Source organism: Bacillus sp. Y3 (assembly GCF_008123875.1).
Taxonomy (GTDB): domain Bacteria; phylum Bacillota; class Bacilli; order Bacillales; family Bacillaceae; genus Bacillus; species Bacillus altitudinis.
The window spans coordinates 229,569-344,911 of the sequence record NZ_VSSC01000003.1 but is presented as its reverse complement, the minus strand read 5'-3'; the positions used below and the strand labels follow the sequence as shown (position 1 = coordinate 344,911).

The 115,343-nt window shown below is 41.6% G+C and carries 131 protein-coding genes, 1 riboswitch and 1 other annotated feature (2 of these 133 cut by a window edge); of the genes, 107 read left to right on the top strand and 24 right to left on the bottom strand.

Going from position 1 to position 115,343, the window contains the following annotated elements:
- Positions 1-654, bottom strand: partial view of a DUF1385 domain-containing protein gene (locus FXF70_RS06780; protein ID WP_017357970.1) — the 5' portion only. It extends 303 nt beyond the left edge of the window; the window shows 654 of its 957 coding nt (coding positions 1-654); the start codon lies at positions 652-654; the stop codon falls past the left edge of the window.
- Between the two features lie 221 nt (positions 655-875).
- Between FXF70_RS06780 and FXF70_RS06775 the strand changes: the two genes are divergently transcribed.
- The 29 genes from FXF70_RS06775 (at position 876) to FXF70_RS06630 (ending at position 26,602) form a co-directional block, all read left to right on the top strand.
- Complete coding sequence (locus tag FXF70_RS06775; RefSeq protein WP_008342207.1) at positions 876-1,403, top strand: YqhR family membrane protein; 528 nt, start codon at positions 876-878, stop codon at positions 1,401-1,403.
- Positions 1,404-1,512: 109 nt separating this feature from the next.
- Positions 1,513-1,956 carry a type II 3-dehydroquinate dehydratase gene (gene aroQ / locus FXF70_RS06770; protein WP_007501195.1) on the top strand — a complete coding sequence of 148 codons (444 nt, stop codon included), beginning with the start codon at positions 1,513-1,515 and terminating at the stop codon, positions 1,954-1,956.
- Entirely contained in the window at positions 1,953-3,014 is a 1,062-nt protein-coding gene (locus FXF70_RS06765; protein WP_007501193.1) for a M24 family metallopeptidase, read from the top strand. Before aroQ ends, FXF70_RS06765 begins: the two co-directional genes overlap by 4 nt.
- Positions 3,015-3,039: 25 nt before the next feature.
- Entirely contained in the window at positions 3,040-3,597 is a 558-nt protein-coding gene (gene efp, locus FXF70_RS06760; RefSeq protein ID WP_007501192.1) for an elongation factor P, read from the top strand.
- A gap of 375 nt (positions 3,598-3,972) precedes the next feature.
- A complete protein-coding gene (locus tag FXF70_RS06755; protein ID WP_008342211.1) occupies positions 3,973-4,254 on the top strand; it encodes a YqhV family protein in 282 nt (93 codons plus the stop codon).
- A 66-nt stretch (positions 4,255-4,320) separates the two neighbouring features.
- Positions 4,321-5,244: a stage III sporulation protein AA gene (gene spoIIIAA, locus FXF70_RS06750; RefSeq protein WP_148780026.1), complete on the top strand. Its 924-nt coding sequence runs from the start codon at positions 4,321-4,323 to the stop codon at positions 5,242-5,244.
- Complete coding sequence (spoIIIAB, locus tag FXF70_RS06745) at positions 5,238-5,753, top strand: stage III sporulation protein SpoIIIAB (protein WP_148780025.1); 516 nt, start codon at positions 5,238-5,240, stop codon at positions 5,751-5,753. Before spoIIIAA ends, spoIIIAB begins: the two co-directional genes overlap by 7 nt.
- 19 nt (positions 5,754-5,772) lie before the next feature.
- Positions 5,773-5,979, top strand: a complete 207-nt coding sequence (gene spoIIIAC / locus FXF70_RS06740) for a stage III sporulation protein AC (protein WP_003153142.1) — start codon at positions 5,773-5,775, stop codon at positions 5,977-5,979.
- On the top strand, positions 5,976-6,389 hold the full coding sequence (gene spoIIIAD / locus FXF70_RS06735) for a stage III sporulation protein AD (protein ID WP_087978339.1): 414 nt from the start codon (positions 5,976-5,978) through the stop codon (positions 6,387-6,389). The genes spoIIIAC and spoIIIAD overlap by 4 nt, the downstream gene beginning before the upstream one ends.
- A 19-nt stretch (positions 6,390-6,408) precedes the next feature.
- Positions 6,409-7,602, top strand: coding sequence for a stage III sporulation protein AE (gene spoIIIAE / locus FXF70_RS06730; RefSeq protein WP_148780024.1), 1,194 nt, complete (start codon positions 6,409-6,411; stop codon positions 7,600-7,602).
- A 14-nt stretch (positions 7,603-7,616) separates the two neighbouring features.
- Positions 7,617-8,249, top strand: a complete 633-nt coding sequence (spoIIIAF, locus tag FXF70_RS06725) for a stage III sporulation protein AF (RefSeq protein WP_007501185.1) — start codon at positions 7,617-7,619, stop codon at positions 8,247-8,249.
- 28 nt (positions 8,250-8,277) lie between these two features.
- Complete coding sequence (spoIIIAG, locus tag FXF70_RS06720; RefSeq protein ID WP_370539206.1) at positions 8,278-8,913, top strand: stage III sporulation protein AG; 636 nt, start codon at positions 8,278-8,280, stop codon at positions 8,911-8,913.
- Positions 8,913-9,545, top strand: a complete 633-nt coding sequence (locus FXF70_RS06715; RefSeq protein ID WP_187424764.1) for a SpoIIIAH-like family protein — start codon at positions 8,913-8,915, stop codon at positions 9,543-9,545. Before spoIIIAG ends, FXF70_RS06715 begins: the two co-directional genes overlap by 1 nt.
- A gap of 194 nt (positions 9,546-9,739) precedes the next feature.
- A complete protein-coding gene (gene accB / locus FXF70_RS06710; protein ID WP_019743732.1) occupies positions 9,740-10,222 on the top strand; it encodes an acetyl-CoA carboxylase biotin carboxyl carrier protein in 483 nt (160 codons plus the stop codon).
- A gap of 11 nt (positions 10,223-10,233) precedes the next feature.
- Positions 10,234-11,583, top strand: coding sequence for an acetyl-CoA carboxylase biotin carboxylase subunit (gene accC / locus FXF70_RS06705; RefSeq protein ID WP_007501177.1), 1,350 nt, complete (start codon positions 10,234-10,236; stop codon positions 11,581-11,583).
- Positions 11,584-11,608: 25 nt separating this feature from the next.
- The gene (locus FXF70_RS06700) at positions 11,609-12,016 is read left to right on the top strand and encodes an Asp23/Gls24 family envelope stress response protein (RefSeq protein WP_017357965.1); all 408 of its coding nucleotides are present in this window, start codon (positions 11,609-11,611) and stop codon (positions 12,014-12,016) included.
- A gap of 209 nt (positions 12,017-12,225) precedes the next feature.
- Positions 12,226-12,618, top strand: a complete 393-nt coding sequence (gene nusB, locus FXF70_RS06695) for a transcription antitermination factor NusB (RefSeq protein ID WP_008342218.1) — start codon at positions 12,226-12,228, stop codon at positions 12,616-12,618.
- 14 nt (positions 12,619-12,632) lie between these two features.
- Positions 12,633-13,484, top strand: a complete 852-nt coding sequence (folD, locus tag FXF70_RS06690; protein WP_007501171.1) for a bifunctional methylenetetrahydrofolate dehydrogenase/methenyltetrahydrofolate cyclohydrolase FolD — start codon at positions 12,633-12,635, stop codon at positions 13,482-13,484.
- A gap of 70 nt (positions 13,485-13,554) precedes the next feature.
- Positions 13,555-14,913 carry an exodeoxyribonuclease VII large subunit gene (gene xseA / locus FXF70_RS06685; RefSeq protein ID WP_017357964.1) on the top strand — a complete coding sequence of 453 codons (1,359 nt, stop codon included), beginning with the start codon at positions 13,555-13,557 and terminating at the stop codon, positions 14,911-14,913.
- The gene (locus tag FXF70_RS06680; RefSeq protein ID WP_003215880.1) at positions 14,897-15,157 is read left to right on the top strand and encodes an exodeoxyribonuclease VII small subunit; all 261 of its coding nucleotides are present in this window, start codon (positions 14,897-14,899) and stop codon (positions 15,155-15,157) included. Before xseA ends, FXF70_RS06680 begins: the two co-directional genes overlap by 17 nt.
- Positions 15,141-16,037 (top strand): polyprenyl synthetase family protein, encoded by an 897-nt coding sequence (locus FXF70_RS06675; protein ID WP_206761467.1) that lies wholly within the window; start codon positions 15,141-15,143, stop codon positions 16,035-16,037. The genes FXF70_RS06680 and FXF70_RS06675 overlap by 17 nt, the downstream gene beginning before the upstream one ends.
- Before the next feature lie 151 nt (positions 16,038-16,188).
- Entirely contained in the window at positions 16,189-18,090 is a 1,902-nt protein-coding gene (gene dxs, locus FXF70_RS06670) for a 1-deoxy-D-xylulose-5-phosphate synthase (protein WP_007501165.1), read from the top strand.
- Entirely contained in the window at positions 18,087-18,941 is an 855-nt protein-coding gene (locus tag FXF70_RS06665; RefSeq protein ID WP_007501164.1) for a TlyA family RNA methyltransferase, read from the top strand. The genes dxs and FXF70_RS06665 overlap by 4 nt, the downstream gene beginning before the upstream one ends.
- A 366-nt stretch (positions 18,942-19,307) precedes the next feature.
- Positions 19,308-19,757, top strand: coding sequence for a transcriptional regulator AhrC/ArgR (gene ahrC / locus FXF70_RS06655; RefSeq protein WP_007501163.1), 450 nt, complete (start codon positions 19,308-19,310; stop codon positions 19,755-19,757).
- Positions 19,758-19,791: 34 nt separating this feature from the next.
- Complete coding sequence (gene recN, locus FXF70_RS06650; protein ID WP_008342224.1) at positions 19,792-21,525, top strand: DNA repair protein RecN; 1,734 nt, start codon at positions 19,792-19,794, stop codon at positions 21,523-21,525.
- Positions 21,526-21,723: 198 nt separating this feature from the next.
- Entirely contained in the window at positions 21,724-23,001 is a 1,278-nt protein-coding gene (gene spoIVB, locus FXF70_RS06645; RefSeq protein WP_148780022.1) for a SpoIVB peptidase, read from the top strand.
- 283 nt (positions 23,002-23,284) lie between these two features.
- Positions 23,285-24,088 carry a sporulation transcription factor Spo0A gene (spo0A, locus tag FXF70_RS06640; RefSeq protein WP_008342226.1) on the top strand — a complete coding sequence of 268 codons (804 nt, stop codon included), beginning with the start codon at positions 23,285-23,287 and terminating at the stop codon, positions 24,086-24,088.
- A gap of 449 nt (positions 24,089-24,537) precedes the next feature.
- On the top strand, positions 24,538-25,638 hold the full coding sequence (locus tag FXF70_RS06635) for a Rap family tetratricopeptide repeat protein (protein WP_148780021.1): 1,101 nt from the start codon (positions 24,538-24,540) through the stop codon (positions 25,636-25,638).
- Between the two features lie 226 nt (positions 25,639-25,864).
- A complete protein-coding gene (locus FXF70_RS06630) occupies positions 25,865-26,602 on the top strand; it encodes a glycerophosphodiester phosphodiesterase (protein WP_148780020.1) in 738 nt (245 codons plus the stop codon).
- Positions 26,603-26,635: 33 nt separating this feature from the next.
- On the opposite strand, the gene FXF70_RS06625 is transcribed toward FXF70_RS06630, so the two are convergent.
- Positions 26,636-26,872 carry a DUF2627 domain-containing protein gene (locus FXF70_RS06625; RefSeq protein WP_017357960.1) on the bottom strand — a complete coding sequence of 79 codons (237 nt, stop codon included), beginning with the start codon at positions 26,870-26,872 and terminating at the stop codon, positions 26,636-26,638.
- A gap of 149 nt (positions 26,873-27,021) precedes the next feature.
- Here FXF70_RS06625 and FXF70_RS06620 point away from each other — a divergent pair, with 149 nt between their 5' ends.
- The 9 genes from FXF70_RS06620 to FXF70_RS06580 all read left to right on the top strand — a co-directional run bounded on the left by FXF70_RS06620 (position 27,022) and on the right by FXF70_RS06580 (position 37,442).
- Positions 27,022-29,094, top strand: a complete 2,073-nt coding sequence (locus FXF70_RS06620; RefSeq protein WP_148780019.1) for a sigma-54 interaction domain-containing protein — start codon at positions 27,022-27,024, stop codon at positions 29,092-29,094.
- 125 nt (positions 29,095-29,219) lie between these two features.
- A complete protein-coding gene (gene yqiS, locus FXF70_RS06615) occupies positions 29,220-30,113 on the top strand; it encodes a phosphate butyryltransferase (RefSeq protein WP_008342231.1) in 894 nt (297 codons plus the stop codon).
- A gap of 25 nt (positions 30,114-30,138) precedes the next feature.
- Complete coding sequence (gene bcd, locus FXF70_RS06610; RefSeq protein WP_007501155.1) at positions 30,139-31,233, top strand: branched-chain amino acid dehydrogenase; 1,095 nt, start codon at positions 30,139-30,141, stop codon at positions 31,231-31,233.
- Positions 31,234-31,262: 29 nt separating this feature from the next.
- Entirely contained in the window at positions 31,263-32,384 is a 1,122-nt protein-coding gene (gene buk, locus FXF70_RS06605) for a butyrate kinase (protein WP_017357958.1), read from the top strand.
- Entirely contained in the window at positions 32,374-33,798 is a 1,425-nt protein-coding gene (lpdA, locus tag FXF70_RS06600; protein ID WP_008342233.1) for a dihydrolipoyl dehydrogenase, read from the top strand. The genes buk and lpdA overlap by 11 nt, the downstream gene beginning before the upstream one ends.
- Before the next feature lie 17 nt (positions 33,799-33,815).
- On the top strand, positions 33,816-34,808 hold the full coding sequence (locus FXF70_RS06595; protein WP_017367570.1) for a thiamine pyrophosphate-dependent dehydrogenase E1 component subunit alpha: 993 nt from the start codon (positions 33,816-33,818) through the stop codon (positions 34,806-34,808).
- Between the two features lie 12 nt (positions 34,809-34,820).
- Positions 34,821-35,804: an alpha-ketoacid dehydrogenase subunit beta gene (locus FXF70_RS06590; RefSeq protein WP_148780018.1), complete on the top strand. Its 984-nt coding sequence runs from the start codon at positions 34,821-34,823 to the stop codon at positions 35,802-35,804.
- A gap of 19 nt (positions 35,805-35,823) precedes the next feature.
- Positions 35,824-37,080, top strand: coding sequence for a dihydrolipoamide acetyltransferase family protein (locus tag FXF70_RS06585; RefSeq protein WP_148780017.1), 1,257 nt, complete (start codon positions 35,824-35,826; stop codon positions 37,078-37,080).
- 68 nt (positions 37,081-37,148) lie between these two features.
- Positions 37,149-37,442, top strand: a complete 294-nt coding sequence (locus tag FXF70_RS06580; protein WP_008342236.1) for a YesK family protein — start codon at positions 37,149-37,151, stop codon at positions 37,440-37,442.
- A gap of 14 nt (positions 37,443-37,456) precedes the next feature.
- On the opposite strand, the gene FXF70_RS06575 is transcribed toward FXF70_RS06580, so the two are convergent.
- A complete protein-coding gene (locus tag FXF70_RS06575; RefSeq protein WP_048001399.1) occupies positions 37,457-38,350 on the bottom strand; it encodes a YegS/Rv2252/BmrU family lipid kinase in 894 nt (297 codons plus the stop codon).
- A 167-nt stretch (positions 38,351-38,517) separates the two neighbouring features.
- On the opposite strand from FXF70_RS06575, the gene FXF70_RS06570 reads away from it, so the two are divergent.
- The 6 genes from FXF70_RS06570 to FXF70_RS06545 all read left to right on the top strand — a co-directional run bounded on the left by FXF70_RS06570 (position 38,518) and on the right by FXF70_RS06545 (position 43,038).
- Positions 38,518-38,955 (top strand): BrxA/BrxB family bacilliredoxin, encoded by a 438-nt coding sequence (locus FXF70_RS06570; RefSeq protein WP_148780016.1) that lies wholly within the window; start codon positions 38,518-38,520, stop codon positions 38,953-38,955.
- 196 nt (positions 38,956-39,151) lie between these two features.
- Complete coding sequence (locus FXF70_RS06565; protein WP_017357953.1) at positions 39,152-39,916, top strand: transporter substrate-binding domain-containing protein; 765 nt, start codon at positions 39,152-39,154, stop codon at positions 39,914-39,916.
- Positions 39,917-40,042: 126 nt separating this feature from the next.
- A complete protein-coding gene (gene artQ, locus FXF70_RS06560; protein ID WP_008342239.1) occupies positions 40,043-40,696 on the top strand; it encodes an arginine ABC transporter permease ArtQ in 654 nt (217 codons plus the stop codon).
- On the top strand, positions 40,689-41,411 hold the full coding sequence (gene artM, locus FXF70_RS06555; protein WP_017357952.1) for an arginine ABC transporter ATP-binding protein ArtM: 723 nt from the start codon (positions 40,689-40,691) through the stop codon (positions 41,409-41,411). Before artQ ends, artM begins: the two co-directional genes overlap by 8 nt.
- 111 nt (positions 41,412-41,522) lie before the next feature.
- Positions 41,523-42,476: an aromatic acid exporter family protein gene (locus FXF70_RS06550; RefSeq protein WP_007501130.1), complete on the top strand. Its 954-nt coding sequence runs from the start codon at positions 41,523-41,525 to the stop codon at positions 42,474-42,476.
- Between the two features lie 52 nt (positions 42,477-42,528).
- The gene (locus FXF70_RS06545; protein ID WP_008342241.1) at positions 42,529-43,038 is read left to right on the top strand and encodes a L,D-transpeptidase; all 510 of its coding nucleotides are present in this window, start codon (positions 42,529-42,531) and stop codon (positions 43,036-43,038) included.
- Between the two features lie 39 nt (positions 43,039-43,077).
- On the opposite strand, the gene prli42 is transcribed toward FXF70_RS06545, so the two are convergent.
- Positions 43,078-43,170 (bottom strand): stressosome-associated protein Prli42, encoded by a 93-nt coding sequence (prli42, locus tag FXF70_RS06540; protein ID WP_017357951.1) that lies wholly within the window; start codon positions 43,168-43,170, stop codon positions 43,078-43,080.
- Positions 43,171-43,271: 101 nt separating this feature from the next.
- Here prli42 and mce point away from each other — a divergent pair, with 101 nt between their 5' ends.
- The 4 genes from mce to FXF70_RS06520 are packed head-to-tail and all read left to right on the top strand — an operon-like array spanning position 43,272 to position 46,767.
- Positions 43,272-43,694, top strand: coding sequence for a methylmalonyl-CoA epimerase (mce, locus tag FXF70_RS06535; protein ID WP_113747202.1), 423 nt, complete (start codon positions 43,272-43,274; stop codon positions 43,692-43,694).
- Positions 43,687-45,150 carry an acyl-CoA carboxylase subunit beta gene (locus tag FXF70_RS06530; protein WP_148780015.1) on the top strand — a complete coding sequence of 488 codons (1,464 nt, stop codon included), beginning with the start codon at positions 43,687-43,689 and terminating at the stop codon, positions 45,148-45,150. The genes mce and FXF70_RS06530 overlap by 8 nt, the downstream gene beginning before the upstream one ends.
- 16 nt (positions 45,151-45,166) lie before the next feature.
- Complete coding sequence (locus FXF70_RS06525) at positions 45,167-46,288, top strand: tripeptidase T (protein WP_148780014.1); 1,122 nt, start codon at positions 45,167-45,169, stop codon at positions 46,286-46,288.
- A 14-nt stretch (positions 46,289-46,302) separates the two neighbouring features.
- Positions 46,303-46,767: a chemotaxis protein CheW gene (locus FXF70_RS06520; RefSeq protein WP_148780013.1), complete on the top strand. Its 465-nt coding sequence runs from the start codon at positions 46,303-46,305 to the stop codon at positions 46,765-46,767.
- Positions 46,768-46,893: 126 nt separating this feature from the next.
- On the opposite strand, the gene FXF70_RS06515 is transcribed toward FXF70_RS06520, so the two are convergent.
- Complete coding sequence (locus FXF70_RS06515; RefSeq protein ID WP_007501121.1) at positions 46,894-47,712, bottom strand: membrane protein insertase YidC; 819 nt, start codon at positions 47,710-47,712, stop codon at positions 46,894-46,896.
- Between the two features lie 25 nt (positions 47,713-47,737).
- A complete protein-coding gene (locus FXF70_RS06510; protein WP_008342247.1) occupies positions 47,738-48,019 on the bottom strand; it encodes a hypothetical protein in 282 nt (93 codons plus the stop codon).
- A 120-nt stretch (positions 48,020-48,139) separates the two neighbouring features.
- Here FXF70_RS06510 and FXF70_RS06505 point away from each other — a divergent pair, with 120 nt between their 5' ends.
- The 4 genes from FXF70_RS06505 to FXF70_RS06490 all read left to right on the top strand — a co-directional run bounded on the left by FXF70_RS06505 (position 48,140) and on the right by FXF70_RS06490 (position 52,803).
- Positions 48,140-49,396, top strand: coding sequence for a DNA polymerase IV (locus FXF70_RS06505; protein ID WP_148780012.1), 1,257 nt, complete (start codon positions 48,140-48,142; stop codon positions 49,394-49,396).
- A gap of 98 nt (positions 49,397-49,494) precedes the next feature.
- On the top strand, positions 49,495-50,904 hold the full coding sequence (gene gndA, locus FXF70_RS06500; RefSeq protein ID WP_007501118.1) for an NADP-dependent phosphogluconate dehydrogenase: 1,410 nt from the start codon (positions 49,495-49,497) through the stop codon (positions 50,902-50,904).
- A 255-nt stretch (positions 50,905-51,159) separates the two neighbouring features.
- Positions 51,160-52,005: a GRP family sugar transporter gene (locus tag FXF70_RS06495; protein WP_024718904.1), complete on the top strand. Its 846-nt coding sequence runs from the start codon at positions 51,160-51,162 to the stop codon at positions 52,003-52,005.
- 12 nt (positions 52,006-52,017) lie between these two features.
- On the top strand, positions 52,018-52,803 hold the full coding sequence (locus FXF70_RS06490; protein WP_008342255.1) for a glucose 1-dehydrogenase: 786 nt from the start codon (positions 52,018-52,020) through the stop codon (positions 52,801-52,803).
- Between the two features lie 119 nt (positions 52,804-52,922).
- Here FXF70_RS06490 and FXF70_RS06485 read toward each other — a convergent pair whose 3' ends face one another.
- Entirely contained in the window at positions 52,923-53,921 is a 999-nt protein-coding gene (locus FXF70_RS06485) for a hypothetical protein (RefSeq protein WP_148780011.1), read from the bottom strand.
- 437 nt (positions 53,922-54,358) lie between these two features.
- Between FXF70_RS06485 and FXF70_RS06480 the strand changes: the two genes are divergently transcribed.
- The 5 genes from FXF70_RS06480 to FXF70_RS06460 all read left to right on the top strand — a co-directional run bounded on the left by FXF70_RS06480 (position 54,359) and on the right by FXF70_RS06460 (position 58,666).
- Entirely contained in the window at positions 54,359-54,670 is a 312-nt protein-coding gene (locus FXF70_RS06480; RefSeq protein ID WP_008342261.1) for a PTS sugar transporter subunit IIB, read from the top strand.
- Between the two features lie 3 nt (positions 54,671-54,673).
- Positions 54,674-55,006 carry a PTS sugar transporter subunit IIA gene (locus tag FXF70_RS06475; protein WP_017357943.1) on the top strand — a complete coding sequence of 111 codons (333 nt, stop codon included), beginning with the start codon at positions 54,674-54,676 and terminating at the stop codon, positions 55,004-55,006.
- 25 nt (positions 55,007-55,031) lie between these two features.
- Positions 55,032-56,378 carry a PTS cellobiose transporter subunit IIC gene (gene celB / locus FXF70_RS06470; RefSeq protein ID WP_007501108.1) on the top strand — a complete coding sequence of 449 codons (1,347 nt, stop codon included), beginning with the start codon at positions 55,032-55,034 and terminating at the stop codon, positions 56,376-56,378.
- Positions 56,362-57,768 carry a glycoside hydrolase family 1 protein gene (locus tag FXF70_RS06465; protein WP_035390766.1) on the top strand — a complete coding sequence of 469 codons (1,407 nt, stop codon included), beginning with the start codon at positions 56,362-56,364 and terminating at the stop codon, positions 57,766-57,768. The genes celB and FXF70_RS06465 overlap by 17 nt, the downstream gene beginning before the upstream one ends.
- A gap of 175 nt (positions 57,769-57,943) precedes the next feature.
- Positions 57,944-58,666 (top strand): GntR family transcriptional regulator, encoded by a 723-nt coding sequence (locus FXF70_RS06460; protein ID WP_008342268.1) that lies wholly within the window; start codon positions 57,944-57,946, stop codon positions 58,664-58,666.
- 50 nt (positions 58,667-58,716) lie between these two features.
- Here the strand turns inward: FXF70_RS06460 and zwf are convergent, their stop codons facing one another.
- Positions 58,717-60,192 carry a glucose-6-phosphate dehydrogenase gene (zwf, locus tag FXF70_RS06455; protein ID WP_008342269.1) on the bottom strand — a complete coding sequence of 492 codons (1,476 nt, stop codon included), beginning with the start codon at positions 60,190-60,192 and terminating at the stop codon, positions 58,717-58,719.
- A gap of 222 nt (positions 60,193-60,414) precedes the next feature.
- On the opposite strand from zwf, the gene rnz reads away from it, so the two are divergent.
- Positions 60,415-61,344, top strand: a complete 930-nt coding sequence (rnz, locus tag FXF70_RS06450; protein WP_148780010.1) for a ribonuclease Z — start codon at positions 60,415-60,417, stop codon at positions 61,342-61,344.
- A 139-nt stretch (positions 61,345-61,483) separates the two neighbouring features.
- Complete coding sequence (locus FXF70_RS06445) at positions 61,484-62,791, top strand: aspartate aminotransferase type Ic (RefSeq protein ID WP_148780009.1); 1,308 nt, start codon at positions 61,484-61,486, stop codon at positions 62,789-62,791.
- A 44-nt stretch (positions 62,792-62,835) separates the two neighbouring features.
- On the opposite strand, the gene FXF70_RS06440 is transcribed toward FXF70_RS06445, so the two are convergent.
- Positions 62,836-63,600 carry an alpha/beta fold hydrolase gene (locus FXF70_RS06440; RefSeq protein ID WP_148780008.1) on the bottom strand — a complete coding sequence of 255 codons (765 nt, stop codon included), beginning with the start codon at positions 63,598-63,600 and terminating at the stop codon, positions 62,836-62,838.
- Between the two features lie 119 nt (positions 63,601-63,719).
- Positions 63,720-64,736 carry an NADPH dehydrogenase NamA gene (namA, locus tag FXF70_RS06435; RefSeq protein ID WP_148780007.1) on the bottom strand — a complete coding sequence of 339 codons (1,017 nt, stop codon included), beginning with the start codon at positions 64,734-64,736 and terminating at the stop codon, positions 63,720-63,722.
- 140 nt (positions 64,737-64,876) lie between these two features.
- On the opposite strand from namA, the gene FXF70_RS06430 reads away from it, so the two are divergent.
- Both FXF70_RS06430 and FXF70_RS06425 read left to right on the top strand, forming a co-directional pair.
- Positions 64,877-66,490: a M20/M25/M40 family metallo-hydrolase gene (locus FXF70_RS06430; RefSeq protein ID WP_046527206.1), complete on the top strand. Its 1,614-nt coding sequence runs from the start codon at positions 64,877-64,879 to the stop codon at positions 66,488-66,490.
- Between the two features lie 117 nt (positions 66,491-66,607).
- Complete coding sequence (locus FXF70_RS06425; RefSeq protein WP_008342284.1) at positions 66,608-67,099, top strand: DinB family protein; 492 nt, start codon at positions 66,608-66,610, stop codon at positions 67,097-67,099.
- Positions 67,100-67,134: 35 nt separating this feature from the next.
- Here FXF70_RS06425 and proC read toward each other — a convergent pair whose 3' ends face one another.
- Positions 67,135-67,962 carry a pyrroline-5-carboxylate reductase gene (gene proC, locus FXF70_RS06420; protein WP_008342285.1) on the bottom strand — a complete coding sequence of 276 codons (828 nt, stop codon included), beginning with the start codon at positions 67,960-67,962 and terminating at the stop codon, positions 67,135-67,137.
- Positions 67,963-68,003: 41 nt separating this feature from the next.
- Positions 68,004-68,215: a binding site (T-box leader), on the bottom strand.
- Between the two features lie 169 nt (positions 68,216-68,384).
- Here proC and FXF70_RS06415 point away from each other — a divergent pair.
- Together FXF70_RS06415 and FXF70_RS06410 are read left to right on the top strand one after the other, a co-directional pair.
- On the top strand, positions 68,385-69,347 hold the full coding sequence (locus tag FXF70_RS06415) for an MBL fold metallo-hydrolase (protein WP_148780006.1): 963 nt from the start codon (positions 68,385-68,387) through the stop codon (positions 69,345-69,347).
- Positions 69,348-70,124: an SDR family NAD(P)-dependent oxidoreductase gene (locus tag FXF70_RS06410; protein WP_061419545.1), complete on the top strand. Its 777-nt coding sequence runs from the start codon at positions 69,348-69,350 to the stop codon at positions 70,122-70,124.
- Positions 70,125-70,140: 16 nt separating this feature from the next.
- On the opposite strand, the gene FXF70_RS06405 is transcribed toward FXF70_RS06410, so the two are convergent.
- Both FXF70_RS06405 and FXF70_RS06400 read right to left on the bottom strand, forming a co-directional pair.
- On the bottom strand, positions 70,141-70,563 hold the full coding sequence (locus FXF70_RS06405) for a VOC family protein (protein WP_225310449.1): 423 nt from the start codon (positions 70,561-70,563) through the stop codon (positions 70,141-70,143).
- Between the two features lie 8 nt (positions 70,564-70,571).
- Positions 70,572-71,900 carry a CoA-disulfide reductase gene (locus FXF70_RS06400; protein WP_008342292.1) on the bottom strand — a complete coding sequence of 443 codons (1,329 nt, stop codon included), beginning with the start codon at positions 71,898-71,900 and terminating at the stop codon, positions 70,572-70,574.
- 188 nt (positions 71,901-72,088) lie between these two features.
- On the opposite strand from FXF70_RS06400, the gene coaA reads away from it, so the two are divergent.
- Positions 72,089-73,048, top strand: coding sequence for a type I pantothenate kinase (gene coaA, locus FXF70_RS06395; RefSeq protein ID WP_039963997.1), 960 nt, complete (start codon positions 72,089-72,091; stop codon positions 73,046-73,048).
- Between the two features lie 228 nt (positions 73,049-73,276).
- Here coaA and FXF70_RS06390 read toward each other — a convergent pair whose 3' ends face one another.
- The 4 genes from FXF70_RS06390 to FXF70_RS06375 form a co-directional block, all read right to left on the bottom strand.
- Positions 73,277-74,512: an MDR family MFS transporter gene (locus FXF70_RS06390; protein WP_148780005.1), complete on the bottom strand. Its 1,236-nt coding sequence runs from the start codon at positions 74,510-74,512 to the stop codon at positions 73,277-73,279.
- A gap of 232 nt (positions 74,513-74,744) precedes the next feature.
- Entirely contained in the window at positions 74,745-75,089 is a 345-nt protein-coding gene (locus tag FXF70_RS06385; protein WP_017367544.1) for a YolD-like family protein, read from the bottom strand.
- 15 nt (positions 75,090-75,104) lie between these two features.
- Positions 75,105-76,337, bottom strand: a complete 1,233-nt coding sequence (locus FXF70_RS06380; protein WP_135226722.1) for a DNA polymerase IV — start codon at positions 76,335-76,337, stop codon at positions 75,105-75,107.
- 141 nt (positions 76,338-76,478) lie between these two features.
- Positions 76,479-76,928, bottom strand: a complete 450-nt coding sequence (locus FXF70_RS06375) for a YfmQ family protein (protein WP_148780004.1) — start codon at positions 76,926-76,928, stop codon at positions 76,479-76,481.
- Positions 76,929-77,209: 281 nt separating this feature from the next.
- On the opposite strand from FXF70_RS06375, the gene FXF70_RS06370 reads away from it, so the two are divergent.
- Together FXF70_RS06370 and FXF70_RS06365 are read left to right on the top strand one after the other, a co-directional pair.
- The gene (locus tag FXF70_RS06370) at positions 77,210-77,689 is read left to right on the top strand and encodes a GNAT family N-acetyltransferase (RefSeq protein WP_007501073.1); all 480 of its coding nucleotides are present in this window, start codon (positions 77,210-77,212) and stop codon (positions 77,687-77,689) included.
- Positions 77,686-78,660: a GNAT family N-acetyltransferase gene (locus FXF70_RS06365; protein WP_148780003.1), complete on the top strand. Its 975-nt coding sequence runs from the start codon at positions 77,686-77,688 to the stop codon at positions 78,658-78,660. The genes FXF70_RS06370 and FXF70_RS06365 overlap by 4 nt, the downstream gene beginning before the upstream one ends.
- 17 nt (positions 78,661-78,677) lie before the next feature.
- On the opposite strand, the gene exlX is transcribed toward FXF70_RS06365, so the two are convergent.
- Positions 78,678-79,340: an expansin ExlX gene (gene exlX / locus FXF70_RS06360; protein WP_262368821.1), complete on the bottom strand. Its 663-nt coding sequence runs from the start codon at positions 79,338-79,340 to the stop codon at positions 78,678-78,680.
- A gap of 257 nt (positions 79,341-79,597) precedes the next feature.
- Here exlX and FXF70_RS06355 point away from each other — a divergent pair, with 257 nt between their 5' ends.
- From FXF70_RS06355 to FXF70_RS06345, 3 genes are all read left to right on the top strand, one after another.
- Positions 79,598-79,924: an iron-sulfur cluster biosynthesis family protein gene (locus tag FXF70_RS06355; protein WP_024718944.1), complete on the top strand. Its 327-nt coding sequence runs from the start codon at positions 79,598-79,600 to the stop codon at positions 79,922-79,924.
- 12 nt (positions 79,925-79,936) lie between these two features.
- Positions 79,937-80,176: a YqkC family protein gene (locus FXF70_RS06350; protein WP_008343836.1), complete on the top strand. Its 240-nt coding sequence runs from the start codon at positions 79,937-79,939 to the stop codon at positions 80,174-80,176.
- Between the two features lie 300 nt (positions 80,177-80,476).
- Positions 80,477-81,739, top strand: coding sequence for a response regulator aspartate phosphatase (locus tag FXF70_RS06345; RefSeq protein WP_024718943.1), 1,263 nt, complete (start codon positions 80,477-80,479; stop codon positions 81,737-81,739).
- 24 nt (positions 81,740-81,763) lie between these two features.
- Here FXF70_RS06345 and FXF70_RS06340 read toward each other — a convergent pair whose 3' ends face one another.
- Positions 81,764-82,693 (bottom strand): alpha/beta hydrolase, encoded by a 930-nt coding sequence (locus tag FXF70_RS06340; protein WP_079919587.1) that lies wholly within the window; start codon positions 82,691-82,693, stop codon positions 81,764-81,766.
- A 119-nt stretch (positions 82,694-82,812) separates the two neighbouring features.
- Between FXF70_RS06340 and FXF70_RS06335 the strand changes: the two genes are divergently transcribed.
- Both FXF70_RS06335 and FXF70_RS06330 read left to right on the top strand, forming a co-directional pair.
- The gene (locus FXF70_RS06335; protein ID WP_008343840.1) at positions 82,813-83,037 is read left to right on the top strand and encodes a YqkE family protein; all 225 of its coding nucleotides are present in this window, start codon (positions 82,813-82,815) and stop codon (positions 83,035-83,037) included.
- Between the two features lie 296 nt (positions 83,038-83,333).
- Positions 83,334-83,621, top strand: coding sequence for an LCI fold-containing protein (locus FXF70_RS06330; RefSeq protein WP_148780001.1), 288 nt, complete (start codon positions 83,334-83,336; stop codon positions 83,619-83,621).
- Between the two features lie 192 nt (positions 83,622-83,813).
- Here the strand turns inward: FXF70_RS06330 and FXF70_RS06325 are convergent, their stop codons facing one another.
- Positions 83,814-84,740: an aldo/keto reductase gene (locus FXF70_RS06325; RefSeq protein WP_046527214.1), complete on the bottom strand. Its 927-nt coding sequence runs from the start codon at positions 84,738-84,740 to the stop codon at positions 83,814-83,816.
- A 168-nt stretch (positions 84,741-84,908) separates the two neighbouring features.
- Between FXF70_RS06325 and FXF70_RS06320 the strand changes: the two genes are divergently transcribed.
- From FXF70_RS06320 to lysA, 23 genes are all read left to right on the top strand, one after another.
- Positions 84,909-85,466, top strand: a complete 558-nt coding sequence (locus FXF70_RS06320; RefSeq protein WP_024718940.1) for an NUDIX hydrolase — start codon at positions 84,909-84,911, stop codon at positions 85,464-85,466.
- Positions 85,463-86,644 carry a TIGR00375 family protein gene (locus FXF70_RS06315; RefSeq protein ID WP_148780000.1) on the top strand — a complete coding sequence of 394 codons (1,182 nt, stop codon included), beginning with the start codon at positions 85,463-85,465 and terminating at the stop codon, positions 86,642-86,644. Before FXF70_RS06320 ends, FXF70_RS06315 begins: the two co-directional genes overlap by 4 nt.
- On the top strand, positions 86,631-87,083 hold the full coding sequence (locus FXF70_RS06310) for a GNAT family N-acetyltransferase (RefSeq protein ID WP_008343848.1): 453 nt from the start codon (positions 86,631-86,633) through the stop codon (positions 87,081-87,083). Before FXF70_RS06315 ends, FXF70_RS06310 begins: the two co-directional genes overlap by 14 nt.
- A 267-nt stretch (positions 87,084-87,350) precedes the next feature.
- The gene (locus FXF70_RS06305) at positions 87,351-87,572 is read left to right on the top strand and encodes a hypothetical protein (protein ID WP_008344413.1); all 222 of its coding nucleotides are present in this window, start codon (positions 87,351-87,353) and stop codon (positions 87,570-87,572) included.
- 111 nt (positions 87,573-87,683) lie between these two features.
- Positions 87,684-88,814 carry a S8 family peptidase gene (locus FXF70_RS06300; protein WP_008344415.1) on the top strand — a complete coding sequence of 377 codons (1,131 nt, stop codon included), beginning with the start codon at positions 87,684-87,686 and terminating at the stop codon, positions 88,812-88,814.
- A 115-nt stretch (positions 88,815-88,929) separates the two neighbouring features.
- Positions 88,930-89,574: a stage II sporulation protein M gene (gene spoIIM, locus FXF70_RS06295; RefSeq protein ID WP_019743100.1), complete on the top strand. Its 645-nt coding sequence runs from the start codon at positions 88,930-88,932 to the stop codon at positions 89,572-89,574.
- 121 nt (positions 89,575-89,695) lie between these two features.
- Positions 89,696-90,148 (top strand): ferric iron uptake transcriptional regulator, encoded by a 453-nt coding sequence (fur, locus tag FXF70_RS06290; RefSeq protein WP_003215577.1) that lies wholly within the window; start codon positions 89,696-89,698, stop codon positions 90,146-90,148.
- 117 nt (positions 90,149-90,265) lie between these two features.
- Positions 90,266-90,493, top strand: a complete 228-nt coding sequence (locus FXF70_RS06285) for a YqzK family protein (protein ID WP_008344420.1) — start codon at positions 90,266-90,268, stop codon at positions 90,491-90,493.
- Positions 90,494-90,499: 6 nt separating this feature from the next.
- Entirely contained in the window at positions 90,500-91,390 is an 891-nt protein-coding gene (gene xerD, locus FXF70_RS06280) for a site-specific tyrosine recombinase XerD (RefSeq protein WP_017357921.1), read from the top strand.
- 153 nt (positions 91,391-91,543) lie between these two features.
- Positions 91,544-92,728 (top strand): phosphopentomutase, encoded by a 1,185-nt coding sequence (deoB, locus tag FXF70_RS06275; RefSeq protein WP_046343898.1) that lies wholly within the window; start codon positions 91,544-91,546, stop codon positions 92,726-92,728.
- An 11-nt stretch (positions 92,729-92,739) separates the two neighbouring features.
- The gene (locus FXF70_RS06270) at positions 92,740-93,552 is read left to right on the top strand and encodes a purine-nucleoside phosphorylase (protein WP_065460651.1); all 813 of its coding nucleotides are present in this window, start codon (positions 92,740-92,742) and stop codon (positions 93,550-93,552) included.
- Between the two features lie 158 nt (positions 93,553-93,710).
- Complete coding sequence (locus FXF70_RS06265) at positions 93,711-94,865, top strand: D-alanyl-D-alanine carboxypeptidase family protein (RefSeq protein ID WP_201297801.1); 1,155 nt, start codon at positions 93,711-93,713, stop codon at positions 94,863-94,865.
- 157 nt (positions 94,866-95,022) lie between these two features.
- On the top strand, positions 95,023-95,376 hold the full coding sequence (gene spoIIAA, locus FXF70_RS06260; RefSeq protein ID WP_008344431.1) for an anti-sigma F factor antagonist: 354 nt from the start codon (positions 95,023-95,025) through the stop codon (positions 95,374-95,376).
- Positions 95,373-95,813, top strand: a complete 441-nt coding sequence (spoIIAB, locus tag FXF70_RS06255; RefSeq protein ID WP_007501052.1) for an anti-sigma F factor — start codon at positions 95,373-95,375, stop codon at positions 95,811-95,813. Before spoIIAA ends, spoIIAB begins: the two co-directional genes overlap by 4 nt.
- A 12-nt stretch (positions 95,814-95,825) precedes the next feature.
- Complete coding sequence (sigF, locus tag FXF70_RS06250) at positions 95,826-96,593, top strand: RNA polymerase sporulation sigma factor SigF (RefSeq protein ID WP_007501051.1); 768 nt, start codon at positions 95,826-95,828, stop codon at positions 96,591-96,593.
- 114 nt (positions 96,594-96,707) lie between these two features.
- A complete protein-coding gene (locus tag FXF70_RS06245; RefSeq protein ID WP_046343891.1) occupies positions 96,708-97,328 on the top strand; it encodes a stage V sporulation protein AA in 621 nt (206 codons plus the stop codon).
- Entirely contained in the window at positions 97,318-97,734 is a 417-nt protein-coding gene (locus FXF70_RS06240) for a stage V sporulation protein AB (RefSeq protein ID WP_007501049.1), read from the top strand. Before FXF70_RS06245 ends, FXF70_RS06240 begins: the two co-directional genes overlap by 11 nt.
- Positions 97,735-97,754: 20 nt before the next feature.
- Positions 97,755-98,207 (top strand): stage V sporulation protein AC, encoded by a 453-nt coding sequence (gene spoVAC / locus FXF70_RS06235; protein ID WP_019743094.1) that lies wholly within the window; start codon positions 97,755-97,757, stop codon positions 98,205-98,207.
- Between the two features lie 12 nt (positions 98,208-98,219).
- The gene (gene spoVAD, locus FXF70_RS06230) at positions 98,220-99,236 is read left to right on the top strand and encodes a stage V sporulation protein AD (RefSeq protein ID WP_008344437.1); all 1,017 of its coding nucleotides are present in this window, start codon (positions 98,220-98,222) and stop codon (positions 99,234-99,236) included.
- The gene (spoVAE, locus tag FXF70_RS06225) at positions 99,236-99,586 is read left to right on the top strand and encodes a stage V sporulation protein AE (RefSeq protein WP_007501045.1); all 351 of its coding nucleotides are present in this window, start codon (positions 99,236-99,238) and stop codon (positions 99,584-99,586) included. The genes spoVAD and spoVAE overlap by 1 nt, the downstream gene beginning before the upstream one ends.
- A gap of 6 nt (positions 99,587-99,592) precedes the next feature.
- A complete protein-coding gene (gene spoVAEA / locus FXF70_RS06220) occupies positions 99,593-100,201 on the top strand; it encodes a stage V sporulation protein SpoVABEA (RefSeq protein WP_041507002.1) in 609 nt (202 codons plus the stop codon).
- Complete coding sequence (locus FXF70_RS06215; RefSeq protein WP_007501043.1) at positions 100,155-101,627, top strand: spore germination protein; 1,473 nt, start codon at positions 100,155-100,157, stop codon at positions 101,625-101,627. Before spoVAEA ends, FXF70_RS06215 begins: the two co-directional genes overlap by 47 nt.
- Before the next feature lie 115 nt (positions 101,628-101,742).
- Positions 101,743-103,068 carry a diaminopimelate decarboxylase gene (gene lysA, locus FXF70_RS06210; RefSeq protein WP_024718927.1) on the top strand — a complete coding sequence of 442 codons (1,326 nt, stop codon included), beginning with the start codon at positions 101,743-101,745 and terminating at the stop codon, positions 103,066-103,068.
- Between the two features lie 40 nt (positions 103,069-103,108).
- On the opposite strand, the gene FXF70_RS06205 is transcribed toward lysA, so the two are convergent.
- Positions 103,109-103,993 carry a DUF1002 domain-containing protein gene (locus FXF70_RS06205; protein ID WP_060781162.1) on the bottom strand — a complete coding sequence of 295 codons (885 nt, stop codon included), beginning with the start codon at positions 103,991-103,993 and terminating at the stop codon, positions 103,109-103,111.
- A gap of 321 nt (positions 103,994-104,314) precedes the next feature.
- Here FXF70_RS06205 and FXF70_RS06200 point away from each other — a divergent pair, with 321 nt between their 5' ends.
- On the top strand, positions 104,315-104,752 hold the full coding sequence (locus tag FXF70_RS06200; protein ID WP_007501040.1) for a peptidylprolyl isomerase: 438 nt from the start codon (positions 104,315-104,317) through the stop codon (positions 104,750-104,752).
- Between the two features lie 31 nt (positions 104,753-104,783).
- Here the strand turns inward: FXF70_RS06200 and FXF70_RS06195 are convergent, their stop codons facing one another.
- Complete coding sequence (locus FXF70_RS06195; RefSeq protein ID WP_148779999.1) at positions 104,784-106,046, bottom strand: MFS transporter; 1,263 nt, start codon at positions 106,044-106,046, stop codon at positions 104,784-104,786.
- Between the two features lie 252 nt (positions 106,047-106,298).
- Between FXF70_RS06195 and FXF70_RS06190 the strand changes: the two genes are divergently transcribed.
- From FXF70_RS06190 to FXF70_RS06155, 7 genes are all read left to right on the top strand, one after another.
- Entirely contained in the window at positions 106,299-106,880 is a 582-nt protein-coding gene (locus tag FXF70_RS06190) for a TetR/AcrR family transcriptional regulator (protein WP_050827369.1), read from the top strand.
- A gap of 200 nt (positions 106,881-107,080) precedes the next feature.
- Positions 107,081-107,317, top strand: coding sequence for a DUF2164 domain-containing protein (locus FXF70_RS06180; protein ID WP_017359788.1), 237 nt, complete (start codon positions 107,081-107,083; stop codon positions 107,315-107,317).
- A gap of 234 nt (positions 107,318-107,551) precedes the next feature.
- Positions 107,552-107,896, top strand: coding sequence for a hypothetical protein (locus tag FXF70_RS06175; RefSeq protein WP_008344451.1), 345 nt, complete (start codon positions 107,552-107,554; stop codon positions 107,894-107,896).
- Positions 107,897-108,010: 114 nt separating this feature from the next.
- Positions 108,011-108,152: riboswitch (FMN riboswitch) on the top strand.
- A 252-nt stretch (positions 108,153-108,404) separates the two neighbouring features.
- Entirely contained in the window at positions 108,405-109,055 is a 651-nt protein-coding gene (gene ribE, locus FXF70_RS06170) for a riboflavin synthase (protein WP_026050106.1), read from the top strand.
- Positions 109,056-109,066: 11 nt separating this feature from the next.
- Positions 109,067-109,690, top strand: coding sequence for a 3,4-dihydroxy-2-butanone-4-phosphate synthase (ribB, locus tag FXF70_RS06165; protein ID WP_008344453.1), 624 nt, complete (start codon positions 109,067-109,069; stop codon positions 109,688-109,690).
- Positions 109,691-109,716: 26 nt separating this feature from the next.
- Complete coding sequence (gene ribH, locus FXF70_RS06160; protein WP_007501031.1) at positions 109,717-110,181, top strand: 6,7-dimethyl-8-ribityllumazine synthase; 465 nt, start codon at positions 109,717-109,719, stop codon at positions 110,179-110,181.
- A 113-nt stretch (positions 110,182-110,294) separates the two neighbouring features.
- Positions 110,295-110,648 carry a GNAT family N-acetyltransferase gene (locus FXF70_RS06155; RefSeq protein WP_008344455.1) on the top strand — a complete coding sequence of 118 codons (354 nt, stop codon included), beginning with the start codon at positions 110,295-110,297 and terminating at the stop codon, positions 110,646-110,648.
- Positions 110,649-110,672: 24 nt separating this feature from the next.
- Here FXF70_RS06155 and FXF70_RS06150 read toward each other — a convergent pair whose 3' ends face one another.
- Positions 110,673-111,197: a DUF309 domain-containing protein gene (locus FXF70_RS06150; RefSeq protein WP_148779998.1), complete on the bottom strand. Its 525-nt coding sequence runs from the start codon at positions 111,195-111,197 to the stop codon at positions 110,673-110,675.
- A gap of 88 nt (positions 111,198-111,285) precedes the next feature.
- Entirely contained in the window at positions 111,286-111,378 is a 93-nt protein-coding gene (locus FXF70_RS06145; RefSeq protein WP_008359694.1) for a YjcZ family sporulation protein, read from the bottom strand.
- Between the two features lie 211 nt (positions 111,379-111,589).
- On the opposite strand from FXF70_RS06145, the gene FXF70_RS06140 reads away from it, so the two are divergent.
- The 5 genes from FXF70_RS06140 to FXF70_RS06120 form a co-directional block, all read left to right on the top strand.
- Positions 111,590-112,348, top strand: coding sequence for a segregation/condensation protein A (locus FXF70_RS06140; protein WP_007501021.1), 759 nt, complete (start codon positions 111,590-111,592; stop codon positions 112,346-112,348).
- Positions 112,338-112,931: an SMC-Scp complex subunit ScpB gene (gene scpB, locus FXF70_RS06135; protein WP_148779997.1), complete on the top strand. Its 594-nt coding sequence runs from the start codon at positions 112,338-112,340 to the stop codon at positions 112,929-112,931. The genes FXF70_RS06140 and scpB overlap by 11 nt, the downstream gene beginning before the upstream one ends.
- Before the next feature lie 113 nt (positions 112,932-113,044).
- A complete protein-coding gene (locus tag FXF70_RS06130) occupies positions 113,045-113,524 on the top strand; it encodes a YpuI family protein (RefSeq protein WP_017359783.1) in 480 nt (159 codons plus the stop codon).
- Positions 113,525-113,637: 113 nt separating this feature from the next.
- Complete coding sequence (locus FXF70_RS06125) at positions 113,638-114,789, top strand: D-alanyl-D-alanine carboxypeptidase family protein (protein WP_035702877.1); 1,152 nt, start codon at positions 113,638-113,640, stop codon at positions 114,787-114,789.
- Positions 114,777-115,343: the 5' portion of a nucleoside recognition domain-containing protein gene (locus FXF70_RS06120; RefSeq protein ID WP_007501015.1), read on the top strand. 21 nt of this gene lie beyond the right edge of the window; 567 of the gene's 588 nt are visible here — the first part of the coding sequence; its start codon is at positions 114,777-114,779; its stop codon lies beyond the right edge, outside the window. The genes FXF70_RS06125 and FXF70_RS06120 overlap by 13 nt, the downstream gene beginning before the upstream one ends.

Genomic DNA, 115,343 nt, shown 5'->3' with positions numbered 1-115,343 from the left:
AATGACAGTGAATAAAATAAAGCTGCTGCCGCATCGATAATGCAGGCGAGATTGGCTTTGGACATTTTCCACTGTGATGTCAAGATTCTGTTCATAGCAGTTTATGACTTTATGTTCTGCCCCATGATATTGAAATACCCTTTTAATTAAAGGGGTCATGGAAATAAAGTAAATATAGCCTAATAACAGGATCAATTTAAAGAATGTTTCCACTGCAATTTGTGCGAAGTTTCCAGAAAACACCGGACGCACAAGTTCAGCTAAAAAGACAGGCACTAAAGTAAAGACAAATTTACTAAAAAGAAGAGAGAGAACTCCGATCACAGCAATGCCGAAGATCATTGATAATTTCGAGCTTTTTTGTTCTTTTTCAAGAGAATGATCTTCAGAAGGATCTAAGTCATAGCGCTCGCTGGAGAAGTTTAAGTGCTTACTGCCGTTTGCGCTTGCTTCAACAAGTGCAGCAACACCCCTGACAAAAGGGATTTTCTTAAGAAAGGCGGTTCGTTTATTGGAGGTCCGGGGAAGCTTTAAAAACTCAATCGACTCATCCTTACGCCGAATCGCTGTCACATAGTTCATTTTACCTCCGAACATGACACCTTCCACAACTGCCTGCCCTCCATATGCTGGAGGTTTTGTTTGATTGGACATATTTCATCAACCTGCCTGTTTCCTGTAATTTACATGCATTTCCTTATACCTTTATTGTACAGGAAAAGAGGGGAAATCACTAGCTCACAGGTCGATTATCTACTAGAATTCTATCTACCTCTTTTTAGCCAGTATACCCTGTTATAAAAATTTTACACTCTCGCACGGAAATCCTTTTTTTTCATGACATTTTGGACATACTACTTGCTGGAGGTGTTTATATGAAACGTGATGAAAAGAAAAACCAAGAAGAAAAAAATCAATCAGTACAAACGTCTTCAATGGTGGCAAGGGCAGCAGCCACAGGTTTTGTCGGCGGAGTTTTTTGGGGCTTTATCGGATTTCTGACCCATGTGTTTCATTTTTCAGAGGTGAGTCCAAATATGCTGTTGCAGCCATTTGTGCTTGGTGAATGGAAAAAAGGCGGACTTGGTACATTTATGAGTATTGTACTTTTAGGGATTTTATCTATTGGGGCAGCCTTTATTTATTATGGACTGCTCAAACGGATCAAAGGTTTTTGGATGGGACTGATTTATGGAGGGATTTTGTGGCTGCTTGTTTTTTATGTATTTAATCCTATATTCCCCGATGTGAAGCAAGTGCAAGATTTGCAGCAAAGCACCATTGTGACGACATTTTGCCTATATATTTTATATGGCATGTTTGTCGGATACAGTATTTCATTTGAATACAATGAATTAACGAGTCAGAAGCTTGCAAGGGCACTCGGGAAAAAGACAGAATAAAGTGTAAATCCACCATTCATATGATAAAATTATTTTTGGAAACGAAAGGTTTCTAAGGAAAAAGAAACAGACATCGATATAGAGTGAATTAGGGTGAAGGAGTGGTCATATGCCTCATTTTCTAGTGCTGAATGGGCCCAACTTAAATAGGCTCGGCAAGAGAGAGCCAGGAGTTTATGGAAGTAAAACATTAACAGATTTAGAAACGGATTTGTTTCAGTTTGCAGAAAGAGCAAATATTCAATTGACGTTCTTTCAATCGAATCACGAGGGAGATTTGGTCGATGCGCTCCATGAAGCAGAAGATCAGTACGATGGCGTCGTGTTTAACCCGGGTGCTTTTACCCACTATAGCTATGCACTGAGAGATGCCATTGCAAGTATTACGTTACCTGTCATCGAAGTACATATCACAAATGTTCATAAGAGAGAGGAATTCCGCCATCATTCGGTTCTTGCTCCAGTATGCCAAGGTCAAATCGTTGGACTTGGTTTAGAAGGATATAAATTGGCGATTCGTTATTTAGTCAGTGAAGGGGGAGCAGTATCATGAAACTTGAAAAACTAAGAAAACTTTTAGCTGAATTAGACATAGATGGTTTAGTGATTACGAGCAGCTTTAATTTACATTATATGACAAGTTTTACTGGATCAGCCGGTCTTGCCATCGTTTCAAAGGATCGTGCCGCCTTTATTACGGATTTTCGTTACACGGAGCAAGCCAAGGATCAAGTAAAGGGCTATGACATCATTGAACATAAAGGAAACATTGTGGAAACTGCTGTCCAAACGGCAAACGAATTTGGGGTGAAACGTCTTGGTTTTGAACAAAACCATATGACATTTGCCACCTACCAGCAGTACTCGGGGAAAGCAAGCGGTATCGAGCTTGTTCCAGTCTCAGAATCAGTTGAAAAGTTGCGCTTGATTAAGTCTAATGAAGAGATTAAGATATTAGAGGAAGCTGCGAAGATTGCAGATCATGCCTTTGATCATATTCTCACGTACATCAAGCCGGGCCTGACAGAAATTGCGGTCATGAACGAGCTTGAATTTTTCATGAGAAAAGAAGGGGCAGAAGGATCTTCATTCGATATGATTGTTGCCTCTGGCGTTCGTTCAAGCCTGCCACACGGGAGAGCGAGCGAAAAGGTGATTGAATCTGGCGACTTGGTGACACTGGATTTCGGTGCCTATTATAAAGGCTATTGTTCAGACATGACAAGAACCATTGCTGTAGGAACACCAAGCGACAAATTAAAGGAAATTTATCATATCGTATTAGAAGCAGAAAACGCTGGTGTGGATAAAATCAAGCCAGGCTTAACAGGAAAAGAAGCTGATCGCATCACACGAGACATCATTGAAAAGTATGGCTACGGTCAATACTTCGGGCATTCGACTGGACATGGTCTTGGTATGGAAGTACATGAAGCACCTGGCCTTTCCTCACGCTCAGATGTCGTGTTAGAAGAGGGAATGGTTGTGACAGTTGAACCAGGCATTTACTTGCCGGATGTCGGCGGCGTGAGAATTGAGGATGATATTGTCCTGACAGCTGACGGCAATAAACGATTGACCCACTCACCGAAAGAACTTATCATATTATGATGGTGAAATGTAGGAGGATGACAAAATGATTTCAGTAAACGATTTTCGTACAGGCCTGACAATTGAAGTGGACGGCGGTATTTGGCGTGTAGTGGATTTCCAACACGTAAAACCAGGAAAAGGCGCAGCGTTTGTCCGCTCGAAACTGCGTAACCTGCGTACAGGTGCGATTCAAGAGAAAACATTCCGTGCAGGTGAAAAAGTAGCGAAAGCTCAAATTGAAACAAAAACAATGCAATATTTATATGCAAATGGCGATCAGCATGTATTCATGGATACAAGTTCATACGAACAACTTGAACTAAGCGAAGCGCAAATCAAAGATGAGCTGAAATATTTGCTTGAGAATATGTCGGTTCAAATCGTCATGTACGGTGATGAAACACTTGGAGTAGAACTTCCAAACACTGTAGAACTAGAAGTGGTAGAAACAGAGCCTGGTATTAAAGGTGATACGACATCAGGTGGATCAAAACCTGCAAAAACAGAAACTGGTTTAATCGTGAACGTTCCTTTCTTTGTGAACCAAGGTGATAAACTAGTGATCAATACATCTGACGGTTCATACGTTTCAAGAGCGTAATGAACGGAGAGAGACTGTAAACCTCGTGTTTACAGTCTCAGCGTGTAGGCAAACCCTCGCATTCTTTGTCAGTCCTGCGCGCTGGTGCTCACGAATGTCAAATTCGCTCCGCGCCAGTGCTCGTTCTTCCTAGACTGCAAAGGTTTTCTATCACGCTGAAAAGAAGACAAAGGGCTAAAATCAAGTTCATTTTAGCCCTTTGTCAACTATCTGAGACTGTAAACTTCGTGTTTACAGTCTTTTTTTATTTGAAAAATAGGACGCCTCGTTATGACACCCCTTACTCTATTCTCTCATCCATCTCTCTTCCTTTTGAAAAACAAGACTACTTCTAGCTAGTGAAGCATATAGTGTAAAAAAAGCTGGAGGTTCTATATGAAACAATTTCTCCCGGGTATACACCCATCAGTCGCTGCCATGGCAGGGATGAGGTTTTTATCTGCCTCGATTGAACTGACGGCCGCCATCCTCATTTTAGTGACTAATGATGTGCGTAAAGCGGTTGTCATCAATAGTATATTAGCGATCATCGGGCCGCTCATTTTTATTATCACGATGACGATTGGAATCTATCAAATTGCAGGGCAGTTATCCTATGCGAAGCTTGTGTTTATTTTCATTGGTGTCGTATTTATTCTTGTTGGAATTTATAAGTGAAATGGCTTGGCATAATTAACAGCATACATCATACATTTTAGAGAAGAAAAAAAGGAGGGGAATTCGTTGCGGAGTTTGTTGGATATTCTCCCGCACTCAATTGGACAAGAACTCAGCATGTTAAAAGAATCAGAGTGGGCGCAAATAGAAGAAATCCGCATTCGCACCGATCGCCCAATTGAGCTGATGCAAGGAGGAAAACCCCGCTTTCTTTCTTATTATACAACAGGTGAAGATGCGGCTCAGCTATTAGGCAGGCTCAGTAATTACAGCATGTACACACTTGAGGAAGAGTTAAAACAGGGCTATATCACCATATCTGGCGGACATCGGGTTGGGCTTGCTGGAAAGGTCATCGTCGAAAATGGATTCGTCAAAGGCTTAAGAGATATTTCTTCATTTAATATTCGCATCGCAAAAGAGAAGATCGGAATTGCTCTGCCGTTTCTCCCTTATTTATATGAAAAACATTGGTGTAACACACTGATTATAGGTCCGCCGCAAACCGGGAAAACGACATTGTTGCGTGATCTAGCACGTCTTGTCAGTACAGGAACAACAGCCATTTCTCCTAGAAAAACAGGGATTGTAGATGAACGATCTGAAATCGCAGGTTGTATAAGAGGAGTGCCGCAGCATTCTTTTGGGCACCGGATTGATGTACTTGATGCGTGCCCAAAGGCTGAAGGATTAATGATGATGATCAGATCCATGAGCCCGGAAGTCATCATTGTCGATGAAATCGGAAAAAGTGAAGATGTACAGGCACTGCTAGAAGCAATCCATGCTGGAGTCACCATTATCGTCTCAGCTCATGGGTATTCACTTGAAGACTTATCTAAACGGCCATCATTTGAACCGTTATGGCAGCTTCGTGTGTTTGAGCGATATGTGGAATTAAATAGAGAAAAAGGGCCTGGCACGATCGGACGGATATTTGACCAAGATGGACAAGAGCTGAAGCGGAGGCGGGGAGTGGACGTATGTTAAAGCTTATTGGTGCTATTTTCATTGTTGCGGCTACGACATGGGGAGGATTCGAGTTTGCGAAGCGGTACAGTGATCGGCCAAAGCAAATCCGCCAGCTCCGATTTGCACTCCAATCTCTTGAAGCTGAAATTATGTATGGTCAAACTCCTTTAGCTAGAGCCGCTGACCAAATTGCGTCCCAAGTAGGACCGCCTGTGAATCGGCTATTTGAACAATTTGCAGAAAAACTCAACGTCGGAACTTTTTCTGCGAGGCATGCATGGAATGAAAGTCTAGAGGATGTATGGAAAAAAACCGTATTAAAAAAAGGCGAATATGAGGCGCTGAAGCACTTTGGAGAAACCCTTGGTCAGCATGATGTGACGGCTCAGCAAAAATATATCAAGCTAGCTTTAGGCCATTTGGCATCAGAGGAAAAAGAAGCTGAAGTTGCCCAAGCGAAAAATGAAAAAATGGTGAGAAGTCTTGGTTTTCTAAGTGGGTTACTACTGATTCTGTTATTGATGTGAGAGGAAGGGAGTCGAGAGCATGGGCGTTGATGTAAACGTCATATTCCAAATTGCAGGAGTGGGTATCGTCGTGGCTTTTCTCCATACGATTTTAGATCAAATGGGGAAAAAAGAGTACGCACAGTGGGTGACACTGCTTGGATTTATCTACATTTTATTTATGGTTGCTACCATTGTGGATGATTTGTTTAAGAAGATTAAAGCCGTATTTCTATTTCAAGGATAGGGGAGGGCTTACAAATCGAAATCATTCAAATTGTTGGACTTGGTTTAATCGCTACTTTTCTAGCATTAATCGTCAAAGAACAAAAGCCAACCTTCGCCTTTATGCTTGTTGTGTTTACTGGATGTGTCATTTTCCTTTATTTAATCGATCAAATCTATGCCATTATCTCCATGATTGAAAAAATTGCAGCAAGTGCAGGTGTCAATATGAAATACGTTGAAACCATTTTGAAAATCATTGGCATTGCCTATATTGCAGAATTTGGTGCCCAGCTCACAAAGGATGCGGGGCAAGGCGCCATCGCTTCAAAAATAGAGCTTGGCGGCAAGATTCTTATTTTGGTCATGGCGGTACCGATTTTAACGGTCATCATTGAGACGATCCTAGGTATGATCCCGTCCATGACTTGATGGAAAAGAGGTGATGATGATGAAACGGGTGACAGCTGTGCTAGGGTTTATGATGTTCTTTTGGATGATCGTTCCGTATGCAGGTGCAGAAGAAAGTGTGCCTTTATCAAGTGAAGAACCGGTCCCAGAAGAAGTTGCGGGTGGACAGGCTGATGCCTTAGAGCTTCATTCTATCAGTGACTTTTGGGAAACGATATTGGACGAGTATGGCGGCTTTCTGCCTGAAAGCCAAAAAGGTACAGTGAAGGAAATGATCGATGGCGATAAAGAGCTGTCTCCCCAAACGTGGCTGAAGGCTTTTGTTCATTATCTGTTTCATGAGCTGATTGCCAATGGAAAGCTCTTAGGCACACTTATATTACTCACCATCTTTTGTTCGCTTTTGCAGCTTTTACAAAATGCGTTTGAGCAAAGCACTGTTAGTAAAGTTGCATACGCTCTTGTTTATATGGTGCTTATCATTATTGCATTAAACAGTTTTCATGTTGCGATCTCTTATGCAACAGAAGCCATTCAAACGATGACTAGTTTTATTCTTGCTCTTATTCCTCTTTTATTAGCACTTATTGCCTCATCAGGCGGGCTTGTCTCAGCCGGATTCTTTCATCCTGTGATTTTGTTTTTAATGAACACGAGCGGGGTTTTTATTCAATATGTCGTTCTTCCGCTCATCTTTTTATCAGCGATCTTGAGCATCGTCAGTACATTGACCGAACAATACAAAGTGACCCAGCTTGCCCAGCTGTTAAGAAATGTCGCCATTGGCGGGCTTGCTGTTTTTTTAACCGTATTCCTCGGCGTCATTTCTGTACAGGGGGCATCTGCTGCTATCACGGATGGAATCGCTCTTCGCACAGCCAAGTTTATTACTGGAAATTTCATCCCTGTCCTTGGCAGAATGTTTACTGATGCGACAGATACCGTTATCAGCGCCTCTGTGCTGCTGAAAAATACGGTTGGCCTTGTAGGCGTCGCCATTTTGATTTCAATTGCGGCTTTCCCAGCGATTAAAGTGCTGTCGCTCGCTCTGATTTATAAATTGGCCGCTGCGATTCTTCAGCCTTTAGGAGGCGGGCCGATTATAAGCTGCCTTGATGTCATTTCAAAAAGTGTTCTTTATATATTTGCTGCATTAGCTGTTGTATCGCTTATGTTCTTTTTAAGCATTACCGTTATCATCACAGCTGGCAACCTCACCATGATGATGAAGTAAGGAGGGGACACCATTTGAGTTTTCTCACAGAATGGATCACAAGTATTATTCTATTTATTTTATTTGCGATTGTGATTGATCTTTTGCTTCCCAATTCAAGCATGCAGAAGTATGCAAAAATGGTCGTCAGCTTACTGTTGATTGTGGTGATGCTTAATCCGATCTTTGCGTTATTCCGGGCAGATCCGGACCAAATTTTCTCAGAAATCATGAAAGGGAAGGACCAAGCGCAATCAGAAGAAATAAAAAATCAGATGAATTTAGAAAAAAAAGAAATACAAGCTTCACAGCGTGCATATATTTTAAAGCAAATGGCTGTCCAACTAGAAAAAAGCGCAAAGGAGCCACTGGAGAAGGAGAGCTATGAAATGAAACACGTAGAAGTGTTGGCAGATGAGGAGCACCTTGATCAGAATATGGAGGCAGATCAATTTCGCATCAAAGCAGTCCTTGTCCCGCTCACAGGTGATGCTGTAGAAACGGTGGCAAAGGTCGACATTGATCTCTCCAGGCAAAAGGAGGAAAGCGCCGGGGCGTCAGCAAAAGAGATGGCGAGGGTGAAAGAGACGCTTGCAGATGTTTGGAATACACGGCCTGAACACATTGCGCTCAACATTGAGGGAGGTGACGCAGCAGATCATGAATAACAAGGACTGGAGACAAAAACTGAAATCAATGTTCCAAGCACCTGAAAAAGGTGAAGGGAAACCAAAATTAACGAAGCACCATTACTTACTGCTTGTCTTCATCATCGGCGTGTCATTCATGTTAGTCAGTCAGATTTTGTCACCGCCATCAAGCAAACAAGAGGCTGCTGTTCCTGCGTCTAAAAAAACATCCTCAGAAGAGCAGGCGGTGTTCAAACCATCCTCTTCAGGTAAGTCAAACAACTCGATAGAGGATGTTGAACAAGAATACGAAAATCAGCTGAAAGAGATTTTAGAAACGATCATTGGTGTTGAGGATGTTTCCATCGTGGTAAATGTAGACGCAACCTCTTTAAAAGTGTTTGAAAAAAACAAATCCAATAAAAGCACTACAACCGAGGAAACAGACAAAGAAGGCGGCGTGCGAAGTGTCACGGATCAAACAAAAGAAGAAGAGATTGTCATAATTAAAAATGGAAATGAAGAAACACCTGTTGTTGTCCAAACGAAAAAGCCAGACATTCGAGGTGTCCTCGTTGTTGCTCAAGGAGTAGACAACGTTCAAATAAAGAAAACCATCATTGAAGCGGTTACACGAGTGCTTGATGTACCGAGCCATAGAGTGGCTGTTGCCCCTAAAAAAATCAAGGAGGATTCGGAATGATGTTAAAAAAACAAACGGTTTGGCTATTAACGATGCTAAGTTTAGTTGTCGTATTAAGTGTGTACTATATCATGTCTCCACAAGGTGAGAATGCTGTGACAGTAGAAGATACAAAATCAAAAGGAATGGAAGAGAAAAAGGCTGAGCCAGAAAAAGGGACTGACAAAGGAACCGAAAAGGGTACAGAAGAGAAATCAACTGACAAAGAAAGCAATGCGAAACAAGAAGATGTTGAAACAAGTGGAGAAGAAGGAAAGGCTGTTTCAGAGCAGACCGACGATGAACTTTTCACAACCTACAGACTTGAACTTGAAGATAAGCGCAGCAAGCAGCGTGAAGAGTATAACGAAATCGTGTCTAGCGATGATGCAACAGCGCAAGAGAAAAGTGAAGCTTATGATCAAATGACAGCGCTTAGTGAGGCAGAAGGAACAGAGCGTCAGCTGGAGACATTAATCAAAACAAAAGGATATAAAGATGCGCTCGTCAGTGCAGAAGGAGATAAAGTGAACATCACGGTTCGTTCTGATAAAAAATCAAAGTCCCAAGCAGCAGATATTATTGATTTGGTCACAAAAGAAATGAGAGGGCTTGATAACGTAGCCGTCACTTTTGAGCCATCGAATCAATAAAAAATGCACAAGCGCCCTTTTCTGAAAAGGGCGTTTTTTCATGCGGGTTGACGCCCTTTTTCAGGTGCTTGTGCGAGGAGTCTCATCACATTAATAGTTGAATTCAACGAAATCCTCCTGTAAGATGGTTATAGTATGTACTTTTAGTACTAGCCTATAAAAAAAGATAAATCCATACATAGGGGTGCAAATCCATGTTAAAAATTGAAGAGATTCATGAACTAATTAAATTAATTGACGAATCAACAATTGATGAATTTACGTACGAAAACGAAGGTGCAAAAATTAAGTTAAAGAAAAATAAAGAAGTCGTTCAGCAAGTTGCGGCACAAGCACCAGTGGCTCCTGTCCAAGCAGCTCCAGCTCAACAAGCTCCTAAAGCACAAGCTCCAGCTCAGACCGAAGCCCCTGCACAAGAGGCAACTGCGTCTGAAAACCTGCATAAAATCACATCCCCAATGGTTGGCACATTTTACGCCTCTTCTTCACCAGAAGCAGATCCATATGTGACAACAGGTTCTAAAGTGAAGGAAAACTCAGTTGTATGTATCGTTGAAGCGATGAAACTGTTTAATGAAATCGAAGCAGAAGTAAAAGGCGAAATCGTCGAAGTATTAGCTGAAAACGGTCAGCTTGTAGAATTCGGACAACCCCTCTTTCTAGTGAAAGCAGAGTAAGGAGTACGATCATGATTAAAAAGCTATTAATTGCAAACAGAGGAGAAATCGCAGTTAGAATCATCCGTGCTTGTAAAGAGCTTGGAATTGAAACAGTTGCGGTATTTTCTGAAGCGGATCGTGATGCGCTGCATGTTCAAATGGCTGATGAAGCATATTGCATCGGACCGACTGCTTCAAAAGATAGTTATTTAAATGTGACAAATATTGTCAGTGTGGCAAAACTAACAGGTACAGATGCCATTCATCCAGGATATGGTTTCCTTGCTGAAAATGCAGACTTTGCAGAGCTTTGCGAGGAATGTAATGTCATCTTTGTTGGACCAACTGCGTCAGCAATTTCCAAAATGGGAACGAAAGATGTGGCAAGAGAAACAATGAAGCAAGCTGGTGTTCCAATTGTCCCTGGTTCTCAAGGAATTGTAAAAGATCTTGATGATGCTGTTTCAACAGCAGCTGGTATTGGGTATCCTGTCATTATTAAAGCAACTGCAGGCGGCGGTGGTAAAGGTATCCGTGTGGCTCGCACAGAAGAAGAGCTCATTAACGGTGTCACCATCACGCAGCAGGAAGCAGCTCAAAACTTCGGGAACCCAGGTGTCTATTTGGAGAAATTCATTGAAGACTTTAGACACGTTGAAATTCAAGTCCTTGCTGATCAACATGGAAATACTATTCACTTAGGTGAACGTGATTGTTCTATCCAAAGAAGAATGCAAAAGCTTCTGGAAGAAACGCCATCACCTGCACTAAATGCAGATATTCGTGAGCAAATGGGTGAAGCTGCCGTAAAAGCAGCCGAAGCTGTTGAATACACAGGTGCCGGAACGGTTGAATTCATTTACGATTATAATGAAGAGAAGTTTTACTTCATGGAAATGAATACACGTATCCAAGTAGAGCATCCTGTAACGGAAATGGTCACTGGTGTTGATTTGATCAAAGAACAGATCAAAGTAGCTTCTGGTGAAAAGCTTTCCCTTACGCAAGAGGATGTCGTATACGAAGGCTGGGCGATTGAATGTCGTATTAATGCAGAGAACCCTGAGAAAAATTTCATGCCTTCTGCTGGTGAAATTAAAATGTACCTTCCTCCAGGCGGTTTAGGAGTACGTGTTGATTCTGCCGCTTATCCTGGTTATGTGATTCCGCCATATTACGATAGTATGATTGCGAAAGTGATCACATATGGTAAAACGAGAGAAGAAGCAATTGCAAGAATGAAACGTGCGCTTCAAGAATTCGTCATTGAAGGAGTCTACACAACGATTCCATTCCACCTCAGATTACTAGAGCACGAAACATTTGTGAGCGGTAATTTTAATACGAAGTTTTTAGAAACATATCAAATTATGAAATAATAACAGCTTTCGGAGGTGAATGATCGTGTCAGAAAACAATTTGCTTGAAATGAACCTTGATGAAGATCAATTGGGAAAAGTGCAAATTGCGCCAGAAGTGATTGAAGTCATTGCTGGGATCGCTGCATCAGAGGTCGAAGGAATTGCGGAAATGCGCGGCAACTTCGCTGCTGATGTGGCAGAACGCTTTGGGAAGAAAAATCACCGTAAAGGTGTGAAAGTAGATGTCTCTGATGAAGGCATCACAATTGATGTGTATTGTGTGGTTGAATTTGGCCTATCCATTCCAAAGGTATCCACTGCTGTTCAAGAAAATATCCGTCAAACCCTTTTAAACATGACGGCCTTAACAATTAATGAAATCAACATTCATGTCGTCGGCATTCAATTTGATACAAAAACAGCTGAAGCCGAAGTTGATCAAGAAATGTAAAAAGGGTTGAAGTGAAACCAAGGAGGCATTGCCTCTTTGGTTTTTTAAAGCCTATTTTTGGGAAAATTCAACATGATGATTACGTCACGCATGGAGTGATTCGTTTTTCGTCACAGCTCGCATGGATCTTGGTGCGACTGCGGTCAAAATATGTTATGATCTCTGTATGGCTTAACGACAAGCGGATAAAGTGGTTAAAGGAGTAAATAATGAAAAGAAGAACTGCAAGAGAAAAGGCGCTACAAACATTATTTCAAATTGATGTCAGCAATATTGATCCGAAAGAGGCCATTACACATGCGCTGGATGAACAAGAATCAGATCCTTTTTTCGAGGAACTGGTTTTCGGTGTGCTCGAACAAAAGGACAAACTCGATGACATGATTTCACAGCATCTTGTGAATTGGAAACTTGATCGTATTGCGAACGTAGACAGAGCCATTTTAAGGCTGTCTGTGTACGAAATGGTATATCAAGAAGATATCCCGGTGAGTGTTTCAATGAATGAAGCCATTGAACTTGCTAAATTGTTCGGTGACGATAAGGCGCCGAAATTTGTAAATGGTGTACTTTCAAACATTAAAAACGACCTAAAGCAGTAATAGGAGGATTCGACATGACAGCAACAATCATCGATGGGAAAGAAACAGCAAAAGAAAAGCGTGAACAATTAGCAAAAGAAGTAGAAGAGCTAAAACAAAAAGGAGTCACACCTGGTCTTGCCGTTATTCTAATCGGTGATGATCCGGCTTCACTTTCTTACGTACGCGGGAAGAAAAAAGCAGCAGAAGCCATGGGCATGCATTTCCAGCTTGATCATTTAGATGCTTCTTTAACAGAAGAGGAATTGCTAAAGATGATTGATCAGTACAATGCAAATGATCAATTCCACGGAATTCTTGTTCAGCTTCCACTGCCAAAACATATTTCTGAAAAAGCCGTCATTGAACGAATTTCACCAGAGAAAGACGTAGATGGTTTTCATCCGCTAAATATCGGGAAAATGCTACTTGGGGAAGACACATTCCTCCCTTGCACACCAGCAGGTATTGTTGAATTATTGAACAAAACAGGTGTGGATCTCTCTGGCAAAGAAGTGGTCGTTGTAGGACGAAGCAATATCGTCGGCAAACCAGTTGGACAATTGCTACTAAACGAAAATGCAACCGTCACCTACTGTCATTCAAGAACGGCGAACATTTCAGAACATACGTTAAAAGCGGACATTTTAGTTGTTGCCGTCGGTCGAGCAAACTTTATTAAAGCTGACCAAATTAAAGAAGGCGCTATTGTCATTGATGTAGGAGTCAATCGTCTAGAAACAGGGAAACTTGTAGGGGACGTTGACTTTGAAGCAGCAAAAGAAAAAGCTTCATACATCACACCAGTCCCTGGCGGAGTGGGTCCAATGACAATTACGATGCTTGCACACAATACGGTTAAATCAGCAAAACGTACATTATCATAAGCTTGATCCATTCATCCACCTGCGTGCTGCCGGTGGATGAATGTGCGTTTTTGAAGAGGAGGAATACGTCATGAGTGAAAAAGCCTTTGTGACGGTCACAGCCCTTACAAAATACATAAAAAGAAAATTTGATGTTGACCCTCATTTAGAAGATATTTGGATCAAAGGTGAGTTATCAAATGTGAAGATTCATTCAAGAGGGCATGTTTATTTCACCTTAAAGGACGAAAATGCACGTATGCAAGCCGTCATGTTCCAGCGCTCCGCGTCCAAGCTGCCTTTTTCACCAAAGAGCGGGATGAAAGTGTTCGTACGAGGCGGAATTCAAGTCTACGAACCGAGCGGAAGCTATCAATTATATGCAAAAGAAATGCAGCCTGATGGTGTTGGTGCTCTTCATCTTGCCTATGAAGAGCTGAAGAAGAAACTAGCAAGTGAAGGCTTATTTGATGAGCGCTATAAAAAAACAATTCCTGAATTTCCAGAGGTTGTTGGTGTTATTACATCCCCAACAGGAGCAGCTGTTCGAGATGTCATTACCACGATCAATCGGCGCTATCAGCAGGCCAAGATCATTGTGCTTCCGGCATTAGTCCAAGGAGAAAATGCTCCGCGTTCGATTGTGGAACGGATTAAAGAAGCCAATGAAAAACAGCTTTGTGATGTCTTGATTGTCGGGAGAGGCGGAGGATCGATTGAAGAACTTTGGGCCTTTAATGAAGAAGCAGTCGCAAGAGCGATCTTCGCATCAGACATTCCAATCATTTCTGCGGTTGGGCACGAAACAGACTTTACCATTAGTGATTTCACTGCAGACATGAGAGCACCCACACCAACAGGAGCAGCAGAACTAGCTGTTCCAAGCACTGCCGACTTAATCGAACGAATCAAATCAATCGACATTCGGTTAACAAGAGCGGTAAAAAATCGAACGTCACAAGCAAAAGACCGTCTTGTGGCACTTCAATCCTCCTATGCTTTCCGTTTTCCAAAACGATTACAAGAGCAAAAAGAGCAGCAATTCGATATGGTATTTGATCGTTTTCAAAAACAGCTGACAAGACAAATGGAACAAAAACGCAGTCAACTTGACCGCCAAACATATAGACTGAAGCCGCTTCATCCAAAAGAGCAGCTGCTTCAGGCGAAAAAACGTCACGCCAATGAAACAGAACAGCTCGTTCGGAGCATGAATGTGCAAATGAAAACAATTCATTCGCAGTTCCAATCGGTTCTTGGTAAACTAAATGCATTAAATCCGCTTCAAGTCATGGAAAGAGGCTATAGTTTAGCCTATAAAGAAGATGAGCTCATTAAAAGTGTGAATCAAGTAGAAACGAAGGATCAACTGACGATTACAATGAAGGATGGACGTCTGATTTGTGAGGTTATTGAGAAGGAGGGCAATCATCATGACAGAATCAAATAAACAAAAAGAAGAACAAATGACATTTGAAGAGGCCATGAAAGGACTTGAAGAGATTGTGGGAAAGCTCGAAGAAGGCGATGTACCGCTTGAACAAGCCATCCACTATTTCCAAGAGGGTATGACACTCTCAAAACTTTGCCATGAAAAATTACAGCATGTTGAAAAGCAAATGGATTTCATTTTAAAAGAGGACGGTGAACTGGCTCCTTTTTCAGTGAAGGAGGCAGATGCTGGTGACAAGTAACTTAAACGAATTTTTAACAACACGAAAACAAGCAATTGAAGATTATTTATTTACATATGTGCAGGAATTGTCTATTCCAGAAGAGCTGAAATCTTCTATGCTTTATTCTCTGAAAGCTGGCGGAAAAAGACTGCGTCCTGTGCTTGTTCTTGCGCTTTTAAATGCGTATGGAAAAAGGGAAGAAGACGGTATACCAGTAGGCTGTGCAGTGGAAATGATTCATACGTATTCGTTGATACATGATGATCTTCCTTGTATGGACGATGATGATCTGCGCAGAGGAAAGCCGACCAACCATAAAGTATACGGCGAGGCAACAGCTGTTCTTGCAGGTGATGCGCTGCTCACTGAAAGCTTCCGTCTGATCACATCGCAATTATCTGACGATGTACCTGCTGATCAAAAGCTTCGAATCATCGATGAACTTGTTACATCAGCAGGTGCACTCGGAATGGTTGGCGGGCAATTTGATGATATGGAAGCAGAACAGAAACAAATCCCTCTTTCTGAATTAGAATCGATTCATGCCCGCAAAACAGGAAAGCTACTCACCTTTAGTGTGGTTGCTGGTGCGATACTGGCAGGTGCACCTGATGATGAGATCGAAAAGCTGAGAGAATTCAGCTATCATATTGGCATTGCTTTTCAAATCCGTGATGATATTTTAGATCTTGAAGGCAGCGAAGAGAAAATAGGAAAGCGGATCGGCTCCGATACAGCAAATGAAAAGTCGACATATCCTTCTTTATTAACGCTTTCAGGAGCAAAAGAAAAGCTGGATGAACATATCACTCGTGCGAAAGAAATTGTCTCAAATCTTGAGTTGGAGCAAAACTTGCTGCATGATTTATGCGATCTGATTGCCTCACGAGATCACTAAAAACAGCCTAGATTTGAGGGTCCTCGAGCAATTGTGGTAAACTGTAAACAGTTTATCATGATGAGACAACTCTTATTCCTGAATTGGTTTTCATAGGAATAAGGCATTATATATGTAGATAGAAATTTTGTTGAAAGCGAGTTGATCCTGATTGGATCTTTTATCAATAAAAAATCCAACGTTTCTAAAAGGAATGTCAAATGCAGAATTAGAGGAGCTGAGTGCGGACATTCGCACGTTTTTAATTGAGTCGTTAGCGAACTCTGGTGGGCACATTGGTCCAAACCTTGGTGTCGTTGAACTTACTGTTGCACTTCACAAAGTATTTGACAGCCCGAAAGACAAATTTCTTTGGGATGTTGGACATCAGTCTTACGTTCACAAGCTGTTAACTGGAAGAGGCGCCGAGTTTGATACGCTTCGTCAATATAAAGGGCTCTGCGGTTTCCCTAAACGAAATGAAAGTGAACATGATGTTTGGGAGACTGGACACAGTTCAACCTCATTATCTGGTGCAATGGGAATGGCAGCAGCGCGTGACATTAAAGGAACAGATGAATACATTCTCCCGATTATCGGCGATGGTGCACTAACCGGCGGTATGGCGTTAGAAGCACTGAACCATATCGGGGATGAAAAAAAAGACATGATTGTGATCTTAAACGACAATGAAATGAGTATTGCGCCAAACGTTGGTGCGATCCATACAATGCTTGGCAGACTACGTACAGCTGGTAAATACCAATGGGTAAAGGACGAGCTTGAATACTTATTCAAGCGTATCCCAGCAGTAGGAGGGAAGCTTGCTGCAACAGCAGAACGTATCAAGGACAGTCTGAAATATTTGCTTGTCTCTGGTATGTTCTTTGAGGAAATGGGTTTTACTTACTTAGGACCAGTAGATGGACATTCCTATGAAGATTTGTTTGAGAATCTTGAGTACGCAAAGAAAACAAAAGGCCCGGTTCTCCTTCATGTCATCACGAAAAAAGGAAAGGGCTATAAGCCGGCCGAATCTGATAAGATCGGCACATGGCACGGAACAGGACCATACAAAATCGACACAGGTGACTTTGTAAAACCGACAGCAGCTGCACCGTCATGGAGTGGCCTTGTCAGTGAAACCGTCAGAAAGCTGGCACGGGAAGATGAGCGGATTGTCGCAATTACACCTGCAATGCCTGTTGGCTCAAAGCTTGAAGGGTTTGCAAAAGAATTCCCAGAGCGAATGTTTGATGTTGGAATTGCAGAGCAGCACGCTGCAACAATGGCAGCTGGACTTGCTACACAGGACATGAAGCCATTTTTAGCGATTTATTCAACGTTCCTCCAAAGAGCCTATGACCAAGTGCTGCATGATATTTGCCGTCAAAATCTCAATGTGTTCATTGGAATTGACCGTGCAGGTCTTGTCGGTGCAGATGGAGAAACGCATCAAGGTGTGTTTGACATTGCTTTCATGCGTCATATGCCGAATATGGTTCTCATGATGCCAAAGGATGAAAATGAAGGACAGCATATGGTCAACACAGCCATTCAATATGATGATGGTCCAATCGCCATGCGCTTCCCGCGTGGAAATGGACTAGGCGTCAAAATGGATGAACAGCTGAAAACCATCCCGATTGGTTCTTGGGAAGTTCTTCGTCCCGGGAAAGATGCTGTCATTTTAACATTCGGTACAACCATTAAAATGGCGCTGCAGGCAGCAGAAGAACTGCAAAAAGAAGGTAAATCAATCCGTGTTGTCAATGCACGTTTCATTAAGCCTCTTGATGAAGGCATGTTAAATGAGATACTGTCTGAAGGTTTGCCAATTTTAACAATAGAAGAAGCGGTGCTTCAAGGTGGATTTGGCAGCAGCGTATTAGAATATATTCACGACAAAAAAGCGTCTCATATAAAAGTAGAACGTATGGGCATTCCAGATGAATTTATTGAGCATGGAAGTGTCGATGCGCTACTTGAGGAAATTGGACTGACGAAAACGCAGGTTGCTGAAACGTTACGTGACCTGCTTCCCGCAGCACCAAGAAAAGGAATTGGATCATGACATCAAAGAAAGAACGACTTGACGTTTTATTAGTCGAACAAGGACTAATGGAAACGAGAGAGAAAGCAAAACGCGCCATTATGGCAGGGATCGTTTATTCAAATGAAAACCGTTTGGATAAGCCAGGAGAAAAAATCGCTCGTGATACCCCGCTGACTGTGAAGGGGAATCCGCTGAAATATGTCAGCCGAGGTGGGCTAAAGCTCGAAAAGGCACTTCAAGAATTTGATTTAACCGTTGAAGGAAAGCTTTTAATTGATATCGGCTCATCAACAGGGGGATTCACAGATTGCGCACTCCAAAATGGAGCAGTCAAATCCTATGCTGTGGATGTTGGCTACAATCAGCTTGCGTGGAAATTACGACAGGATGATCGGGTGATCGTCATGGAACGCACCAACTTCCGCCATTCTGTTCCGGCAGATTTCACCGAAGGATTACCAGAGGTTGCATCTATTGATGTATCATTTATCTCGCTCAAACTCATTCTTCCCGCATTAAAGCATATTCTTATCCCAGGCGGCGACTGTATTGCGCTAGTAAAGCCGCAGTTTGAAGCGGGCAGAGAGCTTGTTGGAAAAAAAGGCATTGTGCGAGAACCTTCTGTACACCTTGGTGTGCTAGAAGAAATGAATCAATTTGCTGCAAAAGAAGGCTATGATGTAAAGGATGTTTCGTTTTCACCCATTACAGGCGGAGATGGAAATATCGAATTTCTCCTCCACTTGGTCCTGCATCCCGATCAAGAAGAGAATACGGCACTTCCAGTATCTGAACTTGAAAAAGTCGTCAAAGAAGCCCATGCCGTATTGAAAGAAAAGAAAAACAGTCCTGAGCCGGCTGACACATGAATTATTGAAACAAAAGGAATAATAGCTCGCTATTATTCCTTTTAGATTGTTGACAAAGGGCTAAAATGAACTTGATTTTAGCCCTTTGTCTTCTTTTCAGCGTGATAGAAAACCTTTGCAGTCTAGGAAGGACGAGTACTGGCGCGAAGCGAATTTGGCATTCGTGAGCACCAGAGCGCAGGACTGACAAAGAATGCGAGGGTTTGTCTACATGCTGAACGGAATAATAGCTCGCTATTATTCCTTTTTACATGGTCAAAAGATCAGAATTAACCGTTTCTCACGTAATGCTTGTTTTTTGAAGTGTGCATCATATAACATAGAACGTAAAGACAAACTGAGATTCTAACGCCTAGGGGGGTCAAAATGAACAAAGGTCAAAGACATATTAAGATTAGAGAAATTATCGCAAGCCAAGAAATCGAAACACAAGACGAATTAGTCGATATTTTGAAAGCGGATGGATATAACATCACACAGGCGACCGTATCAAGAGATATCAAAGAACTGCATTTAGTCAAAGTGCCAACAAATAATGGAACATATAAATACAGCCTTCCTGCAGATCAGCGGTTTAACCCGCTATCAAAATTAAAGCGTTCCTTAATGGACGCATTTATTAAAATGGATGCTGCCAGTCATTTAATCGTTCTAAAAACAATGCCTGGGAACGCTCAAGCCATCGGTGCTTTAATGGATAATTTAGATTGGGAAGAAATTATGGGAACCATTTGTGGGGATGATACCATCTTAATCATTTGCCGCACGCCAGATGATACGGATACCGTTTCGTCTAAAATTTTAGAACTTCTATAAAGAGATCAGGTTTACAAAAAGAGGTGTCAAATGAGTGTTAGCAGAACTAACCATTAAAAACTTTGCAATCATTGAGGAGTTAACGGTTTCGTTTGAAAAAGGACTCACAGTTCTAACAGGGGAAACAGGTGCCGGAAAATCAATCATGATTGACGCTGTCTCACTTCTTGTAGGGGGAAGAGGATCATCCGAATTTGTCCGTTATGGCGAAAAAAAAGCAGAGCTGGAAGGTCTTTTTCTTGTACCAGCAGATCATCCTGTATTTGCCCTTTGCGAGGAGCAAGGAATTGATGCATCTGATGAAATGATGATTCTTCGCCGTGATATCAATCAAAGCGGGAAAAGCATTTGCCGCATTAATGGGAAGCTTGTCACCATCTCGCTTTTAAGAGAAGTTGGCCGTCTTTTGCTTGATATACATGGACAGCACGATAATCAGCTGTTAATGGAAGATGAAAATCATTTACATTTGCTTGATCAATTTGGAGCAGAAGAAATTGCACCTGCTCTCTCACAGTATCAAGAAGCGTATGATCAATATATGAAGACGGCGCAAAAACTCAAACAGCTGTCTGAAAATGAACAGGAAATGGTTCACCGGTTAGACTTATTGCAATTTCAGCTGGAAGAGATTGAAGCGGCACAATTAGAGCCTGGGGAAGATGAGAAGCTTCAAGAGGAACGTCATCAAATCAGCAATTTTGAAAAAATCTTTTCCTCACTTCAAAACGCATATAATGCTCTGCGTAATGAGCAGGGAGGACTTGATTGGGTTGGGATGGCTTCAAGCGAGCTTGAGCAAGTTTCTGAGATCAACGACGATCTGAAAAAGCTCTCTGAGCAAGTGTCAAACTCCTATTATTTATTAGAAGATTCTACTTTTCAAATGCGCAGCATGCTTGATCAATTAGAATTTGACCCAGCCCGTCTTGATTTTATTGAGTCTAGACTAAATGAGATGAAGCAGCTGAAGCGAAAATACGGCACAACCGTTGAGGAAATTTTAGAATATGCGGCTAAGATTGAAGAGGAGATAGACCAAATCCAAAATCGAGACAGCCATTTGCAGACACTTAAAAACAAACTTGATGCGATAAGCCGGGATGCATTGCTTGAAGCGCTTAACGTGTCAGAGCTCCGTAAAAAATGGGCGAAAAAACTGGCGAAGCATATTCAAGCTGAATTGAAGGATTTATATATGGAGAAGTCTTCTTTTGATACCGCTTTTACGATTCGATATGCACCTTTTGGCAGTACGGACTGCCCGCTTTTAGATGGAAAACCCGTACAGCTCGGGAAAAACGGTATAGATCAAGCGCAATTTGTCATTTCAACAAATCCGGGTGAACCGATGAAATCTTTGTCAAAAGTAGCATCTGGAGGAGAAATTTCACGTGTCATGCTGGCAGTGAAAAGTATTTTCTCAGCGAAACAAGAAGTGACGTCCATTATATTTGATGAAGTGGATACGGGCGTTAGCGGCAGAGTCGCACAAGCCATTGCTGAAAAAATTTATAAAGTAGCAGCAGGCTCACAAGTACTCTGTATTACCCATCTGCCGCAAGTCGCAGCAATGGCTGATACACATCTTTTTATTTCTAAACGCGCTAAAGCTGGCAGAACAATGACGAACGTCAAACCACTCAGTGATGATGAAAAAGTGAGTGAAATTGGCCGAATGATTGCTGGTGTAGAAGTCACTGAGCTCACAAAACAGCATGCAAAAGAATTACTGCACCAAGCAAATGATGTCAAAACGACAGGGTAGCTGAAACAACAGCTGCCTTTTTTATATTGTCTCATATTCGCCGTATATACGCATGAATTCGTCTTTTTCTTTTATCAATTTATCCAATCATTTTCTAAAGGTGTCGGTTATAAATCCTCGCTAAGAAGGCAAAAGTAAAGATGTAGCCAAAACATTAATGTTCTGGTGTGGGTAAGGAGCGAGGAGAGTGAAAAATGAATGCCCGAAAAGATGAGAAAAGCCATTGGTGTGATTCTCCTTGTTTCTTTAATAAGTACAGGGTTTATGAGCATAGTGAAGGAATATATCAGCATTCCAACAACTGTCGCAGTATTTGAACACGAGAAGCATTCGATTGATACATCCATTGAAGCGTCAGCCAATGCTTCTTCACCAGCCTTTAGTCTTTCAGAGAAAAAGAATCAACTTGAAGTAACGGGACAAAAGGCGGGAAAAGCCGAAATTGTTTATGATTTTAAAGGATTTCCTATTAAGAAAACAAAAGTCGATGTTCTTCCCGAATTAAAAGTCATTCCTGGAGGACAATCCATTGGCGTCAAACTCCACTCTGTCGGAGTTCTCGTTGTCGGTTTTCATCAAATCACAACAGCAGACGGCAAAAAATCACCAGGTGAAGCTGCAGGCATTCAATCAGGGGATATGATCATTGAGATCAATGGTCACAAAATGGAGAAGATGAATGACCTCACCCCATTTATTCAGAAAGCCGGAAAAACGGGGGAAACCCTTCATTTACTCATAAAAAGAGACCATAAAACCTTTCAAACGACATTAACACCCGCGAAAGATGCAAGTGAAGGTACTTATCGAATCGGTCTTTATATTCGTGATTCCGCAGCAGGAATCGGGACGATGACCTTCTTTGAACCATCTTCTAAAAAATATGGCGCCCTTGGGCATGTGATTTCTGACATGGATACAAAAAAACCAATCGTGGTCGACAATGGTGAAATTGTCAGATCAACTGTCACATCCATTGAAAAAGGGACAGGAGGCAACCCTGGAGAAAAATTGGCCAGGTTTTCTTCCGAAAGAAAAACGATAGGTGATATTTCACGTAACAGTCCATTCGGTATATTTGGTACGTTAACCGAAAAACTTGAAAATCATGTAGCAGACAAACCACTTCCAGTCGCATTATCAAGTGAAGTAAAAGAAGGTCCAGCCGAAATATTAACGGTCGTGGACCATGATAAAGTAGAGAAATTTGATATTAAAATCGTCAGCACAACACCACAAAAATTCCCGGCAACAAAAGGAATGGTGCTTAAAGTAACAGATGAACGCTTATTAAGCAAAACGGGCGGGATCGTTCAAGGAATGAGCGGTAGTCCGATCATCCAAAATGGCAAAGTCATTGGAGCGGTCACTCACGTGTTCGTCAATGACCCGACAAGCGGATACGGCGTACACATTGAATGGATGCTGTCAGAAGCAGGAATTGATCTTTATCAAAAAAACAAAAAAGCAAGCTGATGAAAAACTGCCGCGAATCTTCCGGCAGTTTTTTTCTACCCTTTCTTTCTCTTCCATCATGTTATAAAATAAGGAAAAAGAGATTTTTCGACAAAATGGAAAACAGTGTGTTGTCAAATTGCAATAATCGTCGATTCATTAAGAAAAACGTAGAAAAAGCTAGATAATGCTCTATTATTCGGAAAATTAAACTTTTTTAAAGGGGATAGCATGGTTTTGTCGAATTGAACACTCAGAAGAGAAATGCAAAAGACTAAGGAATCGACATTGGGGAGGAAAGAACGTGGAGAAAATTAAAGTGTGTGTAGCTGATGACAATCGAGAACTTGTTGGCCTTTTGACAGAGTATATTGAGGGACAGGAAGATATGGAAGTACTTGGCGTGGCGTATAATGGTCAGGAATGTCTGACATTATTTAAAGATAAAGAGCCCGACGTTCTCCTCTTAGATATTATCATGCCTCATTTAGACGGTCTTGCTGTACTGGAACGCCTCCGTGAAAACAATGAAATGACTAAACAGCCAAGTGTCATTATGCTGACGGCTTTCGGACAAGAAGACGTAACGAAAAAAGCAGTCGATTTGGGCGCATCCTATTTCATTTTGAAACCATTCGATATGGAAAACCTCGTAGGTCATATTCGTCAAGTCAGTGGAAACGGCACACAAGTCAGCCATCGATCTTCATCTATCCAAAACAGTGTCCTTCGCAGCAAACCTGAACCGAAACGTAAGAACTTAGATGCGAGCATTACGACGATTATTCATGAGATTGGCGTGCCAGCTCATATTAAAGGTTATTTATACTTAAGAGAAGCCATTTCGATGGTGTACAATGATATTGAACTACTCGGCAGTATTACAAAAGTATTGTACCCAGACATTGCAAAGAAATTTAACACGACAGCCAGCAGGGTAGAACGAGCGATTCGTCATGCCATTGAAGTGGCTTGGAGCAGAGGGAATATTGACTCCATTTCGTCACTCTTTGGCTACACAGTCAGCATGTCAAAAGCCAAACCGACCAATTCCGAATTTATTGCCATGGTGGCTGATCGACTGCGTTTAGAGCATAGAGCAAGCTAAGTCACCTTCCATAAAAAAACGTTTCTTCAATGAGGCGTTTTTTTATTTTCGTAAAATATTGCTAAAAAATGGTTATGTTGATAAAATCATCTTTAATGTTTAAATTGGACAAACGGGCTGCTTTATTTTCAGAATAAAATGAAAAATAAAGCATGAAAGAAATGAATAGGACATAAAATATTGGTAATCAGCTACGCTAATCAATTGGCTTATAGAAGAAGAAAACGCTCATTCGTAAGAAAAAGGATGAGAGGAAAAGGTCTTATGTAATTAGTAAATAAAGTAAATGAGATCGAAAGTTCTATTTCTATTGACCCGATTGGTTGGCGTTTTAAAGTCACTGGCTTCTTAGAGATTGTGCCATTTGAACTGAATATTCCCATTGTCGAATTTAATAATTTTCACATTCTTTTACTATGCTATAATAATGAAAAGAAGAGGGTGAGGTTATGGGAAAGCTGAAAATCCACTCTGCTGAGGTTGCGAACGAAATTAGCAAGTGGACGAGGGTCATTTCTCAGAATGACCTAGAAAAATCTGCTGTCTATAAAGAGAAAATTCAGAATTTGCTAAAAAATACAGATGAGGATCGAGAAGTTCTTCTTTATTATCAACTAGTCGACGGCAGACATGAAATGTTACTTGGAAATATTGAAAAAGCCAATCAGATTATGAAAAGTGTCGGAACGCTGGATGAAAAAGCAGATGACATTATTAATTTTTATTTTTACTTTTATAAAGGCCAATATGCTGCCTATGTCAAAAAATATGATGAGGCGATTAGTTTTTATAAGATTGCTGAGCAGCGGCTAAAACGTGTGAATGAAGATCTTGAAGTCGGAACTTTTCATCATAAAGTCGCTTCCATTTATTACGAACTGAAGCAAAATTTCATTTCCATTAATCATATTAAAAAAGCCATTGATACGTTTAAAGCGCATGAAGAATATACCGCACAGGCGATTGACAGCTTAATTTTACATGCGAGCAACTGTATTGATTTACTACAGTTTGATGAAGCTGAGGAAAAGTACCAAGAGGCACTTGAGAAAAGTAAGCGCATTAACAATGAAGTGCTGATTGGGAAGTGCTATCACAATTTAGCGGTTCTTTATTACGAAAAACCTGATTATGAAAAAAGTGCGCAATACGCCAAAAAAGGGATGAGCATTCAAATTCATCGCGACAATAGCCATTATTTCATCCAATCTTTATATGTTCTCGCAAATGCCTTAGTTCATTTAGGAGATCATGAGGCGAAAGAATATATTAAAGAGGGGATTCAATATAGCTGCGATATCCAAAATAATGAATATATAGTAAAATTTGAAATTTTGGATTTGATGTGCGAAAATAGTGGAGCAGCAGACGTATTCTCTGAAAAATTAGACTACATAGAAAAAAATAGATTATATGTGGAGCTTGAGGATTTGTCTGAACAAATATCGAAATACTTCAAGGAACGAAATGATTATCAAAATGCCATTCGTTTTCTTGAAAAGAAATTCGATGCGCAAATACTTCAAAAGAAAGTGGAGGTTATCTTATGAAAAAGTTGTTGTTAGGTGTAACAATCGTTACAGCAGTCGCAGTTGTTTCTTCCCTTTTTGCTCTTGACGCAGAGACGACAGAGCAAGCCATCAGAGCGATTACGTGATCGAATTTACCTGTCAACCTCTTCTCTTTTATTAGAAGAGGTTTTTTTATGTGCTCAAACTGGCAAAACGAAAAAAGACACGTCATAATATAGGTAATCATCATATTTAGAGGTGGCATATGACGAAAATTTTTGCACATAGAGGCTTTAAAGGAAACTATCCAGAGAACACCATGATTGCCTTTGAGCACGCACTCCATTCTGGAGCGGATGGAATTGAGCTTGATGTTCAGCTCACCAAAGACGGCAGGCTGGCTGTCATTCACGATGAAAAGCTGAACCGAACGACCAATATGAAAGGGTTAGTGAAAGACTATACATATGAAGAGTTAAAAAGAGGAGATGCCAGTCATTCTTTCTATGAAGAAACGGGTGCGGTCTCCATTCCTCTTTTAGAAGAAGTATTAGAGCTAGTGACGCAGAGATCATCCTTTATGATCAACATTGAATTAAAAAACTCTATTTATCGATATCCAGGGATTGAAGAAAAAGTAAAAGAGCAAATTGAGCACTTTCAAATAGAGGATCGAGTACTTGTCTCATCATTTCATCACGGCAGTTTAGCTCTTTTTCACAAGCTGATGCCGCACATTGAACTGGCGGTCCTCACGATGGATGTGATTCATCAGCCGGACATGTATTTAAAAACAATCCCGGCTAAGGGCTACCATCCGAATATAAAGGGCGCTGGGGTGACAAAAGAAGCTGTATCCGCTCTCCATGCGGACCAACAAGTGATCAGACCGTTTACTGTAAACAGTGAGAAGCAAATAAAAAATATGTTGAGATTGGGTGTTGATGGAATCTTTACTGATTTTCCTGATCGAGCCGTCAAAATAAGAGAAGAAATGAAATAAAGACCCGCTATCAACAGCGGGTCTTTTTCATGATTACCTTTGCTTAAAACGAGTTGTTACTTTATTTCGTTTACGGTCTCTATATAAAATAAATCCTGCAACAACATAAAGACCTCCCCCTAAAAATAACAACCCTGCAATTCCTTGCAGCCATAAATATGGAAATGGTGCAATGATGATGCCGAAAACAGTGTCCCGCAGCAGCTTAATGCCAAGTGCTGCAAAGGCTCCAGGTATTAAAATAATCACTAATGCCAGTATTCTCCCCATCAAATGTCCCCTTAAACGTCATTTACTTCCATTGTCTAATTCAAAAAATATTTTGTCAAGAAAGGAAAACGTGGTAATATAGGTGTTGTGCAATTTTTTGCAACGGAAAAATATGGTGTGCAAAATTTTTCATATAAAGGGGTAACGGGATGCAGAGAGTCTTGATTGTCGGTGCAGAACAAGGTGGATCAGCACTGCTTGAAACATTGCTGAAAACAAATACGGTTCAAATCATTGCGATCGCCGACCTTGATCTCGAGGCGCCGGGGATGGATGAAGCGAAAAAGAATGGAATTGAGACGACGACGGATTGGAAAGAATACATAAAAGATGACATTGATATCATCATTGAAACCACAGGCAGTTCTGCTGTACTGAAAGAATTAATTGAACAAAAACCAGAGCATGCTGTGATTGTGCCAAGCTCGATGGCATACGTCATGTCAGAATTAATGGCAGAGAAACAACAGCTTATTCAAATATTGAAGGAACAAACCTATAAACATGACCGCATTTTTAATGCAACGAACGATGGCATGATTTTTATTAATATGGATGAAGAAGTGGTCCTGTTTAATCGATCGGCTGCCAAAATGGTGGGGTGTTCGCAAAAGGATGCGATTGGCCGTCACATTCGAGAAGTGATTCCGAACACGAAACTTCCCGATATATTAAGGTCAAGGGAGCCGGAATTTAACCAAAAACAATTTTTGAATCAGCAAATTCAAATTGTGACCACCCGTCTGCCGATTATTGATGACGCGGGGAGAATGTTAGGTGCTTTATCGATCTTTAAAGACATAACAGATGCGGTGGAGCTTGCGGAGGAAGTAACAAACCTCAAAGAAGTAAGAACGATGCTTGAGGCGATTATTCAATCATCAGATGAAGCCATATCGGTTGTCGATGAGCAGGGGAAAGGTATTTTGATCAACCGTGCTTATACGAAAATGACCGGTTTAACGGATAAAGAGGTCGTGGGGAAACCAGCAGGAGCTGATATTTCCGAAGGGGAAAGCATGCACTTAAAGGTGCTTGAAACAAGAAGACCTGTTCGAGGCGTCAGAATGAAGGTTGGTCCAAATAAAAAAGATGTCATCGTCAATGTAGCACCTGTTATTGTGGACGGCATTCTAAAAGGCAGTGTCGGGGTCATTCACGATGTATCCGAAATTCAATCATTGACGAATGAATTAAATAAAGCAAGGCAGCTCATCCGAACACTTGAAGCAAAGTACACATTTGAAGACATTATTGGAGAAAGTGAACAAATGCTTGTCGCACTTGAGCAGGCAAAGCTGGGTGCAAAAACGCCGGCAACCATTTTACTCCGTGGAGAATCAGGTACTGGGAAAGAGCTGTTTGCACATGCCATTCACAATGAAAGTGATCGCAAGTACAACCGCTTTGTCCGTGTCAACTGTGCTGCCTTATCAGAAACTCTTTTAGAGTCAGAACTGTTTGGCTACGAGGAAGGAGCGTTTTCTGGTGCAAGGCGAGGCGGGAAAAAAGGGCTGTTTGAAGAAGCCAATCAAGGCAGCATCTTTTTAGATGAAATCGGTGAAATGACGCCAAGTACACAAGCGAAATTGCTACGTGTCATGCAAGAAAAAGAAATTGTACGGGTAGGCGGAACGAAAGCGATACCGGTCGATGTGCGTGTGATCACAGCGACAAATGTCAATATTGAAAAGGCGATGGCAGAAGGGAAGTTCAGAGAGGATTTATATTATCGAATGAACAGATACCCGATATCGATTCCACCACTCAGACAGCGTCTCGAAGATATTGAATCATTAAGTAAACGCCTCATCCAAAAGATCAATTTAGACTATGGGCGAAACGTCAGCGGCTTAACAGATCGTGCGCTTCATAGACTTCGATCATATAGCTGGCCAGGCAACGTGAGAGAGCTTGAAAATGTGCTTGGACGAGCGATGATCTTTTTGAATCCGCAAGAAGAATGGATCGATGAAGCGCATATCGCCTTTATGGAGTCAGACGAGCATGAGGAAAAAGAGCAGCAGGAACTGGCTGTTAGTCAATTTGAGGGGGAGACGCTCTCGAATGCTGTAGAAGCATTTGAAGCGCAGCTGATCAAACAAACCCTTGAAAAACACCAATTCAATCGCACAAAAACAGCGAAAACATTAGGGATCAGCATTCGAAATCTTTACTATAAAATGGATAAGTATCAGCTTGCAAAAGATAGCATGCAGTAACATGCACGTAACCTGCAAAAAATTGCATGATTTCTTTGCGAAAAGGTTTATTTTTCACACATTTCAAGCTGGCACGGAACTTGCATATAAAAAGAGGAACCGAGCACAAGGAAAGGTGGGCAAGTATGAAGCTTGACGATCTGATTATCAAAGCCTCGCAGCTGCAGAATAAAACAGCGGCTGTGGCTCATGCAGAAGACGAAGAAGTGCTTCATGCCATCAAAATGGCAATCGAACGAAAAGTCGCTCGCTTCCTGCTGGTTGGAAACAAACGCAACCTAAAGGAGCTAGTCAAACAGCATGAGATTAATGAAGACTGGATAGATATTATTCATTCAGATTCACCCGAAGAATCTGCCAAAATTGCCGTTCAGGCAGTAAGTGAAAATCATGCAGATATTCTCATGAAGGGGCATGTCCCGACAGCCGTACTGTTAAAAGCTGTCCTAAATAAAGAATATGGGCTTCGGACAGCGAGTGTCCTTTCACATGTTGCAGCCTTCGAAGTACCGGGCTTTGACCGTTTTATCTATGTGACGGACTCTGCGATGAACATTGCGCCTGATTTAAATATGCTGAAAGAAATTACGGTGAATTCCGTTCAAGTCGCACAAGCTGTCGGAAATGATATGCCCAAAGTGGCGGTATTATCAGCGGTAGAAGTCGTAAACCCAGCGATGGATTCGACGCTCACAGCTGCAAGTCTTGCGCAAATGAATCGAAGAGGTCAAATTTCTGGCTGCCTGATTGATGGGCCGCTTGCTTTAGATAATGCCATTTCTCAAACGGCAGCTTCTCATAAAAATATTACGAGTGATGTGGCTGGTCATGCTGATATTTTGCTTGTGCCGACCATTGAAGCAGGCAACATTCTTTATAAATCTCTCATCTACTTTGCTCATGCAAAAGTGGGAGCTGTGGTGGCAGGAGCGAAAGCACCGATTGCTTTAACAAGCCGGTCTGATTCAGCTGAAAGCAAGCTCTATTCAATTGCACTTGCCATCTGTACATCAAATTAAGTGAAAGTATTAGGAGGAATAGAAAATGGAACTTTTTAAATATATGGAACGATACGATTATGAACAGCTTGTATTTTGTCAGGATGAACAGTCTGGTTTAAAAGCCATCATTGCCATTCATGATACAACACTTGGGCCAGCACTCGGCGGAACAAGAATGTGGACATATGAAAATGAAGAAGCAGCGATCGAAGATGCCTTGCGTCTTGCAAGAGGTATGACTTATAAAAATGCGGCGGCAGGGCTTAACCTTGGCGGCGGTAAAACGGTCATCATTGGTGATCCGAGAAAAGACAAGAATGAAGAAATGTTCCGTGCTTTTGGCCGTTACATTCAAGGATTAAATGGCCGTTATATCACCGCTGAAGATGTCGGTACAACGGTAGAAGATATGGATCTTATCCATGAAGAAACAGACTTTGTCACAGGCATCTCTCCTGCATTTGGTTCTTCAGGAAACCCATCTCCAGTGACTGCTTACGGTGTATATAAAGGGATGAAAGCAGCTGCAAAAGCAGCATTCGGTACAGATTCATTAGAAGGAAAAACAATTGCCGTTCAAGGTGTTGGAAACGTGGCTTACAACCTATGTAAACACCTGCATGAAGAAGGCGCACAGCTTATCGTCACTGATATCAACAAAGACTCAGTTCAGCGAGCTGTAGAAGACTTCGGTGCAAAAGCGGTAGACCCTGATGATATTTATGATCAAGAATGTGATATTTACGCGCCATGTGCACTCGGTGCAACCATTAACGATGTGACGATTCCTAAATTAAAGGCAAAAGTCATTGCAGGTGCAGCGAATAACCAGCTGAGAGAAACACATCATGGAGATCTTATTCATGAAATGGGCATTGTGTACGCACCGGATTATGTGATCAATGCAGGCGGTGTGATTAACGTTGCAGATGAGCTTTATGGCTATAATGCCGATCGTGCAATGAAAAAAGTAGAAGGCATTTACCAAAACATTGAGCGAGTGATTGAAATTTCTAACCGTGATGCCATTCCAACTTATAAAGCGGCAGACCGATTGGCTGAAGAGCGAATTGAAAGAATGCGCAAATCAAGAAGCCAATTCCTGCAAAATGGTCAACATATTTTAAGTCGTCGCTAGATGAATGAGTTGAAACGGAGGTTTTGTTTTTGCTGACAAAAGAATGGCGTATTCTCACGATTAATCCTGGCTCTACCTCAACAAAAATCGGTGTGTTTCATAATGAACGATCTATTTTTGAAACGACATTAAGACATACAGATGAGGAAATCAAGCAGTTTCCTCATATCATTGATCAATTTTCATTCCGTAAAGAAACCATTTTAAAAACACTGCATGAACAGGGGATGAACATCTCAAAGTTTGATGCAGTTTGCGCACGCGGTGGTCTGCTTCGCCCGATTGAAGGTGGCACATATGAAGTAAATGAGCAAATGGTTGAAGATCTAAAAGAAGGGTATGCTGGCCAGCACGCCTCTAATCTAGGCGGAATCATTGCCCGAGAAATTGCACTTGGTCTTAACATCCCAGCTTTTATTGTTGATCCCGTAGTCGTAGATGAACTACAGCCAATTGCTCGTATTTCAGGACTGCCAACAATTGAGCGGAAAAGCATTTTTCATGCGTTAAATCAAAAAGCAGTCGCAAGAAAAACGGCTGCTTCGTTTGGAAAACGTTATGAAGATTTGAACATGATCATTACCCATATGGGCGGCGGAATTACGATTGGTGTACATCAAAAAGGAAAAGTCATTGATGTGAATAACGGTCTTCATGGTGAGGGTCCTTTCAGCCCAGAGCGGGCAGGTACTCTCCCAACAGGTGACCTTGTCAATTTATGCTTTTCTGGTGAATATTCGCAAGAGGAAATGCTCAAACGCATTATTGGCGAAGGCGGTCTTGCGGGCTATCTTGGCACGACAGATGCAGTAAAAGTAGAGCGAATGATTGAAGCAGGCGATGAGCGTGCGGCGCTTATTTATGAAGCGATGTGCTATCAAATTGCCAAAGAAATTGGTGCGGCTAGTGCGGTCTTAAAAGGAGCTGTTGACGTCATAGTGTTAACAGGTGGCCTTGCATACAGCAAACAAATTACGTCAAGCATTAGAGGATACATTGACTGGATTTCAGATGTTGTTGTGTACCCAGGTGAAAATGAATTGCAATCCTTAGCAGAAGGGGCGCTTCGCATTTTAAAAGAAGAAGAATCACCAAAAGAATACCCAAATGATCAAAAGGCGGAGAAAGGAGTGACAAGTCATGGCAACTGAATATGACCTCGTCATTCTTGGTGGAGGCACAGGCGGCTATGTAGCGGCCATTCGTGCCTCTCAACTTGGATTGAAAACAGCAGTCGTAGAAAAATCAAAGCTCGGTGGAACATGTCTTCATAAAGGCTGTATTCCATCTAAAGCGCTGCTTAGAAGTGCAGAAGTCTATCAAACGGTCAAACGTGCCGCTGATTTTGGCGTTGAAGCAAGCGGAATTGCCTTACAATTTGCAAGCGTACAAAAAAGAAAAACAGAGATTGTCGACAAATTAGCAGGCGGCGTCAAACATTTAATGAAACAAGGGAAAATTGATGTATACGAAGGAATAGGCCGTATCCTAGGCCCTTCGATTTTTTCGCCAATGCCAGGCACCATCTCGGTAGAAATGGCGAATGGCGATGAAAATGAAATGCTGATTCCAAAGCAGGTCATCATTGCGACTGGATCAAGACCGCGCGTCCTGCCCGGACTTGAAGCGGATGGAACACACATCCTTACATCAGACGAAGCACTTGAACTGCAAGAACTCCCTCAGTCCATGCTGATTGTCGGCGGAGGCGTGATTGGAATCGAATGGGCTTCTATGCTCAATGATTTTGGCGTAAAAGTCACAGTGATCGAATTTGCAGATCGCATTTTACCAACAGAGGATCAAGACATTTCTAAAGAAATGGAAAAGCTTTTGACGAAGAAAGGGATTACCTTAGTGACAAATGCGAAGGTTCTGCCAGATACTGCCGAAAAGCACGAGAATCTCGTCAAGATCCAAGTGGAACAAGGTGGAGACACTCAGTCGTTTGAAGCAGAGAAACTGCTTCTTTCAGTTGGCCGAGTGCCAAACGTGGAAGGCATAGGTCTTGAAAACACGGACATTCAGACAGAAAAGCAAGGCATTGTCGTGAATGAGCATTATCAAACGAAAGAGTCGCATATTTACGCAATAGGTGATGTCATTGGCGGTCTTCAGCTGGCGCATGTCGCATCACATGAAGGCATGATTGCAGTAGAACATATGGCTGGTCAAGATCCAAAGCCGCTTGATGAAACGCTCGTGTCTAAGTGTGTTTACTCTCACCCAGAAACCGCTAGTGTTGGGCTGACCGAACAGGCGGCAAAAGAGCAAGGCTACGAAGTCAAGATTGGGAAGTTTCCCTTCATGGCGATTGGAAAAGCGCTTGTATTTGGAGAGTCTGATGGATTTGTCAAAATCATTGCTGACCAAAAGACAGATGATATCTTAGGGATTCATATGATTGGTCCTCATGTAACAGATATGATATCTGAAGCTGGATTAGCTAAAGTACTAGATGCAACTCCGTGGGAAGTGGGGCAGACGATCCACCCGCATCCAACCTTGTCAGAGGCAATTGGCGAGGCAGCACTGGCTGTTGACGGAAAGGCGATCCATTTTTAATCAAGGAGGGAAACATGATGAGTAACATGCGTCATCAGGAATTAGGATTATCAGATGAACAAGCGATTGACATATATAGAACCATGCTTTTAGCAAGAAAAATTGATGAACGGATGTGGCTTTTAAACCGTTCTGGAAAAATTCCATTCGTCATCTCTTGTCAAGGACAGGAAGCGCAGCAAGTCGGTGCCGCTTTTGCCCTCAATAGGGAAGAGGATTACGTTTTACCTTATTACCGTGATATGGGGGTTGTCCTTGCATTCGGGATGACGGCGAAAGATTTAATGATGTCTGGTTTTGCGAAAAAAGACGATCCAAACTCAGGCGGGAGACAGATGCCAGGTCATTTTGGGCAAAGATCAAACCGAATTGTGACTGGATCATCACCTGTGACAACACAGGTTCCTCATGCGGTTGGCATCGCACTTGCCGGGCGTCTAGAGCAAAAGAATTTTGTTAGCTTTGTCACGTTCGGTGAAGGCTCTTCAAACCAAGGAGACTTTCACGAGGGCGCCAACTTTGCTGCGGTGCATAAGCTGCCTGTTATTTTCATGTGTGAAAACAATAAGTATGCGATTTCTGTCCCGTATGACAAACAAGTGGCATGTGAGCGTATTTCAGATCGTGCAATAGGGTACGGAATGCCGGGTGTGACGGTTGATGGAAATGATCCGCTTGAAGTGTATGCAGCGGTCAAAGAAGCGAGAGACCGTGCGGCAAGAGGCGAAGGCCCAACATTGATCGAAACCATTTCTTACCGGTTAACTGCGCATTCAAGTGATGACGATGATTCTAGCTATCGAGAAAAAGAAGAAGTGCTCGAAGCAAGAAAGAAAGATCCGCTCATTCAATATGAAACGTACTTAATCGAAGGAAATGTCATGACTTCTGAAATGAAAGAAGAGATGACAAAAGAAATCATGCAAATCGTAAACGAAGCCACTGATGAAGCGGAAAACGCAGCTTATGCCGATGCAGAAAGCGCACTTCGTTACGTGTATGCGGAGTAAGGGGGAAGAAAAATGCCTGTTATGTCATATATAGACGCTATTACACTAGCGATGAAAGAAGAAATGGAGCGAGATCCGAAAGTGTTTGTGCTCGGAGAGGATGTCGGGAAAAAAGGCGGCGTATTTAAAGCAACAGCGGGTCTTTACGAGCAATTTGGAGAAGCGCGCGTCATGGATACACCTCTTGCCGAATCAGCGATTGCAGGTGTAGGTATTGGGGCTGCTATGTATGGAATGCGTCCGATCGCGGAGATGCAATTTGCGGATTTTATTATGCCAGCCATCAACCAAATCATTTCAGAGGCTGCAAAAATTAGATATCGTTCCAATAATGATTGGAGCTGCCCAATGGTCATTCGTGCTCCTTACGGGGGCGGCGTACACGGGGCGCTTTATCATTCACAATCTGTCGAAGCCATTTTTGCCAATCAGCCAGGCTTAAAGATTGTGATGCCTTCTACACCTTATGATGTCAAAGGGTTGTTAAAAGCCGCAGTGCGTGATCCAGATCCTGTATTGTTCTTTGAACACAAACGTGCATACCGTCTCATTAAAGGAGAAGTGCCTGAAGAGGATTATACGCTCCCTATTGGAAAAGCGGATGTGAAACGAGAAGGCGATGACATTACGGTCATTACATATGGCCTTTGTGTTCATTTTGCCCTCCAAGCAGCAGAGCGCCTTGCGAAGGACGGAATTTCTGCTCATATTCTCGATTTACGTACAGTGTACCCGCTTGATCAAGAAGCGATTATTGAAGCGGCATCAAAAACAGGGAAAGTACTCTTGTTAACAGAAGATACAAAAGAAGGAAGCATCATGAGTGAAGTAGCTGCCATCATTTCAGAGCACTGCTTGTTTGAATTAGATGCGCCAATTAAACGTCTAGCAGGACCTGATATCCCTGCAATGCCTTATGCACCGACAATGGAGAAATTCTTCATGGTTAATCCGGATAAGGTAGAAGCTGAAATGAGAGAACTAGCGGCGTTTTAAGAAAGAGGAGGGTTTCAAAGTGGCAACTGAACAAATGAAAATGCCTCAGCTTGGTGAAAGTGTAACAGAAGGAACCATTAGCAAATGGCTCGTTTCACCTGGCGATCATGTGAATAAATACGATCCGATTGCGGAAGTCATGACAGATAAAGTAAATGCAGAAGTTCCGTCATCCTATACAGGAACAATCACTAAACTAGCGGCTGCAGAGGGTGATACACTTCAAGTAGGAGAAGTGTTTTGTGAAATTGAAGTAGAAGGCAGTGCGCAGCAGAGTGCGAAAATAGAAGAGGCGCCTACGCAAGATGAAGCACCAGAGCCTGACCAAACAAATGTGGATCAGAGTCAAAAGAAACGATACTCTCCGGCAGTCCTGCGTTTAGCAGATGAGCACGGAATTGATTTAGCGACTGTTCAAGGAACGGGAGCTGGCGGCAGAATCACAAGAAAAGATTTGCTGAAGCTTATCGAAAGTGGAGGCGCAAAAGAAACAGCAGCACCTGCTAGTGAAAGAACAAGTCAAAAAGAGCCTGCTCAGTCGACACAAGGAAAAGCAGCTCCTTCCATCCCTTCAATGCCTGGAGATGTTGAACTGCCGGTCACTCCGATTAGACAGGCGATTGCCGCAAACATGCTAAGAAGCAAGCATGAAATTCCACATGCCTGGACGATGATGGAAGTGGATGTGACAAACCTTGTGACAAGAAGAAATCAGCTAAAAGATCAATTCAAAGCAAAAGAAGGCTTTAATTTGACGTTCTTTGCGTTCTTTGTCAAAGCAGTGGCTCAGGCCTTAAAGGAATTCCCTGAAATGAACAGCATGTGGGCTGGTGATAAAATTGTTCAAAAGAAAGCGATCAATGTCTCCATTGCTGTTGCGACAGATGACGCTCTTTTTGTCCCAGTGATTAAAGATGCGGATGAGAAAACGATTAAGGGAATCGCCAAAGAAATTCATGAACTTGCTTTCAAGGTCAGACAAGGCAAACTGAAGCAAAGTGACATGGAAGGCGGCACTTTCACTGTGAACAACACAGGATCATTTGGTTCGGTTCAATCAATGGGGATCATTAACTATCCGCAAGCAGCCATTTTACAAGTAGAATCTATTGTAAAGCGCCCGATGATTGTAAATGGTATGATTGCCGCAAGAGATATGGTGAATCTTTGTCTTTCGTTAGATCATAGAGTACTCGATGGTCTTGTATGCGGTAGATTCCTGCAAAGAATTAAACAAATTCTTGAAGGCATTGACGAAGAGACGTCCGTCTATTAAGCTCATTTATATGTCCCCTTCTCACAATGAGAGGGGGATTTCCATATCAATCAGAAAGGAGCCATGAGATGTCTGGACTAGATTTTTTTGCTTTTCTTACGATCGGTCTGATGTTTATCACAGCCATTGCGTTCGCTTTTCTTCGGTATATTTCCAAATCACGCAATCATCCTGAACGCTTACTGCTCATCATATCGATCGTTTCAATCATTCAAATCGCCTATTGCTTGTTGATGATAGGTGGATTTAAAGGAGTCGCCAATAGTTTATTAGGCATTTCCCTTCTGATAGGTACACTGCTAGGGTATGCACTTGAATATTTATACAGACGTTATATCAAAAAAACGCCCGCATCGAAATGATGCAGGCGTTTTCTTTATTCTGCTGGAACGATAAAGGTCAAATGCTGTTTTAATACTTCAAGGGAAGAAGGAGCGGTCATGTATACTTCTCCATCTGTATCTGCATCCATTTCCTCTTTAGTATGAATATGAATGCTGGATGCTTGTATAAGAGACAGGTCACCTTTAAAATCCTCTAGCTCTTCACGGTTCATTGAAAAAATCTCTTTTAAAGCAGAGAAACTCGTATTTCTGCAAATTAAAATTTCGACTTTTCCATCATCAATTGAAGCATTTGGCAGATCTATTTTATTTGTACCGATAAAGTGCCCATTCATGACAAGGACAATCACAGCTTCTTCTTCCCAGTTTTCCTCTTCCGTTTCAATGCGTACATAGAAAGGTTCTGTCTGCTGAAGGGTTCGAAGAGCGCTCGTGAAGTAGCTGATTTTTCCGAGGACAGCTTTTTCTTTATCATTAATATTGTTTGAGGTATCTGCGATGAGACCAATCCCCCAAAAATTTAAAAGGTATCGATCCTCTGCTTTGATTAAATCGACCTTTTTTTCAGTGCCATCTATCACCATTTGAGCGGCCTTTGGCATCTGCTGAGGGATGCCCAGCGTTCTAGAAAAGTCATTGCACGTCCCGCCAGGTAAGATCGCTACAGCTGGCCTTTTTTCTAAACCGCCAATTCCATTCATACATTCATGGACGGTTCCGTCTCCACCTAGTATAATCAGCAATTCAACCGACTCATCCATCTCACGGCAGAAATGATAGGCATCATTCGGCTGTTTTGTAGGCTTAAGGATGAGTTCATCAATATGTAAAGAAAGAAGAGGCACTGTTTGACCTAGTGTTTTTTCCATGTTTTTTTGTCCAGCATTTCCGTTATAAATGAGTATCGCTTTTTTGAATTGTGCCATCACGCAGTTCTCCCTTTCATCACTTTACTATCACTTTTCCCCAATTCCACAGGTCATAAACGACGTTTGAAAAAAGTGAAGGGGGCGAAACAAGACATTTGCCCGCCGGCGTTTTCCTTGATATGATGTAGTTAAAATGGTTTGGTACGTAGAAGGAGTGGACGGTTATGAATATTGATTTTAATTTATTTATGAATGATATTGTGAAACAAGCACGAGAAGAGATTAAACAGGCAGGTTATACGGAACTGACAACAGCTAAAGAAGTCGATGAAGCGCTGACGAAAAAAGGAACGACACTTGTCATGGTGAATTCAGTGTGCGGCTGTGCAGGCGGTATTGCTAGACCAGCGGCTGGTTATTCTGTTCATTACGATAAGCGTCCAGATCAATTGCTCACAGTGTTTGCTGGACAGGACAAAGAAGCAACCGCAAGAGCACGTGAATACTTTGAAGGCTTCCCGCCATCTTCACCATCATTTGCTCTATTAAAAGACGGGAAAATCATTAAAATGGTCGAACGTCACGAAATCGAAGGACATGAACCGATGGAAGTGGTGTCAAAACTTCAAGCCGCTTTCGATGAGTATTGCGAAGAAGTGTAACATGTTACTTTTGAATGAATCATTTAAAGGCAGTCCGGTCTTTTGATCGGTCTGTTTTTTTGTTTTACATGACATAAGAATCAAAATAATTTTAGCAAAATACTATTGCATATCAAAAAGAAAGTGTTTAAAATACATTATAGTGAATAAATATTCAAATCTACTCATGATTTTAAATACTAGGAGGCATTATCATATGAAAAAGTGGTTATTATTACTTATGACAGCTGGTCTTGCAGCTGCACTAGCAGCATGCGGAACTTCTTCTAATAATTCAAACGCATCAGGAGACGACAAAACACTCATTATGGCGACTTCAGCAGATTATCCGCCATTTGAATCAAAAGACGGTGATAAAATTATCGGTTTTGATGTCGACCTTGCTACAGCTCTAGCGAAAAAGAACGGCTATAAGCTAGAAATTCAAGATATGGACTTTGCAAGCCTCGTGTCAGCTCTTAAAACAAATAAAGCTGATATTGTGCTTGCAGGCATGACACCTACTGAAAAGCGTAAAAAACAAGTTGATTTCTCAGATGTTTACTACAATGCTGAAAACTTGGTTGTATCAAAAAAATCTAGCGGTATGAAAACAGAGAAAGATTTAAAAGACAAAACGGTTGGCGTTCAATTAGGTTCTATCCAGCAAGATGAAGCAAACGGATTGCAAAAGAAATATAACTTAACGGTTGAAGATCGTAATAAAATCTCTGATATCATTCAAGAAATTAAAGCAGGCCGTTTTGATGCAGCTATTATTGAAGATAAAGTAGCGGCTGGCTACTTGAAAAAGGAAAAAGATTTCCAAGCATTTGGATTGAATAGCTCAAACGAAGGTTCAGCCATTGCGTTCAAAAAAAATAGCGACTTAACAGCAAAATTCAATAAATCATTAAAAGAAATGAAGGATAATGGCGAACTTGATAAACTCATTAAAAAATGGTTTGCTGATGAAAAGTAAGTCAGGAAAAGGATCAGCGTCATTCATGAAAATCAAGTAGAAAGCGCTGAAAAGTTCAACATGTGTTGAACTTTTTTCCTGTTTATTCTTTGATTTTATCTGATGGAAAAAAAGGAGAATATCATGATGGATTTTAAAGATGTCATACCTCAGATGCCCTTTATTTTAGAAGGTCTTAAAGTAACGCTTTCTATTGTTGTGGTATCACTGTTTCTTGGTTTTATTTTAGGAATCTTATTAACGCTCTGTAAAATTAGTGTATTTAAGCCACTTATCTGGCTAGCCGATTTTTATACGTCAATCTTCCGAGGCACACCGCTTGTGCTTCAGCTTTTGATTATTTATTTTGGTCTTCCTCAGCTGCTCGGCTTTCAAATTGATCAATACTGGGCAGCTGTAGCCGCCTTTTCACTAAACTCGGCGGCGTACGTATCTGAAATCATTCGTGCAGGAATCAATGCCATTGATAAAGGGCAAAAAGAAGCGGCCGTTGCTTTAGGTATCCCGTATGCTAAAATGATGAAGGACTTATTGCTTCCGCAAGCATTCAAAAATATTTCACCAGCACTTGTGAACGAAACGATTACACTGACAAAAGAATCAGCGATTGTCACAGTCATTGGACTTGGCGATGTCATGAGACGAGCCTATCAAGCAGGTGCTGTCACCTATAACTATCTTGAACCGCTAATTTTTGCGGGTCTCATCTATTATGTCATCGTGCTTATTCTTACCTTCGTCGGCAAATCGGTGGAAAGGAAGTTAAAATCAAATGATTAAAATAGAGAAACTCACAAAATCTTTCGGTAAAAATGAAGTGTTGAAAGGGATTGATACCACGATTAAAGAAGGCGAAGTGGTAGCTGTCATCGGGCCATCTGGTTCAGGAAAATCAACATTTCTTCGCTGTATTAACTTACTTGAAAAACCGACTTCTGGAGTGATTACGATTCAGGGGACGGAAATTACCAATCCAAAAACAAATGCACTAAAAGTGCGCGAGAATATTGGTATGGTGTTTCAACATTTCCACTTATTCCCGCACAAAACAGTGCTAGAAAATATTACGTATGCGCCAATGAATGTAAAGAACCAATCGAAGGAAGACAGCATCAAGCAGGCAGAGGAGCTTTTAAAAAAGGTTGGACTTTTAGAGAAAAAAGATGATTATCCGAACCGGCTGTCAGGTGGTCAAAAGCAGCGTGTCGCCATTGCACGTGCCCTTGCGATGACACCAGACATCATGCTTTTTGACGAGCCGACGTCTGCTCTTGATCCAGAAATGGTAAAGGAAGTATTAGAGGTCATGAAAGAGCTCGCTCAATCTGGGATGACGCTGATGATCGTCACACATGAAATGGGCTTTGCAAAAGAAGTAGCAGACCGTGTGATCTTTATGGATGATGGGAAAATTGTAGAGGATGCCAATCCTGTAGAATTCTTTGAATCTCCGTCTTCACAGCGTGCTCAAGATTTCTTACAAAAAATATTATAATGAAAAAAACGAGGAGGAGACTTAACATCTCCTTCTTTTTTTGATTATAATGGGGAAAGTAAAAAAAGTTCATCATTTCACAAAAGTAGACAGAAAAGAGTGAATCACATCATGTTTAAAATCGGCTACCGAACGCTGAAAACAGCATTAGGAACAGCTCTAGCCATTTACATTGCACAAATGCTCGGTCTGCAAAACTATTCAGCTGCCGGCATTATTACGATCCTATGTATTCAGGTGACGAAAAAAAGGTCACTCCTCGCATCTGGGGCCCGCTTTGCCGCATGCAGTCTTGCCATCTTATTTTCTTATTTGTTTTTTGATCTGATTGGGTATCATCCTTTCGTCATTGGACTGATGCTGCTCGTCTTTATTCCAACAACGGTCTTGCTTCGGATTAAAGAAGGGATTGTCACAAGTTCAGTGATTATCCTTCATTTGTATATGTCTGGAGGCATTACGCTTCATCTCATCTGGAATGAGCTTTTACTCATCACCATTGGTGTAGGGGTCGCACTCATTATGAACCTGTATATGCCTAGCGTTGATAAAAAGCTGAAACAATACAGTGAACAAATTGAAGCGAATTTTGCGAAAATCTTTGAAGAAATCGAGCAATATTTAATGACCGGAAAACAAGACTGGACAGGAAAAGAAATTCCAGAGACGCATCAATTGATTAAAGAAGCGAAAGCTCTTGCATACCGTGATGTTGAAAATCATGTCTTAAGACATGAAAATCTGTATTATCATTATTTCAACATGAGACAAAAGCAATTTGAAATCATTGAGCGGGTGCTTCCGAAAATTACGTCCATTTCTGTTACAACGGAGCATGGGCAAATCATTGCAGAATATATTAGAGATTTACGAGAACATATTCACCCAGGGAACACGGCGCATAAGTTCTTAAGACGCCTGATTGATATGAAAGAAGAGTTCGATGCACTGCCGCTTCCACAAACACGTGAAGAATTTGAAGCTAGAGCCGCACTCTTTCATTTTCTCGGAGAAATGGAACAATATTTGGTGCTTAAAAGTTATTTTAAAGGGATGAAAGAATAAAGACGCATGAGTTCCTCCTTCATTGGTCAATCTAATGAAAAAGGAGGAGCCTATGCGTCTTTTATTTTATACTGTGCTGACCATGTCCCTTTCACCCATCTGGCCGCTCGGGCAAAACCCGCTTCCAGGAGACCCGTATGTCATTATTAATAAACAAACAAACGAGCTTGCGTATATTGATCATGGAAAAATTCAAAAAGTCTACCCGGCTTCTACTGGCAAAACAGCTGATTTAACGCCAGAAGGTGAATTTACGATTATGATCAAAGCGAAAGATCCTTATTACAGAAGAAAAAATATTGAAGGCGGTGCGAAGAATAACCCACTCGGCCGAAGGTGGATTGGATTTGATGCGCGAGGAACCGACGGGAGAACCTATGGCATTCATGGAACAAGTGATGAGACATCGATAGGGAAATTTATTACGGCAGGCTGTGTTCGTCTTCATAATCAAGATGTAGAACGGCTATTTGATCAGCTTCCAGTTGGTACAAAGGTATGGATCACGACATCAAGCGATGCATTTGAAAAACTGGCCAAAGACAAACAGGCCATTCGTTAAAAAACGAATCACCTGCTTGTCTGCTTTTTTATCAACACTTTATAAAAAGGCTGCCGCTCCTGCTAAAAGTGAAGAAATTAACAGTAAGCTAATCATGAGCAATACCATAAATTTCATGAATTTCTGAGACATATCGCACCCCTATAATCAAATGTTTTTGCGACGAGCGCACCTTTCTTTATTCTAGCTCGTTTTTACGCAGGCGACAAGTGATGTACAAAGGAAGTGAACGGATGAATCAAATCGATCATATAGCCATTGCCGTTTTTTCAATTCATAAAACAGCACGTACGTTCTCTAGGCTGTTTAACTGGGAATTTTCAGACATAGAAGTACTTCCAAATCAAGGGGTCAAAGTATCTTTTGCTTCCCTAGGTGATCTGCACATTGAGTTGATTGAACCGATGTCGGATCACAGCACATTACATACCTTTTTAACAAAAAGAGGAGAGGGGCTTCATCATATTGCATTAAAGTCAGGTGACATTCAGGCTGATCTCAGTCAACTTGACGAGCTCGGCATGCAACTCATTCAAAAGGGCGCACAAAATGGTGCGAACGGAAAGCGCATCGCGTTTATTTCACCAAAAGAAACGTCAGGTGTGCTAATTGAATTGTGTGAACCTTTGAAAGGAGAGAAACAGGAAGATGCATGAATCGTTCAATGACTTGTCTGAATGGCGCGAGAAAGCTTTAAGGGGCGGCGGTGAAAAACGAGCAGCGGCTCACCGAAACAAAGGAAAGCTGACTGTTCGGCAGCGGCTTCATGAACTTCTTGATGAAGGCAGCTTTATGGAAATTCAGTCATTTGCTAAAGGCTGCCGCTCAGAGCATTTAGGGGATGGCGTTGTCACTGGGACGGGACTGATTCATGGGAGACAAGTAGGTGTATATGCACAAGATGCGACCGTGTACGGGGGTTCGCTAGGGGACATGCATGCGAAAAAAATAGCGGCTTTAATGGATTTGGCGGCTAAAAATCAAATGCCTGTTATCGGTCTAAAAGACTCAGGTGGTGCGAGAATTCAAGAGGGTGTGGTATCATTAGAGGGATATGGTCAGATTTTTAAACGGAATGTGCTGTACTCTGGTCAAATTCCGCAAATATCCGTTATTTTAGGCTCCTGTGCGGGAGGTGCAGTTTATTCACCTGCATTGACGGATTTTGTTTTCATGACGGAGCAAACAGCTCATATGTTTTTAACTGGTCCGAAAGTGATAGAAAAAGCAACAGGAGAGACGGTCTGTCCTGACCGGCTTGGAGGTGCAGCAGTTCAGCATCAAACAAGCGGGAATGTGCACTATACAGGGAAAGATGAGAGAGACGTGTTAAAAGCAGTTCGAACGCTTTTAACGTACATACCAACGAAACGACGGCCTGTCATTCATCGTAAGGTGCAAAAGCATGATGCAAGCGATCTTGGGAACATCTTGCCAAAGGAGCCATCACGCACTTATGATGTCAAACAAGTGGTGACAGCGATCACCGACCACGGCTCATTTTTTGAAACGCAGCGTTGTTTCTCCAAAAATATCGTCACAGGTTTTGCCAGATTACAAGGATCTTCCATTGGTCTTGTAGCCAATCAGCCTAAGGTGCTGGCAGGAAGCCTTGACCTCGATGCTGCTGATAAAGCGGCTCGGTTTATTCGATTTTGCGATGCATTTCATATTCCCATTTTAACCCTTGTGGACGTTCCTGGATTTTTGCCAGGGGAGAAAGCCGAGCATGCAGGCATTATCCGCCACGGCGCAAAGCTTCTGTATGCGTACGCTGAGGCGACCGTTCCAAAGATCACTGTGATTTTGCGAAAGGCATTTGGCGGTGCATACGTTGCGATGAATAGTAAGGGCTTAGGTGCTGACTTTGTGTATGCATGGCCAGAGGCAGAAATTGATGTCATGGGAAAAGCATTTGCAGACGAAATTGTTCATCCTGCTTTGCGTGAGGTGGACAATGAACCTAGTGTCATGAAGGCAGCACAATTAGGATTAATCGACGATATTTTAATGCCAGATGAAACGAGAGAGCGGCTCATTCGCTCATTTGACCTGCTTCGCAGTAAGGAAGAAGATAGACCGTTAAAAAAGCATGGAAACATGCCGCTATAAGAGGAGGAACATCATCATGATCAATGAGAAACGCTTATTAGACGAATTTTTAGAACTTGTTCAAATCGATTCAGAAACGAAACATGAAGAAAAAATTGTTGAAGTCCTAAAAGAGAAATTTACTGGTTTAGGGCTTAATGTAGTCGAAGATGATTCAAAAGAGACAACCGGCCATGGAGCAGGCAATCTTATTTGCACACTTGAAGGGAATCAAGAGGCAGATACGATTTATTTTACTTCTCATATGGATACAGTTGTACCAGGTAATGGTGTTAAGCCAGTCATTGAAGACGGCTATGTCAAGACAGATGGCACAACCATTCTTGGTGCTGACGATAAAACAGGGCTTGCTGCAATGTTTGAAGCGATCCGTGTCCTAAAAGAGAAAAATGTACCGCATGGCAAGATTGAATTTGTCATTACAGCTGGTGAAGAATCAGGACTTGTAGGAGCAAAAGCGTTAGATCCGAAAATGATGACAGCAAAATATGGTTATGCCCTTGATTCAGATGGCAAGGTCGGTACCATTATCGTGGCTGCGCCAACACAGGCGAAAGTACGTGCAACCATTTACGGAAAAACAGCTCACGCAGGTGTGGCACCTGAAAAAGGCGTCTCTGCGATTACGATTGCATCAAAAGCGATCGCCAGCATGCCGCTTGGCCGTATTGATGAAGAAACAACGGCGAATATCGGCCGCTTTGAAGGCGGAACACAAACGAATATTGTCTGTGATCAAGTGGATATTCTGGCAGAGGCACGTTCTTTAGAACCGGCAAAAATGGAAGCGCAAGTAGCGAAAATGAAAGAAGCCTTTGAAAAAACCGCTAAAGAAATGGGCGGAAGTGCCGATGTACAAATTGACATCATGTATCCAGGCTTTAAATTCTCACACGGCGATCAAGTCGTTGAAGTGGCGAAAAAAGCGGCTGCGAAAATTGGCCGTCCTTCAGAACTACAGACAAGCGGGGGAGGCAGTGATGCAAACGTCATTGCTGGAAACGGCATCCCGACCGTCAACCTAGCTGTTGGATATGAAGATATTCATACGAAAAATGAGAAAATGCCGATTGAAGAATTAGTCAAGACAGCTGAAATGGTTCTCGCCATTATCGAAGAAACGACAAATCCATCGTAAAGGCAGGAGACTCTGTGAGCACGCAAAAGATCATTATTTTCCAAGTGGGACAAGAGGATTTTGGTATCAGCGTAGAACATATACGCTCAATTGAGAAGGTCCCTTATTTACAAGAAGTATCGAACCTTCCAATAGAGATTAAAGGACTCATGTCGTTAAGAGGAGAGGTCATTCCAGTCAGTGACACAGGTGTCATGCTGCACGGAAAACCTCTGGATGTAACCGAACAGTCTAAGGTTCTACTATTTGAATTAAACGATCAAATGATTGGCTGCCTTGTTTCTGATGCAAAAGATATCATTGATATCGAGTTAAGTGAGATCAAGCCATTTCATATGAACACAAAAGCATCTGAATATTTCTTCGGCGTCGTTGAGAGAGAGAACAAGATGATTTTACAAGTGGACCCTAATAAGTTTCTAGGGAAAATTGAGGATCTTGATCAATTGCCTGAGCGATTGAAAGAGGAATTGGCATAAACAAAGGCCCCTTATCCATGGATAAGGGGTCATTTTGCGTGCCGGAGCTCACGCATCTTTTATTTGTTGCGCTCTACAGAAGACAAATAAAGCCCCCTTATCATGTTCCGGTAAGGGGGCTATCATTTATTCAGCTGCTGGGTTAATTGAATCGTTTGCCGCAGCTTTTGTTTTTGATTTTTGGTACATCACATTTAAAATAATCGTTTGAATGGTGAGTAAAAGTCCACTTGTCATCCAATATAAAGGAAGAGCAGCGGGAGCATTAATTGATAGAAACAGCATCATGACTGGGAAAATCATGCCCATGATTTTTGCTTGTTTCAGTGCAGCTTCTGTTTGGGTGCCTGATTGTTTTGCGAATTTTTGTGTGACATAAAATTGCAAGAAATACATGGCCCCTGCAAAGATCGCCACCAAAAGATCAGTTTGTCCTAAGTTAAACCATAAGAACGAATGTGTTGCGATCTCAGGTGTTGAGCGGATTGCTGAGTAAAAGCCAAGAACAATTGGGATTTGAATCAGCATCGGCAGACAGCCCATTGCCAGCGGGTTCACATTGTTGTCTTTATATACTTTCATCATTTCCATTTGCAGTTCTTTTTGTTTTTCAGGTTCTTTCGTTTTTTTCAATTTGCTTTGTATTTGGTCAATCTGAGGTTTAACGAGTGCCATTTTCTCTTGCATCACTCTTTGCTTTTTAAATTGGTTTGCAAAAAGCGGGAAAATAAGCAGCCGGACAATCAATGTCACGAACATAATAGATAAACCGTAGTCATCATGGAAAAAGTTCGCAAGCCAGATAATCAACTCAGAAAAAGGCTGAACAAAATAATGATGGAAAAACCCATCAGAGCTTGTATTTGTTTGCGCACTGGCAGCAAATGCCGGTGACGCTACCATCATCAAAAATAAAGTCGTACAAATAGTCAATAAACGTTTCAATTCGTTTCCTCCTCAATAATAAAATCTAATAAGAGAGAGGAAGCGAATGGTCTTCATCATCATTTGATGATCTTTTCATTCGAATGACTTTACTAATCCAAGTTGTAATGCGATCATATATGATAAACAGAAAGTCTGTTCGATTCAAACAAGATGCATCCAACTCTTCTAAACGATGCCCTCCGAGGTGCTCGTTCATTCGGCAGTCTTTTAATAAGAAGGCAATACCGATGGCGGTCAGCGCTGGAAGAATAATCGTAAAGAATTCAACAAGGAAAAAGACTTCATTGAATGTATCAATAATCATGATTATCACATCCATTTCATTACTCACAGTGTACTATACACCATATGAAATGTCTAATGGAACAAACAGGTGAAATCGCGGTGAAGTGAAGGAAAGTAGATCACCTAAGGAGGCAAGCGAATGGCTGATTCTCAAAAGAAGGGGCGAATCATTTTTCATATTGATATGAATAGTTTTTATGCATCGGTAGAAATGGCGTATGATCCTTCTTTGAGAGGGAAACCTTTAGCCATTAGCGGAAATGCAAAAGAACGCAAAGGGATTGTTGTGACCTGCAGCTACGAGGCAAGAGCACTCGGGGTGAAGCCGCCGATGCCACTCTGGGAAGCGAAGCGGCTATATCCGGGACTGATTGTGCGTACACCCAACTTTGACCGGTACCGCAGCTCCTCACAAGAAATGTTTACCATACTAAGAGAATATAGTGACTTAGTTGAACCCGTTTCAATTGATGAAGGCTATATTGATTTAACCGATACACCTTATGCTGAGCATGCCGTGAAAACCGCTCATGATATTCAAACGAGGCTAGTAGAAGAGCTCATGCTTCCTTCGAGTATTGGCATTGCACCAAATAAATTTCTAGCGAAGATGGCGTCTAATTGGAAAAAGCCAATGGGCATTACCATTTTGCGTAAACGAGATGTCCCGACAATGCTCTGGCCGCTCCCTGCAGGTGACATGCATGGGGTTGGACAGAAAACGGCAGATAAGCTGAAAACCATTGGAATTCATACAATTGAAGATTTAGCGAAAGCGAATGAATATGCGCTGAAAGAGTTATTAGGCATCAATGGACCGAGGTTAAAGCAAAAGGCAAACGGAGAGCATGACGGCATTGTCGACCCAGAAAGAATATACGAATTTAAATCTGTCGGAAATTCTTCCACTCTTCCTCACGATTCTGATGATACAGATGAACTCATCTCATTAATAGAGAAACTGTCGCAATCGGTGAGTGCCAGATTACGAAGAAAAGAAGTGATGGCAAACCGGCTGCTCATTATGATTCGGTATGCAAGCTGGAAAAATATCACACGGAGCGTCACACTCACGAATCCAACTGATCGAAAGGAAGATCTATTTGAGGCGGCAAAGCAGCTATTCCTAAAGCATTGGAATGACCAGCCAGTAAGACTTTTAGGCGTGACGGGGACCGATCTTGTGGAACGAAAATCAGCCGTCAAGCAGCTTGATTTATTCTCTTATACAGAAGATGCAAAAGACGAACCGCTCCAATCTCTTTTAGACGGACTGAAAGAAAAATACGGTAAACCACTCATTCAAAGAGGAGTGACCATTAAGGAAAAAGAGAGCAAAACAAGTGGTACAAGTTTTAATAAAGACTTTTTTCAAGACGAAAGAGGAAATGACTAGCCTGAAAACTTGATAAAAGAGGTGATGTTGTGGTAATTTCAAAGGGTACATCATTTCAGCAGTAATCAATATAGTGTGTTAGAAGGGACGTCAGAATTATGTCAAAACAACAAATCGGTGTCGTTGGACTAGCCGTTATGGGGAAAAACCTTGCCCTAAATATTGAAAGCCGCGGTTTCTCCGTGTCCGTTTATAACAGATCTAGCAGCAAAACAGAAGAGTTTCTTCAAGAATCACAAGGGAAAAACGTTGTAGGCACATACAGCATTGAAGAATTTGTTCAATCGCTTGAAACGCCGCGTAAAATTCTTTTAATGGTAAAAGCAGGTGCAGCAACAGATGCAACCATTCAATCATTACTGCCTCACCTAGAGAAAGGTGACATTTTAATTGATGGTGGAAATACATATTACAAGGATACACAAAGACGTAACCAAGAGCTTGCGGAAAGTGGTATTCACTTCATTGGTACAGGTGTTTCTGGCGGTGAAGAAGGCGCACTTAAAGGTCCTTCTATCATGCCTGGCGGTCAAAAAGAAGCGCACGAGCTAGTGAAACCAATTTTAGAAGCCATCTCTGCGAAAGTAGATGGTGAGCCTTGTACAACGTATATCGGTCCAGATGGAGCAGGACATTATGTCAAAATGGTTCATAACGGTATCGAGTACGGAGACATGCAATTGATCTCTGAATCATACTTTATCTTGAAGCATGTCGCTGGTTTATCAGCAGATGAGCTTCATGAAGTATTTTCGGAGTGGAATAAAGGCGAACTTGACAGCTACTTAATCGAAATCACAGCTGACATTTTCACAAAAGTGGATGAGGAAACAAACCAGCCGCTTGTGGATGTGATCTTAGATAAAGCTGGACAAAAAGGAACTGGGAAATGGACGAGCCAAAGCTCTCTTGATCTAGGTGTTCCGCTTCCAATCATTACTGAATCTGTTTTCGCGCGTTACATTTCAGCAATGAAAGATGAGCGTGTTGAAGCAAGTCAATTAATTGAAGGTCCTAAGCCAGCGCAATCCGCAGAGAATAAACAAGAGCTGATCGAAGCGGTTAGAAAAGCCCTATTCATGAGTAAAATCTGCTCATATGCACAAGGTTTTGCGCAAATGAAAGCAGCGTCTGATGAGTATAACTGGGATTTGAAATACGGTGAAATTGCGATGATCTTCCGCGGTGGATGTATCATTCGTGCAGCCTTCCTGCAGCAAATCAAAGAAGCATATGACCGTAACCCTGAATTGAAAAACCTATTGCTTGATCCTTACTTCAAGGATATCGTAGAAAGCTATCAATCATCACTTCGTAAAGTGATTTCACTTGCAGTAGAACAAGGTGTTCCTGTTCCTTCATTCTCAAGTGCACTTGCTTACTTTGATAGCTATCGTACAGCTGTCCTTCCAGCTAACTTAATTCAAGCACAGCGTGACTACTTCGGCGCACATACGTATGAGCGTACAGATAAAGAAGGCGTCTTCCATACTGAATGGATGAAATAAGTATAAAACCTCAAAAGACCTTACCTTGGTAAGGTCTTAGATTGTTGACAAAGGGCTAAAATGAACTTGATTTTAGCCCTTTGTCTTCTTTTTAGCGTGATAGAAAACCTTTGCAGGACTGACACCGAATGCGAGGGTTTGTCTACACGCTGTGACCTTACCTTTGGTAAGGTCTTTTTTGTGTTTACATCTATTCGGCTAAAAATCCGAAAAAGAGGGATGCTAAGTAAAAAAGAACAGAAAGTAGGGATAGAAGTGGGCATTTTATATGCACTTCTCCCAGCGATATTTTGGGGAAGTATTGTTCTCATCAGTGTCAAACTTGGCGGGAATGCCTATCAGCAAACACTCGGCATTACCCTCGGCGCTTTTTTGTTTTCAATCGGCGCCTATTTGATCAAAATGCCGGAACTGACACCGCTTATTTTTGCGGTTTCCGTTATCTCTGGGATCTTTTGGAGTATAGGGCAAATGAATCAGCTTTCAAGTGTCGCCTTTCTAGGGGTGTCAAAGGCTGTTCCTTTATCAACGGGTATGCAGCTTGTGAGCACGACATTATTTGGTGTCATCGTCTTCAAAGAATGGCAAACCATGACGGTCATACTTATTGGTTCTTGTGCTATTTTATTTATTATTGCTGGTGTTGTCATGACATCACTGGGTCAAAAAAAGAGTGGCGGGAACGAAGGCGGCAATTTTAAAAAGGGAATCATCATTTTGCTCATCTCAACCGTAGGCTACGTCGGATATGTTGTCATTTTAAGATGGTTTCATATAGATGGCTGGTCTGCGCTCGTTCCGCAATCTGTCGGCATGCTGCTTTCATCGTTAGCGATCAGTCTAAAGCAAGACCCATTTAGCAAATATACATTCAGAAATATCATTGCTGGTCTTGTGTGGTCGACAGGAAATCTAGGGCTTCTCTTGGCGATTCCGCTCATTGGCGTAGCAGTAAGTTTTTCCATGTCTCAAACAGGAATTGTCATCTCGACTTTAGGCGGTATTTATTTATTAAAAGAGAAAGCATCTAAAACAAGCTTTGTTATTGCAGGCTGCTTGATGATTATCGCAGGTGGTGTGCTGCTAGGTTTTACAAAATAGGAGGTTAAACGAATGTATCCAGATTTGGAAGGAAAAACAGTTCTCATCACAGGAGCAGGTACAGGGATAGGTCAGGCGATGGCGCGCCGGTTTGGACAAGAAAAAGCCAATGTAGTGATCAATTATTTCTCCGATAAAGAAAACCCGGACGACACGATTGCTGAGATTCAAAAAAGTGGCGGACAGGCTGTCAAAATTCAAGGGGATGTATCAAAAGAAGAGGATATGAAGGCGATGATTGATCAAGCTGTTGATACATATGGCAGTCTTGATGTCATGATCAATAATGCAGGAATTGAAAATGAAGTTCCTTCAACTGAAATGACGCTAGATAATTGGAACAAAGTGATGTCTACCAATTTAACAGGTATGTTTTTAGGCTGCCGTGATGCATTAAAGTATATGACAGAACATGGGATCGAGGGGTCGATTATTAATATGTCGTCGGTCCATCAGCAAATTCCGTGGCCTCATTTCGTCCATTATGCAGCAAGTAAAGGAGGCGCCAAGCTTTTGACAGAAACGCTGGCACTAGAATATGCCCCTAAAAAAATTCGCGTAAACAGTATTGCACCAGGTGCAATTGATACCCCCATCAATGCCGAAAAATTTGATGATCCAGCATTGAAAAAGGGCGTCATTGAGCTGATACCAATTGGCTATATCGGAAAGCCTGAAGAAGTGGCAGCATGTGCTGTCTGGCTTGCATCAAAAGAGGCGAGCTATGTGACAGGGTTGACGTTATATGTAGACGGCGGTATGACCAAGTACCCGGGATTCCAAGCAGGAAAAGGATAATCGTGCATATGTTGATCACGGGCTGGGCTCAGAGGATAACACAACATCAAATTATGATCTAGTATGTTGTCATGCTAGTGAAAAGCGTGAGCATAAACATTGCACACGCTTTTATCCATTTATTCGCCTTTTTCAAATATGGCTTCTTTGTTCTTCACGATGATGCCTACTTTCGTTTTGACACGAGGAACGCCATCTTTTTGAAGATAATCATATAAAATGGGTTCTATTTCATTGATATCTGTACGAAGTATTTTAGGTGATAACTCCTCGATAAATGGATCGTTTTTAACTGCTAGACAGTTCGCCATTGTATCGAGTGCAATTAAACTGAAAGGTCTTCCTTTGTTTAGCCATGATTTCATTCTGAGCCATGTTGGAAAGCATGCTGATGCCAACCTGCCCCAACTGTCGTGAAAAGAGGAGCAATGAGACTCCATCCAATCAAGTATGTGATGTGAACGGAAACGATATAGGCTGGAGAGAGCCGTCATTGGCAATTCCTTTTCACTTACACATTTCAATTGATCAAAAATACGTCTCATTCCTTCCTCGGCTGGTAAACTACTGGCTGTTGCCCAAGAAAGCGGATGAAAAAATTTATCGGCATCATTCTCCCAAAGCTCTCTTACCCAATCCGAAGCTGCAGTACCTAAAACATCAGCTGCGATCTCCAGCATTCTTGATTTGACTTCATGATTTTCCGTTCCATAAAATCTAGCTTTTACAGACATCAACATTTTTTGTGTATCGTGTTTTTTCAGGGCATTGATGACATCGTATTGAAGAAACCATCTTGTGATTGAGAAATCTAATAAAGACTCCAAATCATGTTGAACCGCTTGTAATGTGGGTATTTTCTCTTCTGCTGTGACCAATACATCTTCTTCTGGCTGACAAGCCTCTCCGTCTTCTTCATAAAAATCATCGTGCAATAAAAATTTCTTTGGAGAGTGGATGATCGCTAAGTGATACCATTCAATTGGCCGTAAAGAATAGGTTAAGAGCCGCCTGTGACAATCATTGCATAATCGATAAGGCTGAGCTGATTCATCAGAAATTTTTACAACATCAATCTCGTTTCTTTTACAGGCTTCACACAAATGAGTGACTGCCATGATATCCACTCCTTTTGATTGCAAAGATATGAATAGATTCGAAAAGTAGCAGCAAAAGACGTTTACCTGTCCATCAAATTGAGTGGGAATAGAATCTGTTTCCATCTCTGGGCAGTTACTTCTCATGATTTATGGGATGAAAAATTGGGTTTTTGAATGAGCTAAGTCATTCGCACTTATTTTAACAAAGTTCTCAAAGACTGTCTTCTGAAGAAGAAGCTACTTTATGGTTCATTCGGAGAGTATTTTTTAAAAGAAAAGGGGTCTCGTTCATATCTGGATGAGATCTTTTTTGTTCTGAAAGCTTGTTGTGAGTATTGATACGGTCATTTTTAAAATAAAATACAGACATATACAATTAAATGTCTAGACATTTAAAAATAAAAATATATAATATTAACTGGAAGCGCTTTTATTACAACAATGGGGTGAGAGAAATGAAACGTATTTTATTAGCATGCAGTTCAGGTATGTCTACGAGTTTACTAGTCACAAAGATGAAGGCACATGCTGAGTCTATAGGGGAAGAAGCAGAGATTTGGGCAGTCGGACAAGACCAAGCGAGAAAAGAAATGGCACATGCCGATGTTGTATTAATTGGACCGCAAATGAGCTTTTTAAAAGGGGATCTTCAAAAAGAAGCTCAAAAATATGGGATTGAAGTAGAGGTCATCGATATGCAGGCGTATGGGCTAGCAGATGGACAAAAAGCGTATGAACAAGCGGTTTCATTGATGGGGGAATCTTAAAGGATGGAAAAGAAAACACTCGAAGGACTCACGGAAGAACAAATCAGTTTTCAATTGATCTTACACAGCGGAAATGCACGAAGCAAATTGCTTCAATCTCTTAAACAATTTAGAGAAGGTCATGAAACAGTAGCATCTGACCTTCTCAAAGAAGCGGAAGATGACTTGCGGAATGCACATGATATCCATTTTCAAATGGTACAGCAAGAGGCAAGCGGAGAAACGATTTCATTCTCCTTGCTGCTCATGCATGCCGAAGATCATTTCATGTCAACGATGACGATAAAAGAGCTTGTGGGAGAGCTCTTACCGATATTGCAATCACTGAAACAATAAAGGGTGTAAACAAGGGGGGAAACCAATGTTTGATAAAATAAGTGCGATTTTGGTTCCGATTGCTGGGAGATTGAACAACAATCGCTATCTAGGGGTATTAAGGGATGCCTTTATGCTTGCGTTCCCATTAACGATTTTTGGTTCCATCATGGTCGTATTAATGAATTTGCCATTTTTAGATAAGATCATGAGTCAAACAGCACTGGAAGGTGTTCAGTCTGCACTGAATATTGCACCTAGTGCGACCATCAGCATTATGAGTGTGTTTGTTGTATTTGGGATTGGCTACTATTTATCGAAAAGCTATGATGTGGAAGCTGTCTTTGGCGGTGTGATCGCTTTAGCCTCTTTTCTGCTCCTTACGCCATTTTTACTAGAACAAGAGGGCGGTGCATCCATTGCAGGCGTCATCCCAGTCGATCGTTTGGGCGCAAAGGGAATGTTCCTTGGAATGATCACAGGCTTTTTGTCTGCTGAAATTTATCGCTATTTTGTCCAAAAGAAATTTGTCATCAATATGCCGCAAGGGGTTCCGCCAGCTGTTTCTAAGTCTTTTGCTGCACTCATCCCGGCTACTTTGACACTCACAACCTTTCTACTGATCAATATCATCATTACACAAGGGTTCAAAACCAACATGCATGACTTGATTTACAATGCGATTCAGGCGCCGCTTGTCGGACTTGGAAGCGGTATCATTCCGACCTTGATCGCTATTTTCTTTATACAAATTCTTTGGTTCTTTGGGCTCCACGGCCAAATTATTATCAACTCTGTCATGGACCCGATTTGGAATACTTTGTCCATTCAAAATCTAGAAAGCTACACAAAAACAGGTGAGGTTCCGAACATCATCAGCAAGCAGTTTATCGAAATCTATACAGTGGGTATGGGTGGAACCGGTATGACGCTAGCTGTTGTGTTTACGATTTTAATTTTTCTTAAAAGTAAGCAATTGAAACAAGTAGCAAAGCTCGGCTTAGGACCAGGTTTATTTAACGTCAATGAACCCATTATCTTCGGTTTACCGATTGTGATGAACCCGCTTATTCTCATTCCATGGATTTTGGCGCCAATGGTGATTACTTGTATTTCTTATTTTGCGATGGCCGCAGGTATTGTGCCGCCTCCGACAGGCGTGAATATTCCATGGACAGTCCCGATCTTTATTAGCGGAGTCATGGCAACGAATTCATTAGCGGGCGGTCTGCTTCAGCTGTTTAATTTAATGATTGTGTTTGTCATTTGGTTCCCGTTCCTAAAATTTATTGATCGTATGAATGTGAAAAATGAAAAAATAGTCACGACAGAAAAAACGAAACAAACAAACATCAAAGGTGAAGGAGACTCAATACATGTCGATGGAAACTAACAGTCAATCATATACATTTCCAGAAGGTTTCTGGTGGGGATCTTCTGCCTCTGCTACGCAAACAGAAGGCAGTTATCCAGGAGATGGAAAGGGACCGAACATTTGGGATCACTGGTTTGAAAAAGAGCCGAATCGTTTTTTTCAGGGCGTCGGTCCAGGTGTGACCTCGCAATTTTATCGTAAATACAAAGAGGATATCCGCCTCATGAAGGAGATTGGGCACAACTCGTTTCGTCTATCTATTTCATGGTCACGCCTTTTACCTGAGGGAAAAGGGGCCGTTAATGAAGAAGCTGTGGCTTTTTACAATGATGTGATCAATGAACTGATAGCGAGTGACATTGAACCGTTTGTGAACTTGTATCATTTTGATATGCCAATGGCGCTTCAGGAGACGGGAGGATGGGTAAACAGGCAGGTCGTAGACGATTATGTCAGCTATGCGACATTGTGTTTTCAGCTATTTGGCGACCGGGTGAAAAAATGGTTTACCCATAACGAGCCGATTGTTCCTGTAGAGGGTGGATATATGTATAGCTTCCATTATCCAAACGAAGTTGATTTCCAAAAGGCAGTGCAAGTTGGATTTCATGAGATTTTATCAAATGCTAAGGCCATTGCGGCTTATAAAGAGATGAAGCAGGATGGGAAAATAGGCATTATCCTGAACCTTACTCCTTCGTATCCGCGAAGCCAGAATCCGCGGGATGTCGAAGCAGCTGAGATGGCTGACGCCTTCTTTAACCGGTCCTTCCTAGATCCAGCTGTGAAAGGACATTTCCCTGAAAAGCTAGTGGACGTGTTAAAGAAAGAAGGATTGATGCCGGCTATGGAGGAAGGAGACCTTGAACTCATTCAAGAGAACACGATCGACCTTCTCGGCATCAACTATTATCAGCCAAGAAGAGTGAAAGCAAAGGAACATATGCCTCACCCTGATGCACCATTTATGCCAGATCATTATTTCGATTCTTTTGAAATGCCGGGCAGAAAAATGAATGTGTACCGCGGCTGGGAAATCTATGAAAAGGGTATTTACGATATATTGAAAAAAGTCCAGACAGACTATGGGAATATTGAATGCTTTATTTCTGAAAATGGAATGGGTGTTGAAGGAGAAGAGCGGTTTCAGGATGAAGAAGGAATGATTCATGACGATTACCGCATTGATTTTATTTCTGAGCATCTTAAATGGGTGCATCAAGCCATTCAAGAAGGAAGTCATGTAAAAGGCTATCATCTGTGGACGTTTATGGATAATTGGTCATGGTCGAATGCCTATAAAAATCGCTATGGATTTGTCTCAGTGGACCTTGAGAAAGACGGGAAACGTACCATCAAAAAAAGTGGCTACTGGTTTCAATCGGTTTCAGAGAATAATGGTTTCTAATCAAGATACTTGCTCTTTCCTTGAAAAGGGCAAGTATTTTTCTTATGTAAAGATGAAAGGGTTGAAATGAAAGTGGCTCGAACCTTTTAAGCGCACTAGGCTTAGTGTAGAATGAGAGGAAGGCTAGAAAGCGCTATAATAGGATATGAAAAAACAAGTCAGTTGGTGGTGTGAGATGACAAAGTACGAACTCATTTCAGAAGAAATTAGAAAAAGAATAGGAACAGCATATTATCCAGAAGATCAACCCATTCCAGATGAAAACTCGCTTGCCGCTGAATTTAAATGCAGCAGAATGACGATGAAGCGTGCGCTCGATCTTTTAGTGGCGGAAGGTCTGCTCTTTAGAAAAAGAGGTCATGGTACATTTATTGTGAAGGCAGCACTAAATCAAGGTGCGATCAACGTATCAGGTCATGAAAATAAAGGGTTCACGAAAGTGATGGCAGATAAAAACGTGACGAGCCAAATCATTCGCTTTGATGTGCATTTTCCAAGTGAAGAGGTGGCAGCTCATTTATCCATTGACTCAAGCACACCCGTCTATGACATTATTCGGCTTCGTTTGGTAGAAGAAGAGCCATATGTATTAGAAAAAACCTTTATGCCTGTCAATGTCATTAAGGGAATAGATGAAGAGGTTTTATTGGGTTCCATCTATAGCTACATTACAAACACACTGCAATTAAAAGTAGCAGGAGCGCACAAAAAAATTAGAGCGGCTAAATCAGATCAGCTTGATCAGCAATATTTAGGCTGTGACCCTACGGATCCGGTGCTAGAAGTGGAGCAGGTGGCTTATTTAAACACAGGCCGGCCGTTTGAATATTCTTTTAGCCATCATCGCTATGATAAATTTGATTTTTCAACAGTTGAAATTACGAAAACACGACTTTAAAAAAAGAGCAGAACCCCCTCAATCGGGAGACTGCTCTTTTTTTGTTGATTTTATATATTCCACCAGTGATATCCATCTTTTTCAAGAAGCTGATCTGCTTCTTTTGGTCCCATAGAACCAGCAGGATAATTTGGTTTTAACGTTTTGGTCTCAGCCCATTTTTCTGAAATTGGATCAACAAAGTTCCAAGACAGTGCTACTTCATCCCAGTGGGCAAAGTTTGTTGCGTCACCTAGCAAACAGTCATGAATTAGCTTTTCATACGCTTCTGGTGTATTCATGATGTCGTTGTAATTTGTTTGATAGTCAAGCTTAATTGGTTTAGCATACGTTCCGCCATCAAGCTTGCGAGCATTCAGGTGAAGGGTGATACCTTCGTCTGGCTGAATGTGAATCACAAGTAAGTTTGGATGCATGGAATTCCCGTTTCCGTAGTACAGGTTCATCGGAATGTCTTTAAATTGCACCACGATTTGAGTGGATTTCTTTTCTAGACGTTTTCCTGTACGAATGTAAAATGGTACCCCGGCCCATCTAAAGTTATCGATGAGAAGTTTTCCTGCAACGAATGTTTCTGTGTTGGAGTTTGGGTCCACATTTTGCTCTTCAAGATAGGAAGGAACCATATTGCCATCAATCGTTCCTGCATCATATTGTCCGCGGACAAAGAATTGATCCACTTCATCTTTCGAGAATGGACGAAGCGCACGCAATGCTTTCCGTTTTTCGCTACGGATTTCCTCTGTATTGAGCTTAATCGGTGGCTCCATGGCTAGTAGTGCAACCATTTGAAGCATATGGTTTTGTACCATATCTCTCAGTGCACCAGAACTCTCGTAATATCTCGCACGGTCTTCGACACCTAATGATTCACTCGATGTGATTTGAATGTTTGAAATATAGCGGTTTGTCCAAAGCGGTTCAAAGATCGCATTCGCAAAACGAATTACCTCAATGTTTTGCACCATCTGTTTACCAAGATAGTGGTCAATACGATAAATTTGATCCTCTGTAAATGCATCTCGGATCTCTTCATTTAATGTTTTGGCACTAGGCAGGTCATGACCAAACGGTTTTTCAATAACAAGTCGAGACCATCCAGTCGTTTCTGATACGCCTTCACTTTTTAAAAACTTCGCAATGGTTCCGAAGAATTCTGGTGCCATCGCTAAATAGAACATCCGGTTATTTGGGATACTGTATGTATCTTCAAGACCAGAAAGAAGTGTGTTCAGTGCTTGATAGGAAGCGGGACTTGAAACATCAAAATCATGGTAATAGAAATGAGAAATAAATTCCTCTGCTTTTGCTTCTGCATCATCAGAAGAGACCGATTCTTTTACCACAGCTCTTAGGTCTTCATGAGACCAAGGACGACGTCCAACACCTACAACAGCGAATTGATCTCCAAGCTTTCCGCTATGATAAAGTCTATGTATAGAAGGGTAGAGCTTGCGTTTTGCAAGGTCTCCTGTTGCGCCAAAGATGACAATGACTGCTTTTGGATAGTTAGTTTCTGTATTCACGAAAAGTACCTCACTTTATTCGTAGCATTGTTGTAAAAACCGAGAATGTATGTACATTTTCTTTATTTTAAAGGTTCATTGTTCGTAAAGCAAACATTTGATTCGACTTTTTCTGCCCAAGTTTGACTTTTTTCAAAAATTCCGCTGAATTCACATTTATCCTGTCTTCATGTATTCTATATGAATGAAGAGATTGTATACCGGCTGTAGGAGGAAATCGTAATGGAACTGCTCTTTTTAGGAACAGGTGCAGGCATTCCTGCAAAAACAAGAAACGTCACTTGCACTGCGCTGAAGCTTTTAGAAGAGAGAAAAGCCGTGTGGCTTTTTGATTGCGGAGAAGCGACGCAGCATCAAATATTACATACAACGATTAAACCAAGAAAAATTGAGAAGATCTTTATCACGCATATGCACGGTGATCATGTATATGGTCTCCCGGGTCTGCTTGGCAGCAGGTCCTTTCAAGGCGGAGAGGATGAATTGACGATATATGGTCCAAGCGGCATTAAAGCTTTTGTAAACGCGACACTTTCAGCGACACAAACGCATTTGACTTATCCGCTGCATATCATAGAAATAGAGGAAGGGATCGTTTTTGAAGATGAGACCTTTCAAGTAGAAGCAAGACGAGTGTCTCATGGGATCCCAGCTTACGGTTATCGGGTCGTGGAAAAAGATGTACCCGGTGCACTAAAAGCCGAAGACCTAAAAAAAATCGGTGTAAAACCTGGACCTTTGTATCAGAAGTTGAAAAATGGGGAAACCGTTACACTCGAAGATGGAAGAATGATTGATGGAACCGATTATTTGGAACCCCCTAAAAAAGGGAGAATCGTTGCATTTTCAGGAGATACCCGTTTGTGCGAGAATATAACAAGGCTTGCCAAGAATGCGGATGTGTTAGTCCATGAAGCAACATTTGGGAAAGAAGATGCAGAACTAGCCTATAATTATTATCACAGTACGACAGAACAGGCAGCAAAAACAGCGCAGGAAGCAGGCGCAAAAAGACTGATTTTGACTCATATTAGTGCACGGTACCAAGGGGAAGAGTCAATGAAACAATTACTCAAAGAAGCCCGCGATATATTCCCGCTGACTGAAGCTGCACATGATTTCTTTTCTTTTCCTATTGACCGTACCCTGTAAAAATTGGATGAATCGTCAAAAATAGTTGTGTGATTTTTTTGATATTTATGATGACGCTCTTTTTCAGGTAGTGGTAAAATGGTGAAGAAAAAACAAATGACGAATTACACTATGAAGAATACGGGAGGCACAATCAAAGATGAGCGGTTTTACAGCGTTAAGTGAAGCAGAATTAAATGACCTATATGCAGCACGACAAAAAGAGTATGAAACGTACAAAAGTAAAAACTTACACTTAGACATGTCTAGAGGGAAACCTTCACCAAAACAGCTCGATTTATCTATGGGCATGCTCGATGTTGTGACATCAAAGGATGCAATGACAGCTGAGGATGGTACAGATGTGCGAAACTATGGCGGCTTGACAGGCCTTCCTGAAACAAAGAAATTTTTTGCAAGTGTGCTCAATCTGAAGCCAGAACAAATCATCATTGGCGGTAATTCTAGCCTAAATATGATGCATGACACAATTGCCCGTGCCATGACTCACGGCGTATATGGCAGCAAAACACCTTGGGGCAAGCTTCCAAAGGTAAAATTCCTAGCACCAAGCCCAGGGTATGATCGTCATTTTGCCATTTGTGAGCATTTTAACATAGAGATGATTACGGTAGATATGAAGTCGGATGGACCTGACATGGATCAGGTAGAAAAATTGGTTGCAGAAGATGAAGCCATCAAAGGGATTTGGTGTGTACCGAAATATAGCAACCCTGACGGCATTACGTATTCAGATGAGGTTGTCGACCGTCTTGCTTCCATGCAGACAAAAGCAGACGACTTCCGTATTTTTTGGGATGATGCCTATGCAGTCCACCATCTAACAGATACGCCTGATACGTTAAAAGATATTTTTCAAGCAGTAGACAAAGCAGGACATGCAAACCGTGTGTTTATGTTCGCTTCTACTTCTAAAATTACGTTCCCAGGCTCGGGTGTTGCACTGATGGCATCTAGTCAGGACAACATCAGCTTTATTCAAAAACAGCTATCAGTTCAAACCATTGGGCCAGATAAAATCAATCAATTAAGACACCTTCGTTTCTTCAAGAATCCAGAAGGATTGAAGGAACATATGAAAAAGCATGCAGCGATTATTAAGCCGAAATTTGACCTCGTTCTTTCGATCCTTGATGAAAAGCTTGGTGGAACAGGCATCGCTGAGTGGCACAAACCAAATGGCGGATATTTTATTAGCTTAAATACACTCGATCATTGTGCAAAAGCTGTTGTGCAAAAAGCGAAAGAAGCCGGTGTGACACTAACAGGTGCAGGGGCGACATATCCTTATGGTAACGACCCGCTTGATCGCAATATCCGTATTGCGCCAACGTTCCCAACGCTTGAAGAACTAGAGCAGGCGATTGACATCTTTACGTTATGCGTTCAGCTTGTCAGCATTGAAAAGCTGCTGTCTGAGAAAAGTCAATCAGCACCAACGGTATAACGAAAAAACTCCTTGACTGATGTCCGGTCAAGGAGTTTTTGTTTTTAGTTAGCTGTTTGATAATAAGAGACAGGCTGTTTTGCTGCACACCATACATCATAAATCGCAAGCTGCACAATATGTGGTTCATCGTGATGAATATAGTGCGAGCTGTTCTGCGCCTGAATCCATCCGCTTTGGGATGACAATGTGAGCATTCGTTTATGGAGCCTCAGCCAAGCTTCATGTGCTGGATGAAACAAGCGGCTTTTGCCTGATGAAATGACAAGAAGGGGCATCATCCCATAATGCGTTTGCTCCTCTTTGATCGTACGCAGCATTTGCTCAAAGTCCTCATGTGTACATTCTGCTGTGAACTGCGCCATATATGAAGTGCGTTCTTCCTTTGATAAGAGCGGCAGAATGACCTGCTCTTGCTCCTCACTTGCTGGGTCTAGAAGGACCATACCGATAACATCTTCTTTTCTGCGGCTTGCCCATAAGCGGCTGACAAGAGAGCCAAATGAGTGCGCCACAATGAGAAATGGCGGCTGAATATTGGCTTGTTGTAAAAGTGTATCTAAATCATCCGCAAGATCATGCAAAGTTCTTCCTTCCTTGCTTTCACTGCTTTTTCCATTACCTAAACGGTCATATAAGAAAACACCAAGCTCTGGGTCAATATCACGAGCGATATTCGCCCACGTATCGCCTGAAATTCCATATCCTGCTTCAAAAATAATGGTGGCTTGCTTTTTTCCTTGACGATGCCTTGTATAAAAGTGATGTCCATCTATATGATACGTTCTTTCAATCAATGCCGAGTTCATTCTTCCATCTCCTCTAAGTGGTTCTTTAGCTAAAAGACGGCACAAAAGGCAAAGATGTTTCTCTTAAAAACAAAAAAGATGCCTATTTCAAAAAATAGACACCTTTTTGTTTAGAGATGTTACCAAGCGCGATCGTATTGGCGCGGGCTTTCGATGGATGTACGAAGCTCTTTAGCGGCTGTTTTTGGGAAATACGGATCCCGTAAAAATTCTCTGCCGATAAAGATCAAGTCAGCACGATGGTTTTGTAAAATTTCTTCGGCCTGTACACCAGATGTGATCATACCGACAGCGGCTGTTTGGATGCCGGCACCTTCTCTTATTTTCTCAGCAAAGGTGACTTGGTAGCCGGGGAATGTTTTAATACTGGCTTGCACCACAGCGCCTGAGCTCACATCAATTAGATCGACTCCTTGCTCTTTCAGCCATGCGGCAATGCCAATATAATCTGCAATATCTAGTCCTTTTGTTGTGTAATCAGAAGCGGATACACGGACAAATAATGGTCCATCCCACACTTCAATGACTGAATCAACCACTTCTCTCAAGAAGCGATAACGATTTTCTGGTGAACCGCCATATTCATCTGTCCGGTGATTGGCAAGCGGTGAGAGAAATTCGTTAATCAAATAGCCATGCGCACCATGAATCTCAATGATGTCAAATCCAGCTTTCTTGGCGCGGACAGCGGCATCTTGAAACGCCTGAACTGTGTCTTTTATTTGATCGATAGACATCTCAAGAGGTGTTTTAGATTGCTCGTCAAATGGAATGCTGGATGGAGCAAGAATGTCACCATCTAGCTCAGCCTTGCGTCCTGCATGGGCTAGCTGGATGGCGGTTTTTGTTCCGTACGCTTTGATTTGTTCGTTTAATGAGGCAAACCCTTCAATGTGCTCATCACTCCAAATTCCGAGGTCCTGATCACTAATTCTTCCCTCAGGTGAAACAGCACTTGCCTCGACCATAATTAATCCGGCCTGACCTTGCGCACGGGAAATATAATGTGCAAAGTGGAAAGGCTGTAATTTTCCATCACGGTCATAGGATGAATACATACACATCGGGGACATGACGATGCGGTTTTTGAGTGTGACACCTTTTAATGTCCAAGGTGAAAAAAGCTTTGTTTCCAATTACCTTCGCCTCCTCATAGAATGGTATAGCCGATTATAACAGTCATTCAAACATTCGTCATAAAAGGTGCTCAAACCATATAGCTTTTGAACATGATTTTGTATAATGAAAGATATGGACATCAAAGGGGGATAAACGGATGAAATGGCAAACGGAAAGTGAACTAAAGGAGCTACTCACAGCTCTGATGCAGTATGAAAGCATATCTGGTACAACGGGAGAAGTCGCATTAGCGGAATATTTATATTACTTGCTGAGGGAGCGGCCATATTTTGAGCAGCATCCTGATCACTTGGCTTTGCATCCAATGAAAGATGGCCGGTATTTTTTAACGGCACTTGTCAAACGAAGTACGCTGCCACGTACTGTTTTACTCCTCAGCCATTTTGATGTCGTCGATACAGAGGATTACGGAGAATTTCAAAATATGGCATGTAAGCCCGAAGAGTTAATGGCGTCCTTTTCTCAAAAAAGTGCACTTCTTCCAAAAAGGGCAAGAGAGGATTTAGCTTCAGGTGACTGGCTGTTTGGACGAGGGTCCATGGATATGAAAGCAGGCCTGACTGTCCAGCTTTCCATGCTAGAAAGAGCGATGGCGGGGAGGTTTGAAGGAAATATTCTGCTCGTCACAGTGCCAGATGAAGAAGTGAATTCACAGGGAATGCTGGAGGCTGTTCCGAAACTAAAGGAGCTCAAGCAGAAGTATGACCTTGAGTATACCGCTTGTTTAAACAGTGAGCCGATGTTTGAAAAGTATCCCGGGGATGCGCATCAATACATCTATACAGGTAGTATAGGGAAGGTACTTGCGGGATTTTTCTGCAAAGGAATTGAAACACATGTAGGTGAGCCCTTCTCAGGATTAAATGCAAATTTTATGGTATCTGAATTAAACAGGCTGTTAGAACTGAATAGTGATTATTGTGAGGAAGTAGATGGTGAAGTGACACCACCTCCGACCAATTTGATGCAAAAGGATTTGAAAGAAGCTTACTCTGTTCAAACGCCTCACACGGCTGTTTCTTTATTTAATGTGCTGATGATGAACCGCTCTAGTGAAGAGCTTCACGGGCTCCTCTATGAAACTGCGAAACAAGCAGCAGCTCAAATTGAAGCCAATCTCAAACAGAAAACCGCTGCATTTCAACGCTTTAAACATTTTACACCCATTGATACAAACATCACGGTGTTAACGTATCATGAGCTGTACGAAAAAGCTGCTGAACGATCCGGCAAGCAGGAGGTCGAGCGAATTGTCAACTACGCCTTTGCCAACCGGGGTGAGCTAGGAGATCGTGATTTTTCAACCAAAATTGTATCAGAACTGACGACCCTTTGTAAGGAAGATGGAGCACTGATTGTGTTGTTTTATAGTCCGCCATTTTACCCATCTGTTTCTTCAACAAACGATCTGCATATTCAAACGACCTTAAAGAAGATTCAAAGAGAAGCAAAAGAGATCTATGGAATCGAAGTAGAAGAAGTCAAATATTTTCCTGGTTTATCTGATTTAAGCTACTTACAGCTTGAAAATCAAGATATAGACGATTATACAGCCAACATGCCGCTATACCAAAAAGGCTACTCGTTACCACAAGGAGAAAAAGAAGCTCTTAACGTACCTGTCATCAACGTTGGTCCATTAGGAAAGGATGCGCACAAATGGACAGAACGTCTGCATGTCCCATTCTCTTTTGGCGTTTTGCCGTCGCTCTTACAATCAACAATTCATGCTTTACTAGAAAAGAATTAAGTGAAAGCTCTATCGTCATGATAGGGCTTTTCTTTTTGATATCAATCACCTTCTGTCTAAAGAAATAGAGTATGATATAGAATAATACTTACACATATTTGAAGGGGGATTGTGAGAGTGAAAACAGGAGTACTAACAAAAACAGAGATCATGACATCACTTCATGAGAGTTTGCGTAAGCTTGAGGAGTTAGTATGGACATGTGATGAGGCTACATTAGATGAATCTTTTGGGGAAGGCAAGTGGTCGATTAAACAAATTGTTGGACATTTGTATGATACAGAAGAAGTCTGGTCAGAGCGGATAGAGCAGGCAATATCAAATGAGCACACGCTTTTCGCATCATATGATCCAGAGATATATGTGAAGGGAAGAGCTTATGAAACGTATACCGCACAAGAGGTCAGTGCATTGATCGAGCGCTTAAAAGAGAGCAGAAACAAAACACTACAACGATTAGAAAAGGATACATGGGATTTTTCAGGTCTCCATCCTGAAGAAGGGATGATGACAGTCCAAATATTAGCTGAAACCATTGCTTTACATGAAATTCATCACCTCGATCAAATCAAAGCCATCATGTCCATGAGAGCATCGAGTGATAGATGAAAAGCACCTGTCATCAAGGCAGGTGCTTTTCTCACTTACTTATACGTACTCGCTGAAAACATATCGTTTAATTCTGCTGCACGTTTTGTCGCTGTTTTCACACAATCGACAATCGCTTCTTCAAATTGATAGGAAGCAAGGGTATTCAGTCCTGCTTCTGTCGTTCCACCTTCGCTCGTAATTTCTTTGCGCAATTCAGCAGGTTCCTTACCGCTATCCTGAAGCATATTTGCAGCGCCTGCAATCATTTGACAAATGAGCAATTTCGCTGTCTCTTGGTCCATTCCAAGTTCCGATGCACCTCGCTCCATTCCTTCAATCAAATGATAAATAAAGGCAGGACCGCTGCCGGCAATGGCTGTGACCGCATTCAGCTGTGATTCATCTAAAACCGTCACATGACCGATCGTTTCAAACAACTGAACTGCTTTTTCCTTTTGCGCCTCTGTGACTTCATCACTGACAGCAATGCCAGTAGCTGATTGTTGTATGGCTGCTGATGTATTTGGCATCGCACGAACCACCGCCGTTTTTGCGCCAGCATAATGCTGAATGGTTTCAATAGAAATGCCCGCTAAAATAGAAATAATCAGCTGTCCATTTAAATGGGGCCTTACTTCAGAAATGCCACTTTCCGCATCTTTTGGTTTTAAAGCGAACACCAGCATATCGGCTTCTTCATAAATAAAGGAACGAGCGAAATCTGTTTTGACTCCATAACGTGCATGTAATTCTTCTAATCGTTTTTCATTTGTTTTATTTGTGACAATGATATCTTCATTTGACATAATGCCGCTCTTTAAAAGACCTTTAATCATAGACTCGGCCATTGAGCCTGCACCAATAAATCCAATTTTACTCATAAGCTGCTCCTCCTTGTAGAAAATAAAAAAACCTCTCGTCTGCAAAGGACGAAAGGTTTTTCGCGGTACCACCCTCAATTAGCATGCAATGTTGCATACTCAGCTCTAGTCCCTTAACGCGGGAAACGTTTAGGTTTGCCTAACAGCTCAAAGGGCAGGTTCAGCAAATAAGAGGATGGTGAAGTCTTACAGCCGGCGGACCTCACTCTCTTGCATCATTATTTTGCTTACTAATCCTTGTCATCGCGCATCTTATATTTGTTGTTCATTATGCAACGATGGACAAGTTTGTGTCAATAGGGAGAGATAAAAAAATTGACCATCTAAACCGCATGACAGTCTGCCCTTTGCAAGATACAATGAATAAAGAAGAGTGAGTTCAGATGATCTATGAGACAAAAATCAGGAGATGACGTATAAAAGTGAAAGAAGAAATGATTCAATTATCCATCCCTACACCGTTTGCGGTGGGGGATGTCCATGCATATGTATTAAAAGGCGATGCCGTGACCTTAGTTGATTCCGGACCGATGACACAAGAGGCGCAGCATGCCTTTGTCACGCAATTAAAGGAACATCATTTATCAATAGATGATATTGATCAAGTGGTTTTGACACATCATCATGCAGATCATGTCGGTCTTTTAGATCTGATGAAACCCCATGTCCGTGTCATCGGACACGAGTTGAATGAGCTCTATATTAGTCAGGATGCAGCGTTTAAACAGCGTCAAATCCATTTTATGAATGATTTTTTTCAGCAGTTAGGTGTCCCGCTTCGTCAAGGTGAGTGTGAAAGAATGGTGAGGCAGTCCTATACATATTCATGTACGGCACATGTCGATGACGTCATAAAAGAAGGCGATCGTTTGAAGGGACATGAGCACTTCCAAGTGCTGGAGACCCCGGGACATGCACAATCTCATCTTTCTTTTTTAGATGAAACAACAGGGAATTTCATCGGAGGTGATCTGCTGCTTACGACCATTTCTTCCAATCCGTTAATGGAAGCGCCAATGAAAGGAACAGAACGTCAAAAATCGCTGCTTCAATATAAAGCATCACTCGAGCGTTTATTGCATTTGCCCATTCAGGCCATTTATCCAGGGCATGGTCAGCTCATTACCTCTCATCACGAATTGATCGAAGAAAGATTTAAAAAACAGGAAAAACGGGCAAATACGATGTATCAGCTGCTTCAACGAAAGGAAATGACCGCCTTTCATCTTTGTCGCACCCTATTTCCGGGCCTGTATGAAGAAGCATTATTTCTGACAATGTCTGAGACAGTCGGGCAGCTTGATGTGCTTTTAGCGGCTGGACATATTGAAGAAGTGCAAAAAGACGGAACCCTCTACTATCGAGCAAATGAAGGAGTGAAATAAATGGGGCGACTAACAGGAAAGAGAATATGGATTACAGGTGCTTCAGGCGGTATTGGTGAAAAGATGGCGTACTTGGCAGCAGCCGAAGGAGCAGAAATCATTGTGTCGGCAAGACGAATTGAAAAGCTCACAGGTGTAAAAGAAAAGATTATAAGTGCTGGCGGCGTATGTCACATCGTTCAGCTTGATGTCAGTCAGCTTGAGGACATTGATCAAGCCTATCAACAAGTGGGTGCTGTTGATATTTTGGTGAACAATGCCGGCTTTGGTGTGTTCGATCTCGTCGAGGACGCATCCATTGAGGAAATGGTGTCGATGTTTGAGGTCAATGTCTTTGGTTTAATTACCTGCACAAAAAAGGTCCTTCCTGAGATGAAACAAAGAGGGAAGGGACATATTATCAATATTGCGTCACAGGCAGGCAAAATTGCCACCCCTAAATCCGCCATCTATTCCGCATCAAAGCATGCGGTTCTCGGATTTTCAAACAGCCTCAGAATGGAGCTGGCAGACAGTGGAATTCATGTCACAACCGTCAATCCAGGACCGATTGCCACAGACTTCTTTACCATTGCAGACCGCAGTGGTGAATATGTAAAAAATGTTGATTTTATGATGCTCAGTGCTGACAAGGTAGCAGGGAAGGTCGTATCCGCCATGATGACGAAAAAAAGAGAGATTAATTTACCAGGATGGATGAATGCTGGCAGTAAATTGTATCAATTATTCCCGTTTTTATTTGAAAAAGCAGCACGTAAAGCGATGATGAAAAAATAACAAAAAAAGAAACCGGTCACAGGCTGGTTTCTTTTTTTGTTTGATGGGGCTTGATATTGGTGACGCCAAAGACATTGCCATCAACATCTTCAAAGCTAAAACCGCCTAAGTCTGGGTCAGCTAATATTTGAATATCCGATACAGTCACTGCATGCTCGCTTAAATACTGGTGAAAGTTTTTTAAATCCTTCACAAATAAATCGATCATACTATGCCGAACTCCTGTAAAAGAGTTCATAAAGTAGATTCGTTTCTCGTGTTTTGTTTTGACGAGATAAAAAGAAGGTCCCTCGCCATGAGTAAAAGTGAGCATGGCGGCTTCTTCTGATTGATGTAAAACGATCATCTCTAAAATCTGTTCATACCAAGAGACAGCTCGGGGGATATCAGTCACAGGAATTTCAATAGTAGCAATTTGTTGAATGGTCAATGGCTTCACTCCTTTTTCTATATCCGCCTTGCCGCTTGCTGAAGTGGATCCCATACACTGTTAAAAGGGGGGGCATAGCTAATATCTAAATCTTCAAGGTCTGTCACAGTCAGCCCTTGATAAAGAGCCGTTGCCATGACATCAATTCGTTTATCAACACCTTCTTTACCGATGATTTGTGCGCCAAGCAAGGTGTGATCATCGCTTCTGTAAATCAGTTTCACTTTCATTTTCTCTGCATCTGGGTAATATCCAGCGTGGTCAGTGCTGTCGATGGTGATGGTGGAGAAAGGAAGGCCCGCGTCTTTTGCTTCTTTCTCTGATAAACCCGTTCGCCCTGCTGTCACGTCCATAAATTTCATCACCGCTGTGCCGGTTACACCTTGAAACGCGCGGTTTGTTCCTGTCATATGAAAGCCTGCGATTCTTCCTTGTTTATTCGCTGTCGTGCCTAGCGGAATATAGTCCAGTTCTTTTTTGATACGATGATAGGTTGCTGCGCAGTCACCCGCCGCATAGATATCTTGTACATTCGTCTGCATGTATTCATTCACAACAATTGCGCCATTTTGCAGTCGCTGAATTCCTGTGCTGTCTAAAAAGGATGTTTGCGGAGTGACACCAACGGCGATGATGACCATATCTGTTTCAATGGTCTGTTTGTCTGTTTGAACAGCTGTTACATGTGTTTTGCCCTTTAACTTTTGCACTGTTTCACCAAGTACCACGTGAATGCTCTGATTGTCCGCTTCTTCTTTCAGATATTTTGCCATATCGGGATCAAAGCCTGGGCCAAGTGTTGCACCCCGCTGAATGATATGAACGTCTTTGCCTAGCCCTTTCAAATTTTCTGCCATTTCTAAGCCGATATATCCTCCGCCGATGATCGTGATATGTGTGACGTCTTTTTTTAGATTGTCTAAAATAGACAGCGCATGCGGGATTGTTTTTAATACGTGGACACCTTCTAATGAATGGCTGTCTAGATCAAGTGTGACGGGGCTTGCTCCTGTCGCAATTAACAGGCGGTCGTACGTTTCTGTAAAGGGTTCTTTTGTTTTAGAATGAATACCCGATACTGTTTTTTGCTCAGGGTCAATTGAGGTCACTTCGTGTAAGCATCTGGCATCAATTCCGTATTTGTCACGAAAAGTGTCAGCGCTGCGTGCGATGAGTTTTCTGTGATGATCAATGAGACCGCCGATCAAGTAGGGGAGTCCGCACTGTCCATATGAGAAAATCTCTCCTTTTTCAAAAGCTACAATTTGCGCATCTGGATCCTCTCTATATATTTGCATAGCGCAGCTCATTCCTGCTGCATCTCCGCCAATCATCACATATTTCATTTGGTGTGCTCCCTTCTATCTATCAAACTGAATACTCTTATTTACCCTCATTTTCCTTTATTTAATGCTTTTTTTTCGCAAAAGAAGCAAACTTTCGTTGAAAAATAAAGACAGCGCCTTCATTTTAAGCTACAATCGGATTATCGTCTTTTTGGTTATGAGTTTAGTTTAGATTGGTGGGAAAGACTTTGGGTGACGAACGACTAGATTTTAATACACTATATACACGCCATACGAGAGAGGCATGGGCCGCTCTTGGAGAATATATGCCGGTATCTGTTTCAGAAGAAGAAGTGAGAGCACTTCAAGGATTAAACGACTACTTATCGCTAGAAGAAGTTCGAGATATTTACATACCGCTTATTCGGTTTCTGACATTACATGTCTTTGCAGAAAAACAAAAAAATCAGCATGTCAATGCTTTTTTAAACTACCCGCATCATGCGAAAATCCCTTTTTTAATTGGGATTGCAGGAAGTGTGGCCGTCGGAAAAAGCACGACAGCACGTATCATTGAAACACTTTTATCAAGGCTTGGAGATGGGCTGAAGGTGAGTCTCGTAACAACGGACGGCTTTTTATATCCTCAAAAAGAGTTAAAAGATCGGGGGCTGATGGAAAAGAAAGGCTTCCCGGAAAGCTATGATGTTAAAGCGCTACTTTCGTTTTTAAATGAATTAAAATCAGGGAAACAAACTGTGCATGCACCTGTATATTCACATCTGACCTATGATCGTCTTGAAGGGGTGTATGAAACAGTAGAAGATGCAGATATTGTCATCATTGAAGGGATCAATGTGTTGCAATCACCGGCACTGGATGATCTGAAGGATGAGCCGCGCGTGTTTGTATCAGATTACTTCGATTTTTCGATTTATGTAGATGCCGCTGAGACGCAAATTCAATGCTGGTATAAAGAACGGTTCCGTTTGCTACGGGAAACAGCCTTCCAAGATCCTGAATCCTTCTTTCATCAATACAAAGATTTGTCGGATGAAGAAGCAGATCAGATGGCAAGCACGATTTGGAATACAGTGAACCGGCCAAATTTATATGAAAATATTTTGCCGACAAAATATAGAGCCGATTTGATTTTAAAAAAAGGCGATCAGCATAAGGTGGAAGAGATCGCCATCCGCAGGGTATAAAGAAAACCGCTCAATTGAGAGCGGTTTTAGATTGTTGACAAAGGGCTAAAATGAACTTTATTTTAGCCCTTTGTCTTCTTTTGAGCGTGATAGAAAACCTTTGAAGTCTAGGAAGGACGAGCACTGGCACAGAGCGAATTTGACATTCGTGAGTACTAGCGCGCAGGACTGACAAAGAATGCGAGGGTTTGTCTACACGCTGAAACCGCTCAAATTGAGAGCGGTTTTTTAATGACCTCCACTTACTTTCACAGCCACGGCAGCCGCCGTTCGTTTTTTTAGGCGGTAGTATCCGATAAGTAAAAACGGAACGCCTGCAGCGGTGACAATCGCCAAGACTGAAAAAATAGAAAGGGGATGGACTGCGCCAAATAAGTCAATACACAATCCTCCGACAAACGGTCCGACGACGCTGCCGAGCTGAGAAAACCCCATTGCGCCGAAGTATGATCCTTTCACTTCAGGTTTTGCAATATTGTCTACAAACAGATCCATCATCGCAAAGAGCAGCACTTCACCAATCGTAAACACGACAATGATAAAAGCAAGCGTACCGAGACTTTGTGAAAAAGCAATGGCAAACAAACTGCCTGCTAGGAGCACGTTCCCAGTCGTTAACGACAAAATCGTTGAATAGCGCTTAGCGATCATAATCAGCGGGTACTGAACGACAATGACAACCACTGCGTTTAAGGATAAAAGATACCCAAACAGTTTAGGGCCATCCTCAATCATAGGGGATGCCGATAAATATTGAGGCAGTGTTGAGCTTAGGTGTGAATAGCCAAATGAACATAAAGTAACGCCAATGAGGATGATGCTAAAGACCGTATCTTTCTGAATAATGGAAAGAGCTTTTTTGACGCCGATTTGTTTGGTGCTTTCTGGAGCAGCCACTGGATGCTTTTGAAATTGCCATGCCAGCGTTAACCCGTACAACAAGTAAATGAGGGCAGCGACGAGAAATGGAAAAGTCGTTTTTGATGACCCGAGATATAAGCCAAGCAGCGGGCCGAAAATAACACCAATATTAATGGCCGTATACCGTAAGTTAAAGACAAACAACCGAATGCTCGATGGGGTGACATCGGATAAGAGTGCTTTAGACGTTGGTTCAAACAGCGCCCGGCACAGTCCATTTAAAGCATTCATAAAAAAGAAGACCCAAATGGCATCTGCAAACGCAAAGCCAACAAAGACAAGTGTCCAGCCAAAGATGGATAAAAGCATGACCTTTTTTCTGCCGATTCGGTCGGAAACATAGCCGCCGTAAAAACTCGCAACAATCCCAATAAGAGAGCTGACGGCAATGATCAATCCAGCTGAAGAGGCTGAGGCGCCTTTGACTTGTGTCAAATAAACGGCTAGAAAGGGAATGCTCATGGATGTCGCCATTCGGCCGAATATCGTGCCGATGATGATCGTCCAACTAAGTGGATGTAAAGTGCGTAAGTTATTTTTCATGCTGTGTCTCCCCTGAGTTTGTAAGATGTTCCAATCATACATGAAAAATTGTGCAAATTAAATACACAATTTGATGGAGGAGTCATCCGTCAAATGACAGAGAAGCTTGAACCGTTCCGTTCATTCGAAGAGCATATGCCTCGTTTTCAAGGTTTTAAGCCTTGATGGGTCATGATTTTTTCAGAAAAACGAAGCGGGTTTTCTCAATGATCATGTTTTCGTTTTGTGAAAATCAATTGAGATCGATGGCAATAATTTGATGTAAGGAAAGGTTTAGAACATCTTCGTCATTCACGATTTTCATTTGGCGTGTTTCATAATGAATGGCTTTCACCCAGCCCCAAAACTGTGCTTTCATGCCGGATGAGACATATGTCACGCAAATCGCTTGATCCTCGGTAATCGACTGTGTGATCAAAACATTCATTTCCTCTAGCTGATCGGAGCTGAGCGGTAGAGGTGTATATTCTTTTTTCTTTCGTTTTTGAGCAAGAAGCTGCTCCCGGTGCTCTGGTAGCATCATTCGGCTTGATTCCCACATGATGTTGTATCCAGGTGTTAATTTATTGGGATTCATGCTTGTTCGCCTCCGTTATTTGTAATGCCCGCCAATTTTTTCGGCGCGGTGATATGCCTGCCCTGCGCTTGTCAGTGACGAAGCATGCAATAATGCCGCAGGTCCATATTTCAGATGGATTTTATCAAATACTTTGCTGAGTTGATCTTTCTTCAAATGATGATCAAATAAAGTCAGCTGATAGTGGCTGTCAGGCTGCAGCTGTGAGAGGGTAATGCCTACACTGCGAATGGGCTGGCCATCCCAGTGCTGCTGGCATAGCTGAATCGCCGCCTCTGCAATATCTGAGCCATACTGTGTCGGTGAATGAAGCTTCATTTGTCGATGAAAGCCTGTTGGATGTGAAAAATCAGTCCCTCTTACACCAACAGACACCGTTTGACCGAGATAATGCTTAAAACGTGCCCGCCTAGCGACTTCCTCACTCAATTCAAGAAGAGCAACTTTGATCTCCTCAAAAGATGCGTAATCACGGGGAAGGGTCATATGATGCCCAACGGCTTTTTGCTGATCATGTGTGTGAATAGTGACTGGGGAGGGATCGTGTCCTAAAGCTGTTCGCTGCAGAAGCTCCCCATTGATTCCCCAGCGTTTTTTTAATCGGTCTAACGGATAAGTAGCAAGTGTGCCAATGGTACTGATGCCCATTCGTTTCAAATGATGCTCCATTCGTTTGCCGACGCCAAATAATTTTCCAATGGGAAGCGGCCATAAATCAGCAGCAACCCGGTCGGCACTCAGTTCATAGATGCCGGATCTGTTTTTTTTGGCAAAATGGTCACAGGCCATTTTAGCGAGCACTTTATTAGGGCCTATGCCCACACGTGCGTAAATGCCAGTCTGGTTCATAATCGTTGTTTGTATATGTTGAGCGATCTCATGTGGAGAGCCGAATAGTGTAAGACTGCCTGTAATATCAAGAAACTGTTCATCAATGGAATATGGCTCGACAAGGTCTGTGTATTGTTCAAGCAGTTCTGTAATCATGACAGAGATATCGAGATAGCGCTGCATACGTGGACGTACGACCACTGCTTCAGGACATTTCTCCTGTGCTTCCCATAACCTTGATGCATTTTGTACGCCACGTTTCTTCGCGAGAGGGCAGGCTGCCAGGACGACTCCGCTTCTTCGTTCTGGATCTCCAGAGACAATGAGCGGCACATTCTCCAAATGAGGCGCCTCCACCTTCTCAACTGATGCATAAAATGACTGCATATCCACAAGCAGAATGGCTCGTTCATTCATTGTACTTCACCTCTTAGAACGTATGTTCTGTATCTATTGTAAACAACATGAGGTGAAATTCATACTGGTAAATCATTCAAAAGCTGTCCATACAAAAAAGACGAAGTGATGAACACTTCGTCTCGTCTGCTGCAACGATTGTTAGGCATGTGCCATGTTGTGGAATGTTTGGAGCGGTTCAGAACGCAGACGATAAGCCATCAGCTTTTTCTTTGGCTTATGTGTAAACTGCCGAACCACATCCACATGGTCATCATAATGGAATAGATAAAGGGTGACATCATGTTTCCCATGCTTTGTTTGCATAGTAAGCGGCGCTGGCCCTTCATTCGGATGAAGAAAGCGCTCTTCATCACCAGGGTAAATATAATAGCGTTCAATAAAGATCGCATCATTAAAATGTTGAATGATTTCAGATGCTGGCTGCTCATCAAGCGAACGACCTTGAAAAGTAATATTTGTTTGCTCACTTGTTACTTTAGCATGTACGGCGTAGCGGCTAAAAAGGCGCTCAACAACACCAGAAGGCAAAGAGGTGACAAGCAGCTTTAAAAGACTAAACACAACAAGCGAAATAACAACCCAAACCAATCTCATCATCTCCAATAAACATTTGTACCATTTCCTATATGAACCATCTTAACATAACAAATGAATGAAACTTTCGCACAAAAAGTGAACTTTTTGAAATAAGTGTGAAGATTTAAAAGGAGATGACGGCTGAAAGACGAAGAACCAACAAGTGAACATGAAAAAGACGGGCATACTGTCTTTACAACCATTTGATCAGACAGTAGACTATTGAAACAATCGCATTTTTGAGAAAAAACGAATCAAAGGAAAGCCAAAATGGAAAAAGGGGCGAGGCCATCATGATACGTCAAGTGAAACCGTCAGATTTTTACGCAGTCACATCCGTCATTCAAAGCTGGTGGGGAGGCAGAGATTTGCGTGCAAAATTGCCAAAGCTCTTTTTTGAACATTTCCAGCAAACAAGTTTTGTTGTCGTTGAAAAGGGAGAGCTGATCGGCTTTTTGGTTGGCTTTTTATCGCAATCTCATTCGGATGAAGCCTATATTCACTTTGTTGGCGTCCATCCAGATCACCGTAAATTAAAGATAGGCAAAATCCTCTATCAAGCTTTTTATGAAGCGGCTGAAAAGGAAGGAAGAACAACCATTAAAGCTGTCACAGCTCCTATCAATAAAGTCTCCATTGCTTACCATACAAAACTCGGGTTTCAGATAGAAAAGGGAGATAAAACAGTAGATGGCATCTCAGTCTTTTCAGATTACGATGGCATTCATGAAGACCGTGTGTTATTTGTGAAGAAGCTGGAGGCAATGAAATGATTGTTCATTTAGATCACACAATAAGTGATGTAGCAAAGCAGATCTTACATATTCAACTAGCTGCATACCAACAAGAAGCTGAACAAATTGGCTATGCTGATCTTCCGCCATTAAAAGAGACCATTCAAGATGTCATGAAAGCAAAAGAGCAATTTATTGGTTTTGAGCAAGATGATCTCTTATTAGGTGTAGTCTCCTATGAAGAGCTGAAAGATTGTTTGATCATTAGTCGATTGGCTGTGCATCCAAAAGCGCTAAAGCAGGGTATTGGAACAAGACTTATGTCGACAATTATGGAGAAGAATGTCCCGATAGAACTGACCACAGGGCAAGAAAACACCCCTGCAAAAAGGCTATATGAAAAATTGGGGTTTTTTGAAACAAATGTGATTCATGTGGCAAAAGAGCTCACCCTATCAAAAATGAAATGGACACCGCGACGCAAGGTTGAGGTTGTCGAATTCAAAAAAGAATGGCATGAAGAATTCCGTCAAGAAAAGCAGCGACTCAAGCAAATCATTCAAAAGAGCTGGATAGAAGGATACCATATTGGCAGCACGTCAGTTACAGGACTTGTTGCCAAACCAATTATAGATATATTAATAGAAGTAAGCGATATAGAAGAGATTGATAGGAAAAAAGAGAGATTTGAACACCTTGGATACGAAGTGCTCGGTGAAAATGGTATAAAAGGGAGACGTTTTTTTCAAAAGGGTGGCTTGAATCGTACGCATCATGTCCATGTGTATGAAAGAAATCATCCTGATGTGAAAAGACATTTATTGTTTCGAGATTACTTAAGAGTCCACCCAGAACGAGCTGTAGCGTATGCGTCTGTCAAGGAACAATTAGCAAAACAGTATCCGGAAGATATACAAAGCTATATGGCGGGAAAGAATGAAATCATAAAAGAAATAGAAAATGAGGCATATCGCTGGGATAAAGAAGGAAGAGAGGAAGCCCTTAAATAAGCTGCCTCTTCATCTCGTTAATTAGGAAACTGAACATTGCCTTTTACAATATAGGCCTGTGAAGCAGCAGTAGATGGAAGAGCGGGTAATTGATCCTTTACTATGACCCCGCGAATATCTGTGATTCGAACAGGAAGAGATGTAGACCCCATATGAAAGCCAAGGAAATGGTTGTAGTCGGTCTTTTCCATGTTCACCCATTGTCCATCTTTGTAATATTCCATTTTCATAACCGGATATTTATGATTGCGCACTTGAATCGCAGCCCACCACTCACTGCTACCTTCTTTTATTCTGTAAGCTACATTTCCGCTAATCGGTGCTTTTATAATTTTCCAACTAATTGGGATTTTCCCATCTTCCATATTGCCAATTTTGGTAAAGGCATTAGGAGAAAGATCAAGAGCTCCTTTTGCTCCTTCTGGATATTTATCGGTTACATACACAACGGTTTTTCCTTTTGGCCCCGTTACTTCAAGGTAAGCCCCTGCAAGTGCCGCATTTACCCCTTTATAGTTATAGTCATGGGGATTTAAAGCTGTAATTTTCATGTCAGAGGGAATAGGATCTAATAAAGCGGCGCCCCCTGAGTAACCAGATCTCGTATAAGTCGCATAGCTTTCTCGTACTTCATCAAGGATAGATGCCGCTTTCATGTCGGGCATAGTGAAACTCAACATCAATATCAGCGCCCCGATAAAGCAGAGAAATAATCTTTTTTTCACGATCTAAAACCTCCTGTTTCTTCTTTTAAAATTGATAGAGTCATCAGTATAATTCTAAAAAACAGGATGCAGAAAGAGCCAATAGATAGATATAATCATAGTGAGAAGAGGGTGTATTTCAAAGAGTGTGACTTTCGGATTTAGTCGTGTGTCATGTTTTATGGTGTTTTATGTGTTACAATGTAAGCATCAATTTAAAAAGGATGTTCGCCATGTATATTCACATCACAGAACTGGCTAAAACGTATATAGAAAAACAGCAAACAGGAAACGAAACGAAGGAGTTACTGCTTCGCTACGATTCAGAAGGTTGTGGCTGTGCAGTGAGTGGCGTACCAATGCTTTGGTTAACAAGTGAAAGAACAGGTGAATGGGAACCACTTAAAAATAGCCAACATTTAAAACTATATATACACACAGCACAAAAGGTGTTTTTTGACGAGGAAATGACGATTGATTTTAATGAAAAAGCCAATACACTTATGTTGAAAAGTCCTCAACAAATACTCAGCCCGAGAATGGGTATACTTGTAAAGTAAGGTGGAAACGTAGTGGATCAAAAGCTGAAAGTGATACAAAATACGGCACAAAATAAAACGTGGGTGTCGTTTTTAAATAATAATCATCCATATAGCCTTTTGCACTGGTCGATCGGTGGAATGGATTCAGTAAAAAAGGACGTCTGGCTTCTCCAAGATGAAGTCACATTTGAAACGGAAGAATTTCCAACGCTTGAATTAGCAGTCAGTTGGATAAAAGAGAATATGGAACACGTAACAGATGTGTTATAAGCCCTTTGCTGAAGAGGGCTTTTTTTGTGCCATCATCATCTCATCAAACAGGAGACCTGTCTAATTAGAAAAATGAGATTTTTCAACGATAAAAAGTCATTTTTAACAAACATTTCGACAAAATGAGAAAAGTAGAAAGAGAAAAATAGAGACTGTAAATGCCGAAAAATCGGCAATGGAAGCGGTTATTGCGGGATACCGAAAACTTTACGAAAAACGACATTTCATATTTCTTCCATTCGAGGAAATATGATAGAATACAACATGTATCGTACATGAGGAGGGAGGTGCTAAGGTGAATTGAAGCTCAAGCTGTCATCGCCTCAGGTTGGAATCAAAATAAACGAATGGTATAGGCAGATTTGCGGATTTCATGTCATGAAAGCAGAGAAGCTAAAGGCCGAGATCGAGCAGGAAATCCTTGAGATGGAGCAAGATCAGAACTTGCTGCTTTTTTACCAGCTGATGGATTTTCGACATAAGGTCATGCTTGAATATTTTGAACCGGCAAAAAAAGCCTCGAATGATGAGGAGATTAAGAAGCTTCTAGAAACAATTGAACATTCGCAGACCAAATTAACGGATATGCTTGAATACTATGTTCATTTTTTTACAGGAATGTTTGAATTTGAACAGAGAAACTATTTGAGCGCCATTGCTTATTACCGTTCCGCAGAAAAAAAGCTCAATCTCATATCAGATGATATAGAAAGAGCAGAATTTTATTTTAAATTAGCAGAAATATACTACCACATGAAACAAACCCACTTTTCGATGCACTATGCTTTGCAAGCGTTAGATACGTACTCTGCCTACAGAACGTACACGCTGAGAATCATCCACTGTGAATTTGTCATCGGTGCAAACTATGATGATTTGAAATGCTATGAACATGCATTGCCCTACTTTAAAAATGCTCTAAAGCGAGCACGCTCAATTGGAAACCCTCGAGTCATAGGTTCGGCCCTTTTCAACTTAGGTAACTGCTATTACCAAATGAACGATCTTGCTACAGCAAGTCGCTATCTCAAAGACTCTCTTGAAGTGTTTGAAAAGGAGAATTTAACCCATCTGAATCGCTCTCTAGACCCACTATTTATGCTGACCCAAATCCTGTTTAAACAAAAACAAATAGAAGAGTCGTTAACCCTCTATCAACAAGGTATTATGAAAGCCTGTGAATTAGAAGATGAAATTTACATCTGCAAGTTTCAGTTTTTAAAAGCATTATACGTTGATGCAGAAATAAAAATCATAGACGATACATTAGATTTGTTGGAGGACAAGCGCTTATACCCAGATATTGAGGAACTGGCACTTGATGCGGCTCATTATTATAATGAGCTTGGATTATTTGAAGTTTCTACCCGTTATTACGAAAGGAAAATTCAAGCCATATCAAAAATTCAAAATGGAGGTCATTTATATGAAAATGAGTTTGATAGTTCTTTTATTGGCAGCAACTGCAGGGTTATCGGTCATGAGTCAGCAGCAATCGGAAGAGAGCCATATGGAGCTGGCGGGCAGACACCATACAACAGTGGTGACTATCGTATAAGTTAGCAAAAAGAGGAGACGAACGGCTGTTCATTCTCCTCTTTCATTTTGATTGAATTGAAATGCTTCCAGAAATGCTTCGACCTCTTGTTCATAGACTTCCTTATTGTCACTATAAGACATCGCATGCGCACCATGTGGCGCAATAAATAGCCGTTTATCACCTTTTTTGCGTGCGTATAACTGCTCGCTTTGCTCACAAGGGATATAGTCATCATGGAGGCTATGAATAAAAAGGATAGGTTCTTTCACCTGGTCGATTACATCAAGTGGAGAAACTTGTCGAATGCTGTATCCGTCCCGCCATTTCAACACTTGATCACTTAGTGGAAGAATCCACTGTCCTGAAAGACGAAAATCCGTTTTTAATCGATACAGAAGCTGATCCTCAAAAGAAGCAAAAGGACAATCAGCGATGTAAAAATTAGCGTTTGCATCCGGTTTTGCAGCATATAATAAAGTTGTGACTGCGCCCATCGATTCTCCGTGTATCCCAATGATTGCTTTTTCCCCAAGCTTTTTTCTCAGCCACTTGACGACTTGAGCCAAATCTTCTTTTTCATAATATCCATAGCTCGTTGTTTTTCCGCCGCTCATCCCATGTCTTCTATGATCATAAAGCAGCACATTCCATCCAAGCTTTTGGAATAATTTCATATACTTCACGGAATTGATCAAACTGACGGTAACCCCGTGACAAAGAACGATGGTGCGTGTTGTATGAGGGAGCGGTACAAAATAGCCATGAAGATCGTAACCAAATGCTGAAGGAATACAAACTTTCTCTTTTTGCAGCTGTTGAAACTCCTCGTGATGATAGTGCCCTTCATCTGATTCTCGTTTGATGAGCTCTTCATCCGTTAATTTTCGTATATACATCATTTTATTGGTAAAAAAAATGCCGATTGCAGCGAGTGGAAATAATACCAAGGCGAGTATAGCGAGCCATTTCTTCTTCAAGCTGATTCTTCCTTTCCGAAGGGTTTCTATGAAGATCATACCACATGTTGGGAGTTTGGCGTGACTCTTGCTGAGCAAATAAAACGGATGATACACTAAAGCAAAAGGAGAGAGGCAAAGTGAAAAAGACCAATCAAGATCAAGCAAAGCTAAAGGACGGCATAAAGGATGATGTGAAACAGCAGCTCCTTCAAATGAAGCAGAACCTGGCCGCTGAGACAGAAAAAAGAGAAGAACAAAAACGACAAGACCTCCTTCGGCAACAGAAAGAAAAAGAAAAAAATAAAAGCTTCTCAGAGCTGCTAGATGAAAGTCATTTAGACTGGAGAAAGTATAAAAGTTAAAAAAGGGAGCGGTGATGCTCCCTTTTTTATGTTATATCATTGAGATGAATACATACTACATGAGCCTGAGAGAAAACACGTCTAACTCCCTCGTATCACTTCATTTACCAATAGGATTTTACGTTCAAACCAAACCAAAACAAAACGTATTTTATAAACGATAAATTAAAAAGAGGAGTATTGATTTACTTAAATTCCTTTTTATCCCAAAAATAGTAGTTAAGACCCTTTTAGGAAAGAGTCATTCCTCTTATAATTAAGGTGTATTACAAAATTTGGGGATGGAGATGATTCACATGAAATTGAGAAGAACAATGACTGGAGTTGCTTTATCTTTAGGCTTGCTTTTACCTATTTCTGGACAAGCTCTTGCTACAAATCATTCAACGGATGCAGATCTGCGTACGAAGGCTACTAAAATTGTAGATTGTTCCGAAACTCCTTTTAAAAAAGAAACGAATAGATTATGTATGTACTCAGATAATGGTGTTTTTGCAAATAGTTTCAAAAATTTCGGTACTACATTTTATTTTAAAGGCAAAGCTGGAAATTATGGATATTATGAAAGTAGCAGCAAAAGTTAATTAGTCAACGGGGGCTTTTAGCCCCTCAGTCTTAGAGGAAATCTTGATTAGCTCGTTGCTACTGGATAAACGGGAAACAAAACGTAAGTGGCAAGTTGTTCTCCTATTTGCACGTAGAACATGAAAACATACATCCATATATACATACGCTAAAAAGAGATCACATGCATGCAAGTGATCTCTTTTTGCTTTCTATTGATTCAAACGATGCGTCTCATACACAGACTGTTTTGTGAAATATGACAAAGCTTTTACTTCTTGGTCGCTTAATGAACGTGCATTTGCCGCTGCCACATTTTCTTTTAACTGTTTCACCGAGCTTGCGCCAAAAACAACAGAGCTGACTGCAGAATGCTTGAGCAAGTATTGAATGGACAGCTCTGTAAGTGATAGGTCATAAGCGACATTCTTTAACGAAGGAATGACCTGCTGGAGCTCTTCAAATGAATATTCAAGATACCCATTCTTTTGAATCGCAGCACTTGCTTGCGAAAGGGGTTTTTCAGTTAATAATCCTTTTGCTAAAGGACCTCTTGCCACGACACTAATGCTTTGTTCTTCAAGAAGAGAAAACCATTCTTCTGGGCGGCGATCGAGTAAACTATATTGCATCATCACACTCACGATGTTTGATTTTTTGGCGTATTCTTTAATGACATTTGGACGGATCGACGATATGCCGTAATAGCGAATGACACCTTCTTCAACCAATTCTTCAAATGCCTCGATGGTTTCGTCAATTGGATCGTCAATTGTGCCGCCATGCAATTGATATAAATCAATATAATCTGTTTGAAGTCGTTTCAGACTTTGTTTCACTGCCTCTTTTATGTATGCTTTTGAAGGATCCCAGTCCCATCCAGATTTCCCTTTTTCAAAGCGGTTGCCACCTTTTGTGGCCAAAATCAGATCTTGGCGTCTGTTCTTAATGGCTTCCCCGACGATTTCCTCATTTGTTCCAAAATCATATAAATCAGCTGTATCCAAATAGTTAATCCCAAGATCAATGGCTTCATCTAATAAAGAGAGCGCTTTTTCTTTTTCAGTCCCAAGGGACATACATCCTAGTGCCGCCTCACTAACCAAGAGATCAGAGGTGCCAATTCGTCTTTTTTTCAATTCAATCACACTCCTATCCTTTCACATTAAGTGAAACAATTCTGGAATTCAAGCTAGGTGATTTCAAAAGGCGCATTGAAGCAGGCATCCGCATTTTGGCTTCTCCTAAAACATCTATGTTAAAATGAATGAAGTAAAAAGTGAAAGTAGAACGAGGAGCTGACAAAATTGAAGGACTTTGAAGAAAAAACATTATCGTCAAAAACATTATATAACGGAAAAATCATTGACTTGGTTCTTGAAGATGTAGAATTGCCGAACGGAAAACCAGGCAAACGCGAAATCATTAAACATCCAGGTGCAGTAGCAGTCATTGCACGTACAGACGAAAATAAAATCATTTTGGTCAAGCAATACCGTAAAGCACTGGAGAGAGCCATCGTTGAGATTCCGGCTGGAAAATTAGAAAAAGGAGAAGAGCCGGCACATACAGCACTGAGAGAATTAGAAGAAGAAACAGGTTATACAACTCAGGCGCTCCAAAAGCTGACCGCCTTTTATACATCACCAGGGTTTGCGGATGAAATTGTTCATATCTACCTTGCCGATCAGCTGGTCCCACTTGAAGAGAAACGAGAGCTGGATGAGGATGAATTTGTCGAAGTGATGGAAGTTTCACTAGAAGAAGCACTGCACCTCATCGAAAAACAACATATTTATGATGCGAAAACAGCCTATGCCATTCAATACTTACAATTGCAAGAGGTACTTAAGTCTACAAAATGAGGGAATTCTTTGCAGATATCCATATTCATATTGGTCGAACAAGAACAGGCAGGGCTGTCAAAATTACAGGTGCAAGGTCACTGACCATTGACCAAATTCTCATTGAAGCGTCTCAAAGTAAAGGGATGGGGATGATTGGTGTGATTGATGCACAATCTCCTGAAGTCCTAGAAGAATTGATAGAAGGTGTAGAGGAAGGCACGTACACTGAACTAAGCGATGGCGGTTTATCATTTGGAAAGACCGTTTTGCTTTTAGGCAGTGAGCTAGAAATCAATGATGACCAATCAAAAGGTCCGATTCATGTGCTTGCCTTTATGCCCACGCTTCGTAAAATGTCTGAGTTTTCCGCATGGCTTTCTCTTCATATGAAAAATGTGCATTTGAGTTCACAGCGGTTATATGTGGATGGGAGAACGCTTCAGCATAAGGTGAAGGAACTAGGGGGATTATTTATTCCTGCCCATATTTTTACGCCGCATAAAAGTTTATACGGTAAAGGGGTCAATACGTCTTTAACCGAAGTATTCGATCCAGAACTCATTGATGCTGTTGAGCTTGGCCTTAGCTGTGATACATCTATGGCCTCCCAGCTAAGTGAGCTAAACCGTTATCCTTTTTTAACAAATTCAGATGCCCATTCTTTAGGGAAAATTGCGCGGGAATATACGAAGATCCGAATGGATCATGCCTCCTTTGCTGAATTCGAGCTAGCGCTTCAAGGAAAAGATGGCAGAAACATCACTGGAAATTATGGGCTCGCTCCGCGGCTCGGAAAGTATTATCATACGACCTGTGAGAAATGCGGGGTAAGACCTGACAGTCAGGAGCAAGAAAAGTGCCAAGCATGCGGCCATACCCGAATGACAAAAGGGGTGAGTGAGCGGTTAAAGGAGCTTGCTGACCAAGAAAGTGACAAAGGAATAAGGCCTCCTTATGTTCACCAGCTTCCTCTTCAATTTATTCCGGGTGTTGGAGCCAAAACGTTAGAAAAGTTAAAAGCTGTCTTTCATACAGAGATGAATATTCTTCATCAAGCAACAGAACAAGAATTAAAAACGGTCCTGCCTGAGAAAACAGCCGATTACATCATCAAAGCAAGAAGAGGTGAAGTTGGACTGATCGCTGGCGGAGGCGGGGTCTACGGTAAGGTGGATATCAATCATGAATCAACTTAAATGGACATGTCACACATTTGAACAACTGTCTAAAGAGGACCTTTACTTGATTTTAATGGAAAGGGTAAATGTGTTTGTTGTAGAACAAACATGTCCTTATCCTGAAATTGATCATCGTGATCAAGAGGCGCTGCATGTCATCGCCAAAGAGAACGGCACGATTGTCGCTTATTGCCGCATTTTCCAAAGCGGGATCATGTACAAAGAGGCATCCATTGGCCGTGTCCTTGTGACGAAGACCGGCCGGAAAAAAGGTTACGGGAAGATCCTGCTCGATCAGGCGATAAAAAAGCTCAGTGAATTAGGCGAAACAAAGATTAAAATCCAAGCACAGGCTTATTTGAAATCGTTCTACGAATCGTTTGGCTTTGAAGCTGTCTCAGATTGTTATGATGAGGATGGAATTCCGCATCTTGATATGGTGAGAAAAGAAAGATAGGCGTGTATACGTCTATCTCAGCGTGTAGACAAACCCTCGCATTCTTTGTCAGTCCTGCGCTCCGGTGCTCACGAATGTCAAATTCGCTCTGCTCCGGTGCTCGTCCTTCCTAGACTGCAAAGGTTTTCTATCACGCTGAAAAGAAGACAAAAGGCTAAAATCAAGTACATTTTAGCCTTTTGTCAACAATTTGAGATAGACGTGTATACGTCTATCTTTTTTAGGTGCTTTCATGTATCATAACGACAACGAAAGGGGTTTTGCGAAATGGGAAAAAGCAAAGCAAAGAAAAAGAGAGAACACCTTCAAAGGCAGCACAGTCGAAATCCAGAACAATCGAGAGGAAATATGCCGCATTTTAGTACACACGAAAGAAAGACAAAAACAAAACAAGAAGCCTTGCAGCATATGATGAAAAAACATAAAGGTAGGAATGCTTATGATCGCTATGAACAGGATCATAAGCATTTTTATTTTGCTTTTTTGTGACAAGTAGATCAAATAATTGGAAAAATTTTAAAAAATAGGACAAACGGTCGTTTCTTTTTGTCTAAAAATGTAGTTAAATGACAAAAAGAAATGAAAGGGAGAGTGGGTATCGTGAAGGTCAAATCATTTGGAGCAGGGCTTTGTATGGCAAGTATGCTACTGGCATCGATGACATTCGGCGCATCAGATGTATCTGCAAAGGATCAAGCAAAAAAAGAGTATATGATCGGTTTTTCTTCTTCCGTTCAAGACAAAACACAAAAACAGCTTGTTGAAAAGGCCGGCGGTCATGTGAAAGAATCAATAGAGAAAATAGATATGATGAAAGTTTCGTTGAACGAAGCATCAAAAGAAAAACTACATCAAGCAAAAGAAGTTACTTTTATTGAGGAAGACCAAAAAGCAAAAACAAGCGGTCAAAGCGTTCCTTATGGCATCAAAAGCATCAAAGCACAAAAGGTACATAAACGAGGATATGCCGGACAGAATGTCAAAGTAGCTGTTCTTGACAGTGGAATCGACGGCAAGCATGAAGATTTACATGTAACTGGTGGTGTCAGCTTTGTTCCAACAGAGTCCGATCCGCTCGTTGACCCGCATGAACACGGAACTCACGTTGCAGGCACGATCGCAGCATTAGATAATAAAGTAGGCGTCGTTGGTGTGGCACCAAAAGCTTCGATCTATGCGGTGAAAGTGGCAGATGAAAATGGTGACGGCTACTATAGCTGGATCATTAAAGGCATTGAATGGGCGATTGAGAATGAGATGGATGTCATCAATATTAGTATGGGGGGAGCAAGTGAATCGGAGGCGCTGAAAGAAGCGGTAGATCGAGCATATGACAACGGGATTCTCATTGTCGCATCTGCAGGAAATGCTGGGAGCTACGGGTCACTTAATACGATAGATTACCCGGCCAAATACAGCTCTGTCATGGCAGTCGCATCTGTGGATCAACGAAAGCAAAGAGCCTTTGATTCCTCTGTTGGGGAAGAAGTGGAAGTATCAGCACCAGGTGTTTCAACATTAAGTACCATTCCTCATAACGAATATGGATATAAGAGTGGAACGTCTATGGCATCACCTCATGTAGCTGGTGCTGCGGCAGTCATTCTATCAAAACATCCGAATCTGACAAATGATGAATTGCGTGAAAGGCTGACAAAAACGGCAACAAAACTTGGCGAACCTTTTTATTATGGCGCTGGGCTTGTGAACGTACAAAAAGCTGCACGATAAAGGAAACGAGAAAGCGGTGTACAGCTGCTTTCTCGTTTTTCTTTTTATAAAACTGTCATGTTTCGTCTGCTCTCTCATAGAATCTAGTAACCTTTACTATTTGGGAGGAAGGCGCATGCGGAAAAAGTCTTGGAAAGAACATCTTCTTCAGCACGTGAAAGATCATTTATCGATTTATTTGTTTGTTTCTGTACTATTTTTAATGGGCGTCATTTTTGGAGCCATTATCGTCAATAGTATGACAATGAGTCAGAAAGAGGATTTATTCTACTATTTAAATCAATTTTTTGGTCAACTGACGAATGAGAAAGCAGCAGAATCAAAAGATATGTTTTTGCAAAGCTTTTTGCATCATATGAAATATTTGGGCCTCATGTGGATACTCGGAATTTCCATCATTGGCCTGCCACTTATTTTTCTGATGATTTTTTTAAAAGGGATTGTAGTTGGATTTACTGTTGGTTTTTTGGTCAATCAAATGGGGCTTAGCGGTTTTTTTCTATCTTTTGTCTCGGTGCTTCCTCAAAATATCTTGCTCATTCCTGCGTATTTAGTGATCGGAACTTGTGCGATTGCGTTCTCCATTCGTTTAATTGGTCAGCTTTTTATGAAAAAAACCATCAGTCAAGCGCCAATCCATTGGTTTGGCCGGTATGCTTCTGTTCTACTGATGATTTTAACCCTCGCTGCTCTTTCGTCCTTTTTTGAATCATACTTATCATTCATGCTGATGAAAAAGCTGGCAGGTGTACTGTTTTGATGATTTTATAATCGTTATTAAATAATAATCAATTTATTTATCAATTTAAAATGATTATAGTTGGCTCTCTGCACATCATTTGATATAATGATCAAGTAATGTGGCGTAGGAGGGAAAGTCAATGGAAAATCGGATTGATCGAATTAAGAAACAGCTTCATTCTTCCAGCTATAAGCTCACGCCACAGCGTGAAGCAACAGTAAGAGTACTGCTTGAGAATGAAGAAGACCATTTAAGTGCAGAAGATGTATACCTCCTCGTAAAAGAGAAGTCTCCTGAAATTGGTCTTGCTACTGTTTATCGGACGTTAGAATTGCTTACTGAACTGAAAGTTGTTGATAAAATTAACTTTGGAGACGGCGTTTCGCGATATGATCTTCGCAAAGAAGGAGCCGCTCACTTCCATCACCATCTTGTCTGCATGGAATGCGGTACAGTCGATGAGATAGAAGATGATTTATTAGAAGATGTTGAAGAGATTATTGAACGCGACTGGAAATTTAAAATTAAGGATCATAGATTGACATTCCATGGTATTTGCCACCGGTGTCATGATGATGAATCCGGCAAATAATCCGAATTGGAACCTTTTCATTCAAAATGAAAAGGTTTTTTGCATGTTCGCTGTATATTCCTTGTCCCACCTGGCATATGCTGAAGTAATGAGAACACGAGAAAGGACATGAAGAACATGCGAAAATGGCTCAAAACAACAGGTGAAGTAATGAAAGTATTTATCTTGTTCACTGGTTTTACCGTCCTGTTCTATTATGCTATGATATGGATAAATTCAGAATATGAAAGCTATCATCGTTATGATAAACCAGAAGGTGCAGCGATAAAAGTGATGGAAATGGATCAGCCGAAACAAGACAGCTGGCAGGATCGATTGATTTATTTTTATCAAAACGGGGAGTAGAAACCATTGAAGGATCAATTATCCGACTTTATTCATTTTATGACAGTAGAGAGAGGGCTCTCTGAAAATACCATTGTCTCTTATAAAAGAGATTTACAGAGCTATTTGTCTTTTTTAATGACGCATGAACAATTGACAGATGTAAAAGACGTCACACGCCTTCATATTATTCATTATTTAAAACAGTTAAAAGACGAGGGGAAATCGAGTAAAACGTCCGTCCGTCATCTATCATCGATACGCTCCTTTCATCAATTTTTGCTCCGTGAAAAAGTGACAACAGATGACCCGTCATGGAACATTGAATCACAAAAAACAGAGCGGAAATTACCGAAAGTTCTATCATTAGATGAGGTAGAAAAGCTGCTCGATACACCTAAGCAGCAAACACCATTTGACTACCGTGACAAAGCCATGCTCGAACTTTTATATGCAACAGGTATTCGTGTAAGTGAAATGCTTGATCTGACTCTTGCGGATGTGCATCTGACCATGGGGTTTATCCGCTGTTTTGGAAAAGGAAGAAAAGAGCGGATCGTGCCTATTGGTGAAGCTGCTACAAGTGCGATTGAAGTGTATATAGAAAAAGGCAGAAACAAGCTGCTCAAAAAACAGCCGGCCGATGCCTTATTTCTGAATCATCACGGAAAAAAAATGTCGCGGCAGGGCTTTTGGAAGAACTTAAAGAAACGAGCCATAGAAGCAGGTATTCAAAAAGAATTGACGCCTCATACGCTCAGACATTCATTTGCGACACATTTGCTTGAAAACGGTGCGGATCTTAGAGCCGTACAGGAAATGCTCGGACATGCCGATATTTCTACTACACAAATTTACACACATGTCACAAAAACAAGATTAAAAGACGTGTATCACAAATTCCATCCAAGGGCATAAGTAAAGCATGGCACGGTGAACGTGTATCATGCTTTTTTATGTTTGGACCGTTTATGGTTGTCAATTGACTTGAAAACGGTTTATACTTGAGATGTCTGACCTCTCCAGTTGTGAAAGGTGAAAGGACAAGAATATTGAAGGAGGCGCTTTTTTATGCCTGATTATCAGTATAAACGTATTTTCCTCATTGTGATGGATTCAGTAGGAATCGGGGAAGCACCTGATGCTGCTGATTTTAATGATGTAGGTGCAGATACACTTGGACATATTGCTGAAAAAATGAACGGGCTTCATATGCCGAATATGGCGAAGCTTGGGCTAAGTCATATTAAAGAAATTAAAGGAATTCCAGCGGACGAAAAACCGCTTGCGTATTATGGGAAAATGCAAGAAGCATCCAACGGGAAAGACACAATGACAGGGCATTGGGAAATCATGGGTCTTTACATCGACACACCATTTAAAGTCTTTCCAGACGGCTTTCCAGATGAACTGTTAAATGAATTAAAAGAAAAAACAGGGCGTGGCATCATTGGAAATAAACCAGCGTCTGGTACAGAAATTCTGGATGAGCTTGGCGAAGAGCATATGAAAACAGGCGATTTAATCGTTTATACTTCAGCAGATTCTGTGCTGCAAATTGCTGCACACGAAGAAGTTGTGCCATTAGACGAACTTTACCGCATTTGCGAAATCGCACGTGAACTGACTTTAGATGAAAAATATATGGTAGGGCGCATCATCGCTCGTCCATTTGTCGGGGAGCCGGGGGCATTTGTTAGAACACCAAATCGTCATGACTATGCATTAAAACCATTCGACCGTACCGTCATGAATGAATTGAAAGATGATGGACTTGATGTCATTGCGATCGGAAAAATCTCTGATATTTATGATGGTGAAGGAATCACCTCTTCACTCAGAACGAAATCCAACATGGATGGAATGGACAAGCTAGTGGAGACGCTGAAAATAGACTTTACTGGGCTGAGCTTCTTAAATCTTGTCGACTTTGATGCGCTTTATGGACATAGAAGAGATCCAGAAGGCTACGGTAAGGCACTAGAGGAATTTGACGCACGTCTACCTGAAGTGTTTGATCTATTAAAAGAGGATGATCTGCTTGTGATCACAGCAGATCACGGAAATGACCCGGTTCATCACGGAACAGATCATACAAGAGAATACGTTCCGCTTATTGCTTACAGCAAAAAGCATCAAGAAGCGAATGAGCTACCAACAGCGAAAACATTTGCTGACCTTGGGGCAACGGTAGCAGATAATTTTAAATCAACGCTGCCAAAATACGGAACAAGCTTTTTATCTCAACTCAAATAGGGGGAAATCACGTGGGAGCACAGTTTTCAGAAGCGGCGGCATACATTAAACAAGCATCGACATATGTACCAACAGTTGGATTGATTTTAGGTTCAGGTCTTGGCATTTTAGCCGATGAGATTGAAAATCCAATCAAATTGAAATATGAAGATATTCCTGGATTCCCTGTTTCAACAGTAGAAGGGCATGCAGGCCAGCTCGTCATTGGAACGCTGAAAGGCACGGTCGTTTGTGCCATGCAAGGACGTTTCCATTACTATGAAGGGTATGATATGAAGCAGGTGACATTTCCTGTCCGTGTGATGAAAGAAATCGGCATTGAGACATGTATTGTGACAAATGCAGCGGGCGGTGTGAATACGTCCTTCCATCCTGGCGATCTCATGCTGATTACAGATCATATCAATATGATGGGGACCAATCCGTTAATTGGACCAAACGACAGTCAAGGGGTTCGTTTCCCTGATATGTCTGCACCGTATGATAAAGATTTGTTGGCACTTGCAGAGAAAACGGCTAAACATTTAGGCATATCTGTACAGCAAGGGGTTTATGCAGGAATGACAGGTCCTTCATATGAAACGCCGGCAGAGGTTCGTTTCCTCAGAACGCTTGGCGCTGATGCAGTCGGTATGTCGACTGTGCCAGAAGTGATTGTAGCACGTCATGCAGGCATAAAAGTACTTGGTATTTCATGCATCTCTAATGCGGCTTCAGGTATTTTAGATCAGCCGCTTTCTCATGATGAAGTGATCGAAGTGACGGAAAAAGTGAAAGTAAGTTTCCTTGATTTAGTGAAAGAAGTTGTCAAACAACTCTCATAGATCGCGTGAAAAAGCCTTCTGTTCATGAAACAGAGGGCTTTTTTTATGGCAATCAAACGATCTCTGAATAAAACAGCCTTTATGAGGAAAAAATAGAAAGGATTACGATAATGGAGGTCTGCCACTTGAAACGTCATATATGTGCATTGTTTACTTTAATGATCCTTATCTCAATGGTTTCACCATCAGCGATGGCAAAAGAAAAGATTGAAAAGCCAGGAGAAAAACAAACATCAGAATTGGCGCATGAAGCCAAATCAGCGATTTTAATGGAACGTGACACGGGAAAAGTGCTTTACAACAAAAACAGTGATGAAAAGCTTGCCCCTGCAAGTATGACCAAAATCATGACGATGCTTCTCATCATGGAAGCGATGGATCAAGGGAAATTAAAAATGACTGATAAAGTAAGAACGAGCGATCATGCAGCATCTATGGGAGGCTCACAAATTTTCCTTGAACCGGGAGAAGAAATGACGGTTAAAGACATGCTAAAAGGCATTGCGATTGCGTCAGGAAACGATGCTTCGGTTGCCATGGCAGAACATATTGCTGGATCTGAAGAACAGTTTGTTGAGCAAATGAACAAAAAGGCAAAAGAGCTTGGGCTCACCTCAACGGTCTTTCAAAATCCAACAGGACTTCCTGAAAAAGATCATTACAGCACGGCTCATGATATGGCAAAAATGGCGAAAGAGCTGTTGAAATATGAAGAGATCACCAAGTTCACAGGTGTATACGAAGACTATCTTCGTCAGAACACGGATAAAAAATTCTGGCTTGTGAATACAAACCGTCTCATTAAATTTTATCCAGGTGTGGATGGGGTGAAAACAGGGTTTACAGGCGAGGCGAAATACTGTCTAACGGCATCCGCTAAAAAAGGGAACATGCGCGTCATTGCTGTTGTATTCGGCGCAAGTACACCAAAAGACAGAAATGCCCAAGTCGTCAAAATGCTGGATTACGCTTTTAGTCAATATACAACGCATCCTCTGTACAAGCGTGGTCAAGACGTAGCAGAGATCAAAGTGAGCAAAGGGAAAAAGAAAAAAATTCAGCTTGTCACGTCTGAACCGATTTCTCTTCTAACGAAGAAAGGCGAAAATGTCGATCAGATCAAAAAAGAAATTAAATTAACTCAAGATGTCACAGCCCCATTTTCGAAAGGAACGAAACTTGGCACCATCATCTTGAAAAAAGATGGAAAAGTGCTTCATGAAAGTCCTGTTGAAGCGAAAGAAGATATGGAAAAAGCCGGTGTTTGGACGTTCTTCAAACGGGCGATGGCCGAATTTGTTAAATGGAAGTAAAAGGTGGAAGACTGCTGCAACTGGCAGTCTTTTTTGCTATGAACGAAAAGAACATCTAAATGTGACGAATGATCACTAGTTTTGTCATGGTGAAGGATTTGCATGTGAAGAAAGAGAAACATTCTTTATCCGAAAATAGAGCAAGGAGGAAGAAAAGATGAGCCTTGGTATTGATTTTCAAATAAAAGAGAGCGTACTTTGCATTCGGTTGACAGGGGAGCTTGATCATCACTCCGCAGAGACATTGAGACAAAAGGTGACGAATTATTTGGAAACAGAGGACATTCGCCACATCGTGCTGAATTTAGCTGATTTATCGTTTATGGACAGCTCTGGCCTCGGAGTGATTTTAGGAAGATACAAAGAAATTAAACAGCTTGGCGGTGAAATGGTCGTCTGTGCGATCTCGCCAGCAGTGAACCGTTTATTTGATATGTCCGGCTTGTTTAAAATTATTCGTATGGAGCCTTCGGAGCAAACTGCGCTGCAAACATTGGGGGTGGCATCATGACAAATGAAATGAATCTGACTTTTTCTGCTTTAAGTCAAAACGAATCCTTTGCGAGAGTAACGGTGGCAGCATTCATCGCTCAGCTCGATCCAACATTAGATGAGCTAACAGAAATCAAAACCGTCGTATCAGAGGCGGTCACGAACTCGATCATTCACGGGTATGACGGGAATCCAGACGGCAAGGTGCACATTAGCGTCACACTGGATGACCATATTGTGTATCTGACGATTCGAGACGAAGGCATGGGCATTTCAGATCTTGAGGAAGCAAGGCAGCCGCTTTTTACGACGAAACCAGACTTAGAGCGCTCCGGGATGGGTTTTACGATCATGGAGAACTTTATGGATGATGTCATGGTGGACTCATCTCCAGAAATGGGCACAACGATCCGCTTAACAAAGCATCTATCAAAAAGCAAAGCGCTTTGTAATTAAGGAGCTGCTCATATGGATGTGGAGGTAAAAAAGCAAGCAAAAAAAGCACAGCTGTCTAATGATGAAGTGAAACAGCTCATCAAAAAAAGCCAAGACGGAGATCAACAAGCAAGAGACCTCCTCGTAGAAAAAAACATGCGTCTTGTTTGGTCCGTTGTTCAGCGCTTTTTAAATAGAGGATATGAACCAGATGATCTGTTCCAAATAGGCTGTATTGGCCTGCTGAAATCTGTTGATAAATTTGATTTGTCTTATGATGTGAAGTTTTCGACCTATGCCGTTCCAATGATCATTGGTGAAATTCAGCGTTTCATTCGTGATGATGGAACCGTCAAAGTCAGCAGGTCCTTAAAGGAACTTGGAAATAAAATTAGGCGGGCAAGGGACGAATTGTCTAAATCTCATGGACGAATGCCGACTGTTCAGGAAATCGCTGAATATCTGGACATCACACCTGAGGATGTTGTCCTCGCTCAAGAAGCGGTCCGCTCACCATCATCTATTCATGAAACCGTGTATGAAAATGACGGCGATCCGATTACGTTGCTCGATCAAATTGCCGATCATTCAGAAGAAAGATGGTTTGATAAAATTGCGCTAAAAGAGGCGATTAAAGAATTAGAAGAGCGTGAGAAACTGATTGTCTATTTAAGGTATTATAAAGACCAAACACAATCAGAAGTAGCAGAAAGACTCGGAATTTCCCAAGTGCAAGTCTCACGGCTTGAAAAGAAAATTTTAAAACAAATCCAAATGCAAATGGATCAAAAAGACAGCTAGCCAATTCGGCTGGCTTTTTTTGTGTGGTAATTACCGGTAAATCAAGTTCTTTCAGTATGAGAACCATTTTTCACCACATACTATTTTTAACCCATCGTATAGGAAGTGACTTGGATGGACGGACAAATCTTTATTCGGCTGCGCCATCGGATTAAGACTGGTAATGATCAGCTTATCTATTTAGAGGATATTGCCCAAATCACTGGAGATGACAGTGCTGTGCAAAAGCTGAGCAAAATGCCGATATACCATGTCAGCAAAAAGGATCGTCACATCGTTGTGTTAGATATCATGCATGTGGTCAAAACGATCAAAAAAGCGTGGCCTGACATCGACATTCAAACGGTTGGAGGCTCAGAGGCCATTGTTGAAATTGATACAGGCAAACGCCAACTGTCCCCCGTATTATTCGTGTTTGTATGGCTCCTCTTATTTGTCGGAGCGGCCCTTGCCATCATGAATTTCCATGAGGATGTTAGTATGCGGCTTGTGCATATCCGCCTTTACGAGATGATTACTGGAAACACGGTTGAGCATCCTTATTTATTACAAATTCCATATAGCTTTGGACTCGGTTTGGGCATGATTTTATTTTTCAATCATGTGTTTAAAAAGCGTTTAAACGAAGAGCCAAGTCCGCTTGAAGTGGAAATGTTTAAATATCAGCTCGATCTTGATCATTATGTCGCACTCAATGAAAACAAAGAAACATTGAAAGATATCCATGATCGGTAAATGGCTTTTTGTGGTGCTTGTTGGGCTCGGCGGCGGTTTAACGGTAGGGGCAGGATTTGTGGCGTTTCTCACAGTGCTTGGTATTATCCCTCGATTAATGCAATTAACGAAAACGCAGCGTTTCATTCAAGGATATGAGGCTGCCGTGATAAGTGGAGCGGTCGTTGGCGGCTGGGCTACTTTAAGTCAAGTCCATTTGCATTTATCCAAATGGCTAGCGCTTCCGATCGGTCTTTTATCTGGCATTTTTGTTGGCATGCTTGCAGCCGCACTCACTGAAGTGTTAAATGTACTTCCTATCTTAACGAAAAGAATTGGAATGGACGGGAAAATTGTGCTGCTGCTCATGGCCATCGTCTTAGGGAAGGTGTTTGGCTCGCTATTTCATTGGCTTATTTATATTTAAAAATGTGGAGGGAACAACACGTGTCAAGTTTAAAAGAGAACTATCCATCTAAAGTGAAAACGTATCAGCCGAAACCTCCTTATGTACTAAACTGCATCAAGGCTTTTCTTGTCGGCGGTTTGATTTGTGCGATAGGCGAGGGATTGCAAAATTTCTATATTACTTTTTTTGATTTTAATGAGAAGACAGCAGGGAATCCAACGGTGGCGACCCTTATTTTAATTTCTGCTATTTTAACTGGTATTGGTATTTACGATAAAATCGGCCAGTTTGCTGGAGCGGGATCAGCTGTCCCGGTGACAGGATTTGCAAATAGCATGACAAGTGCGGCTCTTGAGCATAAAAGTGAAGGGCTTGTGTTAGGTGTAGCGACCAACATGTTTAAACTGGCTGGGAACGTTATTGTGTTTGGTGTCGTCTCGGCATATGTCGTAGGGATTATTCGATACGTCTTGGAAAAGATGTTTTCGTAGGAGGAATAAAACGTGAAACTAACAGGTAAGCAATCTTGGGTATTTGAACACAAGCTTTATGTGAATGCGGAAGGAACAGCTGCAGGACCGAAAGAAAAAGAAGGCCCAATCGGTCATCTCATTGATAAAACCTATGATGAAATGCACTGTTATCAAAAGAACTGGGAAATGGCTGAAAGGCAGCTCATGGATGATGCCATATCAATGGCCTTATCAAAAGCGAATTTGCAAAAAAGTGATATTGACCTTCTGCTGGCAGGAGATTTACTGAACCAAAACGTGACTGCCAACTATGTGGCAAGAGAACTCAAAATCCCGTTTCTTTGTTTATTTGGTGCCTGCTCCACATCAATGGAATCAGTCGCGATTGCCTCAGCGCTAGTAGATGGTGGCTTTGCCAATAGAGCACTTGCTGCGACAAGTAGTCACAATGCGACGGCAGAGCGGCAATTTCGTAATCCAACAGAATATGGCGGGCAAAAACCCGATACAGCCACAAGTACAGTGACAGGGAGCGGTGCTGTCGTCATCAGCCAAGAACCTTCCCAAATTCAAATTACAAGTGCCACCGTCGGACGGGTGATGGATCTTGGGATTACAGATCCATTCGATATGGGTTCGGCTATGGCGCCTGCAGCGGCAGACACAATCAAACAACATTTAGAAGACTTAGGAAGAACAGTAGATGATTATGATCTCATCCTAACAGGAGATCTATCTGGAATTGGATCGCCTATTTTAAAGGATCTTCTCAAAGAAGATGGCATTCAGCTTGGACGGAAGCATGATGATTGCGGATTAATCATATACACACCTGATCAAAATGTATTCGCTGGAGGCAGCGGCTGTGCCTGCTCAGCTGTCGTGACATTCAGTCACATCTTTCAAGAAATGAAAGCAGGGAATTTACAAAGAGTATTGGTTGTAGCAACAGGGGCGCTTCTCAGCCCAATGATGGTTCAGCAAAAAGAGACCATTCCAACCATTGCGCACGGAGTTGTATTTGAGCGTGCAGGAGGAGAAAGCTAATGGATTATTTGATTGCTTTTGTTGCAGGCGGACTGATTTGCGTGATCGGCCAGCTTTTACTTGATGTACTGAAACTCACACCGGCACATGTCATGACGACCTTTGTTGTGGCGGGGACGATTTTAGACGGGTTTGGTATTTATGATAAATTTATTGAATTTGCAGGAGCGGGTGCTACCGTCCCTATCGTAAGCTTTGGTCATAGCTTGCTTCATGGGGCGATGCATCAGGCTGATGTCCACGGATTTATTGGAATCGGAATTGGGATTTTTGAGTTAACCTCTGCTGGAATATCAGCTGCAATTTTATTTTCATTTATCATTGCACTTATCTTTAAACCGAAAGGATAACCTAATATGGGGCAAAGACGCAAAGTCATTTTAGTGACAGACGGAGATATATATGCTGCCAAAACGATTGAGCTCGTCGCAAAGAAAGTCGGCGGAAGATGTATTTCCAGCTCAAAAGGGAATCCGAGCAAACGAACAGGACCAGAACTGGTCCAGATGATTTTAAAAACGCCGTATGACCCAGTGTTTGTCATGTTTGATGATTCTGGCTTAACAGGTGAAGGAACAGGGGAGACGGCTATGAAGCACGTAGCACGTCACCCTGAAATTGAAGTGATTGGCGCCATTGCAGTGGCATCTAAAACCCATCAAGCGGAATGGACAAAGGTACATGTCTCCATTGACCGGGAGGGTGAACTGACAGAATACGGCGTTGACAAACATGGACTTCCAGAAATGGAACCACACAAAATGAGTGGAGATACAGTGTATTGTCTCGATTCACTACAGCTTCCGATTGTTGTCGGCATTGGAGATATTGGCAAGATGGGACGGAAAGATGATCTAAGCAAAGGGTCCCCCATCACAATGAAGGCAGTCGAATTAATTTTAGAAAGGAGCGGTTTCCATGAAGAAAGACAAGGTGCACGTGTACCGAGATCCAAAGAAAAATGAAGATTTTTTCAAAGACAATGTCGGGATGGGTCTCAGCTTTGACCTTGGCGTTCGGAAAATTTATGTCCATGATCAGGAAATCCAGCTTTACTATGTAAATGGATTATGTGATACACAATATGTGATCTATTTATTAAAAGAACTGATTGAAATCAATGACAACGAACCTGAATCAGATGATCTTGCACGTGTGGTAGAAAACCGTCTTGTCAATCAGCAAGTCTCAAAAGTTGAAACGCTTGATGAAGCAGTGGATCAAGTGCTGTCTGGACTTGTGGCAGTCGTTGTCGAAGGTGAAAATTACGCATTTATTATTGACGTCAGGAGCTACCCTGGTAGAATGCCGGAGGAACCGGATACAGAAAAGGTTGTCAGAGGTGCAAGAGACGGCTTTGTTGAAAATATTATTGTGAACACAGCACTCATTCGCAGAAGAGTGCGGGATGAAAAACTGCGATACAAAATGCTTAAAGTAGGCGAGCGCTCTAAAGCAGACGTCTGTGTTTGTTATATTGAAGACATTGCTGACCCTGATCTTGTTGATATTATCGAAAAAGAAGTGTCTGGGATCAAAGTTGACGGACTGACGATGTCTGATAAAACAATTGAAGAATTTATCATTAAGCAAGGATATAATCCCTTCCCGCTTGTACGATACACCGAGCGCCCAGATGTAGCAGCTAACCATATATTAGAAGGGCATGTCATCATCATTACAGATACATCCCCTAGTGTCATCATTACGCCAACCACTATTTTTCATCACGTTCAACATGCTGAAGAATACCGCCAGGCGCCAGCAGTTGGGACTTTTTTAAGATGGGTGCGTTTTTTAGGCATCTTATGTTCTACTTTTCTTTTGCCGATCTGGTTTCTTTTTATTCTAGAACCGAATCTTCTGCCAGACAATCTAAGCTATATTGGATTTAACAAACCCTCCCATATCCCTGTCATTCTCCAAGTATTCCTTGCTGATTTTGGGGTGGAATTTTTACGAATGGCGGCCATCCATACGCCGACCGCCTTGTCGACTGCGATGGGCTTGATTGCAGCCGTTTTAATTGGACAAATTGCAATTGATGTCGGTTTATTTACACCAGAGGTCATATTATACGTCTCGCTAGCAGCCATCGGCACATTCACCACTCCAAGTTATGAACTGAGTGTCGCTAATAAAATCATCCGACTGATCATATTAGCACTAGTAGCGATCTTTAAGCTGAATGGATTGATCATCGGTTTTACGCTGTTACTTATTTATTTAACATCCATTCGTTCCTTACAGACACCTTATATGTGGCCGTTCATTCCTTTTAATGGAAAGGCTTTGTGGCAAGTGCTCATTCGGACGTCTGTACCTGGCTCAAAAGTAAGGCCAAGCATCGTTCACCCTCAGAACAGATCAAAAATTCCGCCAAATTCTTAACGCTCGTTGAAAGTGGCTGAAGATTGTGATATTGTATTTTTAACTTTGAGAAACGGCAAAAGGCAGCTTGTGCAGCTGTCTTTTTTCAGCCGAGGCGGAGAAAGAGGGAATGACATTGTATTTACACGGCACTTGCAGACAAAATGAACTCGGACATTTAGAAATTGGTGGTGTTGATGCCGTTTCTTTAGCTGAAACGTATGGGACACCACTTTATGTATATGATGTGGCTTTAATACGGGAGCGTGCAAAAAGCTTTCAGAAAGCATTTATTGAAGAAGAACTAAAAGCTCAGGTGGCATATGCGAGTAAGGCGTTTTCTTCTATTGCCATGTTCCAGCTGGCAAAAGAAGAAGGCTTATCACTTGATGTCGTTTCAGGCGGGGAGCTGCACACAGCTATTTGTGCCGGGTTTCCAGTAGAAAAAATTCATTTCCATGGTAACAACAAAAGCAGAGAAGAATTAAAGATGGCATTAGCGCATGGAATCGGCTGTATTGTTGTTGATAATTTCTATGAAATCAACCTCATTGAACAGCTTGGTCAAGAGCTGTCAAAACAGGTGAAAGTACTCCTCCGCATCACGCCGGGTGTTGAAGCACATACGCATGACTATATTACAACAGGTCAAGAAGATTCAAAATTCGGTTTTGATCTTCATAATGGACAAGCAGACGAAGCAGTCAAACAAGTACTTGAATCAGAAGTGATCGAGCTCTTAGGTGTTCATTGTCATATCGGCTCACAAATTTTTGATACGGCTGGTTTTGTCCTTGCGGCAGATAAAATTTTCTTGAAGCTAGATGAATGGAGAGAATCATTTGGCTTTATTTCCACAGTGCTGAACTTAGGCGGAGGCTTTGGCATCCGTTATACAGAAGAGGACGAACCACTTCCAGCAACTGAATACGTGGAGAAAATTATTCAAGCGGTGAAAGAAAATGTAGCCCGCTATGAGTTTAAGATGCCTGAAATTTGGATTGAGCCGGGCCGCTCCCTTGTTGGAGATGCGGGAACCACTCTTTATACGATCGGCTCATCAAAACATGTACCTGGCATTCGCGATTATGTAGCCATTGACGGCGGAATGAGTGATAACATTCGACCTGCTTTATATCAAGCAAAATATGAAGCAGCGAGCGCCAATAAAATGAGCCAAACGCATGATCAAACGGTGTCCATTGCAGGAAAATGCTGCGAGAGTGGAGATATGCTCATTTGGGATATTGATCTGCCAGAGTTATCACAGGGAGACTTGTTAGCTGTCTTTTGTACAGGAGCTTATGGCTACAGCATGTCAAACAACTATAACCGCATCCCGCGCCCGGCTGTAGTATTTGTAGAAGATGGGGAAGCGCAGCTTGTCGTTGAGCGTGAGACATATGAGGACATTGTCAAATTGGATTTACCTTATCAATCAAAAGTGAAATCATCGACTTAAAAAAAGCTGCCTGATCATCAGGCAGCTTTTTCTATGACATTTATTTTCCACCAGTAAATACAGAGACGATCGCATTCCAAATGGAGACAAAGAAATCCCAAATCTTCTGTAGAAGGTTTTTCCCTTCATCTGATTCTATGAATTTTGTAATCTTGTCTTTTGCTTTATCAATTTGAGATCCGACTTGTTTCCAATCGATATTGATATTTTTCATTTTATCGAAGAGAGAGACAAGTTGATCTTTTTGGTCCTGCGTCAGATTTAAGTTCAAATCAGAAGCGGCTTGATCTACTTTTTCTTCCACTTCTTTTGTTGTTTTAGGAACTCCATTTTTGGCAATGTCATCTTTGATTTTTGCAATCAGGGCAGAAGCATTGTCTTTTCCAATAGAGTCACCCAATTTAGATGTTGTTACAAGCTCTTCGTTAGCCACCTGTTTCACATCTTCGGGAATGGCTTTGTCGCTTGACACTTCATAGGCTTTTAATAAACCTGTCAGTGCTGCTGTGCCAGATACTTCAAACGGCGCCGTCACGACAACCTTTGCATCTTTCACGCCTGCGGTCATTAAAGCATTTAAATACATCTCATCTGTAATGGTCTTAATGTTATGTGTATCCACGGTCAGACCCGCACCTGATTTTTCAATGGTGATGGATGAAGATGATAATGCTCGAGTCCCGATTTGAGAACGAGGGATATACTTTCCTAAATATTCGTGCTCTTCTTTATTGGTTACTTCAATTTTTGTCGCATTTTCAGGTGGATTCAACTCGTCAAGCACCTTCTGGCGATCAGCCGGTGTTAAGTCTTGCCCGAGTGTGACGATGACATCGCCGACAGCTGCATCCGCTAAGCTGACTTTTGGCGCACCAATCAGTAAAAGGAGCGCTGCCATCATACCAAGCATTGTTTTTTTAAACATGTTGACCTCCTTCAAGTCGAAAGCGTTTCTCGATGGTGAGAAACTCATCTTTTGAGTACATGATTTGAATCGTACTCCATCATATAGACGTAACAAATCAGTCTGACGTTTCAATTTTCTTTTAAAGATGTTTGAAACCTCCAATATGATGAAGTGATTTGCTCAGTCTGTGATCATTTCCTTAGGAGAAAAGGATCAAGCGCTTTTAGTTTATCAATGATGGCAAAAGAGGTAAATCACATTAGGTAAGCAGGGGATGTTTAACATCACCGAAAATGTGCTATAATGAGCGTTGTTTAACCTGAAAGGAGAATGTGAAAAATGGCGAAAAAAGGATACATACAATTAACGAATGGAAAGAAAATTGAGTTTGAACTTTACCCAGAGGCTGCTCCAGGTACAGTAGCAAACTTTGAAAAATTAGCGAATGAAGGCTTCTACGACGGATTGAAATTCCACCGCGTGATCCCAGGGTTCGTAAGCCAAGGCGGCGATCCAAACGGTAATGGAACTGGAGGACCTGGTTACACAATTAAATGTGAAACAGAAGGAAACCCTCATCAGCACGAGAGAGGTTCATTATCAATGGCACACGCTGGTAAAGATACTGGCGGCAGCCAATTCTTTATCGTACATGACCCACAGCCGCACTTAAACGGTGTTCACACTGTTTTTGGCAAAGTAACATCTGGTATCGAAGCTGTTCTTGATATGGAACAAGGACAAGGCATGGAAAAAGTCGAAGTGATCGATGCTTAATCCAAAACACCGCTTAATTGCGGTGTTTTTTTTATTTTACATCTGATGTTCCTGTGATCTGTGCCGTGAAGCGGTAGGTGATCATCCAATATAAAAGGGCTAAGGCGCTGATAGAGGCTCCAAATAAACATACCCCATTCCAGCCAGCGTTGGCGTATATGTTAGTTGATACAATAGAACCGAGCGCACTGCCGAGGGAATAAAAAATCATATAAGCAGCAGTCAGCCGGCTTCTCGCCTCAGGCCGGACCATGAAAATCATACTTTGATTGGTCACATGAACTGCCTGCACAGATAGGTCAAGAATGATGATACCAACGATTAATAAAATGAGGGAATATTCAGTGAAAAAAATAAAACACCATGAAAAGAGTAATAGGACAAGGGCGATGCACGTTGTTAACTGTCCTAAGCCTCGATCAGCAAGGCTTCCAGCCCGAGCGGCACCTAATGCTCCGGCAACTCCAGCAAGACCAAATGCTCCAATCGCCGTATGTGACAGATTGTATGGCGTAGTGCTGAGAGGCAGCACAAGTGAAGTCCACAGCGTGCCAAACACAACAAAGATCAGAAAACCCAGTACGCCACGAATACGTAGAATTAGTTCTTGTCTGAACAATATAAACATTGAAGCGAGCAAGTTCACATAGGATATGGAGACTCTCTTGCTGTCAGCACGCGGAAGATACCGGTACAACACGCCAGTGATGATCAGCATCATCACGCCGGAAACGAGATAGACTGATCTCCAGCCGGCGAGATCGGTTAGTACACCAGCAAACGTTCGTGCGAGAAGAATACCAATCACAATTCCACTTTGAACCAAGCCCACTATGCGGCCACGTTCTTCAGGAGCGGCCCATGTCGCTGCGAATGCTACGAGTACCTGAGTGACTACAGCAAGCAGTCCTACCGCAGCTAGTCCTATGAACAGGACGGTGGAGGTAGGGGCGATACCGACTAGAATGAGAGATAACACGGATACTAGCATTTGAGCTACGATGAGTCGCCGTTGGTTGAACAGATCACCAAATGGTACGATCAGTAGCAGTCCTAGCCCATAACAAAGCTGAGTAATCGTAATGACCATACCAATGGATGAATAGCTGATACCAAACTCGGATGCGAGGGAGTCTAATAATGGCTGTGCAAAGTATATGTTTGCAACTGCCATCCCGGAGGCTGTCGAAAACAGTAGAGCCATATTGCGAGTCATCGTTGATCGGGTGGTGATTTGTAAATGAGTCGTTTCCAGATTAGAATGTTCAACGGCATTCATTTTTTCTTTTTTCATGCATGTCATCAGCTCCTTTTGTACTAAAAAATATAATATACTGATCGGTATAAAATGATTCCTGTTAAGGATAACCAGATAAACGTTTTAAAGTCAAGGTGATGTAGTGAAGATCTTGAGAGAGGCAGTCAATTTGACAATGATATGTCAATAAAATAAAATGATAATGTACCGATAAGTAAAAAATATCCTTATAAGAAATAGATGATTGATCTAGTGAAGAGATTTTTATGATAGAAATGAGGGTTGATGATGGTTCGACAACGGGAATTTGATGAGGAAAAAGCGTTAGATGAGGCTTTATTGCTTTTTTGGGAGAAAGGGTACAGAGCCACTACATTAAGCGACTTAACTGCAAAAATGGGAATACAGCGGCCGAGCTTATACTCAGCGTTCGGTGATAAAGAGGAATTGTTTGAAGCAGCATTACGCAAATATACAACTCAGCATGCAGCACATATTCGATCAAAACTGCAAAACAATCTGTCTGCAAAGGAAGCATTTCGTACATTATTTACTGAATTAGTAGAAGAGGAATATGGAGATGGGCCGAGTAAAGGGTGCTTCTGCATCAATACAATAGTCGAACTTGCCCCCCACGAAGAGAAATTTGAAATTCTCACAAGAGAGCATCAAATGTATCTTTCGGTCATTTTTGAAGAAAAAATTGTACAAGGTATTCGCTCGGGTGAGCTCGAAAGCAGTCTGAATGCCAAAGCCTTAGCACAGGCGCTGGTCGTTTCTTTTATTGGACTTACAGTCCTCATGAAATCTCGCCCAGAGCGTTCATTTGTAGATCATTCTATAGCGACGATACTATCCATATTGAAATAAATAGTCTATATAAAAAAAGCGTATTTTGATCAATGGATTAAAACACGCTTTTTCTTTTAGGGTGTGATGGACACGTTTTTGTGATATGATAAGAGAACAAACATTCGTATTCGTGAGTGTCACCATATGTAGCTCTAAAAATAAGTGAAAGTGCAAATCTAAAAAGCGTGTGATCATGCTGAAAGAAAGCAGGAGATACTTTGAAACCATTAACAAAAGAAGAAAAAAATCAGATGATGATTGCTATTCAGCGTTACTTTGCCGAAGAACGAGAAGAGGAGATTGGTGAATTAGCAGCCATCAATATATTAGAATTTATCACAAAACATCTTGGAAGCTACTATTATAATCAAGGGGTTCGTGACAGCCGAAATATCGCTGTTCAAAGATCTCAATTGTTAGAGGAAGATCTATTCGCACTAGAGAAAAGAATATAATCAAAAAGCTCGTCTATCTTATTCATCCTGCTAACAGATAAAGAGGAAAAAAGACCCCCTTAATAAAGAACGCATATTCGTATCATATGTAATGATGAAAAGGTGGAACCAAAAGTCCATTTGAATCGTTATATAAGTAACCATTAATGAAAATCAGCTTTTTTGGTTTTATTTCATCAAAAGAAGGAATAGAACATACAAATAGGCGAAGTGCAGATGATGGAGGTTCTAAATATGGGGAAAATCAAATTAAAAATCGCAATCTTATTTGTTTTACTGCTTTGTTTAGGCGCAGGTTATTTATACATGAATGGTATGAAAATTGAAGATGTGCCAACAGCCATCGGCGAAAGCTTAACGAATAATGACAAAGATTACACAATCTATGAATATACCATTACAAAAATTGATGGTGATGAGTATTACGGTCAAGCCAAAAATGGCACGAAAATCATTTTTAATGGAAAGAAATTTGAAGATGATGTGGCCGATCTGAAAAAAGGCGATCGTATTAAAGCATACTTTAGTAATGAAAAAAGAATAGACGGTCTTATAAAAGTAGTAAAAGTCGTCAATTAACAAGTCTCCTTTCCTATAAGGAGGCTTTTTTTATGAACAGGTGAATAAATCTTGATTGTTGCATTTGACAACAAGGATCGCTATAATAGCCCCTAAGGACAGCTAAATATCGATTGTATCCTTCGGGGCAGGGTGAAAATCCCGACCGACGGTAATAAAGCAAATGCTTTACAGCCCGTGACCCGTTAATTTATTAACGGTTGATTCAGTGAGAAGCTGAAGCCGACAGTGAAAGTCTGGATGGGAGAAGGATAACGAAAGCTATGTATGAACAAAAAATAAGTGTTGATCATAGTTTTATTTCTAATGCAAAAAAACCACAGCCCCGGAATTTTTCCGGGGCTTTCTGTATGTCAATATAGTCATCGCATGCAGTGTTTATTAGGTGATCCCTCATTTACCTTGTATGGACCATAAAAAGCGACGAAGGTGTTCAATCGATCACATGTCCCAAACATCGCTTTTTCATAAAGTGAGAAATACAAAAGAAAGAGAAAGGGAGGATCACATGTTTACGGGGATTATTGAAGAAGTGGGTACAGTCCAGTCATTGAGCAAAAGATCCGCAGATGCCATGGAAATCATCATCAAGTGCAGTCGTGTACTAGAAGATGTTCACCTAGGCGATAGTATCGCCATCAATGGCGTTTGTCTCACTGTCACAAGCTTCACAAAAGAACAGTTTGCGGCAGATGTGATGCCTGAGACGGTCAAAGCGACATCACTTGATCAGCTTGCACCAGGTAGCCAAGTGAATTTAGAGCGAGCGATGTCCTCAAATGGACGATTCGGCGGTCATTTTGTTTCAGGCCATGTTGATGGAACGGCTGTGATTACCCGTGTAGAAAAGAAGAGTAATGCCATTTACTATGATTTGAAAATGGACAAGACCCTCACAGATATGCTTACAAAAAAGGGATCGATCGCAATAGACGGCGTCAGCTTGACTATTTTCGATTTGCGAGATGCTCACGTGACAGTTTCTATCATTCCACATACGCTTGAAGGAACTATTTTCCCGACTAAATCTATGGGGGATGTAGTAAATATTGAATGTGACATGATCGGTAAATACATTTATCGCTTTTTAACAAAAGAGCAAAACGAAAAGCAGCCATCACGATTAACCCCATCATTTTTAAAAGAGCACGGATTCTAGGAGGCGATTGTATGTATCATTCAGTTGATGAGGCAGTAAATGCCCTGAAACGAGGAGAAATCATTATCGTAGTAGATGATGAAGACAGAGAAAATGAAGGAGACTTTGTGGCACTTGCTGAGCATGCAACGCCGGAAGTCATTAACTTCATGGCTTTACATGGAAGAGGTCTTATTTGCACACCAGTTCATGCTTCGATTGCGAAACACTTGGATCTGCATCCTATGGTCGAGCGAAATACGGATGCACATCATACAGCATTTACAGTAAGCATCGACCATACGTCAACAACAACTGGTATAAGTGCTTTTGAGCGCTCAACGACCATTTTGGCCATGTTAAATAAAGAGTCAAAACCAGAAGATTTTGCCCGCCCAGGTCATGTTTTCCCTCTTATTGGGAAAGAGGGAGGCGTAGTAGAAAGACCAGGTCATACAGAAGCGGCCATTGATCTTGCTAAACTTGCGGGTTCAGTGCCAGCGGGTGTCATATGTGAAATTATGAATGCAGATGGAACCATGGCCCGTGTACCCGAACTGCAAAAAATTCAAAAAGAACACGATTTAAAGATGCTGACGATTGAAGCATTGCAGGCATATATAAACAAGCAAACAACGACAATGAAAACAAAATAAAAATCACAAAAAAGGATGATGAACATATGAATACAATACAAGGGAATGTAGTAGCAGAAGGATTAAAGTTTGGAATCGTCGTCGCTAGATTTAATGATTTCATTACAAGCAAACTGCTAGACGGAGCAGAAGATACATTGCTTAGACACGGAGCAAACGGTGACGATATTGATGTCGTGTGGGTGCCAGGGGCTTTTGAAATTCCGTATATGGCAAAAAAACTAGCAGAAACAAAAAAATATGATGCAGTCATTACACTTGGAACCGTGATTCGCGGGGCAACATCACATTACGATTATGTTTGTAATGAAGCGGCTAAAGGAATCGCACAAAGTGCCATCTCAACAGGGGTGCCGATTATCTTTGGTGTACTGACAACAGAATCTATTGAACAAGCCATTGAAAGAGCCGGTACAAAGGCTGGAAATAAAGGCAGTGAATCGGCTGCAGCTGCTATTGAAATGGCCAACCTAAATCGAACGTTTCGTTAATTTGATGAAAAAGAGTTTAAAAACAACCTAAAAGTGTTTATAATGTGTGATGAGCAAGTGATTCATAAGACATTTGCTGGAAAATAGGATAATTTTAATATTGAGGGGTATATATGTTAATTCGTTACAAGAGGTCTTTTGAAAAAATTGCCATGGGACTCCTGTCCTTTATGCCGGGTGAGAAAGACGTCAAACAGCTTCAGCAGACGATAAAGTCGTATGAAATGGATGAAGATCGGCAGCTGTTCCTTTGGAAAGATGGTGAGGATATCGTCGGTGCGATTGGTGTGCTGAAAACAGACGACCAAGTACAAATCGAACATATTAGTGTCAATCCGTCCCATCGTGACCAAGGCATCGGCAAGGAAATGGTATTAGCCGTGGAAGAAGTATTCAAAACGAAAACACTCATTCCAAATGAATTAACGCAAGGCTTCTTTCATAAGTGTCACAGTGAAACAAACTAAATATCACACATGTAAAAGCAGAGGTTATATGCCTCTGCTTTTTTTACGTTCCATCTGCTTTTCACGTTCAAGCAATACGTCCGTCCGATCACGCAGTCTATGTTTTTCAATTAAGAATGTATGGGATAAGTTGCTCTCCTGTCCGAAGGTTAAGCCTTCTTTTTCCGCCATCTCTTGGCATAAAGAAAGAAGCGTTGCATCTCGGATTGGCAGCATCACACTTTCGTAGGGCATGTCTTCATCGATTTTCATTTTCAGTGTTCTCAGCAGTAAAAGAAATGCCTCTTCATCAAGACCTAATTCTGTTAGTATGTTCCGGTCCGAATCTAATATATGAAGGCTGTTTGAAATCAGCCGTTTTGCTCCTTTTCCATTTCCTCGTCTTTGATGATACAAAGCAACAGCAAGCTGAATGAGACCCACCCAGTACTTTTTGCGCTGATGAGGAGGGTCTTCTTTCCAAAATTCTTCAAGAATTTCATGACACTCAAAATAATCTCTTGTCGTATGAAATTCATGTAAAAAAGCCACGTACGCTTTAGGATACACAGTGGTCATCTCCTTTTCCACTATCAGTCTAACATACCGAAAAGAAAAGAAGAAAGAGCGCCCCTTTATGAAAGGGCGCTCTGTTTCTTTAATAAACCCAAGCCGCGCCAACGATGATCAGCAAGATGAACAGCACAACAATAAGCGCAAATCCTCCGCCGAAGTAATAACCATCTCCCATAATGTTACGGCCTCCTTTTTCATCAGTTCTGATTACAATGGTATTCTATGTATAAATGCCCTCATTGGTTTGGGCGAATCCACTGTTTTTCTTTTTTTGCCTGCTGCCTCATGGTCGAAATTATATTGGACGAGAGCTTTATCGTGTCTTATACTAAAGGTTAGCCGATGAAAACGGTACTTAGAAGACAGTAGAAATGGTGAGAAAAAGAATGCTGGAATATCAGGTGAAAATAGATTCGTTTGAGGGTCCTTTGGACTTGCTTTTACATTTAATTAACCGTTTGGAAATTGATATTTATGATATTCCCGTCGCTAAAATTACGGAGCAGTATTTATTATATGTCCACACGATGAGGGAGCTTGAACTGGATGTTGCAAGTGAGTATTTGGTGATGGCTGCAACTCTCCTCAGCATTAAAAGCAGAATGCTTCTCCCAAAACAAGAGGAAGAGCTGTTTGATGAAGACCTGATGGAAGAAGAAGAGGACCCTCGTGATGAGCTGATTGGCAAGTTAATTGAATACCGCAAGTATAAAAATGCAGCGCAAGAACTGAAGGAACGTGAAGAAGAGCGGCAAAACGCCTTCACAAAACCACCAAGTGATTTAAGTGAATTTGCAAAAGAAGCAGAAGCGAAGGACACAAACTTACACGTCACGGTGTATGATATGTTAGGTGCGTTCCAAAAGGTATTGAACCGCAAAAAAATAACAAAACCAGCACCATCAAAGATTACAAGACAAGAAATCCCGATTGAAGACAAAATGAATGAGATTATGAACCATTTAAGAAAAACAAAAAAGCGGACCAATTTCATGACTTTGTTTCAACATGATCAAAAGGAACACCTTGTCGTGACGTTTCTTGCTGTTCTCGAATTGATGAAAAGCCATCAAATCATGCTGGAGCAGGAAGGAAACTTTGAAGATATTTATATCATAGGGAGTGAAACGATTCATGACGCTTGATATCGTGAATTGGAAAGCCATCTTAGAAGCGCTGCTATATGCAGCAGGTGACGAAGGCTTAACAAGAAAACAGCTCATGTCTGTTCTTGAAGTTGATGAGGCAGCGTTGCTTGATATTATGTCTGCCGTAAAAGAAGAATATCAAAAACAAGAACGAGGGATTGAGCTTATTGAATATGCAGATTCATATATGCTGCTGACGAAAAAAGAATACAGCGTATATTTAAAAAAATTAGTAGAGACACCATCGAAAGGTTTGTCACAGGCAGCGCTAGAAGTGCTCGCCATTGTCTCGTATAAACAACCGATTACACGCAGCGAAGTCGAGGAGATCAGAGGCGTTAAATCAGAACGAGTGCTGCATAGTTTAGTGACCAAAGCACTGCTCTGTGAAGTAGGACGTGCCGATGGACCGGGACGAGCGATCCTTTATGGGACAACACCTACCTTTTTAGAGCAATTTGGTTTAAAAGCCTTAGATGAATTACCGCCACTTCCAGAGAATGTGGAAGCAGATGGGGTGCAAGAAGAGGCTGATCTCTTTTTTGAAAACTTCAATCAAACATTTGAAGAGATAAAATAGTTCAAAATAAGGAAAAATGTATGATAAAATATAACAAAGATTTTAGGTCTAAAACCTTTGTTTGAAAGATAAAATGGTGACAAAGCCATGAGGGGAAGGTAAACACGAAACAAATGGCACATATGAATGTAAAGGCTCAAGTTGATCAAGCAGGCGTTTTTTTATCAAAGGTTGCAGTTGAAGTGAATGGTTTTCTGAACGAAGCTACCTTATCAAGCTTGAAACGATTAAACCCGGAAGCGGAAGCCTATTATTGTGACATATTAAGTACATTGCGGAAGCTTGCAGTTTATAGCGAGGATGCTGCGGCGGTTTGTAGGAAAATCGGGCAGCAGCAGACATTCCCGCAGCAAGCCGCACAGCAGACGCTTCATCGTATTTATCATCAATGTATTGAAGAATTTTTTACACCAAAAAAGGATACATGGTATGAAGATAGCCGTTCAGCCTACACAGGAAAAAGCTGCATTGTTTTCCATCATGAAGTATCGGCTGAAGTCAAACGTTTGTTTTCTTCATTAGAAAAAGAGTTTTTAACGATGAGAGAAGAGCTGGAATATACAACATCTCATCAGCAAATGAAAATGGTATAAAGAAGAATGAAAGGCGACTCTAATCATCGAGTCGCTTTTTTTTATGGACGAGGCATCATAACTTTTTCAGCAGCGCATACACTTGTACAAAACGGACAAGGACGTGAATGAACATGCCCTATTTAAAAATTGGAACAGCAGTCCTTCTTCTATTGACACTCTTACTGCCTTTTTCCTCCCACGCTCAAGCAGACGTCTCATTATCGGTGAGTGCGAGAAGCGCCATTTTAATAGATGGACAGTCAGGCAGAGTCCTATTTGGAAAGGACGAGCACGAAAAAAGAAGAATCGCCAGTATTACAAAAATTATGACGGCTGTATTAGCCATTGAATCAGGAAAAATGAACGACATGGTCAAAGTGTCAAAACGTGCGATTCAAGCGGAAGGTTCTTCGATTTATTTAAAGGAAGGACAGAAGGTGAGCTTAGAAGACTTGACATACGGGCTCATGCTGCGCTCTGGAAATGATGCAGCTGTTGCCATTGCAGAACATGTTGGCGGCAGCTTAGAAGGGTTTATTTTTATGATGAACCAAAAGGCCTCTGAACTAGGCATGGAGAATACGAATTTTCAAAATCCGCATGGACTCGATGATCATAAAAACCATTATTCATCAGCTTACGATATGGCAATCTTAACGAAATACGCCATGAAGCATCAGCAATATCAAAAAATTGCCGGTACCACCTTTTATAAAGCAAAAACAATCGAAGGTTATTGGAAAAACAAAAACAAGCTGCTCACTGGTTTGTATCAATATTCGACTGGAGGGAAGACAGGATATACAAAACTTGCAAAACGCACGCTTGTCTCCACAGCTGCAAAAGGAGATGCTGCGCTCATTGCTGTGACGATTAATGCACCGGATGATTGGAAGGATCATATCTCAATGTTTGAGTATGCATTTGATCACTATAAAACGTATGTGCTTGCTGAAAAAGGCAGGCTCGCTTCGTTAAAAGGGACTTTTTACGAAAAAAAAGCGTTTATTAAGCGGGATGTGGACTATTTTTTAAATGAAGATGAGAAAAAACTAGTGGAAATCGAAACGGAAATGCTGACGCCTGAAAAGAAATGGGAGAAAAACAAAGAAGCGATCCCAGATGTAGTAGGGAAAATGACGTTCTTACTGGATGGTCAGGTGATTGAGCAAGTCCCCATTTTTTATGAAAATAAACGCAACCGAATGCCTCAAAAAAGCTTTCAAGAAATGTTTAAGTCTGTCTTTCAGACATCGATAGGCGGATCTTCATGGTCAATCTGATCTGGGTATTCCTCACGGTCATCGGTCTTGTCTATGCAATGTTTAACGGAACGATGCATGAAGTGAACGAAGCGGTCTTTAAAGGATCAAAAGAAGCGGTCACCATTTCAATTGGGTTGATTAGTGTTCTTGTATTCTGGCTGGGATTGATGAAGATCGCAGAAGAAGCGGGGTTGTTACATTTCTTTAGTAAATTATGCCGGCCCTTTATCTCAAAACTATTTCCCGAGATTCCTGCGAATCATCCAGCGATGGGGTATATTCTGTCCAATCTCATGGCAAATTTCTTTGGCCTTGGCAATGCCGCCACTCCACTTGGGATTAAGGCGATGGAGCAGATGAAAGCATTAAATGGCGGAAAAAATGAGGCGAGCCGGTCTATGATCACTTTTTTAGCAGTCAATACATCTTCTATCACACTTGTGCCAACGACTGTCATTGCCATTCGTATGACCTATGGCGCAGATCAGCCAACAGATATTGTAGGTCCAACCATTTTGGCGACACTTATTTCAGGTATCGGTGCGATTATGATTGATCGCTATTTCCACTAT

Bases quoted from the DNA above. Each gene is read 5' to 3' on its own strand.
- FXF70_RS06775 (WP_008342207.1), top strand. From the start codon at position 876: ATGAAACGTGATGAAAAGAAAAACCAAGAAGAAAAAAATCAATCAGTA.
- aroQ (WP_007501195.1), top strand. From the start codon at position 1,513: ATGCCTCATTTTCTAGTGCTGAATGGGCCCAACTTAAATAGGCTCGGC.
- FXF70_RS06765 (WP_007501193.1), top strand. From the start codon at position 1,953: ATGAAACTTGAAAAACTAAGAAAACTTTTAGCTGAATTAGACATAGAT.
- efp (WP_007501192.1), top strand. From the start codon at position 3,040: ATGATTTCAGTAAACGATTTTCGTACAGGCCTGACAATTGAAGTGGAC.
- FXF70_RS06755 (WP_008342211.1), top strand. From the start codon at position 3,973: ATGAAACAATTTCTCCCGGGTATACACCCATCAGTCGCTGCCATGGCA.
- spoIIIAB (WP_148780025.1), top strand. From the start codon at position 5,238: ATGTTAAAGCTTATTGGTGCTATTTTCATTGTTGCGGCTACGACATGG.
- spoIIIAC (WP_003153142.1), top strand. From the start codon at position 5,773: ATGGGCGTTGATGTAAACGTCATATTCCAAATTGCAGGAGTGGGTATC.
- spoIIIAE (WP_148780024.1), top strand. From the start codon at position 6,409: ATGAAACGGGTGACAGCTGTGCTAGGGTTTATGATGTTCTTTTGGATG.
- spoIIIAG (WP_370539206.1), top strand. From the start codon at position 8,278: ATGTTCCAAGCACCTGAAAAAGGTGAAGGGAAACCAAAATTAACGAAG.
- FXF70_RS06715 (WP_187424764.1), top strand. From the start codon at position 8,913: ATGTTAAAAAAACAAACGGTTTGGCTATTAACGATGCTAAGTTTAGTT.
- accB (WP_019743732.1), top strand. From the start codon at position 9,740: ATGTTAAAAATTGAAGAGATTCATGAACTAATTAAATTAATTGACGAA.
- accC (WP_007501177.1), top strand. From the start codon at position 10,234: ATGATTAAAAAGCTATTAATTGCAAACAGAGGAGAAATCGCAGTTAGA.
- nusB (WP_008342218.1), top strand. From the start codon at position 12,226: ATGAAAAGAAGAACTGCAAGAGAAAAGGCGCTACAAACATTATTTCAA.
- folD (WP_007501171.1), top strand. From the start codon at position 12,633: ATGACAGCAACAATCATCGATGGGAAAGAAACAGCAAAAGAAAAGCGT.
- xseA (WP_017357964.1), top strand. From the start codon at position 13,555: ATGAGTGAAAAAGCCTTTGTGACGGTCACAGCCCTTACAAAATACATA.
- FXF70_RS06680 (WP_003215880.1), top strand. From the start codon at position 14,897: ATGACAGAATCAAATAAACAAAAAGAAGAACAAATGACATTTGAAGAG.
- FXF70_RS06675 (WP_206761467.1), top strand. From the start codon at position 15,141: ATGCTGGTGACAAGTAACTTAAACGAATTTTTAACAACACGAAAACAA.
- FXF70_RS06665 (WP_007501164.1), top strand. From the start codon at position 18,087: ATGACATCAAAGAAAGAACGACTTGACGTTTTATTAGTCGAACAAGGA.
- ahrC (WP_007501163.1), top strand. From the start codon at position 19,308: ATGAACAAAGGTCAAAGACATATTAAGATTAGAGAAATTATCGCAAGC.
- spoIVB (WP_148780022.1), top strand. From the start codon at position 21,724: ATGCCCGAAAAGATGAGAAAAGCCATTGGTGTGATTCTCCTTGTTTCT.
- FXF70_RS06635 (WP_148780021.1), top strand. From the start codon at position 24,538: ATGGGAAAGCTGAAAATCCACTCTGCTGAGGTTGCGAACGAAATTAGC.
- FXF70_RS06630 (WP_148780020.1), top strand. From the start codon at position 25,865: ATGACGAAAATTTTTGCACATAGAGGCTTTAAAGGAAACTATCCAGAG.
- FXF70_RS06625 (WP_017357960.1), bottom strand. From the start codon at position 26,872: ATGGGGAGAATACTGGCATTAGTGATTATTTTAATACCTGGAGCCTTT.
- FXF70_RS06620 (WP_148780019.1), top strand. From the start codon at position 27,022: ATGCAGAGAGTCTTGATTGTCGGTGCAGAACAAGGTGGATCAGCACTG.
- yqiS (WP_008342231.1), top strand. From the start codon at position 29,220: ATGAAGCTTGACGATCTGATTATCAAAGCCTCGCAGCTGCAGAATAAA.
- bcd (WP_007501155.1), top strand. From the start codon at position 30,139: ATGGAACTTTTTAAATATATGGAACGATACGATTATGAACAGCTTGTA.
- lpdA (WP_008342233.1), top strand. From the start codon at position 32,374: ATGGCAACTGAATATGACCTCGTCATTCTTGGTGGAGGCACAGGCGGC.
- FXF70_RS06595 (WP_017367570.1), top strand. From the start codon at position 33,816: ATGAGTAACATGCGTCATCAGGAATTAGGATTATCAGATGAACAAGCG.
- FXF70_RS06590 (WP_148780018.1), top strand. From the start codon at position 34,821: ATGCCTGTTATGTCATATATAGACGCTATTACACTAGCGATGAAAGAA.
- FXF70_RS06580 (WP_008342236.1), top strand. From the start codon at position 37,149: ATGTCTGGACTAGATTTTTTTGCTTTTCTTACGATCGGTCTGATGTTT.
- FXF70_RS06575 (WP_048001399.1), bottom strand. From the start codon at position 38,350: ATGGCACAATTCAAAAAAGCGATACTCATTTATAACGGAAATGCTGGA.
- FXF70_RS06570 (WP_148780016.1), top strand. From the start codon at position 38,518: ATGAATATTGATTTTAATTTATTTATGAATGATATTGTGAAACAAGCA.
- FXF70_RS06565 (WP_017357953.1), top strand. From the start codon at position 39,152: ATGAAAAAGTGGTTATTATTACTTATGACAGCTGGTCTTGCAGCTGCA.
- artQ (WP_008342239.1), top strand. From the start codon at position 40,043: ATGGATTTTAAAGATGTCATACCTCAGATGCCCTTTATTTTAGAAGGT.
- artM (WP_017357952.1), top strand. From the start codon at position 40,689: ATGATTAAAATAGAGAAACTCACAAAATCTTTCGGTAAAAATGAAGTG.
- FXF70_RS06550 (WP_007501130.1), top strand. From the start codon at position 41,523: ATGTTTAAAATCGGCTACCGAACGCTGAAAACAGCATTAGGAACAGCT.
- FXF70_RS06545 (WP_008342241.1), top strand. From the start codon at position 42,529: ATGCGTCTTTTATTTTATACTGTGCTGACCATGTCCCTTTCACCCATC.
- prli42 (WP_017357951.1), bottom strand. From the start codon at position 43,170: ATGTCTCAGAAATTCATGAAATTTATGGTATTGCTCATGATTAGCTTA.
- mce (WP_113747202.1), top strand. From the start codon at position 43,272: ATGAATCAAATCGATCATATAGCCATTGCCGTTTTTTCAATTCATAAA.
- FXF70_RS06530 (WP_148780015.1), top strand. From the start codon at position 43,687: ATGCATGAATCGTTCAATGACTTGTCTGAATGGCGCGAGAAAGCTTTA.
- FXF70_RS06525 (WP_148780014.1), top strand. From the start codon at position 45,167: ATGATCAATGAGAAACGCTTATTAGACGAATTTTTAGAACTTGTTCAA.
- FXF70_RS06510 (WP_008342247.1), bottom strand. From the start codon at position 48,019: ATGATTATTGATACATTCAATGAAGTCTTTTTCCTTGTTGAATTCTTT.
- FXF70_RS06505 (WP_148780012.1), top strand. From the start codon at position 48,140: ATGGCTGATTCTCAAAAGAAGGGGCGAATCATTTTTCATATTGATATG.
- gndA (WP_007501118.1), top strand. From the start codon at position 49,495: ATGTCAAAACAACAAATCGGTGTCGTTGGACTAGCCGTTATGGGGAAA.
- FXF70_RS06490 (WP_008342255.1), top strand. From the start codon at position 52,018: ATGTATCCAGATTTGGAAGGAAAAACAGTTCTCATCACAGGAGCAGGT.
- FXF70_RS06485 (WP_148780011.1), bottom strand. From the start codon at position 53,921: ATGGCAGTCACTCATTTGTGTGAAGCCTGTAAAAGAAACGAGATTGAT.
- FXF70_RS06480 (WP_008342261.1), top strand. From the start codon at position 54,359: ATGAAACGTATTTTATTAGCATGCAGTTCAGGTATGTCTACGAGTTTA.
- FXF70_RS06475 (WP_017357943.1), top strand. From the start codon at position 54,674: ATGGAAAAGAAAACACTCGAAGGACTCACGGAAGAACAAATCAGTTTT.
- celB (WP_007501108.1), top strand. From the start codon at position 55,032: ATGTTTGATAAAATAAGTGCGATTTTGGTTCCGATTGCTGGGAGATTG.
- FXF70_RS06465 (WP_035390766.1), top strand. From the start codon at position 56,362: ATGTCGATGGAAACTAACAGTCAATCATATACATTTCCAGAAGGTTTC.
- FXF70_RS06460 (WP_008342268.1), top strand. From the start codon at position 57,944: ATGACAAAGTACGAACTCATTTCAGAAGAAATTAGAAAAAGAATAGGA.
- rnz (WP_148780010.1), top strand. From the start codon at position 60,415: ATGGAACTGCTCTTTTTAGGAACAGGTGCAGGCATTCCTGCAAAAACA.
- FXF70_RS06445 (WP_148780009.1), top strand. From the start codon at position 61,484: ATGAGCGGTTTTACAGCGTTAAGTGAAGCAGAATTAAATGACCTATAT.
- FXF70_RS06440 (WP_148780008.1), bottom strand. From the start codon at position 63,600: ATGAACTCGGCATTGATTGAAAGAACGTATCATATAGATGGACATCAC.
- FXF70_RS06430 (WP_046527206.1), top strand. From the start codon at position 64,877: ATGAAATGGCAAACGGAAAGTGAACTAAAGGAGCTACTCACAGCTCTG.
- proC (WP_008342285.1), bottom strand. From the start codon at position 67,962: ATGAGTAAAATTGGATTTATTGGTGCAGGCTCAATGGCCGAGTCTATG.
- FXF70_RS06410 (WP_061419545.1), top strand. From the start codon at position 69,348: ATGGGGCGACTAACAGGAAAGAGAATATGGATTACAGGTGCTTCAGGC.
- FXF70_RS06400 (WP_008342292.1), bottom strand. From the start codon at position 71,900: ATGAAATATGTGATGATTGGCGGAGATGCAGCAGGAATGAGCTGCGCT.
- FXF70_RS06390 (WP_148780005.1), bottom strand. From the start codon at position 74,512: ATGAAAAATAACTTACGCACTTTACATCCACTTAGTTGGACGATCATC.
- FXF70_RS06385 (WP_017367544.1), bottom strand. From the start codon at position 75,089: ATGAATCCCAATAAATTAACACCTGGATACAACATCATGTGGGAATCA.
- FXF70_RS06380 (WP_135226722.1), bottom strand. From the start codon at position 76,337: ATGAATGAACGAGCCATTCTGCTTGTGGATATGCAGTCATTTTATGCA.
- FXF70_RS06370 (WP_007501073.1), top strand. From the start codon at position 77,210: ATGATACGTCAAGTGAAACCGTCAGATTTTTACGCAGTCACATCCGTC.
- FXF70_RS06365 (WP_148780003.1), top strand. From the start codon at position 77,686: ATGATTGTTCATTTAGATCACACAATAAGTGATGTAGCAAAGCAGATC.
- exlX (WP_262368821.1), bottom strand. From the start codon at position 79,340: ATGTTGAGTTTCACTATGCCCGACATGAAAGCGGCATCTATCCTTGAT.
- FXF70_RS06355 (WP_024718944.1), top strand. From the start codon at position 79,598: ATGTATATTCACATCACAGAACTGGCTAAAACGTATATAGAAAAACAG.
- FXF70_RS06330 (WP_148780001.1), top strand. From the start codon at position 83,334: ATGAAATTGAGAAGAACAATGACTGGAGTTGCTTTATCTTTAGGCTTG.
- FXF70_RS06315 (WP_148780000.1), top strand. From the start codon at position 85,463: ATGAGGGAATTCTTTGCAGATATCCATATTCATATTGGTCGAACAAGA.
- FXF70_RS06310 (WP_008343848.1), top strand. From the start codon at position 86,631: ATGAATCAACTTAAATGGACATGTCACACATTTGAACAACTGTCTAAA.
- FXF70_RS06305 (WP_008344413.1), top strand. From the start codon at position 87,351: ATGGGAAAAAGCAAAGCAAAGAAAAAGAGAGAACACCTTCAAAGGCAG.
- spoIIM (WP_019743100.1), top strand. From the start codon at position 88,930: ATGCGGAAAAAGTCTTGGAAAGAACATCTTCTTCAGCACGTGAAAGAT.
- fur (WP_003215577.1), top strand. From the start codon at position 89,696: ATGGAAAATCGGATTGATCGAATTAAGAAACAGCTTCATTCTTCCAGC.
- FXF70_RS06285 (WP_008344420.1), top strand. From the start codon at position 90,266: ATGCGAAAATGGCTCAAAACAACAGGTGAAGTAATGAAAGTATTTATC.
- deoB (WP_046343898.1), top strand. From the start codon at position 91,544: ATGCCTGATTATCAGTATAAACGTATTTTCCTCATTGTGATGGATTCA.
- FXF70_RS06265 (WP_201297801.1), top strand. From the start codon at position 93,711: ATGATCCTTATCTCAATGGTTTCACCATCAGCGATGGCAAAAGAAAAG.
- spoIIAA (WP_008344431.1), top strand. From the start codon at position 95,023: ATGAGCCTTGGTATTGATTTTCAAATAAAAGAGAGCGTACTTTGCATT.
- spoIIAB (WP_007501052.1), top strand. From the start codon at position 95,373: ATGACAAATGAAATGAATCTGACTTTTTCTGCTTTAAGTCAAAACGAA.
- sigF (WP_007501051.1), top strand. From the start codon at position 95,826: ATGGATGTGGAGGTAAAAAAGCAAGCAAAAAAAGCACAGCTGTCTAAT.
- FXF70_RS06245 (WP_046343891.1), top strand. From the start codon at position 96,708: ATGGACGGACAAATCTTTATTCGGCTGCGCCATCGGATTAAGACTGGT.
- FXF70_RS06240 (WP_007501049.1), top strand. From the start codon at position 97,318: ATGATCGGTAAATGGCTTTTTGTGGTGCTTGTTGGGCTCGGCGGCGGT.
- spoVAE (WP_007501045.1), top strand. From the start codon at position 99,236: ATGGATTATTTGATTGCTTTTGTTGCAGGCGGACTGATTTGCGTGATC.
- spoVAEA (WP_041507002.1), top strand. From the start codon at position 99,593: ATGGGGCAAAGACGCAAAGTCATTTTAGTGACAGACGGAGATATATAT.
- FXF70_RS06215 (WP_007501043.1), top strand. From the start codon at position 100,155: ATGAAGAAAGACAAGGTGCACGTGTACCGAGATCCAAAGAAAAATGAA.
- FXF70_RS06205 (WP_060781162.1), bottom strand. From the start codon at position 103,993: ATGTTTAAAAAAACAATGCTTGGTATGATGGCAGCGCTCCTTTTACTG.
- FXF70_RS06200 (WP_007501040.1), top strand. From the start codon at position 104,315: ATGGCGAAAAAAGGATACATACAATTAACGAATGGAAAGAAAATTGAG.
- FXF70_RS06195 (WP_148779999.1), bottom strand. From the start codon at position 106,046: ATGAAAAAAGAAAAAATGAATGCCGTTGAACATTCTAATCTGGAAACG.
- FXF70_RS06190 (WP_050827369.1), top strand. From the start codon at position 106,299: ATGGTTCGACAACGGGAATTTGATGAGGAAAAAGCGTTAGATGAGGCT.
- FXF70_RS06175 (WP_008344451.1), top strand. From the start codon at position 107,552: ATGGGGAAAATCAAATTAAAAATCGCAATCTTATTTGTTTTACTGCTT.
- ribE (WP_026050106.1), top strand. From the start codon at position 108,405: ATGTTTACGGGGATTATTGAAGAAGTGGGTACAGTCCAGTCATTGAGC.
- ribB (WP_008344453.1), top strand. From the start codon at position 109,067: ATGTATCATTCAGTTGATGAGGCAGTAAATGCCCTGAAACGAGGAGAA.
- ribH (WP_007501031.1), top strand. From the start codon at position 109,717: ATGAATACAATACAAGGGAATGTAGTAGCAGAAGGATTAAAGTTTGGA.
- FXF70_RS06155 (WP_008344455.1), top strand. From the start codon at position 110,295: ATGTTAATTCGTTACAAGAGGTCTTTTGAAAAAATTGCCATGGGACTC.
- FXF70_RS06145 (WP_008359694.1), bottom strand. From the start codon at position 111,378: ATGGGAGATGGTTATTACTTCGGCGGAGGATTTGCGCTTATTGTTGTG.
- FXF70_RS06140 (WP_007501021.1), top strand. From the start codon at position 111,590: ATGCTGGAATATCAGGTGAAAATAGATTCGTTTGAGGGTCCTTTGGAC.
- scpB (WP_148779997.1), top strand. From the start codon at position 112,338: ATGACGCTTGATATCGTGAATTGGAAAGCCATCTTAGAAGCGCTGCTA.
- FXF70_RS06130 (WP_017359783.1), top strand. From the start codon at position 113,045: ATGGCACATATGAATGTAAAGGCTCAAGTTGATCAAGCAGGCGTTTTT.
- FXF70_RS06125 (WP_035702877.1), top strand. From the start codon at position 113,638: ATGCCCTATTTAAAAATTGGAACAGCAGTCCTTCTTCTATTGACACTC.